A 110,392-nucleotide genomic window follows, 5' to 3' on the forward strand; every position below is an offset into this window, starting at 1 on the left:
CGGCCGCCAGGACGGCGATCGGCGTGTTGACCTTGACGCCCTCGGTGCCCGCCGCGATCAGGATCTTCGCCAGCGTGCCTTCATCGACGGCTTCGACTTCCATCGTCGCCTTGTCGGTCTCGATCTCGGCGATGACATCGCCGGCGACTACCTTGTCACCCTCGTTCTTCAGCCATTTCGAGACATTGCCCTCTTCCATCGTCGGCGAGAGCGCGGGCATGAGAATTTCGATCGGCATTTTCGCGCCCTCCCTCAGAGTACGATATCGGTCCAGAGCTCGGAAACGTCCGGCTCGGGATCGGTCTGCGCGAATTCGGCGGCGTCGGCGACGATGTCGCGAACCTCCTTGTCGATCGCCTTCAATTCGTCCTCGCTCGCCCACTTCTTGTCGATGAGCCGCGCCTTGACCTGCTCGATCGGGTCCTGCTCGGCGCGCATCTTCTGCACCTCCTCCTTGGACCGGTATTTGGCGGGATCGGACATTGAGTGGCCGCGATACCGGTAGGTCTGCATTTCCAGGATGATCGGCCCGTTGCCGGCGCGGCACCATTCGGTCGCCATGTCGCCGGCGGATTTGACCGCGCGCACATCCATGCCGTTCACCTGGATGCCGGGAATGCGGAACGACAGGCCGCGATGCGAAAAGTCGGTCTCGGCCGAAGAGCGCACGACCGACGTGCCCATCGCGTAGCGGTTGTTCTCGATGACATAGATCACCGGCAGCTTCCACAGCGAGGCCATGTTGAAGCTCTCATAGACCTGGCCTTGGTTGGCGGCGCCGTCGCCGAAATAGGTCACGGAGACGTTGTTGTTGTCACGATAGCGATTGGCGAAGGCCAGCCCGGTCCCGAGCGACACCTGCGCACCGACGATTCCGTGGCCGCCGTAAAAGTGCTTTTCCTTGGAAAACATGTGCATCGACCCGCCCTTGCCCTTGGACAGGCCGCCGCGGCGTCCGGTCAGCTCGGCCATGACGCCGCGCGGCGACAGGTCCATCGCCAGCATGTGGCCGTGGTCGCGATAGGCGGTGATCATCTGGTCGCCGTCGATCATCGCCATCTTCAGGCCGGTGACGACGGCTTCCTGACCGATATAGAGGTGACAGAAGCCGCCGATGAAGCCCATGCCGTAAAGCTGGCCCGCCTTCTCCTCGAAGCGCCTGATCAGGAGCATGCCGCGATAGGCGGAGAGTTCCTGTTCCTTGCTGAATTCGGCGGGTTTGGGCGCGACTGGCGCGGATGAGGATTTCGCGTCCGCTTTCGATTTAGCAGACGCTTTTCTGGCGGCTACGGCCATGCATCACTCCCTGTTTATGTCTCTTGGCGGACATCAAGGGAGACGCTCACCTCCCTGTGCAGGACAAAAAGCTAGCATGCGACAATCAATTCGGCCATGCGGAAAAATGCATGGCTGTCATGCGCCTAAGGGCTTCATTTTGTTGAAGATATCAGAGGTTAACCAGTGGCAAGTTAATTATACCGGCGCGATGGCCGCATGATTGTGATCTCGTCCTCATGCGACAGGTTGAGCGCCTTGCGGGCCTGTTCGTCCAGCATGTCCTTTTCCAAGGTGCCGTCATGTAGCAGCTGGACCCGCCTTTCCAGTTCGATGCGCCGCGCCCGGATTTCGCCGAGATTGCCCTCCAGCTCCGCCACACGGGCCTCGAGCTGGTATTTGGAATAGATGCCGTACTCGCCATGATAGGCGTGGAAGCCGAAATAGGACAGAAAAACCGCCGAAATCGCAGGCACGATGAGGCGGCCGGTGTTCCTCTGTCTGTGCTGGCGTGTCCACATGGCAAAATCCCTTCCGCTCCTTTCTGCCGCCATCATGCTTAATGCGTGGTTACAGGCGGACAGATTTTTGCGGCCGGAACGAAAACGGGCGCCCCCGCCCGCAGAACGCAGCTTGGGGAAAGCCTCACCCCTTCAAGATCGATCGTCCGGCATAGCGGGCCTGCTTGCCGAGTTCTTCCTCGATGCGCATCAGCTGGTTGTACTTCGCCGTGCGGTCGGAGCGGGCGAGCGAGCCGGTTTTGATCTGGCCGCAATTTGTCGCGACGGCGAGATCTGCGATGGTCGAATCCTCGGTCTCGCCCGAGCGGTGCGACATGACGGCGGTGTAGCTCGCCTTGTGAGCGGTTTCGACCGCGTCGAGCGTTTCGGTCAGTGAGCCGATCTGGTTGACCTTGACCAGGATCGAATTGGCGACACCCATGCGGATGCCGTCGCGCAGCCGCGCCGTGTTGGTGACGAAGAGATCGTCGCCGACCAGCTGCACCTTGTCGCCGCACAGATCGGTCAAATGCTTCCAGCCGTCCCAATCGTCCTCGGCCATGCCGTCCTCGATCGAGATGATGGGATAATCGGCGGCGAGCTTCGCCAGATATTTCGCCTGGGCCTTCGGGTCGCGCGTCTTGCGCTCGCCTTCATAGACGTAATTGCCGTCCTTGAAGAATTCGGTCGCGGCGCAATCGAGACCGATCGCCACCTCTTCGCCGGGCTTGTAGCCGGCCGCCTCGATCGATCCCATGACGAAGTCGAGCACAGCCTGGGCATTCTTGAGGTTGGGAGCAAAACCGCCTTCGTCGCCGACATTGGTGTTGTGGCCGGCGTCCTTCAGCCGCTTTTTGAGCGTGTGGAAGATTTCCGAGCCCCAGCGCACGGCGTCACGCAGGCTCGGAGCGCCGACCGGCAGGATCATGAATTCCTGGAAGTCAATCGGATTGTCGGCATGCGCGCCGCCATTGACGATGTTCATCATCGGAACCGGCAGCACGCGGGCGTTGGGGCCGCCGAGATAGCGGTAGAGCGGTAGGCCGGAGGCCTCGCTTGCCGCCTTGGCGACGGCCAGCGACACCCCGAGGATGGCATTGGCGCCGAGGCGGCTCTTGTTGGCGGTGCCGTCGAGATCGATCATGGTCTGGTCGATATGCGCCTGGCTCTCGGCCTCCATGCCGCCAATCGCCTCGAATATCTCGCCGTTGACCGCTTCGACGGCGCGCTCGACACCCTTGCCGAGATAGCGCGGGCCGCCGTCGCGAAGCTCGACCGCCTCATGCGCACCCGTCGACGCGCCTGAAGGGACCGCCGCGCGGCCCATGGAGCCGTCCTCCAGCACCACGTCGACCTCGACGGTCGGATTGCCGCGGCTGTCGAGAATTTCACGGCCGATAATGTCGACGATTGCGGTCATGCGAAAAGTCCCCTCGGTATCTGCAAAAAGGTCGCGCCCGTCTTAGCGAAAGACGCCGAAAAGGCAATGCGAATGAATTGCAGCCCGGCGGCAACGCACCGATAGATTGCGTTACGAATTTTCATCAACGAATGCGCGCAGCCACGCTGCAAATCGGTTAAGGCTGTCCTTGCGCGGGGCGAAACAGAGGAGGTTTCGCCATGTCGGAGTTCGGTGGACTGCTCAGTGTGCTCGTTGTTCTGGCGGCGTTGTTTGCGTCATGCCAGGAACAGGCGCCCCAGGAGAAAACCACATTGCCCATGCTACAGATCGCCGACTAGTGCGGCGATCAGCCTACCTTCAGATTAGGGTTTTGAGGTTCTGGTCCGTCGGAATCGGTATTGCGCCGCTCCGCCTTCCCTCTTGACTCATACATATCTCGGCGGTTATGGGTTGATCCATAGCCAGCGAGTTATCGATCCCAATGCCGAACGCTCACGATATGCTCTTCAGAACCCTCGCCGATCCGACTCGGCGGGCTATCTTCGAGGGATTGTGCCGCGAAGGAGAGCAGACCGTCAGGGCTCTGACGGCTCGGGCCGGGGTCTCGCAACCGGCCGTCTCGAAGCATCTCGGGATCCTGAAGCAGGCTGGGCTGGTTCGCGACCGCCACGAGGGTCGCCAAACGCACTACAGCGCGCAACTCCGGGCCCTGGCCCCGCTGATCGACTGGGCAAGTGAGATGGCCGGCTTTTGGGAAACCCGGTTCAACGACCTCGAAGACCTACTCAAAAGGATGGACCAATGACCAACACCGCGACCGAAACGCGCTCCGTCGTTGTCGAGCGGGAAATCCCTCATCCGCCGGAGAAGATCTGGCGCGCGCTTACCCAACCACACCTGATCGAGGAGTGGCTCATGAAGAACGATTTCAGGCCTGCCGTTGGCCACCGTTTCAATCTCCGCGGAGACTGGGGCGGCGTGCTGGACTGCGAGGTTCTCGCCGTCGAGCCGAACAGGACGCTGTCTTACACCTGGGATTTTGCGCACGAGGATGCGGCCTATAATCTGAAAAGTGTGGTGACCTTCACCCTCACCCCAACGAGCACGGGGACCCGTCTGCGCATGGAACAAGCGGGCTTCCGGCCGGATCAGAAGCAGGCCTATGGGGGCGCCAAGGTGGGATGGCAGCAGTTCTTCGCGAAGCTGGAGCAGGTTTTGGCGCGGACGGACTGAAGTCTGCCGCGTTGCGCTTCGGCTTTTCTGCAGAGGAGATCATAATGAACTGGAACATGTGGGTTCGGCAGATTCACCGCTGGCTGTCGATCATTTTCACGGCGGTCGTCGCCGCCATCTTCGGCGCCCTGGGACTGGGTGAGGAGCCCGCGGAGTGGGTGTACTTCCTGCCGCTGCTCCCTCTCGCCTTGCTCCTGCTCACTGGCCTGTACATGTTCGTGCTGCCGTATGCCGCCAGGTGGCGCAGCGAGCGACATATCGGCGAAGAGGCGTGAACACATGGCCAAGATGTCCGAGAAATCGGCGAAAGCGGCAAAGAACCCCGCAGCGAAGCCGGCCGGGACAAAGCCCGTTCTCCTCTCGGGCGGCAATCCTCAAATCGCGAAGGGTTACGGCGACGCCCCCGTGCAGGCCTATATCGCGGCCATGCCGGAATGGAAGAGCGACGTCGGCCGCCGTTTGGACGAGATCATCGTGCGCACCGTTCCCGGCGTGCGCAAGGCGGTCAAATGGAACTCGCCTTTTTATGGCATCGAGGACGATCTCTGGTTCCTCAGCTTCCATTGCTTCACGAACTACGTGAAGGTGACCTTCTTCCGCGGCGCGTCGCTCACTCCTGTCCCGCCCGGCACGTCCAAGTACGAGGAGGTGCGCTATCTCGACATCTACCAGGACCAACTCGACGAAGCGCAGTTCGCCGATTGGGTGAAGCAAGCCAGCCAACTGCCCGGCGAAAAGCTGTAAGCTCTCAGTCCGGAGCGTGCCCCTTGAGCGGAAAAATCTGCCGCCACGGCCTTGCCTCGTCGACAACGCGCGCGATTGACGGGCGAGCGAGCAAACGCGCCCGATAGTCCCGAAGCGCCTGGTGAGATTCGGGGATCGGGTACCCCAATGAGCGTAGAAGGGCGCCGCCGCCGCCGCGCAATCGGCGATGCTGAAGGCGTCATTCGCCGCCCATTCGCGCCCAGTCATCCAACGGTTCAGCCACGGCATAGCTCTTGTCCAGCGTCGCCTTCGCCTCGGCGTCCGCATACGGGTCCCGTTTGTCCTCGTCGCGTAAAGCGCTGAGGACCATCCTTGTCAGCGGCGCCTGGACATAATCGTCAAAAATTCCGTCCATCTGGCGCGCCTCGATGGCGGCTCGCCGATCGGCAGGAACGATCGGCGGCGCATCGCCGTGATGAAGGTCGAGATATTCGATGATCGCCGCCGATGCTTCAGGACAGTGAGGGATTGATCGTGGCCGAAGGTGGATCGGAATCAACTGGGCAGCAAAACCATTCGCGCATGCCGAAGGGAAATGCAGTCGACTGTTCGAAAATCCGGACCGACAACGGGAGGTCCATTCAGTTTCCTATCTCGCTCCTTAAGCTGTTCGGCAGCCCGGACAACGATTTCCTCGACGGCGGGGCGGGAAACGATCAGATGTACGGCGGCGCCGGCGACGACACCTATGTCGTAGGCGCGGCCGGCGACCAGACGATCGAGCTTGCCGGAGAAGGTACCGACACGGTTCGCTCCTTCATCAACTGGACGCTGGCGGCCAATGTCAAGCGGCTGGAACTTCAAGGTTCATCAAAGCTCAACGGCATCGGCAATGCGCTGAACAACACGCTGGTCGGCTATTCCGGCAACAACGAACTCAGCGGCGGCGACGGCAACGATCGCCTGATCGGCGGCGCCGGCAACCAAGCGTTCTCGTTCATCGGTACGGCGGGCTTTTCGGGGGTCGCTGGCCAACTCCGCTATTCGAATTTCAGCGGGAACGTGATCATCTACGCTGATGTGAACGGCGACTCCGCGGCCGACATGCAGATTCTGGTCGCCGGCACCACCTTCATGGCGGGAACCGACTTCATTGTCTGAGCCTGTGCCGGGAAGACCATTTGGACAGAGCTCATCCTCGCCAAAGGCATCGACTCGGAACTGCCCTCAGTCGCGTTCGTCATCGCCGCGCTCGCCCTGCATCAGCAGCCTGACGAGTTCAGCCTGACGGCGCACTCCGGTCTTTTGGAAGATGTGGCTGAGATGCGCCCTGACCGTTGTGGCCGCGATGCCGAGCCGGGCAGCGGAAGCGTCGCGCCCGTCGCCCTTGAGTATCTCCAGCGCGACTTCGGCCTCCGCCGAAGTGAGCCCGAACCGGCAGCGCAAGTTCTCCTTTCGTGCGCGCTTGCCTCGTTCAGGATCGGTGATCATGAGGATTGCCACCGGCCGCGCGGCGCCAAGCCAGGCCGTCCCGATCTGCGCAGCGTCCGCTCGAAACGGCGCGACGACAACGCGCACAGGTCTGCGCCCTTCCACACGCGGGATTTCCATACTTCCGCCGGGTTCGCCGTTGGCTGTCGTGATGTCCGCGCACCTCGCGATCAGCTGGCGCAGAACCTGGTTCGCGCGGTTACTGCAAGCGCCGATGCCTTCTCGATCGATGCCCACGCCGTCATTGCCGGCGAGGATCGCTTCTGCGGTCTGGTTGGCGAACAGAATTCTCGCCGCCGCATCGACCAGGATCACGCCGGCGTCCAACCGATCGAGAGCCGCGCTGGCGCCTGTCGTGCGTAAATCGGCAGCAGCCAACCGGCGGGCCACATGCAGTGCGGTCACGAGATGCGGGACCAGCACCTGCATCGCAGCGACATCCTGCGCCTCGAAGTTCTCGTGCCCCAGGCAACGGCCGGTGGTCAAATAGACGTTGCATGCATGTGAGCGAAGCGGTGCGACCGCCAGGCCGTAAAAGCTCCCGATCGGTCGAACAGCCTCATTGTAGAAAACCGAGCGTATAAACTCGCGGTCCGGGACCATCGCCGAAGTCGTGGTTACGATGCCCGCAGGGAGAGAAAATATCCAAGCCGGGCTGGCCGGTCGGCGATGGTCGAAGCAGATTGAAAAAGCCAAGGTCTGTAGAACAGACGCAGAGCAAATGGAGCTAGATGATGGTAACGCGAATTTCGACTACGGTCCGGGCATTCGCGCGGACCTGGTATCACGAAGACCTCTACGTCGGCAAAAACGTGACCGTCGGCTCGACCGATACCGTCGCGATCCTTGCGCCCGGTTCGTTTCACACCGCCATCGTCGATGGCGCAATCGTTGGTGATTTGAGCGGTCTTTTCCTCGGTAGTTCCGCAGAACGAGCAGTAATCAAAAGCTGTATGTGAGCGCCGGTGCATCCATTATCGGCTTCGTGTTTCAGGGGCTGTCGTGTTCGGCACAGCTCCATCGTCGAGAACGCGGGCAGGATATACGGCGCAGATTACGGTCTGGAGATGTTGGGGCGTAAACAGCGACACGCAGTCGACCGTCACCAATTCCGGCACAATCGAAGGCGGGATATATGGCTTAACCCGTTTCGCATCAGCCGCCACCGAGACTCTCGAGGTCGTCAACATCGGCGTGATCAAGCAGGCGCATTTCATCGTACATCATCGTCAGTTCGAGCCGCTCGTCCTCGCTGAGCCCGTCGTGATCGAGCGAGGCGACGAAGAGGTAGGGCCGTGTTTTTCGAGCGCCGCCGCGAGAGCCTCTGCTTCTTCCCGCGTCGTCTCAGGCGTCGGAGCCAGACCGAAGAGCTTGCCGAGCCGTCCGGAACATGCCGCCTTCGAAGCGAACGCGGAGCCAGCCGTCCGGAGCCAGCGGGCAATACGGCGAGCGCTGCGGGAACGAGTTTCATTGGACCGTCTCCTTGGCGAAACGCCGCTTCACGCGGCGACCTCGAACCATTAGATGGCGATTTCCAGAAAGGTTCCCGTAAATCGCTATCGGGAGCGGCCCGCGTCGCGCGAGCCGAATTGCCACGCAAAACCAAAAGTTGACATCGACGATTAAGAATATTATAGACCCTCAACCGATATTTGCTTGTCTGACTTTTGTTTATCTGCGCATCTGATGCGCCCTTGACGAACCTCTCCCTTCATCAAAAATCGAGACAAACATCTGTTGTGCATTCGCGCGGCGGTAAACTAATATTTCTATGGAAAGGGTTCATCATGAGCACCGGCACAGTTAAATGGTTCAACTCCACAAAAGCTTTCGGCTTTATTCAACCTGATGATGGCGGCCAGGATGTATTCGTCCACATCTCGGCTGTCGAGCGCGCTGGAATGCGCGATATCGCGGAAGGCCAGAAGCTCGGCTACGAGATGGTGCGCGACGCGAAGTCGGGCAAAATGTCGGCCGACCAGCTTACAACCGCATAAATCGGGCATTCGCCTCACCGATGACCACGGATGTACTGGCATTGTCGAGAGGTGCATGTCACAGGAAGGCCGGGCATTTGCCTGGCCTTCCTCTTTTTTACGGATTGTCATCAACGTGACCGCGAATTCGAAGAAATCCCGTGACCAGGCCGAAACGTCTTTCAGCAAGACACAGACGCAATCTATGGCGCTTAACCGGATCATTTCGGAACACGACGCCGTCAGCCAGGCTCGCGAAGAAAAAACCGCGCGCCTGAGAGAACTGCGCCTTGAGAAGGAAGCAGAGGCGCTTGCCAAAGAGCCTGCTCCAAAACGCAAGGCAAAACGCTGATAGCGAGGCGGGCGGTTTTGATGTCGATGGCCGCGGATTCCACCATCGCCGACGTCTTGCAGACGCTCGACAATCTGGTGGAATCGCATCCTCGAGAAACTGGAGCGCTGCCGGCGTGCCCATGGCGATGCCCAGGTGCGGATCGGCGTCCGCGGCCGGGTCGAATGCCCAAACTATCTGATCGAATATATAATTCACGATCCCAAGGCCGACCGGACGTCGGCCTATCCAGACGCCGCCTATAGCGGCAGCACGCATCGCGAACTCGCTCCCAGACACATCGAAGAGACCACAAACTGGTCGCCCGAGGAGATGAACATTACGGCCGTATCAGCGCTGATCGGCCGCCTCCGCAACCCGCGCGATTGATCGTTTGGACCAGATCATGGCCATAAAGTTTGCCACGGATGACACCAAGGGACTCCCGCCATATCCGTATCCCCGGCCAAGACCGCCGTGGCAGCCGGCGTGGAATTGTCAGGCAGGGAAGGCTCGGTGGGCGCAACAGACGAAACTCCCACTTCTTCGGGAATCGGTGCGGACCTGTTCAGCGCCGAACCCGCGCCGCCACGCAAACGGCGTAAGAAGTAGCGCCTTTCCCATGGCGGGATTTCTCCCGGGCCTGCTTTCTCGACGCCCTTCACCGAACCTCTCTCCAGCGAAAGCTTCGACTGCAATGCTTGCGGCGCGTGCTGCTCCCACTCGTCGGCATGGCCGCGGTTTTCCACCGAGGCCGATTCCCAACTTGACCGCATTCCCGCCGAGCAGGTTGCCCGCGACGAAAGCGGCATGCGCTGCGACGGCGCGCGCTGTTCGGCGCTTATCGGCAAGATCGGCAAATCGACGTCGTGTTCCATCTATGAGATCCGCCCAGACGTCTGCCGCGGCCTGCGTTCCCGGCGGCGGCGACTGCCTTATCGCGCGCCTAAACTTCTTGAAGGCAAGGTCCGCCGTTGCCACTTAAGGTTTAGCTACAAAACCCCTGCCTCTTCCGTCTGGACTGCGCGGTAAGCTCAGTCATCCCCGAAATCACAAAAAGAGCCCGCAAACCCTTTTGAACTAGCGGGCCAGTTAGGCAGCAGCGACCGGCGCCGCGTGCCGGTTTTGAGGCTGTCCACGTCGACGCCGCCGAAAATCTGAATGAGATCGTCGAGGTAGTAGTTATGTACCTTTTTGCAGCAGGTGCATGGCGCTTCGCGACTCCATCCTTGGCGGCTTCGCCCACGGCTCCGATCTCATCGATCTTGCGACCATCGACGCAAATACGCTTGTCGCCGGCAATCAGGCGTTTTCCTTCATCGGCAGCGCGGCGTTCTCCGGGGTGGCGGGCCAGCTTCGCTATACCAATTACAGCGGCAACGTGATCATCGACGCCGATGTGAACGGCGACTCCGTGGCCGATATGTAGATCCTGGTCGCCGGCACGAGCTTTATGGCGGGGACGGACTTCATTGTGTAATGGTGTCCAGCAACCTCAGGGCGGATATCGTGCGGCCCGAGCGGCGCATCGTCGTCGGCTTCCCCGACGACAGCCAGCGGAACGACGTACATGACAGGGACAGATTTCATCGTGTAGTCTCGCTCCGGGCGTGATCGAGACAGCGACTTCGGGAAGTTCGTCTGAAGCAAGCGATATTTCGGCTCATGCCCCTGCAAATGACGAAACGGGAGGACATCGTCATGGCTTCAGTCACACCGGCAATCTGGAGTCGCTCGGTCGCTTGAACACGAGCGACATCACCCTTGACGGCAATGGACAATACAGCGCCGAGGTGATCGCACTGGCGGGCGGCGGCTTCGTCGTCGCCTGGGAAGATCATACGAACACGCATTCGTTTGGCCTCGGGCCGAATGACATCGCTGGCCAGCGCTTCGACTCGATTGGAGATGCGGCCGGCACGGAGTTCCACGTTAGCGTGAACTACGCTGACCTGAACCAGCAATCGGTTGCACTTGCACGCCACGTCGGATGGAGGCTTCATCGCTGCGTATCAGAGCGAGGATGCGGCGGTTCTGAATGACGGCGAGAACATTGACGTATCGATCTTCGACCCTAGCGGCTCCTACACGCCGGCAAGGTTTCACGCCCGTCGCCACGGTGAACGATACCGCGCCTTCGATCGCCACCTTCGCCGGTGGCTACATTCTGGCCTACGAGACCGATGCGTCGGGAACCCGGGACATCGGCTATCACATCGTGACGTCGCCCTTTTCCTTTCCCGACCAGCCCCCTCCCATCATCAGCATTGGTGCAATCGAGGGCGACCAGATCGATCCGCAGATCGTGATCATTGCGGATCACGCGACCCATCCCGTCTTCGCGATCGTGTTCCAGGACGGGTCAAGCGGCGCGATCGCCGGCACCACCTTCATGTCGGGGACAGATTTCATTCTCTGAGCCTGTGCCGGCAGTTCGCCCGGAGGCGTGTTCGATCATGTTTCCAAAGATATCGGGCTGTCCGAAATTCTTGCCTGCGCTGGTGACCTGACGAGATAATCGGGTCATCGCGCCAGCGCCGGTAGCGCCAAAGAAGCGGTCAAAACGTCAGGCCAGTGCCGAAGACCTCGATTGCGTAGAAGTAAAGTTCGGCGTCGAGCGCTCTCTTGATATTGGCGGCTTGGCGAAATCCGTGTTGCTCGCCGGAAAACAGGAGGTAGCCGACCGGCGTGCCACGGCTACGCAGCGCATCAACCATTGCTTCAGTCTGGTTCGGCGGCACGACGGCGTCCTCGTCGCCCTGAAAGAAGATCACGGGTTTTGATAGCCGCTCGGCATGAAACAGCGGCGAGCGCTCGCGGTAGAGCTCCTCTTCCTCGGGATAGGTTCCGATCAGCCAGTCCATGTAGCGCGATTCGAACTTGTGCGTGTCGCGCGCCAGCGCCGCCGCGTCGCTGACGCCGTAATGGCTCGCTCCTCCCTGGAAGAAATCGCGAAACGCAAGAGCAGCGAGCGTGGTGTAGCCGCCGGCGCTGCCGCCTGTGATCACAATGCGCTTCGGATCGACGAGCCCCCGCTCGATCAGGAATTTTGCTCCGTTTATGCAATCGTCGACATCGACGACGCCCCAATTGCGGTGCAGGCGGTCGCGGTAGGCGCGGCCAAAACCGGTGCTCCCGCCATAGTTCACGTCCAGCACCGCGATGCCGCGGCTGGTCCAATAGTGGGTGCCGAGATTGAGCGTGCTCGACGCGGCTGACGTTGGGCCACCGTGAACTTTGACGAGAAGCGGCGGCTTTTCGCCTGCCGGACCTGCATGATCGGGATTGTGTGGGCCATAATAAAGGCCGAACGCGGTATTCCCGCCGGTAGTGGGAAATTCCACAGCCTCGACCGAAGCGAGATGGCCGGCGATGCCCAGATCCGGCTGGTCGAGAAGATCGGTCGCTTTCTTGAGAATCCGGGGCTGGCCAGTTCCCAGGTCGAACTCGACCACGCTCGCGGGAAGAGACGGGGCTCCGGCAATGGCCACGACCCGCTCGCGGTCGGCCCGAACGGAGGCGAATTGCGTGAAGGGCGTTTCGATCTTCAGCAATCTATCCGTCGCAAGATCGACCACCCCAAGCTTCCAGAGCCCCGCTTCCGAATAGGTGCAGACGATCCTGTCGGGGCCGGCAAACGCATAGGTGGACATGCCGAAAACCCATTGCGGCGCCCCGAACTCGGCCGCCATCGGCAGGATCGGCCGCGACGCGCGCGTCGCAAGCTCGAAGCGGTAGAGGTTCCACCAGTCGGAGCGGTCGGACACGAAGATGATGGCCTTGCCGTCGGGCGACCACTCGGGTTGAAAGATCGATTCGTCCGGACCGCCTGCGACGACCTCCGGCTCGCCGGCGATAGCGCCGGCATCGTCCAGTTCGGCGAGATAGAGAGTGGTGCCGTTCCACGGCATGTTGGGATGGTCCCAGGCCAGCCAGATGAGCCGGCGCCCATCCGGAGAAAGCCGTGGCGACGAAAAGAAGTCATGCCCGCCAACGAGAATGATTCCGGGCTCCGCGCCCCTGCCCGCGAGGTCCACGGCGACGATCGCATTGACCGGCTCGCCGCCGGCCGTGTGATCCTCGCGCACGCCGATCCAGCGGTTGCGGCCCCGGTCGATGACGCCGTCGGCAAACCGCCAGCCACCCAACTGTCTGGAGGGTTCGGGCGTCAGGGGCTGGGGTTCGAGACCTTCAAGTCGGTACAGCCGGCCATCGGCAAAGTTGGAGAAGTACAGAATTCCGTCATCCACTAGCCAGGCGCCGCCGCCATATTCGTGAACCCGCGTGCGGACGTTGAAAGGCGCGGGCGCAACGTCGACATCGTCTCCGCCCCCAACGCCGGCGCGCACCACGACGGAGCGGCCGCGCTCCTGCGGTCGTCCTTCCAGCCAATAGATCGTATCGTTGTCGAGACGAACTTCCGAGAGCCCTATAGCCTGCGCGACAATGAGATCGGAGGTGATCGGCGATTTCCAGGCGCCGTAAGACGCCGTCTTCGGTGCTGTGGTCGGCATGGCTGGTCATCCTTTGTCGATGCTGCCATGTTTTACGTCCGGACGCCGGGGCGATCCAGAGCGCGCATTACACAATCAGCTGCCGGACCAAATCGGGAAAAGGACCTCCCCCATTCCAAGGACGGCATTGTCGCCGCTATATTTGCGCGGCGCGTTGCCGAGCAGCGGCAGCCCCAAAATTCCTTCCGCGATGAGATAGCGGTCGAAAAGTGCGGCGAAGGCGCTTTCAGGCGCGCCGCATTCGACGAAGCTGGGAGACAGATTTTCAGGTGCGCGGTCGAGAAAGATCGAGCCGCGACGCATCAGATAGCCGGGCATCGCTCCGGTCCCGCCGGCAATCACCAGGCTGCCGGCGATCATGCGGCTGCCGGCGTGGTCGCCCGAACCTCCGAGGACGGCGATGAGGCCGCGCCGCATGCGGTCGCCGGCAAACGCGCCGGCCCTGCCCCGCACGATCAGCATGCCGCCATTCATGGCTGCGAGTTCGCCAGCCAACGGTCCGCCAAGGCGGTCGCCGGCGTCGCCCATGATCTCCAGCCTTCCGCCGCGCATTCCGGACCCGGCATGCGGACCCGCACTGCCTTCGACCAGCAGTCGCCCGCCGCGCATGCTGCGGCCTGCCTGGGAGCCTACATCGCCCGCTACGCGCACCGAGCCGTCGGTCAGTTCCGCCGCCACCCGGTCGAAACGGTTGGAGCCGCCGTCGAACACGATGTTCTGCACGTCGTCGCCCGAGACGCGGAATATGTCGCCGACCGTCGACGCGCTCTTCGACATGCCCAGCCGGATTTTTTCGACGTCTCGCCTGCCCATCCCGGCGAGCTTCTCCGGCGTCAGCGGCGACAGGTCTAACCGCTCGGGAGGATTGGCAATAAGAGTGAAGGTCATCGCCGTCACGGGATCATGTCCTTCAGCGAGTAGATGAACTTGCCGAGCTTGCCGCCGTAATTTCCCGCCCCGATGCGGACCGCGCCCTTTTCCGGCCCGAGATCCGTCACGGCCTTGATGCCAGCCTTCATGGCGGCAGCCACGGCCTCGTTGGTCTCGCCGTCGATGACGATTTCGAGAACGGCGTTGATATCCGGTCCGAGCGCGCTGGCGACGGCTCCGCGCAAGGTCGGGGCGTAGGCTTCGTTGGCCGACGCCACCATACCCTTGTACTTGCCGCCGATCTTGGAACCCGAGCGGGCGATGCCGCCCGGAAACGGCACGATGGCGCCGGGAACGCTATGAATAGCCTCCACCGCGGCCTCCGCGGCGGCAAGCGCATTTCCGCTGCTCTGCGCCATGACGAAGAAATTGCCACCGCCGACGGCCTCCTTGGTCAGTCCGGTGGTGGCCTCGCAGAGGAATTCGCCGTCCATGACCGGGATTCGCCAGAAATGCCGTCCGCCGACTTTCTTGGAGATCTGCCAGCCATCGCCGAAATAGCGCAAGGCCGAGCCGAGTTTTAGGTCGGCGCTGCCTTTCAACCCGGCGAAACAAGCGCTGCCGGGCGAGGTCAGCACGCATTGGCCGACGCGGTTCAGCAATTGCTTCTGCAACTCGTCTGTGCTCACGGCAAAAAGCATTACGCGGCAGCCGGGCCGCCCGTCCGGCGTTTCCGATTCCGGCAATTCGACATCGATCGCCGCCTCGCAGCCGCAGGCGATCACCGACGTGGCGAAGCCGGACATCGTGATAGCGGCCTGCCGCGCCCATTTCCGGTTCGGCCCGGTGATCACAATCGCAGTCGCGCGCATGCCGAAGGCTTCCGCGAAGGTGTCGTCGATTGCTATTCCGTTGACACTCAGCTCCGGCATGCGACCTCGCCGAATGGCTGTTCGCGGGCGATGGCGGAATCGGGGAATGTGAACCAGTCGAGCGAGAGGCCGTAACGCCGTTCGTGATATTCGCGCAGCCGGCGCACCATGGCCTTGTCCGACGGCGGGTTGAGCCTAAGCGCCCTGCCCCACCGGTAATGGGTAATCTCGCCGTCCTTGACGACGAGGTCGCCATTCTTGAAGACAAACGCCGCGGCGCCGAACATATTGGCGATATCCCTGCCTTTCCGGTAGATCGCGATATCGGCCAGCGCGCCCGGCCCGAGATGGCCGCGGTCGTCCAGCCCGAGCAGCTTTGCCGGAGCGGCGCGCGTCATGATGGCGATTTCCTCGAGCGTGTATTCGCGGGAGATGGAGGACAGGGTCGAGAGCGCCATCGCGCTCTTTGAGACGGTCGAAGCCTTCTCGTTGCGGGCATCGCGGCTCATCAGCAGCTCGAATAACTCGGGATAGGCGGTGAACGGCGCGCCATTGGGATGATCTGTCGTGAAGAATACCCGCCACGGGTCGTCGATCAGCAGGAAAAGCTCGAGCCCGATCGCCCATTGCATCGTGCCGTAGAAATCCTCGCGATAGCGGTACGGCACGATGCCGCCGCCATTGCCGTCGCCGTCGTGGATGACCGTCTTTTTCGGGCTGGCGCTGCCGCGCGCCGAAAACTGCCGCATGACATCGGAGGAAATGGTTACCGTCTGGCCGAACATGACCTGGCCGATGTCGATGGTGACCTCCGGCGTGCCGTTCACCAATTCCGCGAGGCGGGCCGCCGCGGACGAGAATTTGCGCTTTCCCTCCGTGCCATAGCCGTAGAACTGAAGATGGGCGAGATGCAGCGGCACGCCTTCCGAGGCCGCAATAGTGGCCGCCGCAGTATCGGCCGCGCCCGGCGCGCCGAGATTGTTGCAATGGACATGCAGCGGATGCGGAATGCCGAGTCGGTCCACCGCTGCCTGGAGCGTCTTCACGATCCTGCGCGAACTGACGCCGTATGAGGGCACAACATCGTCGAGCGAGAAGGTGCGGACATTCTCCTTGAAGGCCGCCACGGCGCCGGCATTGATGACCTTGACGCCCAGCGCCCGCGTCGAGCCGACCGTCCAGGCGACGTAGTCCTCGATCATCTGCTGGGAGGCGTCGTCGCGGATCATCGACAGGAGGAAGTCGTCATTGCCGAGAATGGCCAGCGTCGCCTTGTCGATGATCGGGATGTCGGCGAGTTCGAGATGCGTATGCAGCGCGGCTCCGGGCGACATGGCAGGCTCGACCACTGTGGTGAAGCCCATCTTGGCGTAGAGGCAGCCGGTCTCGAAGGTCGACCAGCCGGCATTGGAGAGCGGCGTCGCAGCCGGCCTAGCCATGTGGGCGGCGTGCTGCTCGGGCAGGAGCAGCCGCGCCGTGTTCACGTTGCCGCCGCCTATATGGGAATGGATGTCGATCGCGCCGGCCATGATAATGCAGCCTGAGGCGTCGATGGTCTGGTCGGCATTGCCGCCGGCCGGCGGTTCGACGATCTGCTCGTCCCTGATCCAGAGGTCGCCCTTGCCGAGACGGCCGTTGACCGGATCGATAATTTCGCCCCCGGCGATTTTCGTCAGCATGGCAATGCTGCCTCGGCCTGGAAATAGCCGGCGATCTGTCTGATCACCGCTGCTGCGGGCGGCAGGTCAGACCTCTCGCCCGCCTCGACCGCGGCCAAGGTTCCGGTGCGCCCGGAATAGACGACCGCCCCGTGGTCGACACCGGCTTCGCCAATCGCAATGGTGACTTCAGAGCCGGCGACCGGCTCCGCCGTTTTCGCCAATGCAATCAATTTGACGCCGTTGTTCCCGGACGGCTGCACGGAACCCGCCGAGATCCACAGATGCAGGTCGGCCTCGCCGGACGCGAGCGCCCGCGCCACGTCGAAACGCCAGGGGTCGAATTCGGGAAAACCACGCGCAAAGCCGGTTCGCGGCGGAAAGCCGGTCATCCATGTCGAGGCGAGGACGCTGCCCCAGCCGCTCTCGCTGGCCGGCAAATGCAAGGCCGACGCGCGCGACTTCCGATTGATATCAGCGATGAGGCCCTGCAGCATCTCCAGTGCAAGGCCGTCCGCATCATGGCCCGAAAACAGGAACACGGGAAATTTGGCGGCGCCGAGCGCCCTCGAGAAATCGTCGAAGTTCGAGACCGGTTTAGATACCCGCCGTCCCGCGCATTGCGCCCTGAGGGCGGCCAGCGTGCCGTTGAGCCCGGCGCCCTCGCAGGAAAGCGGCGTCGCCTTCCGGCTGCCCAGAAGCGATGAGACATTGGTCCCCTCATCGCCGATCAGAAAAATTTCGCGCGCGTTCGTTGCCGAAAGGTCGGGCACGGTATCGGCGAGTTCCGCCACGAAGCCATGATGGATCGCCGGCAGCTCTCCGACGATCGCCACGACATCGGCCCGCCGACGAACCTCGCCCGGCGCAACGGTCATCGCGCCCTTGTCGGAGAAGAGCGCAGCCTCGCGAGCTATCGCCGCGCTGTCCACATGGTCGTAGGCCGCGCCAACCCGCTCGGCGAGAGCTATCGCCGCTCGGGTCCCGTGTATATCCGTATCGAAGCTGATTACCGGGCACCGGCTCGATTGCAAAAGCATCGCGGCCTGTTCGCACGCGTGCTCCACCAGCGTTTCCCGGTTGCCGATCCACGCAACCGCCATTCACTACGCTACTTTCTGGTGCCGGCCTAATCCTAGACCAAAGCAAACTGGCCGTGAACCCCCCGCTCTCGGAACGGTAAACGTTTTCGGCCCGGCATCAGCAGATGCGACGTTCAGTCGTATTTGATGTAGGCGAAGCGCTGGTCGGTCTGCGGCGTGCCTTCCAGCGCGCCGCCTTCACTCGCCGGCTGCCACTGGACGACGTCCTCGATCTTCTTCGCCAGTTCGAAATCCTTGTCGGTGACGCCTTTTGCCGCATGGTTCATCAGGCGGACCTCGACCCAGGCATAAGACGCTGTGATGTCGGGATGGTGCCACGCCGCTTCCGCCAGATGGCCGACCGTGTTGATGACCATCAGCGTCGATTTCCAGCCATGGGTCTTGTATTTCCGGCGAATCCAGCCGTTTTCATAGCGCCATTTGGGCAGTTCCCTCTCAAGCCTTTCGGCGATCTCGGCTTCCGAATAGACTTTTTCCTTGGCTGTCTCGCTCATCTCGTATCTCCAATGTCTTCTCAATAAGGCGCGTGCGGCGGCGTCGAAGTAGATGCTCCGCGATACTTGCCCCCTCGCCGAAAACGGCTATCATGACCGTGGGCACCTAAACTCGCGATGCATGTATGATGCACCCATCCGGGGGTAGATGTCGAATTCCGTCACCATAAGAGTGCCCGCTCGCCTTCATCTCGGCTTTCTTGATCTCAACGGGGATGTCGGACGCCGCTTCGGCAGCGTTGGCCTGCCGCTGAGCGAACCCGAGACGGTCGTAACCTTGTCCCGGGCCGCCGAAACGTCAGTCGAGGGCAGCGAGGCCGCGCGCGCCGAACAGCATTTGTCGGCGCTCTGCCGGCATCTCGGCATAAAATCCAATCACCGCCTGGTGGTGGAGCAGGCGATCCCCTCCCATGCCGGCCTCGGATCGGGAACCCAGATCGCACTGGCGGTCGCGGCGGCGCTGCGCACGCTGCACGGACTGCCGCTCGATATCGCCGGCGACGCCATCCTGCTTGCGCGGGGCGCACGCTCTGGCATCGGCATCGCCAGCTTCGAGAGTGGCGGCGTCATCGTGGATGCGGGAAAGAACAGCACAGGAAGGCCTCCGCCGGTCGTTGCGAGGCTGCCCTTTCCGGACGAATGGCGCGTCCTTCTCATTCTCGACGAGGCCGTGGAAGGGCTCCACGGCCAGGACGAACTTCAGGCCTTTCGCGCGCTGCCGCAGTTTCCCGCCGCCGGCGCGGGAGAGATCTGCCGGCAGGTTCTGATGGGGCTGATGCCCGCTCTCGTTGAACACGACTTGCCCGTTTTCGGCGCCGCGGTCACGACGATCCAGACCCTCATCGGCACCCACTTCGCGCCGGCCCAGGGCGGCGTCTTCACCTCGAGGCGCGTCGAGGCCTTGGCCCGACGGTTGGTCGACGCCGGCGCGGTCGGCATCGGGCAGAGCTCGTGGGGGCCAACGGGTTTCGCCTTCGCGCCGTCGGAAGACGAAGCTCGCCGTCTGGTCGACTCGGTCCGGGATGAAACCGGTGCGGGAATAGAAATCAGGATCGTGCGGGGAAGGAATTCCGGCGCGAGGATCAGTCAAACCAAACTCGACCTCGTGGGCAGCTGAAAAGGCGGCAGACGCAGCGCGAGACCTAATGCAGAAAGGCGAATAATGGCCCGCAAACACATATTGCATATGCTGACTCCGCTGAAGCAGATGAGCCCCTTCGATGTGAACATGGCGCTCGATGCCGGCTTCGACGCGGTCGTCCCCTATGTCGGTGTAAGCCTCGATGAGGTCACCGGCCTTGTGCAGGACGCGATCTTTTCCCGGCCGCCGGATGCAGGCGTGGGTACGGGCATATTCATCGCCGGCAAGGACGTGTCGCTGGCGCTCGACATGTTCGACGCGGCGAAGAAGGCGATGGTGCCGCCCTTCCAGGTGTCGGTTTTCGCTGACCCGGCGGGGTCGTTCACCACTGCCGCCGCGATGGTGGCTAAGGTCGAGAAGGCGCTCGAAAGCAAGTTCCAGCGCGGCCTGAAGGGCGCTGCGGTCGCGATATTCGGCGCGACAGGCGTCGTAGGCTTCTGCACCGCCGTCATCGCGGCCAAAGAAGGCGCCGAAGTCACCGTCGTTGGCCACGACGGCCTCGAACGGGTGGAGAAGATCGCCGCCGAAATCAGCAGCCGCTTCGGGGTTGGCGTGAAGGCTGCGGACGGTTCGACGGAGGCCCGCAAGAGGGAGATCGTCCAGGCCAGTGATGTTGTGCTCAGTGCTGCGAAAGCCGGCGTCCAGGTGATCTCGAAAGCGCATCTGCAAGGCGCCGGCAGACTGCTCGTCGGCGCCGATGTGAATGCGGTTCCGCCGGCCGGCATAGAAGGCTTGGCGGTCCACGCTAATGGCGACCCGCTCGAAGCGACAAACGCCGTCGGCATTGGCCCGCTCGCCATCGGCAACGTCAAATACAAGGTCGAGTTTGGCCTCTTCAAGAAAATGATAGAGGCGGACAAGACAGTCACCTTCGATTTCCAGGATGCGTTTTCCCTTGCACGCGAGTTCGCCAAATAACCCCCGGTTTCTGCTGATCGCGGCGATTTCTGGCCGCGCGCTGGCAGCCGCGGCGCAGCGCGCCGGTTATCGGCCGCTGGTCGCCGACTTCTTTTGCGACCGGGATACCGTTGCGCTCGCCGAGCGCGCGGCGAAACTGCCGGGCGACCTCCAGAGCGGAATAGACGGCGCGGCCATCGTCGATGCGCTTCAGGCGCTGGCCGGAAGCGACCGGCCGGTTGCGGTCGTCCTGGGTTCGGGCTTCGAACGGCAAGCCGAAATCGTCGACGAGGTCGCCCGCCATTTTCCGCTCGCGGGCAACCGCGCGGTAGCGATACGCCGGGTCAAGGATCCGCACATCCTTGCGAAGGATTGCGCCGACCTCGGCATTCCGCATCCCGAGTTCCACTGGGAGTTGCCAGCTGATCCGGAAAACTGGATCGTCAAGACCGTCGGCGGGGCCGGCGGCTCCCACATAACGCGCGCCAACGGCGACTCCCCGGCGGTAGGCCGTTACTTCCAGCGCTTTGTCTCAGGCCGCAGCGTCTCGGCCCTTTTCGTCGGCGACGGCAGGTCGGCACGGGTCATTGGCTTCAGCCGGCAATGGCTATCTCCTGCTCCGAACGCACCCTATCGATACGGCGGCGCGGTGCGCTTGAGGCGCTTTGACCGGAGCCACGCGGCCAAGATAAGCAGCTGGCTTTCCGGCCTGACGTTCCGCGCTGGGCTTGTCGGGCTTTGCAGCGCCGATTTCATCGGCGACGCAAACGGCTACCAGCTTGTCGAAATCAACCCGCGGCCAGGCGCTACGCTGGACATCTTCGACAGCGACGAAGCTCCCTTGATCGAGGCGCATCTGCGCGCCGCCAGAGGAGAGCCCTACCGGCTGCCGCGCTTTGCCAACTCGATGGCATCGATGATCACCTATGCCACGATGCCCATGCCGCACTTCCCGGCAATCAAGTGGCCCGACTGGACAGCCGACCATCAATCGCCCGGCACTAAACTGGTTGCCGGCGATCCCGTCTGCACAGTCTTCGCCCGCGGCCACAGCGCAGACGCCACCGAGCGGGCGGTAAAGACATATGCAAGGCAATTGCAGCACCAATGGGAAGGAGACCGGACATGAAAGATGGTTCGGCATTCCTGAACGATAACGCCCAGCGTATCGCCGATGGCATGATCCGTGACGCCGAGCGCCTGCGCATCGCCGTCTCCAAGGGTCCGTTGGGAGAAACCCTGATCGACGCCGGCTCCAAGGCCCCCGGCGGCATCGAAGCCGGGCTGCGCATGGCCGAGGCAGCGATGGGCGGCCTCGGCAGCATTTCGGCGGTTATGGATCGCGCCTCGGACAAGTGGCCCTTTGCCCTTGAGGTGCGATCCTCGCAGCCGGTGCTTGCATGCCTCGGCTCGCAATATGCAGGCTGGAACCTGTCGAACGACAGTTATTTCGCCATGGGGTCGGGTCCCGCGCGGGCGCTTGCCCGCGTCGAGGCGCTGTTCACGACACTGACCTACCGCGACACCGCATCGTCCGCCGTGCTCATTCTGGAAACAGCCGAACCGCCGCCGGAACCGGTTGTCGAGAAAGTGGCCATCGCGACGGGGCTGACGGCCGACAAGCTCACTTTCCTATACGCGCCGACGCAGAGCCTTGCCGGCACCGTTCAAATCGTCTCCCGCGTACTCGAAGTCGCCCTGCACAAGGCCAACGATCTGAAATTTCCGCTTGAAAACATCGTCGACGGAATAGCCGCCTCGCCTATCCCTGCCCCCCACCCGGATTTCCTGACTGCCATGGGCCGGACAAACGACGCCATTATCTATGGAGGGGTCGTCCAGTTGTTCGTTAAGGGCCCGGTAGAAGCAGCCATGGAGTTGGCCGAGAAACTGCCGAGCCGGACATCGCGGGACTACGGTCAGCCCTTCGCCGATGTTTTCAAGCAGTTCAAAGGCGACTTCTACGCCATCGACCCGCTGCTTTTCAGCCCAGCCGAAGTCCTGGTTACAGCGATCGAAACAGGCGATACGTTTCGAAGAGGCGGACGGGATGCGGCAATGCTGGAACGGAGCTTGGGGTAAAGTGCATCCTTCGAGGCTCGCCCTGTTAATTCAGCGCACAGCAAACGGCCGGCGTGCGGGGCTCGCACCTCAGGATGAGGGAGGTTGGGAACAAATCTCTCAGGAAAGCGGTCTAGGCACAACAGTCCTCATCCTGAGGTGCGAGCCCTCGCCGATCGTCTACGCGTCGGCGCAAACGCGGGGCGGGCCAGCCTCGAAGGACGCACCAGAAAAGCAACTTTCGTGGCTGCCGGCATGATCCCACGCATCCTGATCGTCAGCGACAAGTCGGACGCGCGCTCCCAAGGCCTTGCGATCCGGCTGAGCCAGCGGGGAGCATTTGTCGCGACGGCACCACTGGCCTCGATCGCCTTCGACACCGGAAGCGCCTCCGGGCTCGCGATTCCGGGATTCGACGAAGGATTGCCGGATGCGGTCATCGTGCGGTCGATTGCGGCAGGCTCGTTCGAGGCGATCACGCGGCGTCTCGGCGTCCTCCACGCGTTGGGCAATCTTTCCGTTCCGGTCTGGAATTCGGCCCAGGCAATCGAACGCTGCGTCGACAAGTCGATGACCACCTTCCTGCTCAAGAGTGCCGGCTTGCCGACGCCAGCGACATTTTGCGTCGAAGGGTTTTCTGCAGCCGAGGAGATCGCCAGGCGCGAGCTTCCGCTGACGCCGCTGGTGCTGAAGCCGCTTTTCGGCGCGCAGGGCCGCGGCATAAGGCTGATCCGCGAACTGGCCGATCTGCCCCCGCCGGAAGAGGTGAACGACGTCTACTATCTTCAGCATTACGTCCCGCGCGCCGGTCCTCCCTTCCGCGATTTCCGCGTGTTCGTCTGCGCCGGAAAGGCGGTGGCGATGATGAGCCGCCGCGGTGAGGACTGGATAACCAATGTAAACCGGGGGGCGGCGCCGGAGCAGGTTTCCGGGACCGGAGAAGCCGAACTGGCGAGGCTGGCGGTCGCGGCGGCAGCGGCGGTCGGAGCCGACTTCGCCGGCGTCGACATCATTCCCGCGCCCGACGGCGCCCTGCTGGTATTGGAGGTGAACAGCATGCCGGCCTGGTCGGGACTGCAATCGGTCGTCGCGGTAAACATCGCCGATGCGATTGCAGACGCCATGCTGAAATTCCTGGCCGACAGGGTCAGTGCCGAGCCGCCCGCCCGCCCACATCGTCTCGTTGCACCGGCAAACTCCTGAGATGGGGCTTTCGCGCGAACGCATCAGCGCCGCCTATGAGGATGCCTGCCGGCTGGAAATCGAGGCGCTAAAGCCTGGGAACGTCCATCTCTTTGCTGACGGCCACGGCATGACCGCCGGGCAGTTCTTAGTCAGTGCCAGCGTATCGGCCGGGCCGTTAACGGATCCGGACCTGTCTGTCGGGCGGCGCATTCTCGAGGCCGTCCGCGCCACGCGCCAGGCAGTCGGCACCAACACCAATCTCGGCATCGTGTTACTCGCGGCGCCGCTGGCCCGCGCCGCCGAAACGGCGGGCGACCTGCGCGAAAACCTTTCCTTAGTCCTAGACGAGTTGGACGTGGATGACGCAGGTGCTGTGTTCGAGGCCATCGTCACAGCTTCGCCAGGCGGCCTTGGCTCGGCGGAGGAGCACGACGTTCGCGAGCCGCCCAAGGTGGATTTGCTCGAAGCAATGCGGGCCGCGGCCGGGCGAGACAGGATCGCCCGCCAATACGTCACCCGTTTCGACGACATTTTCGAAACGGGACTGGCGACACTCGACGACTCGTTCGCCCGCGGCGAAAGCGGCATCTGGCCGACCGTCTTTGCTTACATGGCGTTTCTCGCAAGCTTTCCGGACAGCCATGTGGCCCGCAAGCATGGCGACGAAACAGCGTACCGGATCCGGGAGGAAGCGGCCGATGTGAAGACCGCAGTCGACGCTGCCGACGACGATCAGGCGCGCCTGCGCCTGCTTTTGGAGTTCGACAGCCGGCTGAAGGCGCGAAACGTCAATCCCGGCACGTCGGCCGATCTGACGGTAGCCAGTCTTTTCGTCCATATCCTCCTACAGCGCCTTGCATAATCGGGTTGTTGATGATTGAATTTCCGCAGTGGGGGTCAGTGCCTCCGCGGCTATCTAGCCAACCGGTCCGGGCAATCCGGACGCTGCCAACAAGGATAGTCGTCCATCGAGCGTCCGCTCGTTGCGGCGTCTTTGGACTTCATTATTTTGTGGAGGAAAATTGGCATGGCTAAAATCTCGAAAGTAATGGTTGGTGAATCCCTGGTCGGCGACGGCAATGAAGTCGCGCATGTCGACCTGTTGATCGGGCCGCGGGGAAGCCCGGTCGAAGCGGCATTCTGCAACGCGCTCACCAACAACAAGGACGGATTTACTTCCCTCCTGGCGGTGATTTCACCCAATCTGCAGTGCAAACCCAACACGCTGTTGTTCAACAAGGTGACGATCAAGGGCGCCAAGCAGGCGGTCCAGATGTTCGGCCCGGCGCAGTTTGCGGTGGCGAAGGCGGTGCAGGACAGCGTCGCGGAAGGGATCATTCCGGCAGAAGAGGCCGACGACCTGTTCATCTGCGTCGGCGTGTTCATCCATTGGGAGGCCGAGGACGACGCAAAGATCCAGCAGTATAATTACGAGGCGACCAAGGAAGCCATCCAGCGCGCCATCTCGGGCACGCCGACTGCTGCCGAGGCTACCGCCAAGCGGGACCAGGTGAAGCATCCGTTCGCGGCCTAGACAAGAGACAGCCCCGCACAGGTAGCACCCTCTGCTGATACGGATGGTCTGTTGCGCCGGCTGAAAAAGCTTCTCGGCTTTTGAACCTCCGTTCCGGAGCGCGGCATTCGTCGCGCCCCGGAACGGGTCAATCCGTCAGCAGGCGCCGAGCGACGCAAGTTGCCCGGGCGTGAGCGTGCCGTCGTGAAGCGACGTCGCCACCAGCGCGGCGTCGACGCCGAGCGCCGAAAGCGCACGGATATCGGCTTCGTTGCGTACGCCGCCGGCGGCGATCACCGAGCGGTTTCCGGCCCTCGCCTTGATCTGCGAAAGCCGCTCGAAATCCGGACCCGCGGCGGAACCGACCTTGGTCAGCGTCATGACGATCACGCTTTGCGGCCAGAGCGCTGGCTCTTGGAGAATGGAAGCCGGGCCGCGAAAGCCTTCTGCGAAGAAATCGAGCGACAGGATGAGGCCGGGATGATCGCGGAAGCGCCGAAGCAGCGCATCGTCTCGCTGCGATTCGGCGCCCAGAACAGGGCGCAGCGATGGTCTAGCCAGCGCTGCAGCAAGGGTTTCGCCGTCGGATATTCCGCCATCCACCCAGAGTTCGGGCGGGTCGGTCATTTCCCGCAAGCTGGCAAGGGCCCCGGCGTTGGGTGCGCGGCCTTCTATGGCGTCGAGATCGGCAATGTAGAAGGTCGAGAAGGGATACAGCGTGCGCAGTCCCGTCGCGACCGATACGGGACCGGGGCTGGCGCTTAGCGGTGTGGCGATCGGCCGGTAGCGGTCGCGCTTGCCCATTTCGGCGCGCACGACCTGGCCGCCTTTCAAGTCGAGGACTGGAATGATACGCAACGCTTTTCCCCTCAATAGCTTAGCCGTTTTCATGAAAGCTTGAAGTTTGGAAAAAGGAAAGAGCATCATCGCCGGCTTCGATGTCGGCGGCGCGCATCTGAAGGTCACCCGGGCTGAACGCGGCCGCATCGTCCAGGCCGCGACCGTCGCAATGCCGCTCTGGCTCGGCCTCGACAGGCTGGCATCGGCGCTTCGCGAGGCGTCTGCGGTCTATACCGGCGCCGATCTCAACGCCTTCACCATGACCGGCGAACTGGCGGATGTTTTTCCCTCGCGAGACGCCGGCATTGCAACGCTGCTGCAGCTCATCTCGCAACACTTTCCCTCAGGCGACAATCTGATTTATTCGGGACGGTCCGGCTTTGTCGGGGTCGGACAGGCCGCTCGGCTCGGCGGCGATATCGCTTCGGCCAACTGGCATGCCACCGCCTCGCTGGTAGCCAGGCTCGTCGGCGACGCGCTGTTCGTCGACATGGGATCGACCACCACCGACATCATTCCGATCCAGGACGGCGCGGTCGCCGGCGAAGGCTATACTGACGCCGAGCGGCTGATGACCGGCGAACTCGTCTACACCGGCTTCACGCGCACTTTCCTGTTCGGCGTGGCGTCTTCCGCCCCGGTGTGCGGGCGAATGACGCCGCTTATGAACGAATACTTCGCCTCGATCGCCGACGCGCACCGCATCATGGGCGTGCTCGACGAGAAGGACGACAAGCACGCGTCGGCCGACGGTAAGGAAAAGACCGCGGAGGCCTCGATCGCGCGGCTGGCCCGTATGGTTGGCCGTGACGCAGCAGATCTGTCACCCGCCGAATGGCTGGATGTGGCGCGCTGGTTCAGCGAACAGCAGCTCCGTACGGTCCACGACGCTGCCTTCCGGGTGGCGGGCAGGCTCGCCGACGATGCGCCAATAGTGGCCGCCGGAACCGGCCGATGGCAGATCAGGCGGCTCGCGACAAGAATGGAGCGCCGCTTCATCGACTTCGCCGACATCATTCCGGCGGAGGAAGCGGCGCGCAATGAGGCAAGCAGCGCCGCTCCGGCGGCCGCCGTCGCGCTTTTGGCGCAAATGCAGGGTTGAGCGGCGGCTGAACGCACCGGAACGGCTTCGACTGCGACGCGTTCTTCTTCGAACCCACGTTCTCGGAGACCGAGATGAACCGTCGGATGCTGGCCTTCACGCTCCTAGGATCCATCGCCGCCTTGCCAGCTGCCGCGCAAGGAGACGGGCAGACCGCCTTCAACAGCAGTTGCCGCACCTGCCACACGATGAAGGAAGGCGACCACCGCCAGGGCCCGAGCCTCGCCGGCGTGATCGGCAGCAAGGCCGGGACGGCGCCGGGTTACAATTTTTCGGATTCGATGAAGCAGTCCGGCATCGTCTGGGATGAGGCCAACCTCGACAAGTTCATCGCCAATCCCGATCAGGTGGTGAGAGGCAACACCATGAAGCCCTATGGCGGCATCACCGACGCCGCGCAGCGCAAGACGATCATCGAGTTCCTGAAGACCGGCGGCTAAATCCTTGTGATTACCGTGTAATCCTAACCAAAAGTCTGCAACTTTTAGGAATCATGCCGCGCCGGTGCGGCCGGCGTCTGTTCCCGCGAAATGATTGTCGACGCGCTGCATCAGCCAGCCCCAGGCTTCCCTCTCGTCAGGGCCTGCGGTCTTGTCGATGGCGATTGTGAGATAGGCGATCTCCGCCTCGATTTTTTCGCGGGGCAGCATACCCAGCCGGCTGACCAGAATGGCGAGCTCCAGCACCGCCGCCCTGGCGCGATTGAGGCCGGTGAAGGGCGCGTGGGTTTGCTCCGCTACGACGCGGCAGAAATGCCGCGGGCGTAAGTCGTCGTCATGAACGGTTACGACTTGGAGCACCGAATGCGCAAGCGCCGCCTCGATCCGCGGCACTGGGCAGCCGTCCACCGCAACGGTCGGCCAATCCTTGCGGCCAGTCAGGCAGCCGGCGAAGATGCGGACGTCGTCGGTGTAACTGGCGACCGCGAATGGCACCGCCGCCAGATTGTCGAGCGTGACAGATGGCCGGAACGGCGCGATCACCCAGCCGTCCTTCTCCGCGATGATTCCGAGCGGCGCAATGTGAACCTTGCCGGTCTGGTCGGCGGTGGTGACGATGCATTCGCGGATGTAAGGCATCGTTATTCCTTGCTTTTCTTAGCCTTAAGCGTGTGGCCGGCCTCGGCAAGGCGCAAGCGGTCGGTTTCCGGAGCCGGAGCCGCCACGCCCCAGGCCAGCGGCTCGTCCTGCGAATAGCGCTTGCTGAGACGCCAAGCGATCTCGGCCTTCATGAGTTCCGCGCCGAGATAGAAGGCATGCGCACCGTCCGTCTCGACCCCCAGCCCGGGAAAGAGTTCGAATGCGTCCCTGGCGACCGCATGGCCCTTGCCGTTGAATATATGGATTCCGTCCTCGGCGGTCACGATGCGAAAATTGGCGTCGCGCACTTCGGCCGCCAGCGCGTTTATATCTTCTACCGTGGCTACATAGGGCTTGCGGTCGTGGATCTGCAGAAGGCCCGGATCGTAGCTTTTCGGCAGCGCGCCGTCGCTGCGGGCAGCAAACATGATGCGGCGGGCGAGATCATGCTCCTCCACCGTTCGGGCCGTGTGGGGACTAACATTGACGGTCAGAACGTTTCTTATCTGCAACTCTGAGCAGAGCCCGGTTAGGATCGCGGTGACGCCGGAACTGTCGGCATCGGTAAGCTCGGTCAAATTGCCGGTACCCATCATCAGTTCGACCTGTGGCCAACGCCGGCGCGCCTCGATGAAGCGCCCGAGCGACTGGGCGAAGCCGAAATGGATCGGGTCGAGCACCGGATCTGCGATGAAGGAAATGCCGGCCCGGTCGGCGGCCTCGATGGCGCGCCCGAGAGAATCCAGGTCGCCGGGAACCGACGGGATCAGGACCGGCGTCACCCCATGATCGAAGGCCAGCGGCAGTGTGTTTTCGTCGAGGCTAAGCAGAAAATCCGCGCCTGCCCGCGCGCCGATCATCAGTTCATCGGTGCTGGCGGAATCGACGCTGACTGAAAAACCCTGCGCCTTCAGTTCCCGCACTGCCTCGGCAAGCGTCGGAAAAGGCGTTTCCGGCAGGCAGCCGAGGTCGATGACGTCGGCCCCGGCAGAGGCAAGCGCCCTCGCCCGCGTCGCGAGCCCATCGATCGAGAGCATCGGCGCGTCGACGATCTCTGCGAAAATACGAATATCGTAGCGGGAGAGGTCCGGAGGGCCGCCGGGGCGGCCGAGATATGCCGGCAGGTCCGCGATTTCGTCGGGGCCGCGCACGAAAGGCACGCCGAAATGTTCGAAGAGCCGTTCAAGATCGCCGCGATAGCGGCCGGGGAGTATGATGCGGTCCGCGCCTTGAGTAGGCTTCAGCCGGCGCTTGATGATGTCTTCGGTCATCAGCGCGGCGACCTTGACGCCGATGTCCACGATTTCCCATGCGAACTCGGTCTCGCCGAGCCCGGCCAGCAGCCTTTCCAGCCGCGCTTTGGCCAGATGGCCGGTCAGGAAGATCAGCCGCTCAGCCATGGCTACGCCGGGAAGAGCGCTGGGGACAGTTTACTTTCTTTCCGCGGAAAGGAGGTGGCGTCGGCAGGCTCGCGCGAGCGGAAAAAAGTAAACTGTCCCCCAGCACTGAGCACCGCCTAGCCATCAGCTTGCAGTTCCGTAATGCGGCGGCGTATCGCGACCTTCAGGTCAGCGAGCGATTCCACGACTTCGGTTCGCTCAAAACTTTTCAGCCGCTCGGTATGCTCCAGGTCGATCTGGCGCGGATAGACCTTGACCAGACCGTGCGGCGCCATGGTTTCGAGCTCGGGGGCGGTGTCGCAGGCAAAGACGATGGCCGGAACCCGGCATTTGCCCGCCTGCGCAAAGACGTTGGTGGCCAACGTGTCGGAAATGCCGAGCACGCATTTGGCCACCGTATTGGAACTCGCCGGTGCCACCACCACCGTGTGATAGACGCCGTGATAAAAAGCGCCGACCGGCACGGAACTCGCCGTCTTGTCGTGCAGGACGCGCATTGTGTCGGGAAAATCCAGCTTCAGCTTGTACATGCGCAGCACTTCGTTGGCGGCTTTCGAGACGAAGATATCGCAATGTTCGAGTTCGTGGATAAGCGCGAAGCTTTCCGTGAAGAAGTGGCCGGACCCGGTGAGAACCCATGCCCAGCGCGGGGTATGCAGATTTTCCAGCACTATCCTGTTTTCCTCGCCGGCGTTCCGGATCGGTAGATGGCCGTCCCCGGGAATTTTCCGGATGCGAGCTGCGCATGCGCCTTGGCGGCGCCTCCCGGGCCGGCAAGGCGAAAATCGATGTCGGCCGGCAGCATCTCCGCAAAGCCGGCGTCGACGATTCCCCGCGCCGCCAGGCTGGCGACATCGTCGGCTGACGAGAAGGCTTGGGTCTGCTTGACGAGCAGCAGTGCGTCCGCTCCGAGCTTTCCTGCAAGCCAGGCCGCGAGTGCATCCGACGTTATATCCCACGAGGCGCGAACATCCGGCGCCGGGATAGCCAGGGCCGACGGCAGCCAGACCGGAATTTTCCCGCCCCGCAACGCGAGTTCCATCTCCTGCAGCGATTGCGCCCGAACGAACCTGTCGTGCCGGTCGAGAATGACATGGCCGAACTGGTCCATGGCAAGGATCGCCATGGCGTGGGCGGCCTTGTCGGAGAAGCCCATGCTTTCCTGCGCATCGCGGACCTGATTGGCGAAGCGGCCGCCTCCGGGCACGATGACCAGCGGCAGGGCCGAGCCCGCCAGCGCGGCGATCCACTCGCCCAGCACGGCCTCGCTGGCGGTGCTGCCGCCGAGCTTTACGACGGCTCGCCTCACGAAATGAGGCCCTTCTTGCCGAGACCGGGCAAGGCATTGGCTTCGGCGGACAAGCGCGCCGTCGACGCCTGCTGCTTTGCCTTCCTGCGCTCGATCTCGACGCCGACGCCGCCCGGCCCGAGTTCGAGCTTCTCCACCCTCACGGCGACGCGCGTGACGCGCGGATGCTCCAGCACGAGCGCTGCCACGTCTTCGGCAAGCGTCTCGCTCAATTGGACGTGTCCCTTGGCGACGATGGTGCGGATGCCGTCCATGATGATGTCGTAAGAGAAAACGTGGCGCATGTCCTCAGGATGGTCGGTGACCCTCAGCACGTCGGCGGTCACGTCGAAGCGCACCTTTTGGGTATGGCCATGCTCGAAGCTGTAGGCGCCGATCTCTACCGGCAGGACGAAATCCCGCACGAAGATCTTGTCCGTGCCCAGTGCCGGATCGACGGCGCCTGGTGAATATCCCCTCGCCGCCAGCAGCCGGTAGTCGACCGTTGACGGCGCGCCTGGCTGCAACTCCTCGGGGATCAGGTCGCGGATTTGCGAAACCGCTTCGGCGCTGATTAGTGCCGTGCGATCCGAGTGATCGCAAAGCGCCCCGCGAAAGCCCAGGAAATCAGGCGCGAACGGCAGCAGCCGGGGAATGTCGGGCGCTTCGAGCGAGCCGCTCAGCCCCACCGCCAGTCCGTGCGACCGGGCGCGGTCGACGAAGACCGGAATGCGCTCGGGCGGCAAATGGTCGAGCAACCGCCCTTTCGCCTTATGCGCGGTGTCGACCATCGCTCCATGGAATCCGTCCTTGGCGAAGACGGGCAGGAATTCGAAATCCGGCGCCAGGTCGGCGAACATGACGGCGATCAGTTTCGTTCGCGCGGCAAGCGGCGCCAGCGCTGCCGAACACGCCGCAATGTTTCCGGACGGGAAGAAGCCGACTTTCACGAAGTCGACGCCGGTGGCTGCGATCTCCTCGGCCTTGGCGCGGATGATCTCGGGCTCCATCGGCAGGTCGCCGCAAACCGCGCTGGCGGCCCGGCGACCGGCGACCGACGATACGGTCTGGCGAATCGTATCGGTGGCGACAGCGCCCAACGCGCCGGCCTTCGGATCCTTCAGGTCGATTATGTCGGCGCCGCCGGAAATGGCGATCTCCGCTTCGGCGAGGCCTGTGACGCTGGCCAGCATCTTGGTCATTTCTTCGGGGTCTCCAGCCTGGAGGACAATATAGCTGCAACGGGAATAGCGGACGCCACGACACCTGATCGCATGCGGCCAAAGCTAGCTGAAAAACCTGCCGCGAAAAGTCCACTCACGGGGTTTGATAAATTATTTCCGTCCGTTATGGTCATGCTGGGCACCTTGACTTCGCTAGACCGACGCAATCGGACTTAGCGCAAGTAGAGGATAATTCTATCGATGACGAGCGCGGTGCCAGGCACTCTCGCGGCCTTTCTGTGCTTTTTTCCCTTGGCCGTCAACGCTTCCGCCGTCATGGCGCAGGAATCGGCGCCGCAGGCTCGGCAGCAGCCGGCCAAGCCCGAAAAGCAGATCACCGAGATCAAGATCGGCTATCTGCGCGCCTATGCGCCGCAGCTTGCGCTGTCGGTCCTCGACGTCCCGCCGCGCGACGAAGGCGTCGCAGGGGCCGAAACGGCGATCGGCGACAACAACACGACCGGCAGCTTTCTGGGCCAGAAATTCATCCTCGACGTCACGGAGGTGAAGCCGGACGCCGATGTCGTTCCCGTTTTCAAGGAGATGGTCGAAAGGGGCGACCGTTACGTGCTCGCCGACATCTCCGCCCGGCAGCTGCTGTCGATCGCCGACATTGCCCGCGACAATGGCGTGCTGATCTTCAATGTCGGGGCGACCGACGATGTGCTGCGCGAGGAGGAATGCCGCGTAAATGTCCTGCACACGGCGCCGACACGCACCATGCTGGCCGACGGACTAGCGCAATATCTGGTCTGGAAGCAGTGGCGGAACTGGGTGCTGATCTACGGCTCGCATGAGCGCGACCAGCTATTCGCCGAGGCGTTGCGGCGGGCGGCGACGCGGTTCGGCGGCGAAATCGTCGCCGAAAAGGAGTTCAAGGACACGGGCACGGCGCGGCGGACCGATTCCGGCGTCGTCCAGATCCAGCGGCAGATGCCGGTCTTCACTCAGGACCTGCCCGACCATGATGTGGTGCTCGTCGCTGACGAAAGCGAAGTCTTCGGCACCTACGTGCCGTTCCGGACCTGGATTCCGCGGCCCGTCGCTGGCACGGCGGGGCTGTCGCCCTCGGCCTGGCACCCGGCCAGCGAGCAGTGGGGCGGCACCCAGATCCAGAACCGTTTCGCCAAGGCCAACGGCCGGCGCATGCTTTCGAAGGACATGTCGGCCTGGACGGCAGTGCGCATAGTCGGCGAGGCCGCGACGCGCACGCCGGGCGCCGATCCGGCAAAGATCGACGCGTTCATCCGCGCAGACGACTTCTCGATCGCCGCCTTCAAGGGCCAGAAGCTGACCTTCCGCAAATGGAACTGGCAGCTGCGCCAGCCGATCTTCCTCGGCGACGGACGCTCGGTGGTCTCGACCTCGCCGCAGGAGGGTTTTCTGCACCAGGTTTCCGAACTCGACACGCTCGGGATCGACGAACCGGAGACCAAATGCGCATTTGAGTAGGTAAGACAGAAATTTGGGAGGAGTTCTTGATGCGACGACTGACGTTTTTGGCTGCCGCAATGGCTGTTGGTTTCACCGCCAGCCCGGCTTCGGCCTACATGGTTTACGTCTCCAACGAGAAGGACAACACGGTCAGCGTCGTCGATTCCAACACGATGGAAGTCGTCAAGACGATCAATGTCGGGCAGCGGCCGCGCGGCATCACCATCTCGCATGACGGCAAGCTGATCTATCTCTGCGCCAGCGACGACGATACGATCGAGATCATCGACACCGCGACGCATGAAATCATCGGATCGCTTCCATCGGGGCCAGATCCCGAGCTGTTCGTGCTCTCGCCCGATGGCAAGACACTCTATGTCGCCAACGAGGACGACAATCTCGTCACTGTGATCGACCTCGAAAGCAAGAGGGTGGTTGCCGAGATCCCGGTCGGCGTGGAACCGGAAGGCATGGGCGTCAGCCCGGACGGCAAGACCATGGTCAATACGTCGGAAACGACGAACATGGCGCATTTCATCGACACCGACACCAACGAGATCACCCATAACGTGCTGGTGGACGCCCGCCCGCGCTTCGTCGAGTTCACGCCGGACGGCTCGGAAGCCTGGGTGAGCTCGGAGATTGGCGGGACGGTTTCGGTGATCGACAATGCGACGCGCGAGATCAAGCACAAGATCACCTTCGAGATCCCAGGGCTGCGCGCCGAATCGATCCAGCCGGTTGGCGTGCGCATCACCGCCGACGGCAAGAAAGCCTATGTCGCGCTCGGGCCCGCCAACCGCGTGGCGGTCATCAATACCGAAACCTACGAGGTGGAGAAATACGTGCTGGTCGGCCAGCGCGTCTGGCAACTGGCCTTCACGCCAGACCAGAAGACGATCATTTCGACCAATGGCGTTTCGAACGACATTACTTTCATCGACGTGGAGACCGACGAGCCGGTGCAGTCCGTTACCGTCGGCGCGCTCCCCTGGGGCGTCGTCGTATCGCCCAATTGAATCATCAGATTTGCAGCAGAAGGGTAGGAAAACATGAGGAATTTTCGGGCAATCGCTTTCGCCACGCTGGTCGGGCTGGCCGCGGCGCACGGCCAGGTCTGGGCGCAAGCCGATGACGACGACGATGATGACGCGGCCCCGGCGGTCGCCGCCACCGAACAGGTGACGCGGGCCAGCAAAGATGTTCCCGAACTCATCCTCGGCACGAAGGACGACCAGTTCACGGCCAATCAGAAGGATTTCGAGCTGATCGCCGGACAAGGCTATCGCTGGAAAATCTCGGCGGCGGGCGGCCTGGAGTACAAGTTCCATACCGATCTTTTCCGCAATGTCTGGATGAACCAGATCGTCATCAACGATCTTGAGGTGCATATGAACGGCGCGCCTGCATGGCTCGAATACGACGCCGACGGAACCATCCAGGTGCAGTTCACCACCATCCGGCCCGGCATTTACACATGGTCCGTACCCGACCTCGCCGAAAGGGGTATGAAGGGCACGATCACCATCAAGTAACGCCACAATCGGCGGCCGGGTGGCCGGCCCGCTCAAGCGACAAAGGAAGTGAACCGGATGCAGCATGTGAGGACAGGCGGGGGAGCGGATGGCGTGGCGGCGCTCGATGTCGCCGCGGTCAGCCATTCCTACGGTCCGAAGCGGGCGCTCAACGACGTTTCCTTCTCGATTGCGCCGGCCACCTTCACCGTCCTGCTCGGTCTCAACGGAGCCGGCAAGACGACTCTGTTTTCGCTGATCACCCATCTTTACGACACGCGCCACGGCTCGATCCGCATCTTCGGTCATGATGTCGGCCGCGCTCCCGGCGAAGCGCTCAGGCGGCTGGGCATCGTATTTCAGGCGCGCACGCTCGACCTCGATCTCACGGTCTATCAAAACCTTTCCTACCATGCCTCCCTGCACGGCTTGGGTTCGGCGGAAGCGAAACGGCGCATCGACGCGCTGCTGACACAGGTCGAGATGGGCGACCGCCTGCGCGACAAAGCGCGCAGCCTGTCGGGCGGACAGATGCGGCGCATCGAGATCGCCCGCGCGCTGCTGCACCGTCCGCCGCTGCTGCTGCTCGACGAAGCGACGGTCGGACTGGATGTCCAGTCGCGGGCGGGCATCCTGGCCAGCATCCGAAGGCTGGTCGAGACGGAAGGCATCAGCGTCTTCTGGGCGACGCATCTGATCGACGAGGTCGACGATGGCGACCACGTTGTGGTCCTGTCGCAAGGCGATCTGGTCGCCAAGGGCGCCGTTGCCGAGGTTGTGCGGACGACCGGCGCGAAGAACATCGGCGAGGCCTTTTCGAAGCTCAGCCGCAAGGCTCCGACCGCAGGCGCGGAGGAATCGTCATGAGTCCCCTGCCCGGAAAAGCCGTCGAGACAGGCGTTGCGCCGCTGCCGGCGCCGGGGTTCGGGCTCGCCGCCTATCTCATCTGCCTGAAAGGCATCCTTGTTCGCGAAGGGCTGCGCTTCCTCAACCAGCGCGAACGCTTCGTCTCCTCGCTGGTGCGGCCGCTGCTGTGGCTTTTCATCTTCGCCGCGGGTTTTCGGCAGGTGCTCGGCGTCTCGATCATTCCGCCGTACAAGACCTACGTGCTGTACGAAGTCTACATCACGCCCGGCCTCTGCGGCATGATCCTCCTGTTTTCCGGCATGCAGTCATCGCTGTCGATGGTCTACGACCGCGAGATGGGAAACATGCGAACGCTCTTAGTCAGCCCCTTCCCACGCTGGTTTCTGCTGGTCTCGAAACTGCTCGCCGGCGTCACCGTGTCGATCGCGCAGGTCTATGTGTTCCTGGGCATTGCCTGGTTCTGGGGGATCAAGGCGCCGCCGATCGGCTATTTGCTCGTGCTCCCGGCGCTGTTCCTGACCGGTGTGATGCTCGGTGCGCTGGGACTGCTGCTTTCCTCGATGATCAAGCAGCTCGAGAATTTCGCCGGCGTCATGAACTTCGTGATCTTCCCGATGTATTTCGCCTCGCCCGCGCTCTACCCGCTGTGGCGAATCCAGGAATCGAGCCCACTGCTCTACAAGATCTGCCTGGCCAACCCCTTCACCTATGTCGTCGAACTGATCCGCTTCGCCTTCTACGGCCAGGTAGAGTGGTTTTCGCTTGCCGTCGTCGCCGGTTGCACGGTGCTGTTCCTCGGCGGAGCGATCATAGCCTACGATCCTTCGAGAGGCCTGATGAACCGCAAGCAGGATACTGGAGGAAACGCCTGATGCGCAAAACGAGCCTTGTCCGCAGCCTGGTCTTGGCCGCCCTGCTCTTGCCGGCGAGCGCGGCGCTGGCAGCAATGAACACCGATCCCGACTGGCCCTGCATCCAGCGCAAGGTGCCGGAACTCTCGCTCGGGCAGATATGGAATGGGCCGGAACTGCCGCAGTCGGCGAAGAACTGGGCGCAGGACCCGGAAATTCCCGCGCTCGTCAAGGAACTGGCTGCGCGGCGGGTACCGATCGGCGAGGCGCAAAGCCAGATCCGCGACTTTGCGACCGGATTGCCGGGGGACCAGAAGAACGCCCGCATGGCCATGCTGTTCCAGGGCCTGTTCGACTATATGAACGCCGAGCGCTTGCAGGTAATTTCCGGCATCGCGCGCTATGCTCGCAACCAACTCGAACTGGCCGCGCGGCTGCGCAAGGAAGCTTCCGAAGTGGACGCCCTGCGCCGCAAGCCTGACGCGGATATCAACGAGATCGCGGTGCGCACCGACCGGCTGACCTGGGAAACGCGCGTCTTTGAGGAACGCGTGCAGTCGCTGACCTATGTCTGCGAAGTGCCGACGCTCATCGAACAGCGGCTCTACGCGCTGGCGAAGACGGTGGCGGAAATTATGGCAGTAGGCAGTGGGCAGTAGGCAGTGGGCAGGGGGCAGTCAGACTGTTTTGCCTGTTGCCTACTGCCTACTCCCTCGCTCTTCCGGATACAGCTTGCCGAACAGCGGCAGGTACATGGCGCCCTTGCGCATCAGGAATTCATGAAAGGCGGCCATGGCCGGTGAGATCGCACGGTCCGTGCGCATGACGGCGAACCATTGCCGGCGGATCGGCATGCCGACCACGTCGAGGATCACGAGGCGGCCGGTTTCCACTTCGGAAGCTACGGTATGGGCCGAGATGAAGGCGATGCCGAGCCCCGCCATCACCGCCTGCTTGATGGTCTCGTTCGAACCCATCTCCACGCCAAGGTCGTCTATGCGGCCGGGCACTTCGCTCAGGAATATCTCCAGCGAGATGCGCGTGCCTGAGCCCGCCTCTCGGATCATGAAATGCTCCTCGGCAATGCGCTCCTTGGAAATGTCCCGCTCCTTGGCCAGCGGGTGCTCGGGCGGGGCGATGATCACCAGCGGGTGGTCGCCGAAGGCCGATGCGCGGACGGGCACGTCCTTGGCCGGACGCCCCATCAGCGCGATATCGACGTCGTGGTTCCTCAGACTGGCGATCGTCTCGGCGCGATTGCCTATGGCGAGCCGCATGTCGATGTCGGGAAATTCCTTCATGAACGCGGCCATCATGCGCGGCGCGAAATATTTCGCTGTGGAGACTACACCGAGCTTCAGGCTGCCGGTGCGCACGCCCTTGATCGCGTCCATCTGGTCTTCGAGTACACGCAGTCGCTCCTCGATCACCTGCGCCGCATCGATAAAAGCCAAGCCTGCGGCAGTGGGACGCATACCGCTCGCCGTCCGGTCGAACAGCGACAGTCCGATCTCTTCCTCAAGCTGCCGCAGCTGGATCGTCACTGCCGGGGCGGAAAGCGCCAAAGCCTTGGCGGCGTTGACAATTTTACCCTGGCTGGCGATCGCCTGAACCGCCTTGAGCTGCTTGAGGGAAAGGTTGCGCATAGCCAATACTAAATTTCTTTTATCACCATCGTAAAGCTATTAAATTTTACTTATCCGCCGATTGTGCGACCTTTGTCATGAGCCGTCACCTGCGAGGAGACGCGGCCGGCTCGGGAGGTCACGATGACAACGGCTACGCTCGGTGCATTTCTGAATTCCTATGTCGGCCAGGGCGACGGCCTTCGCCCCGCCGTAGCGGCGACGATCCATCAACTCGCCGAGGCCGCCATCAAGATCCGCCACGTCATCAATCAGGGCGTCCTCGGCACGGCGTTTGCCGACACGCGCGGCGCGAACGCCGACGGCGACATCCAGAAGGATCTGGACGTCTTCGCCGACGACATCTTTCTCGACGCCATGCGCCACGCGCCTGTCGCGCTCTATGCGTCCGAGGAACTCGAGCAGCCGGTGCTGCTCGACGGGGATGCGCCGCTGGCCGTCGCCATCGACCCGCTCGACGGCTCCTCGAACATCGACACCAACGTGTCGATCGGAACGATTTTTTCGCTCCTCCCTGCAACTGGCGCGCCGGGCGCAAATCCGGCCGCCGTTTTTTTGCAGGCTGGAACGAACCAGCTCGGCGCCGGCTTCTTCATTTACGGGCCGCAGCTTGCTCTGGTTCTGTCGCTCGGCAGCGGCACCCATATTTTCGTGCTCTCGTCCAGGCTCGGCTCCTTTGTCCAGGCCTATGAAAGCCGCATCATCCCGGAGCGCACCCAGGAATTCGCCATCAATGCCGCCAATTACCGGCACTGGGACGAGGCCGTCCGGCTTTATGTCGATGACTGCATGAAAGGCAACGAAGGCCCACGAGAGCGCGATTTCAACATGCGCTGGATCGCGTCGCTGGTCGCCGATTGCTACCGCATCCTGATCCGCGGCGGCGTCTTCCTCTACCCCGGCGACAAGCGCAAGGGATACCATCAGGGCCGGCTGCGGCTGGTCTACGAGGCAAACCCGATCGCCTATCTGGTCGAGCAGGCCGGGGGTGCGGCAACAGACACCGTCACCCGCATCCTCGACCTGGAACCGGGGAGCCTGCACCAGCGCATTCCCGTGGTGTTCGGCTCGTCGCGGGAAGTCCACCGCATCGCCCGCTACCACACCGAACCGTCGAGCATCGGCGAACGCGCGCCGCTATTCGGCAATCGCGGCCTGTTCCGCGCCTGAGGTAAATCCCGATGTCAGCCAAGCACCCCATCATTTCGATCACGGGCTCTTCCGGGGCGGGAACCACCTCGGTGAAGCGCATCTTCGAACTGATCTTCCGCCGCGAGAAAATCGAGGCTGCCTTCATCGAGGGCGACGCATTTCACCGCTACGACCGCGCCGGGATGAAGGAAAAGGTCGCTGAGGAAGAAGCAAGGGGTAATCCTAACTTCACCCATTTCCACGTGGCCGCCAACGAGCTCGAGACGCTGCAGGAGGTTTTCGAGGAATATGGCCGCAGGGGAACCGGCAGGACCCGCACCTATGTCCACGACGAGGAGGAAGAGAAGCTCTACGGCACGCCGCCCGGAGCTTTCACCGAATGGCGCGATTTCGGCCCGAGCGACCTGCTCTTCTACGAAGGCTTGCATGGCTGCGCAGTAACCGAAGCCGTCGACCTGGCGAAGCACGCCGATCTGAAGATAGGCGTCGTGCCTGTCATCAATCTCGAATGGATCCAGAAGATCCATCGCGACCGAGCGACGCGCGGATATTCCACGGAAGCCGTCATGGACGTGATCTTGCGGCGGATGCCGGACTATGTCCGCTACATCGTTCCGCAATTTGCGCTCACCAACATTAATTTCCAGCGGGTGCCGATCGTCGATACGTCCAACCCCTTCATCGCCCGCTGGATTCCGACGCCGGACGAATCAATGCTGGTCATCCGCTTCGCCAACCCGCGCGGCATCGATTTTCCCTACCTGCTGTCGATGATCCACGACAGCTTCATGTCGCGCCCGAATTCCATCGTCGTGCCGGGAAACAAGCTGGATCTCGCCATGCAGCTGATCCTGACCCCGCTCATCCTGCAACTGATCGAACGCAAACGCCGCGTGTCTTGAAGGAGATGATCATGGTCAAGCATCAAACATCCCGCCGCCCGGCCTCGGTTACGCCAGGCCACCTTCTTCTTGCTGAGGTCAGGAGACCTTCGGCGGTCTCGCAGCGCCTCCGACATTCCCTTGATGTGTTGGCGGAGAGATTGGCCGAACTGTTCTCCTTGCCGACAAGCGGATGGTCTGGAGGGTCGGCCGAGGAGGCGCCGATAAGAATCCGGGATGCGTCCGGTCACGGGGCGCCGAAGTGGAGGAATTTCTCATGAGCCAAGCCACCGCAATCAAGGTCGCTCCCGAAACGGCTGTCTCCGAGCGCGACATGGCGAACGCCATCCGCGCGCTGGCGATGGACGGCGTGCAGAAGGCGAATTCCGGTCATCCGGGAATGCCGATGGGCATGGCGGACGTGGCGACAGTGCTGTTCAACCGCTTCATCACGATCGATCCGTCTATGCCCAATTGGCCCGACCGCGACCGGTTCGTGCTTTCGGCCGGTCACGGCTCGATGCTGCAATACGCACTGCACTATCTTCTTGGCTATCCCGACATGCCGATCACCGAGTTGCAGCGCTTCCGCCAGCTCGGCAGCCGCACCGCCGGCCATCCCGAATACGGCCACGCGCTGGGCATCGAGACGACGACCGGCCCGCTCGGCCAGGGTATTTCGACCGCCGTGGGCATGGCGCTGGCAGAGCGCATGCTCGCTGCCCGCCATGGCGCGGAACTCGTCGACCACTACACCTATGTGATCGCAGGAGACGGTTGCCTGCAGGAAGGCATCAGCCACGAGGCGATCGACCTCGCCGGGCATCTGAAGCTCAATCGACTGATCGTCTTCTGGGACGACAATTCCATTTCCATCGACGGCCCCACTCCCCTCTCCACGTCGATGGACCAGCCGGCGCGCTTCGCAGCCGCCGGCTGGCATGTCCAAGCAGTCGACGGCCACGATATGGAAGCCGTCGCTGAGGCGATCGAAGCCGCGCGCCGCTCGGACCGGCCGTCGCTGATCGCCTGCAAGACGCTGATCGGCAAGGGCGCGCCGAATCTCGAAGGTTCGGAAAAGACCCATGGGGCGCCTTTGGGCGAGGCCGAGATCGCGGCGGCGCGGGAAAACATCGGCTGGCCGCATGCACCCTTCGAGGTGCCGAACGAGATACTCTGGTCCTGGCGCGAGATCGCCGAGCGTGGACAGATCGCCCGGATCGAGTGGGAACAGAGGCTGGCCGCGTCGCCGCGGCGCACCGCCTTCGAAAGCGCCATCTCCGGCGCCCTGCCGGACGCTGTCTTCGAGGCGCTCGCGGCCTTGCGCAAGGAACATGTCGAGAAGGCGACCAAGGTGGCGACCCGCAAGGCGTCGGAAATCGCGCTCGGTGCGATCAACGAGGCGACCGACATGACCGTCGGCGGCTCGGCCGACCTCACGCACTCGAACCTCACCATCACCAGGGGCATGAACCGCATCGCGCCGGGCGATTATGCCGGCCGCTACATCCATTACGGCATCCGCGAGCACGGTATGGCTGCGGCCATGAACGGCATCGCGCTGCATGGCGGCTTCGTGCCTTATGGCGGGACATTCCTCTGCTTCGCCGACTATGCGCGTGGCGCGATGCGTCTGTCGGCGCTGATGGGCCAGCGCGTCGTCTATGTGATGACGCATGATTCCATCGGCCTTGGCGAAGACGGCCCGACGCACCAGCCGATCGAGCATCTGGCGATGCTGCGCGCAACGCCCAACCTCAACGTCTTCCGCCCGGCCGACATCGTCGAGACCGCGGAATGCTGGGAACTGGCGCTGAAAAGCGAAGGCCGGCCGAGCGTGCTGGTGCTTTCGCGCCAGAACCTGCCGATGCTCCGATATGCACACACGGTGGAGAATCGGTCGAGCCGCGGCGCATACCTCCTGCGCGGGCCGGCTGGACGCCGCGTCGTGACGCTGATCGCCACCGGCTCGGAGGTCGAAATCGCGGTTTCGGCTGCGGAGAGGCTTTATGACCAGCACGGCATCGCCGCAGCGGTCGTCTCGATGCCTTCCTGGGAACTATTCGAGCAGCAGGACCTGGAATACCGCCGCGCAGTGCTCGGCTCGGCCCCGCGCGTGGCGATCGAGGCCGCCGCCCGGCTCGGATGGGACCGCTGGATCGGCGAGGACGGCGTGTTCATCGGCATGACCGGTTTCGGCGCCAGCGCACCCGCCGCCGATCTCTACAGGCATTTCGCAATCACGCCCGAAGCAGTCGCCGAAGCGGCTCGCAAGCTTGTCATCTGAGGAGACCCGCCAATGGCCCGTATCACCCTTCGCCAGCTTCTCGACCACGCCGCCGAACATGGCTACGGCGTGCCGGCGTTCAACATCAACAATATGGAACAGGGTCTCGCCATCATGGAAGCGGCCAAGGCCTGCGACGCGCCGGTGATCATTCAGGCGTCGCGCGGCGCGCGCAGCTACGCCAACGACATCATGCTGGCCAAGATGATCGACGCGCTGGCCGAAATCCATCCGCAGATCCCGGTCTGCATGCATCAGGACCACGGCAACGACGAAGCGACCTGTTTGACGGCCATCCGCCACGGCTTCACGTCGGTGATGATGGACGGCTCGCTCGAGGCCGACGCCAAGACTCCGGCGAGCTACGAATACAATGTCGCCATCACCGAGCGCGTGGCGCGCATGGCGCATTGGGTCGGCGCTTCAGTCGAAGGCGAGCTCGGCGTGCTCGGCTCGCTGGAGAGCGGCCAGGGCGAGGCAGAGGACGGTCATGGGGCGGAAGGCGCGCTGTCGCACGACCAACTGCTGACCGATCCCGACCAGGCTGTGGATTTCGTCATGCGCACCAAGGTCGATGCGCTGGCGATCGCCTGCGGGACGTCACATGGCGCATACAAGTTTACCAGGCAGCCGGATGGCGACATTCTGGCGATGCACGTCATCGAGGAAATTCATAACAAGCTGCCGAACACGCACCTCGTCATGCACGGTTCCTCTTCAGTGCCGCAGGAACTGCAGGACGTGATCAACAAATTCGGCGGCCGCATGCCGCAGACCTATGGCGTGCCCGTGGAAGAAATCGAGCGCGGCATCCGCCACGGCGTGCGCAAGGTCAATATCGATACCGACTGCCGCATGGCGATGGCCGGCCAGTTCCGCCGCATCGCGATGGAAAACCCGGGCGAGTTCGACCCGCGCAAATTCCTGAAACCGGCGATGGACGCCATGCGCGACCTCTGCCGCGACCGGCTCGAACGTTTCGGCGCGGCCGGCAACGCCTCCAAGATCAAGGTCATCGCGATGGACGAGATGGCCAAACGCTACACCGCGGGAAAGCTCGACCCGCAGATCGCAACCGCCAAGGCCGCCTGAGCGGTCCAAAACCAGAAGAAAGGACCAGAGCCATGGACAGCAAGTCCCAGACCGTCACCGGCGCCGAGCGCTACAGATCAGGCGTCATGGAATACAAGAAGATGGGCTATTGGGAGCCCGACTACGAGCCGAAGGATACCGATATTATCTCGGTGTTCCGGATCACGCCGCAGGACGGTGTCGATCCGATCGAGGCCGCGGCGGCGGTCGCCGGCGAATCCTCCACCGCGACCTGGACGGTGGTCTGGACCGACCGCCTGACCGCGACGGAAAAGTACCGCGCCAAGGCATACCGGGTTGACCCGGTGCCGAATGCGCCTGGCCAGTACTTCGCCTACATCGCCTATGACCTCGATTTGTTCGAGCCGGGCTCGATCGCCAACCTGACGGCCTCGATCATCGGCAACGTGTTCGGCTTCAAGCCGCTGAAGGCGCTGAGGCTCGAGGACATGAGGCTCCCCGTCGCTTATGTGAAGACGTTCCAGGGACCGGCGACCGGTATCGTGGTCGAACGCGAGCGGCTCGACAAGTTCGGCCGGCCGCTGCTCGGCGCGACCGTCAAGCCGAAGCTCGGCCTGTCGGGCCGCAATTACGGCCGCGTCGTCTATGAGGCGCTGAAGGGCGGGCTCGACTTCACCAAGGACGACGAGAACATCAACTCGCAGCCCTTCATGCATTGGCGCGAGCGCTTCCTCTACTGCATGGAGGCGGTCAACAAGGCGCAGGCCGAGACGGGCGAGATCAAGGGGACCTACCTCAACGTCACGGCCGCGACGATGGAGGACATGTACGAGCGAGCCGAATTCGCCAAGGAACTCGGCTCCAACATCGTCATGATCGACCTGGTCATCGGCTACACGGCGATCCAGTCGATGGCGAAGTGGGCGCGCCGGAACGACATGATCCTGCATCTCCACCGCGCCGGACATTCGACCTATACGCGCCAGAAGAGCCACGGCGTCTCGTTCCGGGTTATCGCCAAGTGGATGCGGCTCGCGGGCGTCGACCACATCCATGCCGGCACCGTGGTCGGCAAACTGGAGGGCGACCCAGCGACGACGAAGGGCTACTACGACATCTGCCGCGAGGATTTTAATCCGATGCGGCTGGAAAACGGCGTGTTCTTCGATCAGCACTGGGCCTCGCTCAACAAGCTGATGCCGGTCGCTTCCGGCGGCATCCATGCCGGGCAGATGCACCAGCTTCTCGACCTGCTCGGCGAGGATGTCGTGCTGCAGTTCGGCGGCGGCACCATCGGCCATCCGATGGGGATCGCGGCGGGCGCCACTGCCAATCGCGTCGCGCTCGAATGCATGATCCTTGCCCGCAACGAGGGCCGTGACATCGTCCGAGACGGACCCGAAATCCTGCAGAACGCGGCGAAGTCCTGCCTGCCGCTAAAGCAGGCGCTCGAAATCTGGAAGGACGTGACCTTCAACTACGCTTCGACCGATTCGCCGGATTTCGTGCCGGTAGCGACCGCTGCGGAGTAGCCATGACAATCGTCTTGCTGGCCCTCGCGACTACCCTCTCCGTTACCGTGTTTCTGCTGGTGTCGGAGGGAAACGCGACCAATCGGCCTCTCACTCTTGGCCGGCGTCGCGGCAGGTCTCCTTCTCCCCGTCTTTACGGGAAGAAGGGACCGGCAGGCCGATGAGGGCGGCACTAAACCTGGAAAGACAATGGAGAACCGACATGCGTATCACCCAGGGGACCTTTTCCTTCCTCCCCGACCTCACCGACGACCAGATCAGAGCGCAGGTGCAGTACTGCATCGACAACAAATGGGCGGTCAGCCTGGAATTCACTGACGACCCGCATCCGCGCAACACTTACTGGGACATGTGGGGCCACCCGATGTTCGACAATCCGGATGCCGCGGCGCTGATGATGGAGCTGAAGGAGTGCCGCAAGGTCTATAGCGACCGCTACATCCGTGTCGTCGCCTTCGATTCCACCCATGGCTGGGAATCGGTGAAGCTCTCCTTCATCGTCAACCGCCCGGCCGAGGAACCCGGCTACCGGCTGGAGCGGCAGGAGGGCGCGGGCCGCATGGTTCGCTATACCACCAAGCCTTATGCGGCCGACAAGCCGGCAGGAAGCAGGTACGCTTGAACCGGCAAATAGAAACCCCTCTCCGCCTCGGCGGAGAGGGACCCCGCACGAAGCAATGAGAACATGAAGATGCCCGCGACTGCCGAAGCCACACCGGAAACTCCGCCGCCGGAAATTCCCACCGCCATCGATCTGCGCGAGGAGTTCGAATCCTCAGGCGTCAAAGATGTGCTGGAAGAGCTCGACCGCGACCTGATCGGGCTCGCGCCGGTCAAGAAGCGCATCCGCGAGACGGCGGCTCTCCTGCTGGTCGAGCGCGCCCGCCGGCGGATGGGCCTCGCCCACGAGACCCCTACCCTGCACATGAGTTTCACGGGCAATCCCGGCACAGGCAAGACCACGGTCGCCCTTCGGATGGCCGACTTGCTGCACCGGCTGGGCTATATCCGCAAGGGCCACTTGGTTTCGGTCACCCGCGATGATCTGGTCGGCCAGTATATCGGCCACACCGCGCCGAAGACCAAGGAGATACTGAAGAAGGCGATGGGCGGCGTGCTGTTCATCGATGAAGCCTACTATCTCTACCGGCCCGAAAACGAGCGCGACTACGGCCAGGAGGCGATCGAGATCCTGCTGCAGGTGATGGAAAACCAGCGCGACGACCTGGTAGTCATCCTGGCGGGTTATGCGCAGCGCATGGACCGGTTCTTCGAGAGCAATCCGGGCTTCCGTTCGCGCATTGCGCATCACATCGACTTCCCGGATTATACCGACGAGGAGTTGTTCAGGATCGCGGAGACTATGCTCGGCACCCAGAACTACCACCTGGATAGGCCGGCGGGCGAGGCCCTGACCGCCTATATAGCGAAGCGCCGCGCCCAGCCGCATTTCGCCAATGCCCGCTCGATCCGTAATGCACTCGACCGGGCCCGGCTCAGGCAAGCGAACCGCCTATTCGAGAGCGCCAGCGGGCCGCTGGACGCCGCGGCATTGTCGACGATCTCGGCAGAGGATATTACCGCGAGCCGGGTGTTCTCGATGAAGCCGCGCGACAAGGATGGAGACTGAAAAATGACGAAGAAGACCATTATCGCCCCCTCTATCCTGTCCTCGGATTTTTCCCGGCTCGGAGACGAGGTCGAGGCAGTCGCGGCGGCAGGAGCCGATTGGATCCATCTCGATGTGATGGACGGGCATTTCGTGCCGAACATCACCTTCGGTCCGCCGGTCATCAAGGCAATCCGCAACCGCACCAATAAGGTATTCGACTGCCATCTGATGATCGCGCCGGCAGATCCTTATCTGGCCGCCTTCGCCGAGGCCGGCTGCGACATCATCACCGTGCATGCCGAGGCCGGGCCGCATCTCGACCGCTCGCTGCAGACGATCAAGAATCTGGGCAAGAAGGCCGGCGTCTCTCTCAACCCGTCGACGCCGGAAAGCGTCATCGAATATGTGCTCGATAGGCTCGACCTCGTGCTCCTGATGACTGTCAATCCGGGTTTCGGCGGCCAGGCCTTCATCCCGGCGGTCGTGGAGAAGGTGAAGCGCGTAAAGGCGATGATCGGGCAGCGTCCGATCGACATCGAAATCGACGGCGGCGTTACCCCGGAGACCGCGCCGCTGGTTACTGCGGCGGGCGCGAACGTCCTTGTTGCAGGCTCCGCGGTGTTCAAGGGCGGAACCGAAGCTTCCTATCGCGCCAACATCGAATCGATCAGAGACGCCGCCGACGGCGCGACCAGGAAGGCGGCGTAAAAACGTTTCGTCAGGAGGCGACAATGGCGGCAATCCCACCGGTCTGCGATTTCGGCTGGCCCGCAGTCGATGCCACGCTCCCCGGCGTCGACGGAAAAATGCACTCGATCTTCGATCAGGCCGGTCCCAACGGGCTGGTCGTGGCGTTCATCTGCAATCACTGCCCCTATGTGAAAGCGGTCATCGGGCGCATCGTCAGGGACGCCGAGGACCTTAAGGCCGAGGGGATCGGATACGTCGCAATCAGTTCCAACGATTCGGAAGCCTACCCGGACGATTCCTTTGGCAATATGAAGCTGTTCGCCGCCGCACACGGCTTCAGCTTTCCTTATCTCCACGACGAGGATCAGGCAGTAGCGCGCGCCTATGGCGCCGCATGCACGCCGGATTTCTTTGGCTTCAACAGCGAATTCACGCTGCAATATCGCGGCCGCCTCGACGCCTCGCGCAAGGAGACCGGCGCACCCGATCTCCGCCGCGATCTTTTCGAAGGGATGAAACAGGTCGCCCGGACCGGCAACGGACCAAAGGACCAGATCGCCTCCGTCGGGTGCTCGATCAAATGGAAGGAATCCGCATGAGCGGCAGCGGTGATGCGTCGTTTCGATTGCCCAAGGCTATCCTGTTCGATCTCGACGGAACGCTGATCGACTCCGCGCCGGACATAACCTGCGCCGTCAACGAATTGCTGGAGGGCAGAGATCTTCCGCCGCTGACGCTTCCGCAGGTCCAGTCGATGATCGGAAACGGCGTGGAAAAGCTGGTGGAGCGGGCCTTTGCCGCCTCAGGCCGGCCGCTGTCGAAAGCCGGGCTTGAGGAAGCCAATCGCGATATGACGCCGATCTATCGCCGCCATATCACCCGCTGGACGCGCCCGATGCCCGGCGCGGTCGAAACGCTGGCGCAATTGCACGTAGCAGGCATCCGGCTCGGCGTCGCAACCAACAAGCCGCAAGCCGCCACGCGAGAAATCCTGCTGCATTTCGGGATGCTCGAACGTCTTGGAGCGATTGTCGGCGGAGACGCAGTCACGCGCAAGAAGCCGGCCCCAGAAGCCCTACTGCTGGCCTTGGAGCGCCTGGAGACCGTGCCGCAGGACGCCTTGATGGTAGGCGACAGCATTACCGACGTAGAGGCAGCACGGGCAGCGGGCGTGCCCGTCATCCTTATCCGCGGCGGCTATTCGCAAGTTCCGGTCGACGAACTCGGAGCGGATCTGGTCTGCGCCAGCCTGCTCGACCTGCCGGCAGCGCTGAACGGATTGCGCAGCGCCGCCTGAGGTCCAATCCTGACCAACGCCCGGCTGGGCACCGTAATCGGCGCCTGGCCCGGCGCTGCGGTTCGCGTCAGGGGAATTGCTTGAGATAGGCGATGACGTCGGCGAGATCCTCGTCCTTCTTGAGGCCGGCGAACGCCATCTTCGTGCCCTTGACCATTGTCTTCGGGGCCTTGAGGTATTCGGTCAATGTCGCGTCGTCCCAGACAAGACCGCCCTTGCCGGCCTCGACCATGGCCGGAGAAAATTTGTAGCCTTCAAGTGTGCCGGCGGTCCGGCCGATCACGCCCTTCAGCGTTGGCCCGATCTTGTTTTGATCGGTGTCGGCGACATGGCAGGCCTTGCATTTGGCGAACACTTTTTCGCCGGCGGCGGCATCCTGAGCCAGCGATTGGCCCGTGGACAGGGTCGCGATCGAGATAGCGGTTAAAAACGCGGCAACGCGCATTGGCATTTCCTCATTGCTCGTCAAGGTGCCCTGGACGATGGCATGCCGGAAACCTCACGGCGGCGGCACGCGCGCCGACGAAGCTAGACGGAGGGTTGAGGAAATCAACCCGATATATTGCCACAGCCGATCTAAGGGGCTGTCCATTCGCATTTGTTGACGGCTCCGGGGCGAGCGCGTAGCCTCCCGCAATTCCGGCTTCCCATCGGGCACCTTGAGGAAATCCGGCTTAACGGGGGTTTGTCCAGAACGATGTCCGGCCGAAACGGCCGAGGCGGGCAAACCCAGGACGGCAAAGGTGCTGAAATGGAAATGGTCGACCTCATATTGACGGTTTGCCTGACCGCCAATCCAACCGAATGCCGGGAGGAACATCTCTATTTCGAGAGCCGCGGCTCTCTCCTCCAGTGCATGCTCCTCGCGCCTGCCGAGATCGCGAAATGGTCGTCGGAGCACCCGACCCTGAAGGTGGTGCGCTGGCGATGCGCTTTTCCCGACAAGGAGCGGTCAATCTGATGGCACCTGCGTTTGTCGGCCTGGTCCCGTTCGAGTGCGATCGTTGGGAGGAGACGCCATGGTGATTTCGAGACGCGGCGCCCTCCGCCTTGCGGCGCTCGGAATGGCCGCGATGCTTAGCGCGACCGGCGCGGCTCGCGCCGAGGCCAAGGTCCGCGTAGGCGTGTTGAAATTCGGCACCGTAAGCTGGGAACTCGACACGCTGAAGCATCACAAATTCGACGCAGCCAACGGGATCGATCTCGAAATCTTGTATTTCGCCGGCGAGGACGCCACCAATGTCGCCATGCTGGCCGGCGAGATCGATATCATCGTCTCCGACTGGCTTTGGGTGTCGCGGCAGCGCTCCGAAGGCGTGGACCTGACGCTGGCCCCCTACTCCACCGCGGTCGGCGCGATCATGGTCAGGCAGGAATCGCCGGTTCGGACGATCGTCGACCTGAAGCAGAAGAAGATCGGCGTTGCTGGAGGTCCGCTCGACAAGAGCTGGCTGCTCATCCAGGCGCTCGCCAGCCGCGATTATGGCCTGGACCTGGCTGACAACAACAACATCGTCTTCGGCGCGCCGCCGCTCCTTTCAGAAAAGGCAATGCAGGGCGAACTCGATGCGGTGCTGAATTTCTGGCATTTTTGCGCCCGGCTCGAAGCCAACGGCTTTCGCCGTCTGGTTGGGGCCGACGATGCTGCCAAGGCGCTCGGAGCTTCAGGTGCGGTGTCGGCGCTTGGTTACGTCTTCCACGAGAAATGGGCGGATGAAAACCCGGACGCCGCCCGAGGCTTCATCAAGGCTTCGGCGGAGGCCAAGGACTTGCTGGCCAGATCGGACGCCGAATGGCTGCGCCTTGCTCCGCTCGTGCGCGCCGAGGGGGCGGAACTGGAAAAGCTGCGTGACCGCTACCGCGAGGGCATTCCCACACGCCCGGTGGCCGAGGAAGAGGCCGACGCCGCCAGGCTCTACCAGGTGCTCGCCGAGATCGGCGGCGAGAAACTGGTCGGCCCCTCACCGGAAATGGCGCCCGGCACATTCTGGCGGGGGCTGTCGAGATGACGGCGCCGGGCAACGACGACGGCGGAATTACCACGGCGGGCGCATCGCTGCCCGCCCGTTCAGGCCGGCGCGCAATCGCCGTGCCGGCATTCACCGTGGCTGCGTCGCTGCTCGGTCTGCTTCTCCTGTGGAGCTTTGCGGCGGAGGCTTGGCCGAGTCGCGCTTTTCCGCCCCCGGACCAGGTCTGGCGCGTGCTTTTAAACGACACTGCGACCGGCGAACTGCCTTACCACCTCGGTGTAACGCTCGGCCGGGTCGCGGCAGCGTTCGTCGTTGCGATGGTGGTCGGCTCGGTCATCGGCGTCCTGCTGGGCATCCATCGCCGAGCGGACCAGTTCTTCAATCCCTGGGTCGTCCTGTTCCTCAACATTCCCGCCTTGGTCATCATCGTGCTCGCCTATATCTGGTTCGGCCTCAACGAGGCGGCGGCGATCGGCGCGGTGGCGGTGAACAAGATCCCGAACGTCGTCGTGACCGTGCGCGAAGGCGCAAGGGCGCTCGACCCGCGCTACGCAGAGATGGCCGCGGTCTATCGTTTCGGCCCATTGGAGCGGCTGCGCCACATCCTGCTGCCGCAGCTTCAGCCTTATCTCGCTGCGGCTTCGCGCTCCGGCATCGCCCTGATCTGGAAAATCGTGCTGGTGGTCGAACTGCTCGGCCGCTCGAACGGCGTGGGCTTCCAGATCTATCTCCACTTCCAGCTCTTCGATGTCGCCACCATCCTCGCCTATACGCTGGCGTTCGTGGCCGTCATGCTCATCATCGAACTCCTACTGGTGCAGCCCGTTGAACGACATGCAACCCGTTGGCGTCGCCGCCCCGCTTAGGGTCGACATCGCCGAAAAGACCTTCAGGTCCGCGGAGGGCGTCCCGGTGACGGCGCTGCAAGACCTTTCCTTCGAGGTCAGGCAAGGCGAATTCGCCTGCCTGCTCGGGCCGTCAGGCTGCGGAAAGACCACTACGCTGCGCATCCTGCTCGGCCTTGACCGGGATTTTTCCGGCTCCCTCCAGTTGCCGCAGGGCGGCTCGAATCGCATCGCCGCCGTTTTCCAGGAGCCTACCCTGCTGCCGTGGCGGACGGTCGAGCAGAACGTCCGCCTTGCCCTTCCTAAAAACTTGAGAACCGCCGATCTCGACCGGCTGTTCGACAGTCTCGGCCTCAAGGGCATGCGCTCGCTGTTCCCGTCGGAACTGTCGCTCGGCCTGGCGCGCAGGGCGGCGCTCGCCAGGGCGTTCGCAACCGAGCCGGCCGTTCTGTTCCTGGACGAGCCATTCGTTTCGCTCGACGAGCCAACCGCGGAGCGTCTCCGGCATCTGCTGCTGAGCGTCTGGTCGGCGCGGCCGACGACCGCACTGATGGTGACGCATAATTTGCGCGAGGCGCTCATGCTGTCGGACCGAATCATAGTCCTGTCGCCGCGGCCGGCGCATGCGATCGGCTATTTCGATGTCCGGCTGCCGCGGCACAATCGCAGTCCGCAGGTGATGAGCGATCTGCTGCGCTCATTCCATCAGAAATTCCCCGGCGCGGTGTGAGGCGAGCGAATCATGCGGACTGATCTCTTCCGTCGGAGGCTTGTCACCGGGTTCGCCTGTATCGGCGCCGGCGCCGCGATGCCGTGTTGCTTTCCGCATCGAGCTCTGGCCGCTACCCGGCAGGACTTCGTGTTGAGCGAGATCGCCGACGGCGTTTTCGCCTTCCGGGGCAAGAACGAGTTGATGACCCCGAGCAATGAAGGCGCGGTCTGCAATCTCGGGCTGGTGGTCGGCGACGAGGCGGCGGCGGTGGTCGACAGCGGCGGCAGTCTCGTCGAGGCACGGGCTTTCATCGCCGCGATCAGGCAGGTGACCCCAAAACCGGTCCGCTTCCTGATCAACACCCACATGCATCCCGACCACATTTTCGGTAATGCGGCGTTCCGCGACATCGGGGCGACGGTGGTCGGCCACAAGAATCTGCCTCGCGCGCTCGAAGCGCGCGGCGTATTCTATCTGCGGAACTACCGCAACCAGCTCGGCGATGCGCTGATGGAGGGCATCGAGATCGTGCCGCCGGCGCAACTGGTCGCCGATCGCTCCGAACTCGACCTCGGCAACCGCGTACTTGACGTTCGGGCGTGGAAAGCAGCCCACACCGACAACGATGTCACCGTCTTCGACGCCCGCACGCGCACGCTGTTTGCCGGCGACCTCGTCTTCATGGAGCATCTGCCAACGCTGGATGGCTCGCTGCTTGGCTGGATGCGCCAGATGGATGCCATCGCTGCGATCGACGCCCGGCGCGTCGTGCCGGGTCACGGCCCCGCAGCGGCCGACTGGCCGGAGGCGCTGGAGGCGCAGCGCCGCTATTTCGAGGTTCTTGCCGGCGATATCCGCCAGGCCATCGCCGAAGGCCGGCCACTCGCCGAGACGGTCAAGACCGCCGGCCGAAGCGAAGCGTCCAACTGGACGCTGTTCGACGAATACAACGAGCGCAACGCGACCGCCGCCTACGCCGAACTCGAATGGGAATAGCTGTCGGGTCGGGGCAGTTTGCCAAGGCTTCGGCGAAGGATTATCATGCCGGCCTGCCTGGGCACCACCTTTCGAACCGGTGGAGGCACCGAATGCAAGTCAGCGCGTCCTGGAACCGGCTGCTCGCAATAGCGGCCGCAGCCTGCTTCATCGTGGCGGGTTCGCTTATAGGCGTCACCGGAGCTGCGGTGGCGCAGCAATCCCCCAAATCGTCGGAACGGATCTGGTCGAGCCTGAAGGGCGACGTATTCGGCGACCGGCCGATCCTCGCCGATACCGGCCTCGTTCGTATCGAGGCGCCCAAGCGCGCGCAGGATGCGGCGCTGGTGCCGGTCGACATCTATATCGATCCCGCCAAGGCGCCCGAAGGCATCAAATCAGTGACCATGATCATAGACGTGAACCCCGCCCCGGTGGCGGCGACGTTCCAGATCGGCAAGGATTCCGGCGTTACGCATCTGTCGACCCGCGTACGCGTCGACGACTACTCCTATCTGCGTGCGATTGCCGAGACCCAAGGCGGCGAGCTCCACATGTCGCAGACCTTCGTCAAGGCATCGGGCGGGTGCTCAGCGCCGGCGGTCAAGAACACGGACGAAGCGCTGGCCTCAATGGGACAGATGAAGCTGCGCCAGTTTTCGCCAGCGGCGGGCGAGACGGCGAGTAATGCGCCGGAACTGCAGCTGATGATCCGGCATCCCAACAATTCGGGCCTGCAGCGCGATCCGCTGACCCAATATTTCATTCCGGCGCATTTCGTTCAGAATTTCTCGGTCTCGCAAGGCGACCGGCTGATCCTCGCAATGGAAGGCGGAATATCGATTTCGGAAGATCCCAATTTCCGATTCGATTTCGCGCCGGGCGCGAGCGGCGAAATCACGGTCGAAGCGACAGACACCGAGGGCAAGGTCTTCAAGGACCAGTGGCCACTGGAGGCAGCCGGGCTCTGATTGTGGGTCTTTCGAGGCTCGCCACACAGCCTCGCGCTAGTATTTCGACCTTTGAAGGGCTCGCACCTCAGGATGAGGGACGCAGGGCGCCGACATCCCTCATCCTGAGGTGCGAGCGAAAGCGAGCCTCGAAGGACGCACGACGCTTCAGAAGCAGCGGATATCCGCCTCCGCCTGGGCGCGTTTCAGCTCTGAGCCGGCGGTCTTTGCCGGCGGGCTTTCGCGAAACAGTCCGCTCGCCTCGCCGGTTGTCTGCGCCATCTGCTTGAACGTCTCTGCCGCCTCGTAGCGCTCGTAGGGGATGATCGACGCGATGACATCGATCGAGCACGAGCAGCGCTCCAGCGCCTGACGCGTCTGGCCGTTCGATTTCATGCAGCCCAACACATAGTCGGCAAGAGCGATCGTCGGGTAATCCCCCGCCGCTATCGCCGGATTGGCGCAGCTCAATATTGAAGCCAGACAGAGCGGCAAGGTGAAAAATTGGGGCCGCTTTTTCATGCAGCGAATCCTCCGTAGTGGGCGCCCGCACTCAAGCGGGTTCAAGGTCGCCCCAGTTGGCGACGTTTGGCAAAGTCAGTCAAGCAGTTAGTAGGACTAAAGGCGGATCACGGATGGAGCGAAAACGCCATCCCGAGGCGGCCTTGCAATGAGCGCGACGGTCACGATTGACCCCAACGGCCCTGCCCAGTTGAAGTGAGGTCCATGTTGCGTTTACAGGCTATGCGAAAAACTCCGGTCGCGCTTCAAAAAAGCAAAGTATCCGACGAGCCCAATTCGGGAGTCTTGCGACAATTTTTCCTTTTGCTTTACATAAAAGAATTTATTCGGTAGCGCGCACAGCAGAATTGTTAGTTGTCATGACAGTATATCTATGGACCTTCCCCGTATTGTGCATTGCAATATTATTTATATTGCGCTGCAAAACATATTACGCAGGTTTTTCGCTTGCCTGCCGCTTTGTTATGACATAGCCTTTCCCTGTTTCCGGCTTCAAGGGCGTCACCGTCATAGGGAGCGGCGACAGTCTTTCGTAGGCCAAGTGAGGTGGGCAGTAAAGGTGCCCTCTGCTCATCTGGCTTAGGTCGTGACACGCTGCCGGAAATACTTCCCCCCACACGAATCGCTTGGGCAAGCCCTTGTGGGCTCAACGGTCGATTCCTGATTGTGACCCTCGGGAGGATATCAAATGCGTGTATTCAGGAAAGCAATCTGTATACCATTTGCAGCGGCGTTACTAACGTGCGCCTCGGCAATTGGAGTTTCGGCCAATGAAGAGCTGATGAATCTATCGGCGGATGCCAAGAATTGGGCGATGCCAACGGGTGACTATGCCAACACCCGGTATTCGAAACTGAACCAGATCAACAAGGACAATGTGAAGGACCTGCAGGTCAAGTGGACATTCTCCACGGGCGTGCTGCGCGGCCATGAAGGTGGCCCCCTGGTGATCGGCGACGTGATGTACGTCCACACGCCGTTCCCGAATATCGTTTACGCCCTCGACCTCAAGAATGACGGCAAGATCCTCTGGAAATATGAGCCCAAGCAGGATCCGAACGTCATTCCGATCATGTGCTGCGATACTGTCAATCGCGGTGTTGCCTATGGCGACGGCAAGATCATTCTGAACCAGGCCGACACGACTGTCGTGGCGCTCGACGCCAAGACCGGCGAAGTTGTCTGGTCGGTGAAGAATGCCGAAACCGACGGCAGCAAAGGCGAGTCCGGCACCGCCGCACCGATGGTCTTCAAGGACAAGGTGCTCATTGGCGTATCCGGCGCGGAATTCGGCGTCCGCGGCTGGATAGCGGCCTACAATCTCAAGGACGGTTCGCTCGCATGGAAGGGTTATTCCACCGGACCGGACTCTGAGACGCTGATGGATCCCGAGAAGACTACCCATCTCGGCAAGCCTGTCGGACCCGATTCCGGCATCAGCACCTGGGAAGGCGAGCAGTGGAAGACCGGCGGCGGAACGACCTGGGGCTGGTTTGCCTTCGATCCGGAGCTAAATCTGGTCTACTACGGAACGGGTAATCCCTCGACTTGGAACCCCGTGCAGCGTCCGGGCGACAATCGCTGGTCGATGACCATATTCGCACGCGATGCGGATACGGGTATGGCCAAATGGGTTTACCAGATGACCCCGCACGACGAGTGGGACTATGACGGCGTCAACGAGATGATCCTTGTCGACGACATGGACATCGACGGCCAGCAGCGCGACGTGCTTGTTCACTTCGACCGCAACGGCTTTGCCTACACCCTGGACCGTGCGAACGGCGAGCTTCTCGTCGCCAAGAAGTATGATCCAACGGTGAACTGGGCGACGGAAGTCGTTATGGATCCGGCGAGCGAGCAGTATGGCCGTCCGCAGGTTGTTGCCGAGTACTCGACTCAGCAGAACGGCGAGGACGTCAACACGACGGGCATCTGCCCGGCCGCTCTTGGAACGAAAGACCAGCAGCCGGCGACCTATTCGCCGAAGACTGGTCTTTTCTACGTGCCGACAAACCATGTCTGCATGGACTATGAGCCTTACAAGGTCAGCTACACCGCCGGTCAGCCCTATGTAGGCGCGACAGTGGCGATGTACCCGACTCCGAACAGCCATGGCGGCATGGGCAATTTCATTGCCTGGGACGCAGCCAAGGGTGAGATCGTCTGGTCCAAGCCCGAGCAGTTCTCGGTCTGGTCCGGCGCGCTTGCCACCGAAGGCGACGTCATCTTCTACGGCACGCTGGAAGGCTACATCAAGGCGGTGGATAACGAAGGCAACGAACTCTACAAGTTCAAGACGCCTTCCGGCATCATCGGCAACATCAACGCGTTCGAACATGAGGGCAAGCAGTACATTGCCGTCCTTTCGGGTGTGGGTGGTTGGGCCGGCATCGGCCTCGCCGGTGGCCTTCTGGGAGCCGAAGGCGCCGCAGCCTGGCAGACGGCAGTGGCGGGCGAGAGAGCTCCGACCGAGGAAGAAAAGTCGATCTCCACGGCCGGCCTCGGCGCGGTGGGTGGCTATGCCGCTCTTGCCGACTACACGACGCTGGGCGGTCAGCTCACCGTCTTTGGCCTCCCGGATTGATATTCGGGAACATGGCACGGCCAAGGCCATGACGAGGCCTGCGGCCTGAGAAACGAGAGCCCGGATCCCCGGCGATGCCGCCGGGCTCTCGATTTCGCCACGCAACCACAACACACCTGTCAACGCCGCATAGCGACAGCAAAGCTGTGTCCGTGGCGAATTATGGAAGAGGTCTGAATGTCCGTTCGCAAAGTAGTTTCGGTTCTTGCTCTGCTTCTGCCGCTGGCCGGTTTTGCACAGGCGGCCGACGACAGGGAGAAGGCCGCGGCAGTCACAGATGAAAACGGTAAATATTACGATGCCGATGGAAATCCGACTTTCAAGATCGAAGAAGACGGCACCGTCGACTGGTACACGTTCAGCGGCTATCGGCGCTATCATTCCGATTGCCATGTCTGCCACGGGCCCGACGGTGTCGGCTCCAGCTACGCCCCCGCTCTGGCCGAGACGATGAAGAACATCGACTACGGAACCTTCCTGTCGATCGTAGCCGAGGGACGCAAGAATCTCGGCGCCGGCAAGGAAAGCGTCATGCCGGCATTCGGCGACAACAAGAATGTCTATTGTTACATGGACGACCTCTACGTCTATCTGCGCGCGCGCGCTGTCGGGGCAGCACCCCGAGGCCGCCCGCCCAAGAAGGCGGAGAAGCCCCAGCAAGCGAAGGACGACGAAGCGTCCTGCATGGGAGGGTGAGATGAGCCGCTTCCGCCATAAGCTGCGCTTGTTCCTGTTCGCTGCCGCAGCGGCCGCTCTTGTCCCCGGGACGGCGCTGGCCCAGGGCGCCGGTCTCGGCGCCGCCGGCGAACTGGTCGATCCCGAGGTGCTGCGCGTCTGCGCCGATCCCTCGAACATGCCCTTCACCGACGAAAGCGGCGAGGGATTCGAGAACAAGCTCGCCGAATTGATCGCCGAAAAGACCGGCCGGAAATCCGTTGCCTACACTTGGTTTCCCATGGTCACCGGCTTCGTGCGCAATACGCTGAGGGCTAACCGCTGCGACGTCATCATGGGATACGCTCAGGGCGACGAGTTGGTTCAAAACACCAACGCCTACTACCGGTCGGCCTATGTGCTGGTTTTCAAGAAGGGCAGCGGCCTCGATGGCGTCGAGACCATTGAGGATCCCAAGCTCTCGGACAAGAAGATCGGCGTGGTCGGCGGAACGCCTCCCACTGCGAACATGGCGGTGACCAAGCTCATGCGCGGCGCCAAGGTTTATCCGCTGATGGTCGACACGCGAGTGATGCCGTCGATGGCCGAGGTCATGATCAAGGATCTTATGGCAGGCTCGATCGACGCCGCGATCGTGTGGGGTCCGATGGCAGGCTACTACGCCAAGAAATCCGGGGCCGATCTCGAGATCGTCCCACTGATCAAGGAAAAGACCGGGTCCCGCATGATCTACCGGATCACCATGGGCGTGCGGCCTTCGGACCAGGAATGGAAGCGGACGCTGAACCGCGTCATTAAGGACAGCCAGTCTGAGATCAACAAGATCCTGCTCGACTTCAGCGTGCCGCTGATCGACGAGCAGGACAAGCCGATCACGCAGTAGAATTAGTGAACAGGCCCGTTCGGACCGGAAGTTGCGGCGGGTGATGAAGAGAAGGAGATGAAGTCACAATCGTTGCTTTTGCTGCTCGCAGCGGGCTTTCTGGGCTTGGCCGGACCGGTTTGCGCCGGCGGCGTCGAAGAGCCCGCCGGCTACCGGATGGACGAATATCGGGCGCCGGTGCCGGATACGCTGCAAGGAGCGAAGGTGGTGACGACGAGCGAAGCCGAGGCGCTGTGGCGGGAGAAGAAGGCGGTTTTCTTCGATGTGATGCCGCAGGCTCCGAAGCCGGCCAACCTGCCGGCGGGAACGATATGGAAGGAGAAGATCAGGAAGGACATTCCAGGCAGCGTGTGGCTGGCCAATGTGGGCTACGGTGCGATTTCGGCGGAAACCGCAGAATATTTTCGCCAGGGGCTCGAGGCCAACACCGGCTCGGACAAGTCGCGCACGATCCTGTTTTACTGCATGACCGACTGCTGGATGTCCTGGAATGCCGCCAAACGGGCGCTCGAATGGGGATACGGTTCGGTGGTCTGGTACCCGCTCGGATCGGATGGCTGGGAGAGCGCCAATCTTCCTCTGGAGGACAATACGCCCTACGTGGTGAACGATTGAAGCATGACCGCATTAAACGAGACAGAGTTGCAATTTCTGCGTTGTTTTTGAATTTTCAGGACCAATCTTTTCATTAGTCCATTTTGAGACGTAATGGACGAGCCGCTGCATAACGGTGCCCTAGCAGCGGTTGGATATCGACAGGATCGGTCCATTCGGGCCGGTGGAAAAGGAGAAACGGAATGAAGAAGATCTGGACAAAGCCGACCATGTGCCAGGTTGCTGCTGGCTTTGAAATCTCGCGGTACCTGCCTGCTGAAATTACTCCCAAGAAGTAGGCCGCGTCGGTGCGCGCCGCTGGCGACAGCGGCGCGCGCTGCCGACTTTGAATTAAGCGTGACGTATCCGGCCGCGGCAGTACCATACCTGTCGTGTCAAGGAAGTATGGAGTTCGAAACCGGACTGTGGCGATGCGTCTGAAAATCGTCGGATCGGCGGCCGGCGGCGGTTTTCCCCAATGGAACTGCAATTACCGGCTGAGCCGCGCCGCCCGCGCAGGCTCTTCCGGGATACGCCAGCGCACGCAGTCGAGCCTCGCCGCCTCTGCCGATGGCGTCGGCTGGGTTCTCTTCAATGCCTCCCCCGACATCCGCCAGCAGATCGCGCAAACGCCCGAACTGCAGCCCGCGCCTGACGCGCCGTTGCGCTCGACGCCGATACGCGCCGTCGCGCTCACCAATGCCGATGTCGACCACGTCGCCGGCCTGCTCAGCCTTCGCGAGCGCCAGCCCTTCGCCATCTATGCCTCGGAACGGGTTCTCGCCGCGCTCGCGGCCAATCCCATCTTCAACGTGCTCGATCCGGCAGTTGTGCCGCGACGCACCTTGCCTGCGCTGGGTGAATTGGAACTCTGCGACGCCACCGGCCAGGGAACCGGCGTGACGATCGAAAGCTTTGCCGTGCCTGGAAAGGTCGCGCTTTATCTGGAGGATTCAGGCCGGCCGGAGGCCGATTACGGTTCCGAAGAGGGCGACACGATCGCGGTGCGCATTGCAGCCGGCAACAGCCGCTCGGCCTTCTACATTCCCGGCTGCGCCCGGATCGACGCGGCACTGCGGGAGCGGCTTGCCGGCGCGGCCTGCCTGCTGTTCGACGGCACTGTCTATACCGATGACGAAATGATCGCGGCCGGCGTCGGGCAGAAGACCGGCGCACGCATGGGTCACCTGGCGATGTCAGGGCGGGCGGGCTCCATCGCCGGCCTCGCCGACGTCAGGATCGGCCGCCGCATCTTCGTCCACATCAACAACACCAACCCCGTTCTGGACGAAAGCTCGCCTGAACACGCGGCGGTCACAGAGGCCGGCTGGGAAGTCGCCTATGACGGTATGGAGATAGAATTGTGAGCGATTTCCACGACGCCGCCAGGAACGGCCTGTCCACGGTTGAGCTTGAAGCCGTTCTGCGGCGGGTCGGCGCGGAGCGCTACCACAATCGCCATCCCCTCCATCACCGAATGACCAGCGGCGGCATGTCCAAGGGCGAGTTGCAGGCATGGGCGCTGAACCGCTACTGCTACCAGGCGGTCATCCCGCGCAAGGACGCAATTATCCTCGCCCGCGCAACCGATCCCGCCTTTCGCGCCGCCTGGCGCAAGCGCATCGAGGATCATGACGGCGAGGACGGCTGGAGCGGCGGCATCGCCCGCTGGCTGCATCTCGCCACTTCGCTCGGCCTCGATGCCGAGGCAGTGAAAAGCGAAAGGCTCGCCCTGCCCGCCACGCGCTTCGCCGTCGGCGCCTATTTCTCCTTCTGCGCCAATGCGACGTTGCTCGAAGCGATCGCCTCGTCGCTCACCGAACTGTTCTCGCCGGTCATCATCGGCGAGCGCGTACCGGCGATGCTGGCCAAATACGACTACATCACAGAGGATACGCTCGCCTATTTCAGCCGCCGGCCGGAGCAGGCTTCGCGCGATTCCGATTTCGCCCTCGACTATGTGCTCCGCCACGCCGATACGCCGGAGCGCCAGCAGGCGGCGATCGATGCGCTCGTGCTGAAATGCGATATTCTGTGGGCGATGCTCGACGCGCTCCAGCATGCCTATCAGGCAGGAAACATTCCACCCGGCGCTTTCAGGCCCGAGCAGCAGCCATGATCGAGGCGCGGCAAAGGGCAATAGTTTCAAGGCAATCGACGCCGTCGCTGCCAAAACACGTGCGCATCCAGTTCGATCCGGTGCGGCAGGCCTATGCGGTTCTGTCGCCGGAAAAAGTGTTCTGGCCGAACGAGATCAGCCTGGACATTCTGCGCCGCTGCGACGGACAGTCCGATGTCGGCCACATCATCGCCGACCTTGCGGCGGAATATGGCGCCGAGGAGGACGAAATTGCCTCCGATGTAACCGCCTTCCTGCAGGAATGGGCGGATAAACTGCTGGTGAAGCTATGAGCGAACCGCTTCTCCCTCCGATCGGAATGCTAGCGGAACTGACGCATCGTTGTCCGCTGCAATGCCCCTATTGCTCCAATCCGACCGAGCTTTTGAAGGCCAACCGCGAAATGGACACGCAAGCCTGGCTCGACCTGTTCGAGCAGGCGGCCGATCTCGGCGTTCTGCAGGTTCACCTCTCGGGCGGCGAGCCCACTCTGCGCCGGGACCTGGAGCAGTTGATAGCTGGCCTTTCGGCGCGCGGCGTCTACACCAATTTGATCACCGCCGGCGTCGGCATCGCCGAAGGCCGCGTCGAGGCGTTCGCCGAAGCCGGGCTCGACCATCTGCAACTGAGCTTCCAGGGCGCACGGTCGGCGACGACTGAGATGATCGGCAATCATCGCGGCAGCCACGAGAAGAAGCTGGAGACGGCGCGGCGCGCACGGGCCGCCGGCCTGCCACTCACCATCAACGCCCCGATCCACCGCCACAACATCGAGGAAGTGCCGGAGTTCATCGAACTCGCTCTATCCCTCGGCGCAGAGCGCCTCGAGATCGCCAATGTGCAGTATTCCGGCTGGGCGCTGACCAACCGCGACGCGCTGATGCCCGACCGCGCGGCGGTAGACCGCCAGGCCGAGATCGTCGAGGCCGCGCGCGAGCGGCTCGCCGGGATCATGAATATCGACTTCGTTACGCCGGACTATTTCGCCATCTATCCGAAACCCTGCATGGGCGGCTGGGCGCGAGACGCCTTCATGGTGGCGCCGGACGGCATGGTCCTGCCCTGCCACGCCGCGCAGACAATCCCGTCCCTCACCTTCGACCGCTTCGGGGAGCGCACGCTCGCCGAAATCTGGGTGGACTCGCCCGCATTCAACGCCTTCCGCGGAACCGACTGGATGCAGGAGCCGTGCCGCGGTTGCGAGCGGCGCGAGATCGACTGGGGCGGCTGCCGCTGCCAGGCGATGGCGATCGCCGGCGATCCGGCCGCGACCGATCCCGCCTGCGTGAAATCGCCGATCCACGCCCGCATGGCAAATTTCATCGCCGCGGCCAACTCGACCGGAAACGAACGGACAGCGGAAAGCTTCGTCTACCGCCGCATAGGCGTAGTGACCGAACCGGCCTGACGCCGGGACCTATCCGGCTCTCTCGCGCTCCAGAATAGCGTCGGCAAAGGCCAGCGCATCCCGGTTCATCGCCACGTTGTGCACGCGAAAAATGCTCGCGCCCTTCATCCTGAGAATGACGCTCGTGGCAGCTGTGCCGAGATCGCGGGCCTCCCTGTCGCCGCCCGCCACATGGGCAATCAGGCGCTTGCGCGAGGTACCGACGAGCAGCGGAAAGCCGAGCGCGCGCAACTCGCCGAAGCGGGCCATGAGCTGAAGGTTTTCTTCTCCATCCTTGGCGAAGCCGAACCCGGGGTCGAGCACGATCCGTTCATCCGGTATCCCCGCAGCGCGCGCGATCTCCAGCGACCGTTCGAGGAAGAAAAACTGGTCGGCGATCACGTCGGAGAGCTTTTCGCGATCGCGGCCGGTATGCATGATAGCCAAGCCGGCGCCGTTCTCCGCCGCCACGCGGGCAATACCGGGCTCGCGCTGCAGGCCGTGCACGTCGTTGACGATATGCGCACCCGCCCGCACCGCGAGGCGCGCGGTTTCTTCCCGGTAGGTGTCGACCGAGATGATGCAGCCCTCGGCCGCCAGCGCTTCGATTACCGGAAGGATGCGCACCTGTTCCTCGCGCGCCGAAACCGGCTCGGCGCCGGGCCGGGTCGATTCGCCGCCGACATCGATGATTGCCGCACCCTCGGCGATCATCTGGCGTGCATGGGCGAGCGCCGCGTCCGACCTGTCGAACTCTCCCCCATCAGAAAAACTGTCCGGCGTGACATTCAGAATCCCCATCAGCAGCGCCTTCGCGCCGAGCTGGAGCTGCCTGCCCTGGGCGAGATGCCAAAGAGACGTGTCGAAGGGTTTTGAAGACATGGCAGATGGCTCTCAATATTTCGGCGAAATTCCGCCGGTATACGCTACAGCGAAGTTTCAGAGATCACTACCGCATCCGTGGCGTCGCATGCGCGGATCTCCGGCAGGCCTGACTCTCTACCGGCCTGTGCCAATTGCCCTCCCACCCGCTGGCGGCTAAGCAAGGACCGCGGGTACAAAGCCCGCTGCCACCCGGCCAAAAAGCCGCAAACGCAAGCAGGCGGCGTCAACCAGCGTCGCACCGCGCCCAACGAGTTGCTCCCATGAAAATAACAGCCGTAGAACCGTTCATCGTGCACTTGCCCGTAACGGGCAGTTCCATTTCGGACTCGACTCACAACATCACTCATTGGGGCGTGGTCGGCACTCGAATCGTCACCGACAGCGGCCTGATCGGCTACGGTTTTACGGGCACGCATGCGCACCTCGCTTCCGACCGCCTCATCACCTCCTGCATCAGCGGCAGCTACGCGCCGCTTCTGCTCGGCGAGGACGCCAATGATCTAACGAGGCTGTGGACCAAGCTGGCGCGCAGCCCTGCCCTGCAATGGGTGGGACGATCTGGCATCACGCAACTGGCGCTCGCAGCCGTGGATGTCGCGCTCTGGGACCTGGCGGCCAAGCAAGCGCAGGCGCCGCTGTGGAAATATCTGGGAGGCGCGAGAACCGCGCGGCTTGAAGCGTACAACACCGATATCGGATGGCTATCCTACGATCTGCCGACGATGCTCGACCTCGCCAGAAAAGCGGTCGAGGAGGACGGCTTCACGCGCATCAAGATCAAGGTCGGCCATGCCGATCCTACCGCCGACATTGCGCGTCTCGAAGCAGTCCGCCGCCAGGTTGGACCGGACGTCCGCATCGCGGTGGACGGCAACGGCAAATGGGATCTTCCGACATGTAAGCGATTTTGCGCCCGGGCCAGCGAACTCGATCTCTTCTGGTTCGAGGAGCCGACGTGGTACGACGATGTCGGCAGTCATGCGCAGCTTGCTCGATCGACCAACATACCCGTCGCCCTTGGCGAGCAGCTTTACACAATCGATGCGTTCCGCAGCTTCATCGAGGCCGGGGCGGTGCATTACGTTCAGCCGGATGTCACCCGGCTCGGTGGGATAACCGAGTACATACAGGTCGCCGACCTCGCGCATGCCCACAGACTGCCCGTGGCGCCGCATGCCGGCGAGATGAGCCAGGTGCATGTGCATCTGAGCTATTGGCATCCTGCCTCAACGATCCTCGAATATATTCCGTGGATCAAGGACCACTTCGAAGAGCCGATCGACGTCAGGGACGGCAGCTACGCCCTGCCGCAGCAGCCGGGCGCGAGCACTACGCTGCTGGCCGACAGCATGGCGCGTTTTGGCAAAAGCCTTGCCTGATCCCAGAGAATAAACGGAGTCTCCATCAGACGGCAGCTCTCAACCAACTGCACTTACGGCTGCGTCCTCAGGCTCGGCCGTGCTTCCGTTGATCAGCGGATTGGCAGCACATGGCGAGGCCATGCAGGAGCAAATTACTCGTCGTCCTTGTCGTCCGATCCGTGGAAGAAGGATTCTATCTCCTCCATCTCCACATTGCCGTCGCCGTTCTCATCGACCGCATTGAAAATACGGCCGTGGAAATCCTGAACCTCCGCGAGCGACAGGGCACCGTCGCCGTCAGCGTCCACGATAGCAAACATCATTCGCATTCCTGCGCCATGCATCATCCCGGATCTCATGCCGCGTGGACCTCTATCCATCCGATATTCGCTGCCGTGGCGGTCTCGCCAGGCGCCGTGGCGCCAACGGTCCCCACCACGTCGTTCTGCTCGATCTCCGCGTCTGCCGTATGCGCGCGGCTCTTCCTGCATCATTTCGCGCATCATATCGCGCATCATTTCTCGCATGGAATCGGAACTCTGCCCGCTCATGCCGGGTTGGGCGCCCGGGCTTTGTGGCGGCATGGTGGGCGCCGGCGTCGTCTCGGTCTGGGCAAGCGCCGGGGCAATCAAGAACGTCATGGCCGCAGCAGCGGCAGTAAACCTGCTCAGCAATGTCATTATCTCCTCCTGTGTTGGGTCAGTCTGTCCAACCCACTGCGTTGCTCTTAGTTCCTGTCGACCTAGATCTCCTCCGCGGAACGCAAGGGTTTTCGATTCCCCTTTCCGTCCAAGGCAGCATCTGGGACAAGAGAGCTTTTCAGGCTGGGAAAACCGAAATGAGAAGAATTCTTTGGACAGTCGCGGCATCCGTCATCCTGGTTTCTGGTTGCCAAAGCGCAATGCAGCCAGCGACGACAGTCGATTTCGGCCCACAGGCCCTGACGCTGATCAATTCCTACAGGACAAGCCGCGGCCTTTCCCCTCTGGCCTCCAATGCCACGCTGACTGCCCTGGCGAGGCAGCACAGCCAGTACCAGGCAGCCCGGAACGCCATCAGCCATGATGGCTACCGGCAGAGATCGGCTCAGGCCAAGGCTGCCGGGCTGAGCGGAATATGCGCGGAAAATGTCGGCGTTAAATACAGAAGCGCGCAGCAGCTTTTCTCGGGATGGCGGAGTTCCGGAGCCCACAACACGAACATGCTGAGGCCCAACCTGCGCCACGCCGGAATTTCCGTAGTCGGGCGTTACGCGACTTTCTTTGCCTGCTGATTGGACGAGTGGCCGCTGTGCGATGGTGGAGCAGGTCGGCACTTCAGCATCCGCCCAAATCCATCAGGTCATGGAACGCTTTTCAAGGCGGCGGGTTGAAGTCGTCGAAGGGCCGATGAACGGAGAAAAGCCGTGTACAACGGGCATTTCGACGAGGCCGATCTGATATCGGTCGTGAAGGGCTGCACTCATAGCAGATCAGCGGGCTCGCTACTGTCGACTTCAAAAGCCATCGAGGAACTGAGGGTCATCTCGGGCGATTTCGTCACATCGGACGAAGAAATGGTGGACGCAATAAGCAGGGTTGCGATCGCGTTGGGATGCACCGTCGTGTTTGACGAGCAGCCGGGCGCCGATACGCTCAGCATGCCCTCGCTGCGGGCCGATGTGGCGGCTTAGGAGCTAAGACACCGTCTCCGCCCTGCCGCTCTCGGCCGAGCGCAGCAGTGCCTCGATAAGCCGGTGGACCTTCAGCGCTTCGCGGCCGCTGACCTTAGGCTCGCGTCCGCTTTCAGCGGCATCGAGGAAATCCGTCAGCACCGCGCGGTGATCCTCGTGCGAAAACGCCATCGGATCGGCGCCCGCGCCGCCCGGACCCGCTTCCACGCCGACAGCCAAAGCAGTGCCGTCGTGGAACGCCGCCTTCAACGCCGCTCCCTCGATCACCGCCATGCCCTTCGTGCCGATAATGTCGATCTGGTCCGGAAAACCCGGATACGCGCAGGTAGTGGCGCTGACCGTGCCGATCGCGCCGTTGGCGTAGCGCAGGCCGCCGGCGACGATGTCCTCCGTCTCCATGCGATGAACCGCGCTGGTCGTTGCGTAAGCGCAGACCTCTTCCGGCAGGCCGGCAAGCGAGATCAGAAGGTCGAGCGTGTGAATTGCCTGCGTAAGCAGCACGCCGCCGCCGTCGCGCGCCCTGGTGCCGCGGCCGGGCTGATCGTAATAGCTCTGCGGCCGCCAATTATAGGTCCGCGCCGATGCGCCGACGATGTCGCCGAGACGGCCTTCGGCGAGGAGCTTTGCCAGTGCGGTGCTCGCCGACTTGAAGCGGTGCTGCAGGACGACCCCTAGCACAACCCCTGCCCCTTCGGCGGCGGCGACCAGTTCCTCGGCTCGGTCGATGCCGATCTCGAGCGGCTTTTCGAGCAGTATGTGCTTGCCGGCATCGGCCGCGCGCCGCACCAGGTCGAGATGCGTGTTGGGGGGCGTGAGCAGCATCACCGCGCCGACGGACTGGTCGCCAAGGATAGCGTCGAGATCGCCGGAAACCGGAAAGCCGAACTGTTCGGCAAAGGCGGCGCGGCGCGCTTCGGTCGGGCTGTGGGCATGGACGACCTCTACCCGTCCGGCGAGATCGGCCAGGCTCTTGGCATGCGGCGCGGAGGCCATGCCGAGCCCGATGACGGCTATACGCATTTTCGCCATCCGCTATTCCTTCTGCTAGACCCCGAGCGCCTCGATGGTACGCATAACGCCGCGCAGTTCGGCAAGCCCCTTCAGCCGGCCGATGCAGGAATAGCCGGGGTTCACCGTCTTGCCGATGTCGTCGACGATCAGATGGCCATGGTCGGGGCGCATCGGCATCTGCCAGTCGGGGCGGCCTTCGGCCTTGCGGCGGCGTTCCTCCGCCATCAGCGCCTGGACCACTGCGATCATGTCGGTGTCGCCGTCGAGATGTTCGGCCTCATGGAAGGAGCCGCCGAGCTCGTGCTTGACGTTGCGCAGATGGGCAAAATGGATGTTCGGCGCGAACTCCTTGGCCATGGCGACCAGGTCGTTGTGCCGCCCCGCGCCGTAGGAACCGGTGCAGAGCGTCAGCCCGTTCGAGGGCGACGGGCAGCCGGCAAGGATCGCCCGAGCATCCTCGGCGCTCGACACAACCCGCGGCAGGCCGAAGATCGGGAACGGCGGATCGTCGGGATGAATCGCCATCCTGACGCCGGCTTCCTCAGCGACCGGCACGATCTCACGCAGGAATGAGATGAGATTGTCGCGAAAGTTTTCGCGCGAAAGCTCGCCGTAAACGGCAAGCGCGCGGCGGAAGGAGTCGCGATCGTAGATGAATTCGCGCGCCGGCACCCATCCGATCAGGTTCTTTTCCAGCCGCGCGAGATCGCTTTCGCTCATCTTTGCCAGTCGCGCACGGGCAGCCTCGATGCGCTCGGCCGGATGCTCGGCCTCCGCTCCGGGGCGCTTGAGAACAAGCACGTCGTAGGCGCAGAATTCAACCATGTCGAAGCGCAGCGCCGTGCCGCCATGCAGCATCGGATAATCGAGATCCGTGCGCGTCCAGTCGGTGATCGCCATGAAATTGTAGCAGACTGTCTGGATGCCGGCGGCGGCGACGGCACGGATCGAGGCCTTGTAGTTGTCGATCAGTTCGCGATAGCGGCCGGTACGGGTCTTGATGTCCTCGTGGACGACGATGCTTTCAACCACGTCGAAGGTCAGTCCGCCGGCCTCGATCTCAGCCTTGCGCTTGAACACCTCGTCCTGCGGCCATGCGCGGCCGTCGTTCAGATGATGCAGCGCGCTGACCACGCCGACCGCGCCGGCCTGGCGGATATGGGAGAGCTTTACGGGATCGTCGGGGCCGAACCAGCGCCAGGTCTGTCTCAAGATCGAACTCCATCGAGTGAGGCCATCGCGGCCGCGGGTCCCTTGCTGCGCAAGGTTTCGAGATGCGCCGCCGTGATTTCCGCCAGTTGTCCGCGATGGGTCAAACCCTTGGCGAAGCCTACGAGATCGAACACGGCGTCCACGGACTCGCGCGCCGACAGCTTGCGCGAAAAGATGGCGCTCAGACCATTGTCCAGCGGGTCGGTGAAGTGGCCGGCGGGCAGCGCATCTCCCCTTGCCTCGGCGGCCGCGATCCAAGCCGCGACTGCGAGCATCAAATGATCGGCAGGAGCGCCGGCCGCGGCGCGTTCCAGGGCAGAGGCTACGATGCGTTGCGGCAGCTTCTGGCTGCCGTCATTGGCGATCTGGGCGGTGCGGTGGGCGAGCGCGGTGTTGGCGAAGCGGACCGAAAGCTCCCCGGTGTACGCCTGCGGGTCGAGCCCGCCACCTTCGGGCAGCGTCGGTATCGCCTCCGCCCACAACCCGTCGACAAATTTCCGAATGGCCGGATCGGCAAAAGCAGCGGCTACCGTCTCGTGGCCGCTCAGGAGGCCGAGATAGGCGATAGCCGAATGCGAGCCGTTGAGAAGCCTGAGCTTCATATCCTCGAACGGCGTCACGTCGCACACCATGGTGACGCCGAACTTTTCCCAGGCCGGACGGCCGGCTGGGAAATCGTCCTCGACCACCCATTGGCAGAACGGCTCGGTCATCACCGGCCACGCATCCGCCGCACCGAGTTCCACCGCCACGCGGTCGCGGTCGGCGTCGGTGGTCGCCGGCACGATGCGGTCGACCATGCTCGACGGAAACGCGACCTCGTCCCGAACGAAGCGTGCCAGCCCGGCGCCGCGCAGTTCTGCAAACTGAATGAGAAGCCGGCGCAGCGTCGCGCCGTTGGCGGGAAGATTGTCGCAGCAGAGCACGGTGAAAGGCGCGGCTCCCGCTGCGCGGCGGCGGACCAGCGCCTCGAGCAGGAAGCCGTGGACCGTTCTGGGCGCGCCGGGATTGGCGAGATCGGCGACAACATCAGGATGGGCGGCGTCGAGGTCGCCCGCGGCGTTGCGCAGATAGGCCTTTTCGGTGACCGTCAGTGTGATGATGCGGGTTCGCGGATCGGCCATGACGTCGAGCAGAGCAGCCGGATTTTCCGGCGCGACGAGCAGCGACAGGATCGAGCCGACGACGCGCAGGCTTTCCGCCTCGCCGCTGCGTACTGCAAGCGTGTAGAGCTCATCCTGCGGCTCGAGCGCGTCACGCGTATCGGCGCTGCGCAATGAGGCGCCGATAATACCCCAGCCGGTTTCACCGGAGCCGAGACAGTCATCGACATATACGGCCTGATGAGCTCGATGAAAGGCGCCGACGCCCAGATGCACGATTCCGGGCGCTACTGCGGCCCGGTCGTAGGCGGGCTTCTGGACGGTCGCGGGCAGGCCCTTCAGCGTCGCGTTCGAAAGGCGCTCACCCATGCGGCCTCACCTCCACAAACGGCCGATACGCTGCCATGATCTGCCCCTCCCTAGTTTAGAAAATCGGCTCCGGGATTACACAAGCGCGCCGGCAAAGTCATCATACAACAAAACATTTTTTGTATGTTGACATGACGCCGCTTCGTCCATACCAGAACTCGGATAGCCAGGGAGGGCTCCCCGAAAATATGAGCGTTTTGATCGATCAGGACCTGCTGTTTCCGGCCGAAGAGCGTTCTCGCGCCATTGCCCGGCAACTCTATTCCGGCGTGAAAAACCTGCCGATCATCAGCCCGCACGGTCATACCGATCCGCGCTGGTATGCGCTGAACGAGAATTTCCCCGACCCGGCGCAACTGCTGATCATTCCCGATCACTATGTCTTCCGCATGTTGTTCAGCCAAGGCGTTAGGCTGGAAGATCTCGGCGTACCGATTTCGGACGGCAGCCTGGTCGAAACCGACGGCCGAAAGATCTGGCGGCGTTTCGCCGAAAATTTCTTCCTCTTCCGCGGCACTCCTACCAGGCTCTGGTTCGACTACGTGCTTTCGGATGTGTTCGGCATCGCCGAGCCGCTGAGCGCCAGGACCGCCGACGCTCATTACGACCGCATCGCCGAACTGCTGGCCCGCGACGAGTTTCGCCCGCGCGCGCTGTTCGAGCGTTTCAACATAGAGGCAATCGCCACCACCGAAGGCGCGCTGGACGATCTGCGCTGGCACCGGATGATCCGCGAAAGCGGCTGGGCCGGCCGCGTAGTCACTGCCTACCGGCCGGACTCGGTCGTCGATCCCGATTTCGAAGGCTTTGCCGCCAATCTCGACCAGTTCGGCGAGATCACCGGCTGCGAGACGGGCAATTGGCGCGGCTATCTCGACGCCCATCGCGCGCGACGCGCCTATTTCAAGAGTTTCGGCGCGACCTCGTCCGACCATGGCCATCCCACCGCCGAGACCGCCAACCTGTCGGACGCCGCGGCCGAGGAGCTCTTCAACCGCATCCGCCGAGGCTCTTCCGACGAGCGCGAGCACCGGCTCTTCCGTGCGCAGATGCTGACTGAAATGGCCAAGATGAGCCTGGATGATGGCCTGGTGCTGCAAATTCATCCCGGTTCCTGGCGCAACCACTCGCCGTCCATCTACGAAAAATTCGGGCGCGACAAGGGTTTCGACATACCAACCCGGACCGACTATGTCGGCGCGCTGAAGCCGCTGCTCGACTGCGTCGGAACGGAGTTCGGCCTCACCGTCATCGTCTTCACGCTTGACGAGACGAGTTATGCGCGCGAATTGGCGCCGCTGGCCGGCGTCTATCCGGCACTGAAGCTCGGACCCGCCTGGTGGTTCCACGACAGCCCCGAGGGCATGCGCCGCTTCCGCGAGATGACCACCGAGACCGCGGGCTTCTACAACACCGTCGGTTTCAACGACGACACCAGGGCATTCCCATCCATACCGGCGCGCCATGACATTGCGCGCCGGGTCGATTGCGCATTTCTCGCGCGTCTCGTGGCCGAGCACCGCATGGCCGAAAGCGAGGCGCACGAGCTTGCGCAGGAACTGGCCTACGGGCTCGCGAAGCGCGCCTACAGGCTCTAGCCGAAGCAGCATCCAACGGGAGGAAAGAACCATGTTGCATTTTACGAAATTCGCGGCCGCGTCGGTCGCAGCCGCAGCACTGATGATCGGGGCGGCAAACGCCCAGACGGTGCTGAAATCGTCCGATACCCACCCGGACGGTTACCCGACTGTCGAAGGCGTTCAATATTTCGGCGAACTGGTGAAGGAACGCACCAACGGCCGCTACGAGGTCGAGGTGTACCACTCGGCCCAGCTCGGCGAGGAGAAGGACACGATCGAGCAGGTGCGCTCCGGCGTTATCGAGCTCAACCGCATCTCCATGGCTCCGTTCAACGGGACGGTCAAGGAAACCATCGTGCCGGCGTTGCCCTACATCTTCCGCTCGGAAGATCACATGCACAAGGTGATGGATGGCGCCATCGGCGACCAGATCAAGGCGGCGTTCGAGCCCGCCGGCCTGGTGGTTCTGGCTTATTATGATGCGGGCGCACGGTCCTTCTACAACAGGACGAAGCCAATCAATTCGGTCGAGGACATGAAGGGCCTGAAGTTCCGCGTCATCCAGTCCGACATCTTCGTCGACATGGTCGCAGCGCTCGGCGCCAATGCTACGCCGATGCCCTATGGCGAAGTCTATTCGGCGATCGAGACAGGCGTCATCGACGGCGCCGAGAACAATTTTCCGAGCTACGATACCGCCAAGCATTTCGAGGTGGCCAAGCACTACTCGCTCGATGAACACACCATCCTGCCGGAGGTGTTCGTGATGAACAAGGCTGCCTTCGACAAGCTGACGCCCGAGGACCAGGAGATTTTCAGGCAGGCGGCCAAGGACAGCGTCGGCAGACAGCGTGAACTGTGGGCGGCAAAGGTGGCCGAGTCGCGCAAGGTCGTCGAAGCCGCCGGCGCGCAGATCACCACGCCGGAGAAGCAGGGCTTCATCGACGCTATGGCGCCGGTCTACGAGAAGCACGTCACCGATGACGTCTTGAAGAAGATGGTCGAGGACGTGAAGGCGGTTCAGTAGCACAACGGACGCCAGCTCTCCCGTCCGGCAGCACCTGCAGCCGGGCGGGAGACTGGTCCACGACGAGAGACGACGCATGTCATCCGAAGCACGGGCTCATCCCTCACCCATTGTCAGGGCTTTCTCCAAGCTCAACACCGCGGCGCTCCTACTGGCCGGGGCAGGCTTGGTCGCGATGACGGCTTTCGTCGCCTGGCAGGTGTTCTGCCGTTACGTGCTCAATAATTCTCCTAGCTGGACCGAGCCCGGTTCGGTGATGCTGATGAGCTGGTTCATCTTTCTCGGCGCGGCCGTTGGCGTGCGCGAGAACAACCACCTCGGCTTCGACGTGCTGCTCTATGTGCTGCCCAAAGCCGGCAAGCGCGTGCTGCGCATGATTTCAGACGTGGTGATCCTGGCGTTCGGAGCCGGCATGGTCTGGTACGGTGGCCAGCTGGCCGCTCTGACCTGGAACACCACGCTTCCCTCGCTCGGTGTCTCGGGCGCTTTCGATTACCTTCCAGTCGTGGCGGGCGGCGTTCTCGTGGTGCTGTTCGCCCTGGAGCGGATCGTACGGCGCATCGCTGGCGAACCGGTCGACGATACGCTCGACGAAGCGGTTTCGGCCGAAGTCGCAGTCGAAATCGACAATGCCGCCGCCCACGCCGACCCCAATTTGAAAGCCTGACGACATGGAACTCTGGATCCTTTTCGGGAGCTTCGCGCTGCTGATGCTGATCGGCACGCCGATCGCCTTCTGTCTCGGCGTCGCCAGCTTCGCGACGGTCCTTTACATGGGATTGCCGCCGCTGGTGGTCTTTCAACGGCTGAACTCGGGCATGAGCGTGTTCTCGCTGCTTGCCATTCCCTTCTTCATCTATGCCGGCGACCTGATGGTGCGCGGCGGCATAGCCAGCCGCATCGTCGCCTTCGCGGCGTCGCTGGTCGGCCATATCCGCGGCGGACTGGGCCAGGTCAATATCGTCACGGCGACGCTGTTCGGCGGCATTTCGGGCTCCGCGGTTGCAGAAGCGGCGGCTGTCGGGGGGCTGATGATCCCGCAGATGAAGCAACGCGGCTACGGCGTCGATTACGCCGTCAACGTGACTTCGATGGCGGCGCTGATCGCGCTGCTTTTGCCGCCCTCGCACAACATGATCATCTATTCCATCTCGGCGGGCGGCAAGATCTCAATCGCCGACCTGTTCACGGCGGGGATCATTCCCGGTCTCTTGCTGGCAGGTGCGCTGATGGCCACCGCCTATATCGTCGCCCGAAAGCGCGGTTATCCGACCGAGCCCTTCCCCGGCTTCTCCGCAGTGGTGCATCTCGCCGCCATCGCCGTTCCTGGCCTGCTCCTGATCGGCATTATTTTCGGCGGCGTGCGATCCGGCATTTTCACGGCGACTGAGAGTTCCTGCGTCGCCGTCTTGTATGCACTGCTGATAACGGTGTTCGTCTACCGGCAGATGAGCTGGGCCGACTTCGTCCACGCCACCATGGGAGCCGTGCGCACCACGGCGATGGTTCTTTTGATCATCGGCACCGCCGCCGCCTTCTCATGGTTGATGGCGTTCCTGCGCGTGCCGGCGGCGCTGGTCGCATCGATGAACGCGGTCTCGGAAAACCCGCTGGTCATCCTGCTCCTGCTCAATCTGCTCATGCTGCTGCTCGGTTCCTTCATGGATATGGGGCCTACCATCATCATCGTTACGCCGATCTTCCTGCCGGTTGCTCAGGCCTACGGCATCGATCCCGTGCATTTCGGCGTCATCATGGTCCTGAATCTCGGCATCGGGCTGAACACGCCGCCGGTCGGCGCGGTGCAGTTCGTGGCCTGTGCCGTCGGCAAGATAAGCGTCTGGCAGGCCATGCGCTCGATCTGGCCGTTCTATGGCGCCGGCCTCGTTGTGCTCGGGCTCGTCACGTACATCCCGGCGATTTCGCTGTGGCTGCCGAGCGTGTTCAAATAGGAGGGCAAGATGCCGTCTGACGCAGTCGTCGATTTGCGGATAGAGCGCAGGCCAAAGCTTTCCGAAAGCGTGGTTTCGGCGATCCGCGCAAAAATCCTGTCCGGGGAATTCGCGCCCGGGCAGAAGCTGCCGACTGAAAGCCAACTGACCGAAACCTTCGGCGTCAGCCGCACTGTGATCCGCGAGGCGATCGCGACACTCGCCGCCGACGGTCTGGTCGAGGCCCGGCAGGGCGCCGGCGTGTTCGTCATGGATCATCCCGCGCAGGCCTTCGCCTCGATGAGCCAGGAACTGGGCAACAAGATCTCGCATGCGCTGAACGTTCTAGAAGTGCGCATGGGCATTGAAATCGAAAGCGCCGGCCTCGCGGCGCTGCGCCGCAACAGCGCGCAAGAGGCGCGCATCCAGGAAGCGTTTTTCGAGTTCGAGCGGCTGCTGGAGGCGCGGCAGGCTACCGGCAAGATCGATTTCGCCTTCCACCGCGCCATCGCGGCGGCCACCAACAATCCGTTCTACGTCGAGGTGCTCGATGCGCTCGGCAGCCGCACTATACCGTGCGACGTCGCCTCGCCCTGGGGTACCGAAAGTGTGCTCACCCATGATTACCAGGTTGGTCTGCAGCGCGAGCATCTGGTGATTCTCAACGCAATTTCGGCCGGCGACCCGCAGGCCGCCCGCGACGGAATGCGCGCGCATCTGTCTGCCAGCCAGCAGCGCTACCGCTCGCGCCTCATCGGCCAACAGGCCGAATACATGCAGGGCATCGGCAAGTCCCGATCCTCCTGAGCATCTTCCTCCCAGAAAGCAGTTTCATGACCCAAAACAATATCGACTATGCCTCCCGCTTCCCCATCGATCCTGCCGCTGCCGCGGCCATGGGAACGGACGAGCTCAGGCACAATTTCCATATCGAAGGCCTGTTCCAGGGAGGTCGTATCAACCTCACCTACACGCATTACGACCGGATGATCGTGGGCGGCGCGATGCCTGTGGATCAGCCGCTGGCGCTTGAGGCGATCAAGCCGACCGGCACGAAGAACTTTCTCGACCGGCGCGAACTCATCGCCGTCAATGTCGGCGGCGCAGGCACAGTCGAAGCCGACGGGCAATCCTACGCCGTCGGACCGCGCGACATGATCTATGTCGGCATGGGCGTGGAAATCGTATCGTTTGCCTCCGCCGACGCTTCGGTTCCTGCAAAATTCTATCTACTCAGCGCGCCAGCCCATCAGTCTCATCCGACGACGCACATAAAGATCGGCGACGCCAAGCGGCTCGACCTCGGCAGCCAAGCGACCTCGAATGAGCGCTCGATCTTCCAGTTCATCCATCCCGAAGGCGCAAAGACCTGCCAGCTCGTCGTTGGCATGACGCAGCTTGCGCCCGGCTCGGTGTGGAACACCATGCCGTGCCACGTTCATGACCGGCGCTCCGAAGCCTATCTCTATTTCGATCTGCCGGAAGCGGCGCGGGTCTTCCATTTCATGGGCGAGCCGGACGAGACGCGCCACCTCGTCATCAAGAACGAGGAGGCGATCCTGTCGCCGGGCTGGTCGATCCATTCCGGTGCCGGCACTTCCAACTATGCCTTCATCTGGGCGATGGCCGGCGACAATGTCGACTATACCGATGTCGACCCCGTCGCGATCGGAGATCTGCGGTGAGCGACCTGTCGGCATTCAGCCTCGCCGGCAAGCGCATCATCGTCACCGGCGCGAATACCGGCATCGGCCAGGGCATAGCCGTGTCGATCGCCAAGGCCGGCGGTGAAGTGATCGGCATCGGCCGCTCGTCGATGGAGGAGACCGCACGGCTGGTCTCCGCGGCCGGCGCGAAGTTCGTGGAGATCGGCTGCGACCTCGGCGACCATGCCGCTGCGCAGGCGATGCTCGACACGGCATGGGAGACGCATGGCCCCATCGATGGCCTGGTCAACAATGCCGGCATCATCCGGCGAAACGACGCGGTCGACTTTACCGAAGCCGACTGGGACGACGTAATGGACGTCAATCTGAAGTCGCTGTTCTTCCTCTGCCAGGCGTTCGGTCGCCGCGTGATGGCCGCGCAGCGCCGGGGCCGCATCGTCAACGTCGCCTCGGTGCTGTCCTTCCAGGGCGGTATCCGGGTCGCGTCCTACACCGCCTCGAAGCACGGCGCGCTCGGCATCACGCGGCTGCTTGCCTGCGAGTGGGCGCAAAAGGGCGTCAACGTCAACGCCATCGCGCCGGGATATATCGAGACCAACAATACCGCCGCCCTGCGCGCCGATCCGGACCGCAGCACAGCGATCCTGGGGCGGATTCCGGCCGGCCGCTGGGGCATACCGGCAGATATCGGCGACGCCGCTGTGTTCCTGCTAGCGCCGGCGTCCAATTACATGCACGGCGCCGTCGTCCCGGTGGATGGCGGCTGGCTGGCGCGATAGAGAAGCCCGGGGACAGTTTACGTTTTCCGCTCTCGCGAGATTTCAACCGCTCCTGCGTTTCTGCGGAAAGAAAGTAAACTGTCCCCCCGCACCCGGCCGATCGACGTAGGAGCAGATTGATGGACACAAAAATTTTTTCGCATCCCGGCGAGGGAAACTGGACACCGACGCCCGACGGCAACCGCCGCCGCGTCGTGCTCTACACCGACGAGTTGATGGTCGTGGAATTCGCCTTCGAGAAAGGCGGCGTCGGCGCATTGCATTCCCACCCACATGTGCAGTCGAGCTACATCGCCGAAGGCCGCTTCGAGGTCACCATAGACGGGCGGACGGAGACGCTGGAAGCAGGAAGCAGCTTCATCGTTCCGTCAAATCTCGTCCACGGCGTCAAGGCGCTCGAAGCCGGCCGGCTGGTCGACACGTTCACGCCGCACAGGGCCGACTTCCTCTAGTTCTGACTATACCGGTCAGTTACCCCGGTCCGGAAATAGCGCCTTCAGCCCCTCGCGCGAAGCCTTGGCCACGCCGCGCTCGGTGATCAGCCCGGTCACCAGCCGTGCCGGGGTCACATCAAAGGCCGGGTTCGCAGCGCCCGTGGCTTCCGGCGAGACACGTACCTGCGCGATTTCCCCTGCCGCCGTCTTGCCCCAGACGAAGGACACCTCGTCGCCCGAGCGTTGCTCGATCGGAATTTCCTTAAGCCCGTCACCGACGGTCCAGTCGATGGTCGGCGACGGCAGCCCGACATAGAACGGCACGCCATTGTCGTGCGCCGCGAGCGCTTTGAGATAAGTGCCGATCTTGTTGCAGACATCGCCATTGGCGGTGGTGCGGTCGGTGCCGACGATCACCATGTCGATCTCGCCGCGCTGCATCAGGTGCCCGCCGGCATTGTCGACGATCAGCGTGTGCGGCACGCCGTGGCCGGCCATTTCCCAGGCGGTCAACTGGGCGCCCTGATTGCGCGGGCGCGTCTCGTCGACATAGACGTGAACGGGAATCCCCTCCTCTGCCGCCAGATAGATCGGCGCAGTGGCAGTGCCGTAGTCGACGGTGGCCAGCCAGCCGGCATTGCAGTGCGTCAGTATGTTGACCGGCTCGCCCGGCTTCTTTCCGGCCGCAATCTCCTTGATGATCGCCAGCCCGTTGACGCCGATATTGCGGTTCAGCCCGACATCCTCATCGGCGATCTCACCGGCGCGGCGAAAGGCTGCCTCGGCGCGTTCGCCGAGCGGCAGCGGCCGCAGAACCCGGCGCATCTCGTCCAGCGCCCAGCGAAGGTTGATGGCCGTCGGCCGCGTCTCGTGCAGCGTTTCCCAGACGGCGTCGAGCGCCTCGTCGGACGGATCGTCGGCCATCTGGATTGCCACGCCGTAGGCCGCCGTCACCCCGATCAGCGGCGCGCCGCGCACCCACATGTCGCGGATCGCGGTGGCGATGCCGGCCACGCTATCAATCCTCTCGATGCGAAAATCATGCGGCAGCCAGCGCTGGTCGATGATCTCGACAGCTCGGCCGTCCTCGGCCGGCCAGATGGTGCGGTAATGGCGATCCGCGACTTTCACGAGGCAGTTCCTTTCTCGATCAGCACGGCAAGCGCATTGACCTCGTCGATGCTGTGGATCTGCCGCCGGTTGACCACAAGCTGGCGACCGAACTTCAGCGCCTTGGCTTCGCAGGTAGCGCGCAGATCCTGATCAGCAATGGTCTCGAAATCGGCATTGTGCGCCAGGCCCAGAATCCGCCGGTGGATTTCGATGCCGGCGAAGCCCAGCATGTCCGTCCAGATGGAATGAAGCATCTGGTCGAGCGCCTGTTCGGCCGCGAGCGTATCGCCCTGATCCTCGAACAGGCTTTTCTGATACAGAATGCCGGTCCGCTCGGTGCGCCAGAGATGCGAGAACTCCTTGCGGAACACAGACCACGTCTCGACGATCACATCGATGAGATAGACGCGGGTGGTAGCGCGGTCGCCCTCGTGCTCATGGCCGCGCTGGGAGAAGAAGGCCATCCAGAAATTGGCGAGCAGCATTCCGACATCGAAGGCCATCGGCCCGTAGAAGGCGAATTCCGGGTCGATCATCCGTGTCTCGGCCTCGGTCACCATGATCGAGCCGGAATGCAAATCGCCATGAAGCAACGTCTCGGCACTGGCCGCGAACAGATGCTTCATCCGCTGCGCCTCGACCTTCAAATCGCGGTCCGCGCGCAATTCGGCCACCAGCGCGTCGAGCTGCGGCGAGGTGTGGCGGTTCATCTTCGCGTCGAAATACGGATCCGAGAACACGAGGTTTTCGGTGATGTCGCAGAGCTCGACATTGTCGGCGAAGAGCGCCAGGTCGGCCTTGCGCTCCTTTGTCGGCATGGAGAGGTCGGAGCCGCGAAACAGCGTGCGCGCCATGAACAGGCCGATGTCGGTGGCGATGTTGGGCAATTGCCGGCCTTCGATCAGCGCCTTGCGCAAGATGATGTGCGGCGACAGATATTCCATGACGATGAGCGCCTGGCTCTCGTCGAAATAATAGATCTCCGGGACCGATCCGGGCGCCCTCGCCTGCTGGCGCGTCAGGGCGTGATATTCGAAGAAGGAGCGCTTCAAGGGCAGCGGCCAGCTGTCGCCCACCAGCCGCACATAAGGCAGCGCCTGCTTCACGACAGCCGCACCCTTCTCTCCCTCGACGATGAAGACCAGGTTCAGATTGCCGTCGCCGACCTCACGCACCTTCCAGGCCGAAATGTTGTTGCCGATCCGCGACGTGAGTGCCTCAGTGTCGCCCAGCCTGGCGGCCAGCGTTTCAACCGACAATGCTTCAAAGGGTCCGCTCATCGTCACTCCCGGCCTCCCAACCCGCGTTTTCCATCATAATGGAGCAATGGCGACTGGTCCAAACTAGGAACCGCTCTGGCAATTGTCAATCGTGTTGACAATTGCCGACATTGTTCATAGCGTTACCTTCAGGGAGGAAGGCATGGTCGAAAATGCCGTGTTCCGCGTGGAGGGGCTGAGAAAATCCTTTGGCCGGATTGAGGTGCTTGGCGGCGTCTCTCTCGACCTGCACGCGGGCGAAGTGACGGTGCTGATGGGCGCCAACGGCGCCGGCAAGTCCACCCTCGTCAAGATCATCAGCGGCGTCTATGCCCGCGACGGCGGCGCAATGAAGCTGGGCGGCAAGCATTTCGCCCCCGCCACACCCGCCGAGGCGATGCGCGCCGGCGTGGTGACCGTGCACCAGAACATCAATGACGGCGTCGTCGCCGACCTGGATGTCGCTACCAATCTCACGCTCGACCGGCTGAGCGGAACCGGCGCGCCGACCTTCTTCAATCCGCGCCGCGTCCGCCGCGAGGCGAAGATCGTGGCGGACCGGCTGGGGCTTGCCGTCGACCTGAAGGCTCGCATCAACGACCTCTCGCTCGCTGATCGCCAGATGGTGGCGATAGCGCGCGCCATGGCGCACGAGCCTAAAGTGCTGATCCTCGACGAGCCGACCTCCTCGCTATCGAGCGCCGAAGCGACACGGCTCTTCGCCGTCATCGACCGGCTGCGAGCGCATGGCGTCGCGATCCTCTATATCTCGCATCGCATGTCCGACATCCGCAGGCTTGCCGATCGGATCGTCTCGATGCGCGACGGACGGATCAGCGGCGTCTTCGAGGACAAGCCGCTCGACTATGAAGGCGCGGTCAACGCCATGCTCGGCCGCAGGATCCATCTCGATCGGATCGTGGTCAACGAAGCCGCAAAGACGATTCTCGCAGTCGACAGCCTGCGCATTGCCGAGGGCGCGCGGCCGATCTCGCTGACGCTCGGCGCCGGCGAAGTCGTGGCCGTCACCGGTCTTGTCGGCGTCGGCAAGACGGCCTTGGCCGAGACGCTGTTTGGCGCGCGCACACCGCTCTCTGGTACGATGGTGCTGAACGGCAGGCCCTATGCGCCGGCTACGCCGGGCGAAGCGATCTCCGCCGGCGTCTTTCTGGTCGCCAAGGACCGCAGCGACAACGGTATCGTCCAGGATTTCAACATCTACGAGAACATCAGCCTGCCGTTCCTGAAGCGGCTTTCAGGTTTCGGCGTGCTCAAGCGCAACGTCGAGCGCGCCACGGCGCGGCGACAGATCGGCGAACTCGGCATCGTCTGCCGGACAGAACGGGACGAGATGGGCACGCTTTCGGGCGGCAACCAGCAGAAGGTAATGGTGGCGCGCTGGATGTCGCAGCCGGCCAGCCTCTTCATCCTCGACGAGCCCTTCCAGGGCGTCGATATTTCGGCCAGGCGCGACATCGCGGCGAAGCTCCGGACAAGCTCGGATGGACGAGCGACGCTTATCTTCGTGACCGAACTCGACGAGGCGCTGGAGACGGCGGACCGCATATTGGTGATGTCGGAGCACACCATCGTCGGCGAGCATCGCAATGCCGATATCGACATGGATCGGCTGCTCGCCGAGGTGGCGGGCCAGCCGCTCCGCGGCGGCGGCATGATGTTGATGAGGTGGAATCGAATTGAGCGATAAAGGGCATGAAATTGCATTGCATGACGGCGGACGGGCAGCTCCGAGAGACCGAATGACCCTGCGCGACCTCGCCATACGCTATGGTTTTCTGGTCCTGCTTTTCGGGCTGGTCATCTTCTTCTCCCTGGCGACCGACGGCTTCGCATCTCCGCAGGCTGCCGTGTTCATTTTCCAGTCCGTGGCGATCACCGGCATATTGGCGCTCGGCGTCACCGCCACCCTCGTCGTCGGCGGCTTCGACCTGTCGATTGGCTCGGTGGCGACCAGCGCCATGATGGCTGCCGCCTATGTGATGGTGGTGCTGGAACAGAACGCGGTCGTAGCGGTCGCCGCCTGCCTGCTGATCGGCGTCGCGGTCGGCCTGATCAACGGCTTCCTGATCGTCTATATGCGCGTGCCCGATCTCCTGGCCACGCTCGGCATGATGTTCCTGCTGGTCGGCTTGCAGCGCATTCCGACCGAAGGCCGCTCCATCGCCACCGGCATGACCATGCCGGACGGCTCTACAGCGACCGGCAAGTTCAGCGCCAATTTCCTGGCGCTCGGCCGCCACCGCTTCGATTTCTTCATCGACAATCTGCTGCCGGCGTCGGTCGTGGTCCTTCTGGTGCTGGCCCTGCTGATCTGGTTCTTCCTCGAATACACGCGCTTCGGCCGCATGATGTATGCGGTCGGCAGCAACCCGCGGGCGGCGGAATTGGCCGGTGCGCCTGTCAAGGCATACAAGATCTGGGCCTATGTCATTTCGGGCGTTTTCGCCTCTATCGGCGGCATTCTCCTTGCTGCCAGGCTTGGACGTGGCGACATCGCCTCGGGTAACAATCTGCTTCTGGATTCCGTCGCTGCGGCGCTCATCGGCTTCGCAGTGCTCGGCGCGGCCAAGCCGAATGCCTTCGGCACCGCGATCGGCGCGCTCTTCGTCGGCGTTCTCTTGCAGGGGCTGACCATGATGAACGCGCCCTATTACACGCAGGACTTCGTCAAGGGCGCCGTCCTTGTCGTCGCCCTCGTCTTCACCTTCGCTTTATCCCACAGGGGCAAGGCCTAAAAGACGTCATTCAATCAGTGGAGGAAACGGGAATGAACATTACACGCAGAATTCTGGGCAAGATGGCGCTGGGCCTGGCCGGCGCGACCATGCTGATGCAGGCGCCGGCGCTTGCGCAGGACAAGCCGGCGCCGTTTGACAATCCCGGGGAGGTCAAGATCGCGCTGGTGCGCTATCTCTCGACCGGCGACTTTTTCCAGGCCTATCTGTCCGGCGTCGAGGCACAGGCAAAGGCGCTCGGCGTCGACCTGCGCGTGCTCGATAGCCGGCAGGACGCCGCCCTCCAGGCCGACATGGTCGACCAGGCGATCGCGCTTGGCGTCGACGGCATCATCATCCAGCACGGCTTGACCGAATCCATGAAGGAAGCCGCGCAACGTGCTGTCGACGCGGGCATCAAGGTCGTCGCCTTCGACGTCAATGTCGAGAACGACAAGATCCCTCAGATCGAGCAGTCCGACCGGGATCTCGCCCGTCTCGCGCTCGAGCAGGCGATCAAGGACAATGGCGAAAGCTGGAAAGCCGGTTATGTCTATGTTGCGGGCATTGCGCCGCTCGACCGCCGCGACGAGACCTGGAAAGAGTTCAAGGCGAAATACCCCGGCATCAACGAAGCAGCGATGTTCGGCACGCTGGATAATCCGATCGCCAATTCGGTCGCCAATCAGGCACGCTCGGTGCTGTCGGCGAATCCCGACATCAAGGTGATGTTCGCGCCCTATGACGAGTTCGCCAAGGGCGTGAAAATCGCGGTCGACGAGGCCGGCCTCTCCTCCGACATCAAGATCTACTCGGCTGACATCTCGACCTCGGACATCGCCGCTATGCGCGAGCCGGGCAGCGCCTGGGCCGCCACCGCCGCCACCAATCCGGCCGTCGTCGGCCAGGTCTCGGTGCGCGCGCTCGCCATGATGCTGGCCGGAGAAGACCCAGGCAGACAGGTCATCGTGCCGCCGACGCTGATCACGCAGGCGCAGCTGAACGAGAACGATATCAAGAACATGGAAGAGCTTTCGGCCAAACTGCCGCAATTCGCGCATGCCGATGTCGCGGTGCCTGCCTGGATGCCACTGCCGGCGAAGTAAGTCTCTCGGCCACAAGAAATGCGGAAGGGCAGCCCCTGAGAGCCGCCCTTTTTGTTCCGAGATACCGTCGCCCTAGAACTCGATGCCCTGCTGCGCCTTCACACCGGCCGAAAAATGATGCTTCACCGCGCCCATCTCCGTGACGAGATCGGCGGCTTCGACCAGCGCCGGCTTGGCGTTGCGGCCGGTGACGACGACATGCAGCCCCTCGCGGCGGTTTTTCAGCGCTGAGACCACCAAGTCGACGTCGAGATAGTCGTAGCGCAGCGCGATGTTCAGTTCGTCGAGAATGACCAGGCTGATTGACGGATCGGCCAAAAGCTCGGCGGCCTTTGCCCATGCAGCTTCGGCAGCCGCGACATCGCGCTTGATGTCCTGGGTCTCCCAGGTGAACCCCTCGCCCATCGTGTGCCAGACGACACGGTCGCCGAAGGCCGCAAACGCGTCCTTCTCGCCGGTATGCCACGCGCCCTTTACGAACTGCACGACGCCTATCCGGCGGCCGTAGCCAATCATGCGCAGCGCCAGCCCGAAAGCCGCCGTGGTCTTGCCCTTGCCGGGACCGGTGTTGACGATCAGCAGGCCCTTTTCGACAGTTTTGCCGGCAACCTCGGCATCCTGCACGGCCTTACGTTTGGCCATTTTGGCCTTGTGCTTCTCGGCGGTTTGTTCGTCGATCGTCTTCATCATTTCACCTGCAGCGGCAGCCCCGCGACCATGAACAGCACGCGATCGGCTTTCGCTGCGATCTTCTGGTTGAGCCGCCCGGCGGCATCGCGGAATTTTCGCGCCAAGGCGTTGTCGGGCACGATGCCTAGGCCAACTTCGTTGGCGACGACGACCCAGTTTCCGCGCGGTTTCGCGAGGATTTGTGCCAGTTTCTCGGACTCCGCCTCGACGTCATGGTCGGCAAGCAGATGGTTCGACAGCCAGAGCGTCAGGCAATCGATCAGCAGCGGGCGGGTGTCCGGCACGCCGGTAATTGCTCCACAAAGATCGAGCGGCGCATCGATCGTCTGCCAGCCATCTTCACGCCGCCCTCGATGGAGTGCGATGCGCTCGGCCATTTCGTCGTCGAATGCCTGCGCGGTTGCGATGTAGGTCCACGGCGCGGGCGCGGCCGTGACCAGCCTCTCGGCATGCGCGCTCTTGCCGGAGCGCGCACCGCCGAGAAGAAAGGTCAGTGATTTGCCGTCACGCAAAACTGTCGCGCAGGCCGTCAGCCGGCCGTGCGACCCTGGAGCGGACCGCTCCGGAGACCCCGCCAAGCACCACCCAGAAAATCAGGCTGGTCACCGTGGCGGCGACCACGAACTGATGGTGGAGATCGGCAGGGATCGGTGAATCATGGCTCACCGGCTGCGGCGCGCCAACGATGTGCGGCGCGACGATCAGCGCGACGCCGACAAGCGACCAGACCATCCCGCTGCGAAACGCGATCAGGCCGAGGCCAACGGCCGTCGCAATCACGGTCGCAGTCCACCAGATCTGGCGGTCGCCGAGATCGGCGGCGGGCATGGCAGGCAATTCCGGTGGTAGGCCAAGGCCCGGCGCCAGCGTGAACACAGCAAAGCCCGCGAAACCCCAGAAGATGCCCTGGCGCCAATTGGCAATGCCGCCGAAGATTTCCGAAACCGCGACCAGGACCAGCGCAAAACCGATGGCAGTGACGATGTTGGCGAGAGCCGTATAGGCGAGCCGCTCGAAACCGTCGGCCGGTCCCCACGCGTCTTCGTCATGGTGGTGGGCGGGCGTGGCTGCGTCATGCGAATGAGGCGTTGCAGCAGCCGCGTCGGCAGGTGCGGCGTGGTCGTGACCGCCGCCGGCGTTTTCGAAGGTCTCTGCCTTCAGGATCAACGGAACGGTGGCATAGGTTTGCATCGCGGTCATCACGATACCCGCCAATAACCCGGCGAGCGCCGCGACGAACACGACGTTGCGAAAAACGTTCATGTCAGCAGCCTCTCAGTGGCAGGGAAACGCCATCGAATGGCGATAGTCGTGGGCGGCGTTGTGGACCGCGTCCATCTGCGAAAAGCCCGCGAAACCGACGATGAAAACACCGAGCAAGGCGGCAAAGCCGAGTTGGACGGCGCGCGACGCAGCGGAAGTCGAAACACCGAGAGAGGAAGCTGCAGTATTCATCTTAATGTCCTTTTCGCCCTCCACCCGAGGGCCTTTAGAGTGTCTGTGTCGCCGGCAGGTCTCCTGGCTTGCGGATCACCGCCCTTCCCCGCCTTCCCGAAGAAAATTCTTCAGTGGCCTCTGGGGAGAGCTAGCCGCTTACAGTTGCGGGGGCAGCCGCGGCTTTGGGCAAATCGATCGCCCGTACCGCATTCCCTATTGATTCCTCGCAGAACCGTCGACACGGCGGATGATAAGCACAATCGGAAAATGCCGCAAACCATATTCCCGGCGCTTCGAGGCGAATTACGTCGCAATCGCGCTAGCGACCCTCTTCAATCAGTTCGGCGACCAATTGCTGCAGCCGCCACAAATGGCGGTCGTGGATGCCGCGTTCCTCGAGATGGCTGACGGTGTTGTAGAGATAGTCCGGCCCTGAGCCGAGATGGCCGCAGGCGCCGGCCAGCGCCATCGCCACAGCCTCCTCGTCGAGCTTGCCGGCATAGGTGCGGCCGCCGCGGTTGACGACGAAGCCGAGCGCCGTGATCGGCCCTTCGGCCGTCTCCAGCTTCATCCAGCGTGGCGTGTAGGTCGAGGGCTTGGCGGTCATTTCGCGCCGGAACAGTTTTGCGAAGCATTCGCGTAAATTTCCGCCAGGCAGCCTGTAGGCGACGCCGCGGCATTGGCCGCCGCGGTCTAGGCCCATCATCAGCCCCGGCCGCTCGAGCGTGCCGCGCCAGCGCGTCATCTTTATGCAGAAAGCGCGGTGCCAGCCGCGTGCAAGCGCCAGCCGCTCCTCGACATGCTCCAGTTCGGGCCTCCAGATCAGCGAGCCGTAAGCAAACAGCCAGGCCGGTGCGCCCTCGGGAAGTTCGGCAAGCGTTGCATCCAGCATCGCTTCGTAGTCCTCGTCGTCGAGATAGGCCAGGCCCGGTTCGGGTCCGGAATCCTCGACCGTCCGGTGGCAGCGCGCCACCAGCTCGGGCGTCAGCGACATTCTTCTCGGCGGCATATTACGCAGCGTCCCATTGCGGCGAGAAATCGTAGTCGCAGATCCGGATGTTGGCCTTTGACAGCGTCGAGATTGCCGCCATTTCGGCATCCGACAGCACGAAATTGAAGATCGCGAAGTTTTCCGCCAGGCGCGCCAACCTGTTGGTGCGCGGGATGGCGACAACGCTTTCCTGCTGAACATGCCAGCGCAGGACAACCTGGCCTGGAGTTTTGGAATGCCACGCCGCCGCGTCGGTCACGGCCCTTTCCGTAAACAGCGAGCCGCCCCGGGATAGCGGGCAATAGGACACCATCGCCATCCCGGCCTCGCGGCAGGCGCGCAGCACCTTCGTCTGGTCGAGATAGGGATGATATTCGACCTGGTTGGCGACGAGCGGCGCATCCGACAGCGCGATCGCTTGAGACAGCAGCTTGGTAGTGAAATTGGAGACGCCGATATGCTTGGTAAGCCCGGAGCGTTTCGCGTCGTTCAGCGCCTTGATCGAACCTTCGAGCGGGATTTTCGGGTTCGGCCAGTGGATCAGGAGTAAGTCCACCTGGTTCAAACCAAGCCGTTTCAAGCTCGCTTCAGCCGAGCGCATGAGATCTGTCGGCGCGAGATCGGTCCACCAGATCTTGGTGGTGACGAAGATATCGTCCCGGTCAATGCCGGACGCCCGCAACCCCGATCCGACGGCGGCTTCATTGTCGTAAGCGGCTGCGGTGTCGATATGGCGGTAGCCGATGGACAACGCCTCCGCCACCATCTCTGCGCAGTGGTCGCCTTTCAGGGTCCAGGTGCCGAGGCCGAGAGCAGGAATTGCCGCTCCATTGGCGTACACATTGTGCATGGGGAATTCTCCGGTTCTTGCCGATCGCACATCCGTGATAACGGTTGCGCGACTCCGCTCCAATAACACGCGCCGCATGTATCCTGAACAATCCAGACTCGATGAGAAGCCGGTCGGGCGCATAGAAGCCCTCGACGTCGCGCGTGGCACTGCACTCGCCGCCATGGCGATCTACCATTTCGCCTGGGATCTGGAGTTCTTCGGCTATGCCCAGACCGGCATAACGGCTGCGGGCGGCTGGAAGCTGTTTGCGCGCTGCATCGCGTCGAGCTTCCTGTTCCTGGTCGGGGTCAGCCTGTTCCTCGCCCATGGTCGCGGCATGCGCTGGCCTGGCTTCTGGCGGCGGCTCGCCATGGTAGCGGGCGCCGCGGCTGCCATCTCGCTGGTCACCTGGCTGGCTGTGCCCGGCGGCTTCATTTTTTTTGGCATATTGCACCAGATCGCGCTGGCGAGCCTGCTCGGCCTCGCCTTCCTGCGCCTGCCCTGGTGGCTGACGCTTATCGCCGCCGCAGCGATAATCGCCGCGCCAAACTTTCTGCGCTCGGAATTCTTCGCCCACCCGGCGTGGTGGTGGACCGGCCTGTCGCCGGCGAACCCGCGCTCCAACGACTATGTGCCGATATTTCCATGGTTCGGGGCGGTGTTGATCGGGCTGGCTTCGGCAAAACTGGCCGCGTCGCATGGCTTTTTCGCTTGGTTGGCCGGCATCGATACGGGGCGGTGGTCGCGGCCGCTCGCCTTTGCCGGCCGGCACAGCCTCGCCGTCTATCTGATCCACCAGCCGGTGCTGATCGCCGGCCTTTGGCTGTTTGCGCTAGGCTTTCCGGCGCCGATCGAAACGCCGGAGGTGCAGTTCCGCGCTTCCTGCGAGGCGACATGCGAGGAGAGCCGCGACGCGGAGTTCTGCACGCGCTATTGTGTGTGCATGTTGGACGCACTCGAACCGGACGGTTTGCTGAAGAGGCTCTTTGCGGGCGACCAGAGCGCCGAATTGCGCTCGCAAATCGAAACGTTCGCCGGCCAGTGCACCATTGAGACCGACAATTCCATTCTCGAGGGAGGCGCGCCATGACCGATATCCAGAACAGCCCGAACCGGCTGCCGTGGCCGCCGATCATCTATCTCGCGGCCATTGCGATCAGCATAGCGCTCGGCCTGCTCTTTCCGCTGCCGTGGATTTCGGCGCCCCTCTCCGACATACTGTTCGCCGCCGGCTGGCTCCTCGTCGCGGCGATGGTCGCCCTCGACTTTTCGGCGATGCGCACCATGGCCCGCGCCAAGACAACCATCATGCCGAACAAGGCTTCCGAGCATCTGGTGACGACCGGCGCGTTTTCCTTCACCCGCAATCCGATCTATCTCGGCAACACGCTCTTGATGATCGGCGTCGGGCTGATAACCGGCATCGCCTGGTTCCTGCCGCTTGCCGTCGCCGCCGCCTTCCTGACCCAGAAACTCGCCATCGAGCGCGAGGAGAAGCATCTGGAAGCGCGGTTCGGCAAGAAATACCGAGATTACGCCAAGCGGGTCAGGCGCTGGATCTGAGGGCAGTCCGTCTGGAGCTACGGGATCGCATAGACCATCACCTCGCGCTCGATACCGCGCAGCGACGTGCCCTGCGAAACAGGCGTGAGATCCTTCATGTGCAGGAGATCCGCAGCTTTGGTGTCGTTCACGACTGACCCTGTAGCGAAGATCGACTGCGAGTTGGCGAGGCCCTGGACACGCGACGCGATGTTGACCGTCTGGCCGAAATAGTCCTGGCGCTCGTTCATCGTCACCGCAATGCAGGGACCTTCATGGACGCCGATCTTCAGGAGGAGATCCTCGCGGCCGCTGTTCGCGTTCAGTTCGCGCATGGCTTCGCGCATCCTGAGCGCTGCCGCGACCGCGCGATCGGGCGTCGGGAACGTCGCCATGACCGCATCGCCGATCGTCTTGACGACGGCGCCGGCCTCTCCCGCCACGATCTCGTTCAGGACGCGGAAGTGCGCGTTGACGAGGTCGAAAGCCACAAGGTCGCCGACCCTTTCGTAAAGCTCCGTCGAGCCGCGTAAATCGGTGAAAAGGAAGGTCAGGCTGGTGATCTTCAGCCGCTGGTCCACCGTCAGCGTGTCGGTCCGATAAAGGTCGCGAAAGGTCTGGTTGGTCAACAGCCGCTTGGCCGTGACGAACGGCCGGCGCCTGCCGAGCAGACCGTGAAGCACGTCGCCTGCGATACAGACGGATGGCAAAGCCCGCCTGTCTGTCCGGTTGTCGAATGCGATCCGCAGCGGCCCGGGGTGCATCTCCAGCGTCTGGCTGTGGACGTGATCCTTGTCGAAGACCAGCGAAAGGTTCTGGCGTTCGCGGGTAGGCTCGCCCTTCACGTCGATGAACTGCGCCGAATGCGTCACCGGTTCGAAGACGATGATGAATTCCGGGGGAAGCTGGATCGACAGGATCGCCTTCTCGCCGGGCGGAAGTTCGAGGCTCTCGAGCACAAAGCCTTCAACTGCCTCTTCATAGCCTTCTTCAGGCAGTTCGACGCCCGAGCCCCAGTAAACCTGGCGAAGGTATTCGACGACCGGAAGCTCGTCGGGATTGTGCGCCGCGATCTTGCGGACCCGTGGACTGACGGTGAAGGTCACCTCCACCATTTCATCGAGCGTCGGCGAATATCCGTCCGCGCAGAGCGCGCAGACATATTCGTCCTTGAGCACCGTCTTCAACGAAGCGTTGGCGTCGAGAACGCCGCCGCAACCGGGACAGAGCACGTTCCAGGACATGTCGAAAAGGCCGATCCTGGAAGCGTGAAGAAAAGCAGAAACCGTCTTCTCTTCATCCAGACCGTGTCTGGCTGCAAAGGCCAGCGCATTGATCCGGCACAGATTGCGATCGAGGCCGTGCTCTAGCTCGGCCCCGACCGCGTCGACGACCCGGGCATCGGCTGCCTCGCGCAGGATCGACAGAAGGTTCCCGGCTTCGCTCATCTCACCCTCTCAGGGCTGGAGCACTTCTAGAATTGCCTTTTGACCGCCGACGCATCACGGCGAGGCATTCAATGCTGCACCGTAATCACACCGGCTAAGCGGTTCTTATCCTACACCGCCCCTGCCCGGCCTGTCACGTTTCTCAGGTGTTGACGCCGAGTTCAGCCAAGCGCTCGACGCAGGATTCCTCGGCCTGGTCGAGTTCGGCCAGCGTTTCCTCGAGATCGCGCCGCTTCTGGCGCAGATCGTCGCGCTTTTCCTCGATGCGCTTGATCATCAGCTTGAGCTGGCCGACTTCACCGGGCGGCTCCTTGTAGATCTGGATGATCTCTCGGATTTCGCTGATCGAGAAGCCGAGGCGCTTGCCGCGCATGATCTGCCTGATCAAATGCCGGTCTGTGGGGCGGAACAGGCGGGTGCGGCCGCGCCGCACCGGCTGGATCAGCCCCTCATCTTCGTAGAAGCGGAGTGTGCGTGTCGAAATGTCGAACTCGCGGGTCAGTTCGGTGATCGAATAATATTCCCGCATTGTCGCTCCCAAGGGCAGACTGCCCGATTCCCCAGCTAAACCCTCGCATGGCGTTTACGTAAAAGTCAATTGAGCTCACCTCGAGGAATTCCGCAATGGGTGGAAATGCGACGTTTAGCTATGCTTGGTTCCGCAGGAAAAGCGGCAGGCAACAACCCCTACGGCAACGGCTTTCGCTCACCTCGGTGGCTATCTCGCGATAAGACCAGGGATCCTTAGGCCGGTTGCTCCATACATAGTATCAAGGCGGTCGCAGACTACCTGATTGCCAGATGCTTCGAGACTAACCTGCGCTTCCAGTGCTGCTTCGGTGTACGCGGATTTGTATGGCTCAACCTCCAAATCCTTCAGGTTCAAGCCTACATGCACGATAGCTATATTGAGAACTTCTTGGTTCACTCGCATGTCGCACTGTTCATCTGCAATGGCCGCATTGGCCATGTGCGCGATGGCATCTCGCTGGTCGGACAGCAGGGCCTGTGACAGGGCGGTGGTCGGGCACGCGATGAAGATTGAAATGGTGGCACCTGCAAGAAACTCGCGAAACATTCTGTCCTCCATGAGTTAGAGGGAAGGCGCGATCATCTTTTAATTTCAATCGCTTTGTATCGGAATTCTACCGCTTGGCATTTGTTCCGATAGTTCTCACTGCACCCAGACTGAATGGCGCCGAAACGTCCGGATTCGGAGTTGAGACTTCAGATACCAGTTCTCAGGAGGAACGGCAGAGAAGGGTCGCAAGGACGAATTCAACCGGGACGCCATCCACTTCGGAAGCATTGCGCGGCAGGATCAGCCGAGATTCAGCCACCAGGCGGCGAGCCCGAGAAAGGCGAAAAAGCCGATCACGTCGGTGATCATGGTGGTGAAGATCGATGAGGAGATTGCCGGGTCTGCCCCCAGCCTGTCGAGGAACAGCGGTATCAGAATTCCGCCTAAAGCCGCGGCCAGCATATTGATGATCATTGCGGCCGCGATGACGAGGCCGAGATCGGCGTTCTGGAACCAGAAGCCGGCGACCAGGCCGATGATTACGGCTATGACCACACCGTTCAGAAGTCCCACCATCACCTCGCGTCGGATGACGCGCCCGGCATTGTAGATGTCGAGGTCGCGCGTCGCCAGGGCCCGCACCGTGACGGTCATGGTCTGCGTGCCCGCATTGCCTCCGAGCGAAGCGACGATCGGCATCAGCGCGGCCAGCGCCACCATCTCTTCGATGGTCGCGCCAAACATGCTGATGACTGAGACGGAGAGAAAGGCGGTGGCCAGATTGACCAGCAGCCAGGGCACACGCGAGCGCGAAGTGTCGATGACCGTGTCGGAAAGCTCTTCGTCGCCGACGCCGCCCATGCGCAGGAGATCCTCCTCCGCCTCCTGCTGGATCACGTCGACGACATCGTCGATGGTTAGCACGCCGACCAGCCGCTCGTTCTCGTCGACGACGGCGGCCGACAGGAGGTCGTATTGCTCGAATTCGCGCGCAGCCTCTTCCTGGTCCATGCTGGCCGGGATGGCGTGACGCGTCTCGTGCATCACCTCCTCAATTTTCACCGAGCGCTTGGAGCGCAGGATCTTGTCGAGGTCGACCGCTCCGAGAAGCGTGAAGGTCGGGTCGATGACGAAGACCTGGCTGAAATGATCAGGCAGGTTCTGATCGTCGCGCATGTAGTCGATGGTCTGGCCGACGGTCCAGAACGGCGGCACGGCGACGAATTCCGTCTGCATGCGCCGGCCAGCCGATTCTTCCGGATAGTCCAGCGAGCGCCTGAGCCTGATCCGCTCGGTGAACGGCAGTTGCGCTAGGATCTCGTTCTGGTCCTCTTCGTCTAGATCCTCCAGGATGTAGACGGCGTCGTCGGAATCGAGCTCCTGGACCGCTTGGGCGATCTGCGCGTTGGGCAGCGCATCGACGATCTCGAGGCGTATAGCCTCGTCGACCTCGGTCAGCGCCGAAAAATCGAAATCTGCGCCGAGGAGCTCGACCAGCGCACGGCGCTGCTCGGGCAGCAACGCTTCGAGCAGGTCGCCGAGTTCGGACTGGTGAAGGCGGGCGACATCCTGCTTGAGCGTCAGCGTGTCGCGGTCGGCGATGGCCGCGCCGATATGGGCGAGGAACGACGCATGGATGACGCCGTCCTCGCCGTAAATGTCGGCGTGGACCGGCTCATGGGCATCGGCGCCCGGCTTCGGATCGTCCTGGCCTTCCAAATGTGCCTCTCGTTCCAAGATTCCGGGAAAGCGTTGCGGGAGAGCTTTAGCGCGCAAGGCGACGGAATATCAAACGAAATACGGCCGCGTGGATTGGAAGGGCGCACTCGGGCCTCAAGGTGGGCTCGGAGCTTCCGCCCAGTGGCGAAAAGGATTAGAATGGCAACCAACAAGCTGCTGACGCGTTGAAATCGGCCAGCCTGAAAGGGTTGGAAACACGCGGGGACCAGACCCATGGACAAGCTGCAGTTCATCATGCCGGTACGGATCGTGACAGAGCCTGGCCGGCCAGTGACCGAAATCTATGATGTCGAGGAAGCGCTTACGTTTCTCCAGAATTGGTCGGGCGCATCGGAAAGTCCGATCTATCAACGCGCCTTGAACTCCTGTTTCGCGGCCACCGTCGACCAGGAATCGGCCGAAGACGCTCGCAGAGCGTTTATGGCGTTGGCCCGGGTCTCCGGCATCCTGGCCAGAGACATGTCCGTCCCCGCCGGGATTCTGGAATCTGAGATACGGCCTCGTCCACGTGCGACGTAACGGCAGACTGTGACCCGGGAGATCAATTTGATTTGGAGGTCGGCCGTTGCCGCCGCTTCTTTGCCGGCCGATCAAGCTTCATCGGAAGATGCCGCGTCGAAACCATCTCCACGGCAAGCAGTTCCAACGCGTCGTCGGACAGAGCGGTTTCGAAGTTTTGCCGAATTTCGTCGATCAGCCACATGATCGATACTGGCGAAACCTTGGAATGGCCGTCCAGCAAACGGCTGATCTCGAGTATCACGTCAGCGTCTATATCGCGCGGCAGTTCCCGCATGCATTGCCTCACAAAATGATCCAAGCATTGGTCGGAACACCTCTCCAGGCCATGTAAATGGAAGATATTTTCGCCAGGACAAGCAGAACCGCTTCATCGAACTTCAGGCGCAGCGTGGCAACGAAAATGTTGAACAACAGTGGGTTGCTTGCGTGGCGCAGGACTGCAGCGCGGTCAATGGATGAACTGGGATGCGCCGCACAGCCATAAGCCTCAAGCCGGCCTGGGCGCCATGTTGTCGATCAACTTCAACGGCTTGTGCTGATTTGGAAAACCATGGTGCGGTAGAGATGCACTAAAGCCATCAAGAACGACATGAAATCAATAGATTGCGTTAATTAGATCACCTTGCTTGTAGTGCATCCAGCGCTCGCAGTCGCTGCCCTCGGTGTGCTGGAAGGCCGGCGAGCTTGACTTGCAACGTCATGATGGTGCTCCCTGAGCTTGCGGGTTCGATCGAGGGCCGCGGTGATCGCCAGGCCTTTTACGCCAGCGGGCGTTAAGCGGAAGGCGTTTCAGGTCGGCGTTTCCTCCCGCGCGACCTGAAAGCTTGAAAGGGAGGTCCCACCACCATGAAGCTTCGTCACGCACTTCTTGCCATTGCCGCAGGCGCCATACTGGCGACCGGCCCGGCGCAGGCTGTCGACATGGCGATCGTGTCGGGCGATACCGGCAATGGCCTGCAGGTTCTTCGCGAGATACTCGATCAATTCGAGAAGAACACCGACCATAAGGTCACCATCGTGCCGATGCCGACCTCGACGACGGATCAGTTCGGCCAATATAGGCTCTGGCTCGCCGCCCAGAACACCGACATAGACGTCTACCAGACGGACGTCATCTGGGCTCCGCAGCTCGCCAATCAGCTCGTCGACCTGGCCGAGGCGACCAAGGACGTGGTAGGCGCCCATTTCCCGTCGATCATCGAGTCGCAAACAGTCGATGGCAGATTGGTCGCCCTGCCGGTGTTCACCGATGCGCCGGCGCTCTATTACCGCAAGGACCTCCTCGACAAATACGGCGCCAAGGTCCCGACCACCTGGGCGGAACTGACCGAGACCGCAAAGCTCGTCATGGACAAGGAGCGCGAGGCCGGTAACGCGGACATGTGGGGCTTCGTCTTCCAGGGCAACGCCTATGAGGGATTGACCTGCAACGCGCTCGAATGGGTGAAGTCGAACGGCGGCGGCCAGATCATCGAGCCGGACGGCACTATCTCCATCAACAATCCGCAAGCAGCCGCGGCCCTGGAAATGGCTAAGGGTTGGGTGGGATCCATCTCGCCTCCCGGCGTTCTGGCTTACCAGGAAGAAGAGACGCGCGGCGTCTGGCAGACCGGCAACTCGGTCTTCATGCGTAACTGGCCTTACGCCTATTCCCTCGGCAACGGCGAAGACTCCGCCGTCAAAGGCAAGTTCGACGTGACCACGCTGCCGGCGGGGTCCGGTGAAGGCGCCCGATCGGCCGCAACACTCGGCGGCTGGAATCTCGCGGTCTCCAAATACTCGAAGAATCCGGACGCGGCGATCGAGTTGGTCAAGTGGATCGCCTCTCCCGAGATGCAGAAATACCGCACCCTGAGGACTTCAAATCTGCCGACCATTCAGGCGCTCTACCAGGACTCCGATATCGCCAGGGAGCAGCCGATCATTCCGCGCTGGAAGGAAGTTTTCCTCAACGCCGTGCCGCGCCCCTCGGCCCCGGTCAAGACCAAGTACAACGAGGTATCGAGTCAGTTCTGGACCGCCGTTCACAAGACTTTGTCCGGCGAGGGTACCGCCGCCGACAACCTTGCCGAACTCGAAGTCTCCTTGACCAAACTCAAGGGCGCCGCCTGGTAAGTCACGAACTACGCCGGCGGGCTATCCCGCCTGCGCTTTTCATGTTGCTCTGGCAGAGCGGAACACGGGATGCCCGCCGCTCCGTTTGCCATAGCCGTCCGGGTTATGAGGTAACGGGGTTAGCCAGCAGGTGCGCCATGGCACAAGCCCAACCGACGACTGAAACCGCCGTACCGGTTGCCCGCCGTTCGCAGCTGATGCGCCAGCGGGTACGCTCGGCGTGGCTGTTCCTCATCCCGATGCTGGTCGTACTTGCCGCCGTCGCCGGCTGGCCGCTCATCCGAACCATCTATTTCGGCTTCACCAATGCCTCGCTCGCCGACCTCGAAGCCGGTCAGTGGGTAGGTTTCGCCAACTACTTCTCTGTCCTGCAAATGCCGAGCGGCCGTGTCATCTATGACGGCCTGCTCGTCGATCCAGTCTGGTGGCGCGCGGTCTGGAACACGGTACGCTTCGCCGTGATCTCGGTCACCTGCGAGACAATTCTCGGCATGATAGTCGCGCTGGTGCTCAATGCCGAGTTCCGCGGCCGCGGCATCGTTCGCGCTGCGATCCTCATCCCCTGGGCGATCCCGACGATCGTCTCGGCAAAAATGTGGCAATGGATGCTCAACGACCAGTTCGGCATCATCAACGACATCCTTCTCAAGCTCGGTCTGATCAGCACGAAGATCGCCTGGACTGCCAGCGCCGACACCGCGATGATCGCCGTTCTCATCGTGGATATATGGAAGACGACGCCTTTCATGGCGCTCCTCATTCTTGCCGGTCTCCAGATGGTTCCGAACGACATCTACGAGGCCGCCAAACTTGACGGCGTGAGCCCGCTGAAGGTTTTCTGGAAGGTGACGCTGCCGCTCATTCGGCCGGTGCTTATGGTGGCGGTGATCTTCCGCGGGCTCGACGCTCTCCGCGTCTTCGACCTGATCTACGTCCTTACGCCGAACAATGTGCAGACCAAGTCGATGTCGGTTTTCGCCCGCGAGAACCTGTTCGAGTTCGACAAGTTCGCCTACGGCTCCGCCGCGTCGACCTTGCTCTTCGTCATTCTCGTCCTGCTGACCGTCCTCTATCTGTGGCTCGGCCGGGTAAATCTGGGCGGAGGCCGCTGATCATGTGGCTTGTAAAGCGGACGGCGTTTTATCTCCTCGTCGTCGTCATTGTTGTCATCGCCATCTTCCCCTTCTACTACGCCATCATCACCAGCTTGAAATCGGGAACGGCGCTCTTCCAGATCGACTACTGGCCAACGACTTTTACGATCAGCAATTATGCGACCGTCTTCACCAGGGGAACTTTCCCGCGCAATCTCGCTAACTCGCTCTTCATCTCGACCGTCGTCGTCGTCATATCGCTGTTCCTCGGCGTCACCGCCGCATACGCTCTTGCGCGTGTCGATTTCCGCGGCCGCGCGCTTCTGCTCCTCACCATTCTGTCCGTTTCGATGTTCCCGCAAGTAGCGGTGCTTGCCGGTCTGTTCGAACTTATCCGGATCTTCGGCCTCTACAATTCGCCCTTTGCGCTGATTTTCTCATACATGATCTTCACGTTGCCATTCACCGTCTGGGTGCTCACCGCCTTCGTTCGCGACCTGCCGGTCGAGATCGAAGAAGCGGCGATCGTCGACGGCGCGACGCCTTGGGTCATCGTCACACGCATTTTCCTGCCGCTCATGTGGCCGGCATTGGTGACCACCGGGCTGCTCGCCTTCATCGGTGCGTGGAACGAGTTCCTCTTCGCCCTTACCTTCACCTCCACCAACGAGCAGCGCACCGTACCGGTCGCAATAGCGCTCCTCTCCGGCAACTCCCAGTTCGAAATCCCCTGGGGCAACATCATGGCCGCCTCGGTGATCGTCACGGTGCCGCTTGTCATCCTCGTCCTGATCTTCCAGCGGAAGATCATCTCCGGCCTCACCGCGGGCGGGGTCAAGGGATAAGCGATGGAAGCGGAGGCTGCTCCGTCCAGCTTCCGAAGGTGACGCATTCTTCGGCTCGGTTGCATAAGGGAGAAGAGAAATGGCCGGTCTTCAATTGACGGGGATAAAGAAGTCCTTCGGCGCGGTCGAAGTCATCAAGGGCGTCGACCTCGGCATTAAGTCGGGCGAATTCATCGTCTTCGTCGGCCCCTCGGGATGCGGCAAGTCGACCCTTCTCCGTTTGATCGCAGGACTGGAAGACATCACCGCCGGCACGCTCAGGATCGAGGGCGAGGTAGTCAATGACTTGCCGCCGGCAAAGCGCGGCATCGCCATGGTCTTCCAGTCCTACGCGCTTTACCCGCACATGACGGTCTACGACAACATGGCCTTCGGCATGAAACTCCAGGGCGGCGGCAAGACCGAGGTCGACAAGCGCGTGCGAGAAGCCGCTGAGATGCTGCAGATCACGCCATTCCTCGATCGCTTGCCGAAACAGCTCTCCGGCGGCCAGCGCCAACGTGTCGCCATCGGCCGCGCCATTGTTCGCGACCCGCGTGTCTTCCTCTTCGACGAGCCGCTGTCGAACCTTGATGCCGCGCTCCGCGTCGCCACCCGCATCGAGATCACCAAGCTCCACGAGCGCATGTCAAACACGACCATGATCTACGTCACCCACGATCAGGTCGAGGCCATGACGCTCGCCGACCGCATCGTCGTCCTCAATCTCGGCCGGGTCGAGCAGGTCGGCGCGCCGATGGATCTCTACCTCAACCCGGCAAACCTCTTTGTCGCAAAGTTCATCGGTTCGCCGGCGATGAACACCGTCCCCTGCGTCATCGAAGCCGGCGGAGGCGTGGCTATGGTCAAGCCGGAGCATGGCCGGTCGGTGAAGCTCAATGCGAAAATCCCTGAAAGCGCCAGCGGCCAGAAGGGCATCTTCGGCATCCGGCCCGAAGACCTCGCGGTGACGCAAGGCGCAGATGCGATCTTCACAGGCACGGTCGACATCGTCGAGCGGCTCGGCGAGGTCACGCTCCTCTATGTAGACTGCGGCGCCCCGGAAGAGCCGATCGTCGCCAAGCTCGACGGCATCGTCAACATCCACAGGGGCGAAAAACTCGGCCTCACCGCCCCGACCGAGTTCCTCCACGTGTTCGACGAAGCCGGCAACGCATTCCCGCGCTAGCTCAGGACGGCGGAATTGCTGACCGAGATAGGAATGCCCGTCCATGCGGCGAGGACAGCGAACCGGCTGTGAGGCGTCGAGAGATGTGTTGGTCCTTCTCCCGGCGGCACAAGTTTTCGGGCGGCGAAAGTGCAGCTAGTTGACTGAGCTCACCAGAACGTCCCGGTTGTCCAGGATCGAAACCCAGCGCCCTGTGTATCGGACTGACTGGCGTTTCATGAAACGATATCCCGTCTGCGTCCACGGCTTCACGTCGTCGTTCAGATTGTCGAGAATCAGGTCGCCATCCCCCGTCCTGACGGTCAGCACGGCATGTCCCTCGCCGTCTTGAAGTCTGACAACGGTAATCAGCAGGTCCGAAAGCGGAATGCCGTGCGCGTGGAGCATTTTCCTTTTGAGCAACACGTAGTCCTCGCAGTCGCCTGTGCCGTCGTCAGGAAAGGTCCAGAATTCCTTTTTGCTGTAGGCTTGGTCGTCGCTCGTCGCCTTAACAGATCTGTTGACGGCCGTGTTGACGCTGCCGAGCAGTACCCGCATCGCGTCAGACATCTGCACCGGATCGCGCCGACCGGACCAGATCCTGCATTCCGAACTCATCCTTTGGCAGAATTCGTAGTGGCCGATTGGCTGCGACGTTCTCGTACCAATCAGCATCGTTCCCGGCACATCATTGTCGGCCGTTGCCTGCCCTGCAGACATTCCAGCCACTGCAAAAGCCGCAAGAATCCCAACAAGGATCCATCGTCCCGTCGCAAAGAAGCCCATTACCCGCCCAAGTCACGTGTTTTTTCGCCCGTTTACCATCCGTTAGGGACCATTGGGAAGCCCGCAAGAATAACGGATTCGTGAGGTTGGACGATCACGCGAACTTGCGTTGAAGGCTGAGCGGAACGATCGGCAGCTTGGAACGTTCGCCTTCGAGGCGGAATTGCGCGGTCGGAGGCATGGTCTTCCCACTCTTCTCCAGGAGGCAATTCAGCTCGACATCCCGCCGATGAATACGGGGAGCAACGTGATGGCCCAGGCGCAGAAGTCCGCTGCGAAGGCGAAGAGTCCGGCTCGTGCGGTGAAAGCGACTGCGGCCAGGAAACCAACCGCCGGCGGATCGAGAAACGCCAGCCGGACCGAGGCAAATTCCGGCCGTCCCGTCTATCTGGTCGACGGCGCGCGGACGCCTTTCCTCCGCGCTCGCAACAAGCCGGGACCGTTCACGCCGGTGGATCTGGCGGTCCAGTGCGGACGGCCGCTTCTCGCACGCCAGCCATTCTCTCCGGACGAATTCGACACCGTAATCCTCGGCTGCGTCAACGTGATCGCCGACGAGATGAACCCGGCGCGCGTGGCGGCGCTCAGGCTCGGCATGGGCGCGGCGATGACGGCCTTCACCGTCCAGATCAACTGCGGCTCCGGCATGCAGTCGATCGATACCGCTTTCCGAATGATCGAAGCCGGCAAGGCCGATCTTATCCTGGCCGGCGGAGCCGAAGCGCTGTCCCACGCTCCCCTGGTGCTTCGCCACCAAGCGGTCGAGTGGTTCGGCGGCTTTGCATCGGCGAAGACGCCTTGGGAAAAAACCGCTGCGCTGGCGGGCTTGCGGCCGGAGATGGCAAAACCTGTGGTCGGGCTCCAACGCGGCCTCACCGATCCGATTACCGAACTCAATATGGGCCAGACGGCGGAGGTAATCGGCCACCTCTTCTGCATCACGCGCGAAGCCGCCGATGGCTACGCCCTGCAAAGCCATCAACGCCTGGCGCGCGCGCAAAATAACGGCCTTCTCGAAGGCGAGGTCATCCCGGCTGTCACCCGCGACGGCAAGCTCTACGACCATGATGACGGGGTGCGACCGGACACGTCGATGGAAAAGCTTGCGAAGTTGGACCCGGTTTTCGAAAAGCCATACGGCAATGTCACCGCCGGCAATTCCTCCCAGATCACCGATGGGGCATGCTGGGTCGTCCTCGCCTCTGAAGAGGCGATGAAAAGGCGCAAGCTCACGCCGCTCGCCCGCATCGTCGACAGCGAATGGTCGGCGCTCGACCCGTCGATCATGGGGCTTGCCCCGACATTGTGTTCGACTGAAATCCTGAAACGCCGGGAACTCTTGCGCGAGGACATCGACCTCTGGGAACTCAACGAAGCCTTCGCCGCGCAGGTCCTCGCCTGTCTCGCCGCATGGGAGGATGAGCAATATTGCCGCGACGTGCTCGGCCTCGACGGCGTCTTCGGGCGCATCGACCGCGACCGGCTCAATGTCGACGGAGGGGCGATCAGCCTCGGCCATCCCGTCGGCACGAGCGGAAACCGCCTCGTGCTTCACCTCGTCAACGCCATGCGCCGGCTCGGGCTCAAGCGCGGCATAGCCACCGAGTGCATCGGCGGCGGACAAGGCGGCGCAATGCTGCTGGAGGTCGCATGATGCCGGTCACGAAGGCCTCCGTATGGAACACGCTCGCTCCCCGCAACATGGAACTGGGACCGCAGGACGCTCCGAAGGTTTTCACGCACTGGCGGCTGAGCAAGGGATCGGACGATATTGCCTGGCTTGTGCTCGACAGAGCCAACGAAAGTATGAACACGCTGTCGGAAGCCGTGCTCGCCGAACTCGACACCGCACTTGGCGATGTCGAGAGCATTGGCGCCAAGGGCCTCGTCATCCGCTCGGCCAAGAAGGGCGGCTTTATCGCCGGCGCGGACATCCGCGACTTCAAAGGCGTGACCGAGGCGGGCGAGGTCGAAAAGCGCATGAGGCGGGCACATGAGATCGTCGACCGATTGGCAGCGCTCAAAATCCCGACAATAGCGGTCATCCATGGGCATTGCCTCGGCGGTGGGCTCGAAATCGCGCTCGCCTGTAAACACCGCTCGCCCTCGGCGATGCGATGCTGGGTTTCCCCGAGATCAGGCTTGGCCTGCACCCGGGGCTCGGCGGGACATTCCGGCTGACGGCGCTGATCGATCCCATCGAGGCGATGACGATGATGCTTACGGGAAAGACCGTGCACGCGAAGAAGGCCAAGGTGCTCGGGCTCGTCGACGCGGTTGTCGAGGAGCGCCATGTCGAAAACGCCGTGCGAGCGGCTGTTTCGGGCAAGATGAAGACGGAACGCGGCAACTGGAAATCGGGTGTGCTCGGCCTGTCGCCGGCGCGCCAACTCGCTGCCCGTCAGATGCGGACGGAGGCGGAAAAACACGCCCCGAAGGAGCATTATCCGGCGCCCTACCGCCTCATCGATCTCTGGGAGGAGCACGGCAGCGACGCCAAGGCAATGCAAAGAGCCGAAATCACGTCATTCTCGGAACTGCTCGCCAGCGGGACCGCGCAGAACCTCATCCGTGTCTTCTTCCTGCGCGAGAAGCTGAAGGGCTCTGCCAAGGGAGAAAGCGGCATCGAGCACGTCCACGTCATCGGGGCGGGCACGATGGGCGGCGATATCGCGGCCTGGTGCGCGTCGCGGGGACTGCGTGTCACGCTTGCCGACCTCGACCGCAACGCCATCGCCAAGGCGATTGGCCGCGCCGCGGAATTCTACGACAAAAAGCTTCATTCGAGCACCGAGCGGCGCGACGCGCTCGACCGCCTGATGCCCGATTTCGATGGCTCCGCCGTCGCCAAGGCGGATCTCGTCATCGAGGCGGTCGTGGAGAAGGCGGACGTAAAGCGCAAGGTGTTCGACGCAATCGCGCCGAAAATGAGGAAGGATGCGATCCTCGCCACCAACACGTCGAGCATTCCGCTTGAAGTGCTGCGCGAGGGCCTCGCCTTTCCGGATCGGCTGGTCGGCCTGCATTTCTTCAACCCGGTCGCCAGGATGGAGCTTGTCGAGGTCGTCGCCCATGACCAGGCGAGTAAGAAGACGCTCGACAGGGCGCACGCCTTCTGCGGCGCAATCGACCGGCTGCCCGCCGCCGTGAAGAGCGCGCCCGGCTTTCTCGTCAACCGGGCGCTGACGCCGTATCTAGCGGAGGCTTTCGCCATGCTCGACGAGGGAATGTCCAACGAGACGATCGACCGCGCGGCGGAGGAGTTCGGCATGCCGATGGGGCCGATCGAACTCGCCGATCGCGTCGGGCTCGACATCGGCCTTGAGGTCGTCCGGATGCTCAAGGACAAGCTCGACGATCCCATTCTCGAGATTCCGGCTTGGCTGGAGAAGAAGGTCGAAAGCGGCGAGACCGGCCGGAAGTCGGGCAAGGGACTTTACGCCTATGACAGCAAGGGCAAGCCGAAAAAGGCCTCCGACGCGCCGGCGCCTGGCCCGGACATGTCGGATCGCCTCGTTCTGCCCATGCTCAACACCTGCGTGCGCTGCCTGCGCGAGGGCATCGTCGAGGACGAAGACACGCTCGACGGCGCGATGATCTTTGCGACCGGTTTCGCGCCGTTTCGTGGCGGGCCAATGCATTATGCGCGCAGCCGCGGCGTGGCGGATATAGTTGCGACGCTGAAGCGGCTCGAACAGCAGCACGGGCCCCGGTTTGCCCCCGATAAGGGCTGGGACGCAATAAGCGGAGAAACGTGACGGGCAAGCCGGAGCAGCACCAACAAGCCGAAAGCATCGCCGATCGCATCATCGAGCGCCTTGGCGGACGCATCGTGCTTGCGCTTCCGCTCGGGCTTGGCAAGGCCAATCTCGTCGCCAATGCGCTGTTCGAGCGGGCGGTCCGGGACAAGGCAATTGAACTGGAGATTTTCACGGCGCTGACGCTGGAAAAGCCATCCTGGTCAAGCGACATGGAACGCCGCTTCATCGAGCTGCTGAACGAGCGGCTTTATTCGGACTATCGGGGTCTTGCCTACGCCAAGGCGCTGCGCGACGGCTCACTGCCGGAAAATGTCCGCGTCAGCGAGTTCATCTTCGTCGCAGGGCGCTGGCTCTCGATCGATATCGCCCAGCAGAACTATGTCTCGGCCAATTACACCCATGCCGGCCGCTACGTGCTCGACCGCGGCATCAACGTGGTCGCGCAACTTGTGGCAAAGCGGGGCGACGGTGCCGACGCCGAGTACAGCCTGTCCTGCAATTCCGACATCACGCTCGATATTCTGCCGCTACTGAAAGCCCGGCACGAGCCGGTCCTGCTGGTGGGGGAAGTGAGCTCGCAATTGCCCTTCATGCCCGGCGAGGCGGTGCTGCCGGCCGGCGAATTCGATTTCATCCTCGACGGACCTGACCGCGACCGGCCGCTCTTCGTCGTACCGAGGGAGCCGGTATCGGCGGCAGACCACGCCATCGGAATCCATGCGGCAAGCCTGGTGAAGGACGGCGGAACGCTGCAGATCGGCATCGGCTCGCTGGGCGACGCGCTGACGGCCGGCCTGATCTTGCGGCAGCGGCAGCCCGAGCTCTTCGCCGGCGCGCTGCATCGCCTCTCGCCACACGATCAGGCCGCAAGGCCGGAGACGGAAAGCTTCGAAACCGGCCTCTACGCCGCCAGCGAGATGTTCGTCGACGGTTTCATGGATCTTTACCGGGAAGGCATTCTAAAGCGCCGCGCCTCCGATGGAGCCGTCCTCCATTCCGGCTTCTTTGTCGGCAGCAACGCGTTCTACGCGTTTCTCCGCGACCTGCCTGAGGAGGAGCGCGCGCTTTTCCAGATGCGCGGCATTTCCTTCGTCAACGAGCTTTACGGCGAGGAGGAAAGAAAGCGCGCCGATCGGGTGCATGCGCGTTTCGTCAACAATGCGATGATGGTCACGCTCCTCGGAGCAATCGTCTCCGACGCGCTCGCTGACGGCCGCGTCGTCTCCGGCGTCGGCGGGCAGTACAATTTCGTCGCCCAGGCATTCGCGCTCGAAGACGCGCGATCCATCATCACGCTCAATGCGGCGCGCCGGGTGCGCGGGCACCGTGAATCGCGCCTCATCTGGTCCTACGGCCATACAACGCTGCCGCGGCACCTGCGCGACATCGTCGTGACCGAATACGGCGTTGCCGATCTGCACGGCAAATCCGATCGCGACTGTGTTGCCGCCATGCTGGCAATCTCAGATTCGGCCTTCCAGGACGAACTGCTCGACGCGGCAAAATCCGCCGGCAAGATCGAGAAGGATTTTACCATTCCGCCCGCCTTTCGCCGCAATACGCCGGAGCGCATAGCGGAAGCGCTTCTCCCGCTGCGCAAGCAGGGCTGGTGCGCCGTTTTTCCATTCGGCACGGAATTCACCGAAGAGGAACAGCGCTTGATCCCGGCGCTGCGGCATCTGAAGCACACAAGCGCATCCAGGCGATCGCTTGCGCGTGCGGTCCTTGCGTCTTTGACCGAAGGTCGGCCAAACCAAAAGGAATGCGCGGCCCTCGAGAGAATGCAACTGGTAGCCCCCACAAGCCTGCGCGAACGGCTCTATGCAAAACTGCTTCTCTGGGCGCTCAGGCACGCCGAATAATTCGTCCAGCCTCGGGCAATCCAGCACATTGCGCTCCGAACTGCGTCGATGATGATTGAGGTGGTCTCGATACCGCACGCCTCTATTCGGCGGCCTCCGAGCGCTTGCCGCGCGCCGCCTTGTTCCGTCGGTGCTGCGCCGCGATCGGCGATATCTCTTCCATGGGGAAAGCGTCGACGGCCACCACGCGATCCGCCGCCGCCTTGGCTTCGGCAAGCTGCTCGAACTCCGCCGCGCTGATGACGCCCTTGTCGCGGGCGTCTTTCGGGTCGCGAGTATGCGCATCTCGCATCTTCTTTTCGATGTGCGCGGCGGCAGCGACAAGCCTGAACGCCCGCTCAAGATCCTTCAGCGGGTGCTCCTTGTGCCCTTCGCCCAGATAGATGTCCGGCGTCAGCCGGTCGCGCTGGGGCGAATCCTTCATCAGCGTTTCGGCCACCGCGATCGTCAGTTCGTCGGACGGCATCGGAGCGGGTACGCCCGCGGGAAACGCGAGCAGCCTGACGAGGAACGCCGCCCAGCGCGCCGGCAAATTGTCGAGCACGCCGGCAAAAGCGACCGTCATGCGGCCCTGGCTCTGGCGCATCACATAGTCGACGATCGGCCGGTCTTCCTCATGCCGCCCCTCGGTCTCGAAGCGCTTCAGAACCGCGCCAAGCAGGTAGAGTTCCGACAGGATGTCGCCCAGCCTGGCCGAGATCATCTCCTTGCGCTTGAGCGCGCCGCCCAGCGTCAGCAGCGCGAAATCGGAGAGTAGCGCAAAGGCCGCGGCATGCCGCGAGAGCTGTTTCCAGTAGCCGGGCATCGCTGCATCTTCCGGGGCCGGCCCGATGCGCCCGCCCGACCAGCCGCGCACGAAGGCGCGTCCGGCGGTGGCAAACGCATGGCCGACATGGCGCCAGATTGCCTTGTCAAAGGTATCCGGGCCCTTCTTCTCGTCCTTGTCGGCCAGCGCCAGCATCTCCTTCAGCATGTAGGGATGCGAGCGGACCGCGCCCTGCCCGAAGATCATCAGGTTGCGCGTGAGGATATTGGCGCCCTCGACCGTGATGCCGATCGGGGCCGATCTGTATTGGCTGCCGAGATAATTCATCGGGCCGTCGATGATCGACTTGCCGCCATGAATGTCCATCGCCTTCTCGACGGACTCGCGCATGCGTTCAGTGGCGTGGAACTTCATGATGGCCGAGATCACCGAGGGCCTGTGTCCCTCGTCGAGGGCGGCGATGGTGAGCCGCCGCGCTGCGTCGATCAGATAGATATTGGCGGCAAGATCGGCGAGCGGCTTCCGGATACCCTCGAACATGCCGATCGGCACGTCGAACTGAGTCCTGACCCGCGCATAGGCGCCGGTGGCGCGCGCGCATATAGCCGCCGCCGCCGCCGACTGGGAGGGCAGCGAAATGCCGCGGCCGGCGGCAAGTGCGGTCATCAGCATCTTCCAGCCTTCGCCGATCTGCTTCTCGCCCCCCAGGATCAGGTCGAGCGGCAAGAACACGTCCTTCCCGTAAAGCGGGCCGTTCTGGAAATGGGTGAATTGGGGAATGTGCCGCTCGCCATGGGTCACGCCAGGCGTCGAAGTCGGCAGGAGCGCAACGGTGATGCCGAGTTCCTTTCCGCGGCCCAGATGATTGTTCGGGTCGTACATTTTGAAGGCGAGGCCGGTCACGGTGGCGATCGGGCCGAGCGTGATGTAGCGCTTGTGGAAGTTGAGCCTGACGCCCAGAACCTTCTCGCCCTCCCACTCGCCCTGTTCGACGATGCCGGTGTCGGTCATCGCCGCCGCATCCGAGCCGGCATCCGGCGAAGTCAGGGCGAAACAGGGGATCTCGCGCCCGTCGGCGAGCCTGGGCAGCCAGTAATCCCGTTGCTCGTCGGTGCCGAAATGCATCAGCAATTCGCCGGGGCCGAGCGAGTTCGGCACCATCACCGTCACGCCCGCCACCACGCTGCAGGAGGAGACGGTGCGCACGACTTCCGAGTGCGCGGTATTGGAAAAGCCGATGCCGCCATATTTCTTCGGAATGATCATCCCGAAGAATTTCTTCTCGCGCAGGAAGTCCCAGACCTCGCGCGGCAGGTCGCGGTCCTCCCAGTTGATCTTCCAGTCGTCGACCATGGCGCAGAGTTCGCGCACAGGCCCATCCATGAAGGCTTGCTCCTCCGCAGACAGCCTGGCAGGCGGCATGGCGAGAAGCTTGTTCCAGTCGGGATTGCCGGTGAAAAGTTCGCCGTCCCACCACACCGTGCCCGCATCGATCGCGTCCCGCTCGGTCTCGGAAATGGGCGGGGTGACGCGCGAGGCCCATTTGAATATGGGCCTGGTGATGGTGTCGCGGCGGAAAGTACGCAGGCTCATGGGGAAACGCCTCCCTTTCCTCCATCATAGACGGAATGCCGCGCATCGCGATCAGTTCCGGCCCGCGGCTTCCCATTTCGGGCCGCATTGCTTGTTGTGGCGCAAATGGCCCGATTGTGGCCAGCACGGCTCTATCGTTCGGTCTCTCCCGATGCGATTTTCCCGCCGACCTCGATTTCGGAAGTTTGAAGACAAAGGAGATGCGCACTTGGGAATCATCCAGAACGGTCGATCCCGCCAAGCTCGATGCGATGGCGGGCGCGTGGCGAGCGATCTATCCGCCGGCTACGGCGGTCGGATGGTTCTCGGCGCGGAGGCCGGCGAAGCTCAGCTTGCGGGTGTATTCCGCAAGGCGGCTTCACCCGTTTCCGTCGAGCTTTACGACTCCGTTCAATCCGATCTTCGAAGCACGGCCCTGATCCGACGCTGAGCGGCATCATGAAAACATTGCTGTACCGGCGATACTATTTTCGCTTGGAAAACGCCCGGCGCCGGTAGTGGTGGGCCCACATACCCGGGAATCCATTTGTAATTTCAGCGGTTCCCGCTTCGGCAGAGCTACCGGACCATAAGCTTTCTAATGCACCGGCGGCCCGTACGGATAAAACACGGCCATTCCGACCCCGCCGCAACCCGGCGGCGCATACCACTCAACCATAGCCAGCAAACAAGAATCATTGTCACGGCGCCGGCCGCAGATAGCCGCGATTAAGCGCCGCGAGGCCCGGCAGGCTCCCGACCAATTCAGTCATCCAACACAACGCCGCGCCCGGCTGTCAGCCGCCGCAGCCTTCCATACGCATATTTGAAAACTTGCCAGCGTGTTTCAGCAGGCACAACCAAAGAGAGATCACCATGCCCATCGGACGCAACGGACAAGACTTCATCGTCAATTCGACGACAGATAATAATCAAGGTTCTCCATCGATCGCGGCGCTGGCTGATGGCCGCTTCGTGGCGACGTGGACCTCCAGCGACTCCGGCGACGGCTCGGGGAGCTGCATTCGCGCCCGTGTCTACAACGCCGACGGCTCTGCTGCAGGCAACGACTTCATCGTCAATTCGACGACGGAGAGTGCTCAGGTCAATCCGTCGATCACGGCGCTGGCCGGCGGCCGCTTCGTGGTGACCTGGGAGTCCGGAGACGCCGGCGACGGCTCCGGGAGTTGCATCCGCGCGCGCCTCCACAACGCCGACGGCAGCGCTGCCGGCAACGACTTCATCGTCAATCCAACGACAGCGGACGGTCAATTCAACCCCTCGGTCACGGCACTGGCCGATGGCCGCTTCGTCGTGACCTGGGAGTCCGACGACACCGGCGACGGCTCCGGGGCCTGCGTCCGGGGCCGCGTCTACAACGCCAATGGAACCGCCGCCGGCAACGACTTCATCGTCAATTCGACGACAGATAACGGTCAATTCAGCCCCTCGATCACGACGCTGGCCGACGGCCGCTTCGTAGTGACGTGGGTTTCAGAAGACGCCGGCGACGGCTCGGGGCTCTGCATCCGGGGCCGCGTCTACAACGCCAATGGAACCGCCGCCGGCAACGATTTCATCGTCAATTCGACCACAGAGAGCATTCCTCTCCATCGGTCACGGCGCTGGCCGACGGCCGCTTCGTGGTGACGTGGACCTCCGCCGACCCTGGCGACGGCTCAGGGACCTGCATCCGGGGCCGCGTCTACAACGCCAATGGAACCGCCGCCCGCAACGACTTCGTCGTTAATTCGACGACAGATAATAATCAAGATTCTCCATCGGTCAC

The 110,392-nt window shown here is 62.7% G+C and carries 119 protein-coding genes, 3 pseudogenes and 1 riboswitch (2 of these 123 only partly in view); of the genes and pseudogenes, 81 read left to right on the forward strand and 41 right to left on the reverse strand.

Annotated features, from left to right (window positions below; genetic code table 11):
• From ABVK50_RS12710 to eno, 4 genes are all read right to left on the reverse strand, one after another.
• A protein-coding gene (locus tag ABVK50_RS12710) for a pyruvate dehydrogenase complex E1 component subunit beta (RefSeq protein ID WP_353641218.1) crosses the window boundary here: on the reverse strand, positions 1-238 show its beginning. 1,196 nt of this gene lie to the left of the window's left edge; only the first 238 of its 1,434 coding nucleotides appear in the window; its start codon is at positions 236-238; its stop codon lies beyond the left edge, outside the window.
• Positions 239-252: 14 nt separating this feature from the next.
• Positions 253-1,296 (reverse strand): pyruvate dehydrogenase (acetyl-transferring) E1 component subunit alpha, encoded by a 1,044-nt coding sequence (pdhA, locus tag ABVK50_RS12715; RefSeq protein WP_353641217.1) that lies wholly within the window; start codon positions 1,294-1,296, stop codon positions 253-255.
• Between the two features lie 173 nt (positions 1,297-1,469).
• Complete coding sequence (locus ABVK50_RS12720) at positions 1,470-1,796, reverse strand: septum formation initiator family protein (RefSeq protein WP_353641216.1); 327 nt, start codon at positions 1,794-1,796, stop codon at positions 1,470-1,472.
• Positions 1,797-1,920: 124 nt separating this feature from the next.
• Entirely contained in the window at positions 1,921-3,195 is a 1,275-nt protein-coding gene (gene eno / locus ABVK50_RS12725) for a phosphopyruvate hydratase (RefSeq protein ID WP_353641215.1), read from the reverse strand.
• 463 nt (positions 3,196-3,658) lie between these two features.
• On the opposite strand from eno, the gene ABVK50_RS12730 reads away from it, so the two are divergent.
• Genes ABVK50_RS12730 through ABVK50_RS12745 form a run of 4 tightly spaced genes read left to right on the forward strand, consistent with a single transcriptional unit; the run spans position 3,659 to position 5,154 of the window.
• On the forward strand, positions 3,659-3,982 hold the full coding sequence (locus tag ABVK50_RS12730) for a metalloregulator ArsR/SmtB family transcription factor (protein WP_353641214.1): 324 nt from the start codon (positions 3,659-3,661) through the stop codon (positions 3,980-3,982).
• Positions 3,979-4,410 (forward strand): SRPBCC domain-containing protein, encoded by a 432-nt coding sequence (locus tag ABVK50_RS12735; protein WP_353641213.1) that lies wholly within the window; start codon positions 3,979-3,981, stop codon positions 4,408-4,410. The genes ABVK50_RS12730 and ABVK50_RS12735 overlap by 4 nt, the downstream gene beginning before the upstream one ends.
• A gap of 44 nt (positions 4,411-4,454) precedes the next feature.
• Positions 4,455-4,685, forward strand: a complete 231-nt coding sequence (locus tag ABVK50_RS12740; RefSeq protein ID WP_353641212.1) for a hypothetical protein — start codon at positions 4,455-4,457, stop codon at positions 4,683-4,685.
• Positions 4,686-4,698: 13 nt separating this feature from the next.
• The gene (locus ABVK50_RS12745; RefSeq protein ID WP_353645949.1) at positions 4,699-5,154 is read left to right on the forward strand and encodes a DUF1801 domain-containing protein; all 456 of its coding nucleotides are present in this window, start codon (positions 4,699-4,701) and stop codon (positions 5,152-5,154) included.
• Between the two features lie 199 nt (positions 5,155-5,353).
• On the opposite strand, the gene ABVK50_RS12750 is transcribed toward ABVK50_RS12745, so the two are convergent.
• Complete coding sequence (locus ABVK50_RS12750; RefSeq protein WP_353641211.1) at positions 5,354-5,530, reverse strand: hypothetical protein; 177 nt, start codon at positions 5,528-5,530, stop codon at positions 5,354-5,356.
• Positions 5,531-5,697: 167 nt separating this feature from the next.
• On the opposite strand from ABVK50_RS12750, the gene ABVK50_RS12755 reads away from it, so the two are divergent.
• Entirely contained in the window at positions 5,698-6,276 is a 579-nt protein-coding gene (locus tag ABVK50_RS12755) for a calcium-binding protein (RefSeq protein ID WP_353641210.1), read from the forward strand.
• A gap of 66 nt (positions 6,277-6,342) precedes the next feature.
• Here the strand turns inward: ABVK50_RS12755 and ABVK50_RS12760 are convergent, their stop codons facing one another.
• Positions 6,343-7,092, reverse strand: coding sequence for a helix-turn-helix transcriptional regulator (locus ABVK50_RS12760; RefSeq protein ID WP_353641209.1), 750 nt, complete (start codon positions 7,090-7,092; stop codon positions 6,343-6,345).
• Positions 7,093-7,340: 248 nt separating this feature from the next.
• Here ABVK50_RS12760 and ABVK50_RS12765 point away from each other — a divergent pair, with 248 nt between their 5' ends.
• The 8 genes and pseudogenes from ABVK50_RS12765 (at position 7,341) to ABVK50_RS12800 (ending at position 11,332) form a co-directional block, all read left to right on the forward strand.
• On the forward strand, positions 7,341-7,565 hold the full coding sequence (locus ABVK50_RS12765) for a hypothetical protein (RefSeq protein ID WP_353641208.1): 225 nt from the start codon (positions 7,341-7,343) through the stop codon (positions 7,563-7,565).
• Between the two features lie 828 nt (positions 7,566-8,393).
• Positions 8,394-8,603, forward strand: coding sequence for a cold-shock protein (locus ABVK50_RS12770; protein WP_353641207.1), 210 nt, complete (start codon positions 8,394-8,396; stop codon positions 8,601-8,603).
• A gap of 115 nt (positions 8,604-8,718) precedes the next feature.
• Entirely contained in the window at positions 8,719-8,934 is a 216-nt protein-coding gene (locus ABVK50_RS12775; protein ID WP_353645948.1) for a hypothetical protein, read from the forward strand.
• Between the two features lie 135 nt (positions 8,935-9,069).
• Positions 9,070-9,303 (forward strand): hypothetical protein, encoded by a 234-nt coding sequence (locus ABVK50_RS12780; RefSeq protein ID WP_353641206.1) that lies wholly within the window; start codon positions 9,070-9,072, stop codon positions 9,301-9,303.
• Between the two features lie 240 nt (positions 9,304-9,543).
• Positions 9,544-9,898, forward strand: a pseudogene (locus ABVK50_RS12785) (YkgJ family cysteine cluster protein).
• Between the two features lie 222 nt (positions 9,899-10,120).
• Positions 10,121-10,342: a hypothetical protein gene (locus ABVK50_RS12790; protein ID WP_353641205.1), complete on the forward strand. Its 222-nt coding sequence runs from the start codon at positions 10,121-10,123 to the stop codon at positions 10,340-10,342.
• A 313-nt stretch (positions 10,343-10,655) separates the two neighbouring features.
• On the forward strand, positions 10,656-10,955 hold the full coding sequence (locus ABVK50_RS12795; RefSeq protein WP_353647035.1) for a hypothetical protein: 300 nt from the start codon (positions 10,656-10,658) through the stop codon (positions 10,953-10,955).
• An 11-nt stretch (positions 10,956-10,966) separates the two neighbouring features.
• The gene (locus ABVK50_RS12800; RefSeq protein WP_353641203.1) at positions 10,967-11,332 is read left to right on the forward strand and encodes a hypothetical protein; all 366 of its coding nucleotides are present in this window, start codon (positions 10,967-10,969) and stop codon (positions 11,330-11,332) included.
• Positions 11,333-11,471: 139 nt separating this feature from the next.
• Here ABVK50_RS12800 and ABVK50_RS12805 read toward each other — a convergent pair whose 3' ends face one another.
• The 6 genes from ABVK50_RS12805 to ABVK50_RS12830 all read right to left on the reverse strand — a co-directional run bounded on the left by ABVK50_RS12805 (position 11,472) and on the right by ABVK50_RS12830 (position 18,424).
• Entirely contained in the window at positions 11,472-13,427 is a 1,956-nt protein-coding gene (locus ABVK50_RS12805; RefSeq protein WP_353641202.1) for a S9 family peptidase, read from the reverse strand.
• A 75-nt stretch (positions 13,428-13,502) separates the two neighbouring features.
• The gene (locus ABVK50_RS12810; RefSeq protein WP_353645947.1) at positions 13,503-14,315 is read right to left on the reverse strand and encodes a formylmethanofuran dehydrogenase subunit C; all 813 of its coding nucleotides are present in this window, start codon (positions 14,313-14,315) and stop codon (positions 13,503-13,505) included.
• 5 nt (positions 14,316-14,320) lie between these two features.
• A complete protein-coding gene (gene fhcD, locus ABVK50_RS12815) occupies positions 14,321-15,229 on the reverse strand; it encodes a formylmethanofuran--tetrahydromethanopterin N-formyltransferase (RefSeq protein WP_353641201.1) in 909 nt (302 codons plus the stop codon).
• Entirely contained in the window at positions 15,217-16,848 is a 1,632-nt protein-coding gene (locus ABVK50_RS12820) for a formylmethanofuran dehydrogenase subunit A (protein WP_353641200.1), read from the reverse strand. The genes fhcD and ABVK50_RS12820 overlap by 13 nt, the downstream gene beginning before the upstream one ends.
• Positions 16,842-17,930, reverse strand: a complete 1,089-nt coding sequence (locus ABVK50_RS12825) for a tungsten formylmethanofuran dehydrogenase (protein WP_353641199.1) — start codon at positions 17,928-17,930, stop codon at positions 16,842-16,844. Before ABVK50_RS12825 ends, ABVK50_RS12820 begins: the two co-directional genes overlap by 7 nt.
• Positions 17,931-18,043: 113 nt before the next feature.
• Positions 18,044-18,424 carry a 4a-hydroxytetrahydrobiopterin dehydratase gene (locus ABVK50_RS12830; protein WP_008836312.1) on the reverse strand — a complete coding sequence of 127 codons (381 nt, stop codon included), beginning with the start codon at positions 18,422-18,424 and terminating at the stop codon, positions 18,044-18,046.
• 148 nt (positions 18,425-18,572) lie between these two features.
• Between ABVK50_RS12830 and ABVK50_RS12835 the strand changes: the two genes are divergently transcribed.
• From ABVK50_RS12835 to fae, 8 genes and pseudogenes are all read left to right on the forward strand, one after another.
• The gene (locus tag ABVK50_RS12835; RefSeq protein ID WP_353641198.1) at positions 18,573-19,541 is read left to right on the forward strand and encodes a beta-ribofuranosylaminobenzene 5'-phosphate synthase family protein; all 969 of its coding nucleotides are present in this window, start codon (positions 18,573-18,575) and stop codon (positions 19,539-19,541) included.
• Positions 19,542-19,603: 62 nt separating this feature from the next.
• Positions 19,604-19,675: pseudogene (locus tag ABVK50_RS12840) on the forward strand (hypothetical protein); the annotation flags it as partial.
• Positions 19,653-20,483, forward strand: a complete 831-nt coding sequence (locus ABVK50_RS12845) for an NAD(P)-dependent methylenetetrahydromethanopterin dehydrogenase (protein WP_353645946.1) — start codon at positions 19,653-19,655, stop codon at positions 20,481-20,483. The pseudogene ABVK50_RS12840 and the gene ABVK50_RS12845, both read left to right, overlap by 23 nt.
• Positions 20,461-21,591 (forward strand): ATP-grasp domain-containing protein, encoded by a 1,131-nt coding sequence (locus ABVK50_RS12850; protein WP_353641197.1) that lies wholly within the window; start codon positions 20,461-20,463, stop codon positions 21,589-21,591. The genes ABVK50_RS12845 and ABVK50_RS12850 overlap by 23 nt, the downstream gene beginning before the upstream one ends.
• Complete coding sequence (gene mch, locus ABVK50_RS12855) at positions 21,588-22,544, forward strand: methenyltetrahydromethanopterin cyclohydrolase (RefSeq protein WP_353641196.1); 957 nt, start codon at positions 21,588-21,590, stop codon at positions 22,542-22,544. The genes ABVK50_RS12850 and mch overlap by 4 nt, the downstream gene beginning before the upstream one ends.
• A 234-nt stretch (positions 22,545-22,778) precedes the next feature.
• Positions 22,779-23,726 carry a RimK family alpha-L-glutamate ligase gene (locus ABVK50_RS12860; protein WP_353641195.1) on the forward strand — a complete coding sequence of 316 codons (948 nt, stop codon included), beginning with the start codon at positions 22,779-22,781 and terminating at the stop codon, positions 23,724-23,726.
• A gap of 1 nt (position 23,727) precedes the next feature.
• Positions 23,728-24,570, forward strand: a complete 843-nt coding sequence (locus ABVK50_RS12865) for a triphosphoribosyl-dephospho-CoA synthase (protein WP_353641194.1) — start codon at positions 23,728-23,730, stop codon at positions 24,568-24,570.
• 165 nt (positions 24,571-24,735) lie between these two features.
• Positions 24,736-25,242: a formaldehyde-activating enzyme gene (gene fae, locus ABVK50_RS12870; protein WP_353641193.1), complete on the forward strand. Its 507-nt coding sequence runs from the start codon at positions 24,736-24,738 to the stop codon at positions 25,240-25,242.
• Between the two features lie 135 nt (positions 25,243-25,377).
• On the opposite strand, the gene ABVK50_RS12875 is transcribed toward fae, so the two are convergent.
• Positions 25,378-26,079 carry a HisA/HisF-related TIM barrel protein gene (locus ABVK50_RS12875; protein WP_353641192.1) on the reverse strand — a complete coding sequence of 234 codons (702 nt, stop codon included), beginning with the start codon at positions 26,077-26,079 and terminating at the stop codon, positions 25,378-25,380.
• A gap of 46 nt (positions 26,080-26,125) precedes the next feature.
• Between ABVK50_RS12875 and ABVK50_RS12880 the strand changes: the two genes are divergently transcribed.
• Positions 26,126-27,163 carry a hydantoinase/oxoprolinase family protein gene (locus ABVK50_RS12880; RefSeq protein WP_353641191.1) on the forward strand — a complete coding sequence of 346 codons (1,038 nt, stop codon included), beginning with the start codon at positions 26,126-26,128 and terminating at the stop codon, positions 27,161-27,163.
• A gap of 74 nt (positions 27,164-27,237) precedes the next feature.
• The gene (locus ABVK50_RS12885) at positions 27,238-27,603 is read left to right on the forward strand and encodes a c-type cytochrome (RefSeq protein ID WP_353641190.1); all 366 of its coding nucleotides are present in this window, start codon (positions 27,238-27,240) and stop codon (positions 27,601-27,603) included.
• Between the two features lie 51 nt (positions 27,604-27,654).
• Here the strand turns inward: ABVK50_RS12885 and ABVK50_RS12890 are convergent, their stop codons facing one another.
• The 5 genes from ABVK50_RS12890 to ABVK50_RS12910 form a co-directional block, all read right to left on the reverse strand.
• Positions 27,655-28,242, reverse strand: a complete 588-nt coding sequence (locus ABVK50_RS12890; protein ID WP_353641189.1) for a DUF447 domain-containing protein — start codon at positions 28,240-28,242, stop codon at positions 27,655-27,657.
• A gap of 2 nt (positions 28,243-28,244) precedes the next feature.
• On the reverse strand, positions 28,245-29,642 hold the full coding sequence (locus ABVK50_RS12895; RefSeq protein ID WP_353641188.1) for a DUF6513 domain-containing protein: 1,398 nt from the start codon (positions 29,640-29,642) through the stop codon (positions 28,245-28,247).
• Between the two features lie 116 nt (positions 29,643-29,758).
• Positions 29,759-30,310, reverse strand: a complete 552-nt coding sequence (locus ABVK50_RS12900; protein ID WP_353645945.1) for a flavoprotein — start codon at positions 30,308-30,310, stop codon at positions 29,759-29,761.
• A 2-nt stretch (positions 30,311-30,312) separates the two neighbouring features.
• Entirely contained in the window at positions 30,313-30,951 is a 639-nt protein-coding gene (locus tag ABVK50_RS12905) for a dihydroneopterin aldolase (RefSeq protein ID WP_353641187.1), read from the reverse strand.
• On the reverse strand, positions 30,948-32,132 hold the full coding sequence (locus tag ABVK50_RS12910; protein WP_353641186.1) for a (5-formylfuran-3-yl)methyl phosphate synthase: 1,185 nt from the start codon (positions 32,130-32,132) through the stop codon (positions 30,948-30,950). The genes ABVK50_RS12905 and ABVK50_RS12910 overlap by 4 nt, the downstream gene beginning before the upstream one ends.
• Before the next feature lie 222 nt (positions 32,133-32,354).
• Between ABVK50_RS12910 and ABVK50_RS12915 the strand changes: the two genes are divergently transcribed.
• From ABVK50_RS12915 to ABVK50_RS12940, 6 genes are read left to right on the forward strand one after another with little or no spacing between them, the layout of a single operon-like run.
• Entirely contained in the window at positions 32,355-33,605 is a 1,251-nt protein-coding gene (locus tag ABVK50_RS12915; RefSeq protein ID WP_353641185.1) for an ABC transporter substrate-binding protein, read from the forward strand.
• A 29-nt stretch (positions 33,606-33,634) separates the two neighbouring features.
• Positions 33,635-34,606 (forward strand): YVTN family beta-propeller repeat protein, encoded by a 972-nt coding sequence (locus ABVK50_RS12920; protein WP_353641184.1) that lies wholly within the window; start codon positions 33,635-33,637, stop codon positions 34,604-34,606.
• Between the two features lie 33 nt (positions 34,607-34,639).
• Positions 34,640-35,122: a hypothetical protein gene (locus ABVK50_RS12925; protein WP_353641183.1), complete on the forward strand. Its 483-nt coding sequence runs from the start codon at positions 34,640-34,642 to the stop codon at positions 35,120-35,122.
• Between the two features lie 57 nt (positions 35,123-35,179).
• Complete coding sequence (locus ABVK50_RS12930; RefSeq protein ID WP_353641182.1) at positions 35,180-35,968, forward strand: ATP-binding cassette domain-containing protein; 789 nt, start codon at positions 35,180-35,182, stop codon at positions 35,966-35,968.
• Positions 35,965-36,840 (forward strand): ABC transporter permease, encoded by an 876-nt coding sequence (locus ABVK50_RS12935; protein WP_353641181.1) that lies wholly within the window; start codon positions 35,965-35,967, stop codon positions 36,838-36,840. Before ABVK50_RS12930 ends, ABVK50_RS12935 begins: the two co-directional genes overlap by 4 nt.
• Positions 36,840-37,478 carry a hypothetical protein gene (locus tag ABVK50_RS12940; RefSeq protein ID WP_353641180.1) on the forward strand — a complete coding sequence of 213 codons (639 nt, stop codon included), beginning with the start codon at positions 36,840-36,842 and terminating at the stop codon, positions 37,476-37,478. The genes ABVK50_RS12935 and ABVK50_RS12940 overlap by 1 nt, the downstream gene beginning before the upstream one ends.
• Positions 37,479-37,517: 39 nt before the next feature.
• Here the strand turns inward: ABVK50_RS12940 and ABVK50_RS12945 are convergent, their stop codons facing one another.
• Positions 37,518-38,465: a LysR substrate-binding domain-containing protein gene (locus tag ABVK50_RS12945; RefSeq protein ID WP_353645944.1), complete on the reverse strand. Its 948-nt coding sequence runs from the start codon at positions 38,463-38,465 to the stop codon at positions 37,518-37,520.
• Between the two features lie 123 nt (positions 38,466-38,588).
• On the opposite strand from ABVK50_RS12945, the gene ABVK50_RS12950 reads away from it, so the two are divergent.
• From ABVK50_RS12950 to gph, 10 genes are all read left to right on the forward strand, one after another.
• Positions 38,589-39,635, forward strand: coding sequence for a class 1 fructose-bisphosphatase (locus ABVK50_RS12950; RefSeq protein WP_353641179.1), 1,047 nt, complete (start codon positions 38,589-38,591; stop codon positions 39,633-39,635).
• A gap of 11 nt (positions 39,636-39,646) precedes the next feature.
• Positions 39,647-40,519, forward strand: a complete 873-nt coding sequence (locus ABVK50_RS12955) for a phosphoribulokinase (protein WP_353641178.1) — start codon at positions 39,647-39,649, stop codon at positions 40,517-40,519.
• 256 nt (positions 40,520-40,775) lie between these two features.
• A complete protein-coding gene (gene tkt, locus ABVK50_RS12960) occupies positions 40,776-42,785 on the forward strand; it encodes a transketolase (RefSeq protein WP_353641177.1) in 2,010 nt (669 codons plus the stop codon).
• A 12-nt stretch (positions 42,786-42,797) separates the two neighbouring features.
• The gene (gene fba / locus ABVK50_RS12965; RefSeq protein ID WP_353641176.1) at positions 42,798-43,877 is read left to right on the forward strand and encodes a class II fructose-bisphosphate aldolase; all 1,080 of its coding nucleotides are present in this window, start codon (positions 42,798-42,800) and stop codon (positions 43,875-43,877) included.
• 32 nt (positions 43,878-43,909) lie between these two features.
• Positions 43,910-45,370, forward strand: coding sequence for a form I ribulose bisphosphate carboxylase large subunit (locus ABVK50_RS12970; RefSeq protein WP_353641175.1), 1,461 nt, complete (start codon positions 43,910-43,912; stop codon positions 45,368-45,370).
• Positions 45,371-45,572: 202 nt separating this feature from the next.
• Positions 45,573-45,992: a ribulose bisphosphate carboxylase small subunit gene (locus ABVK50_RS12975; protein WP_353641174.1), complete on the forward strand. Its 420-nt coding sequence runs from the start codon at positions 45,573-45,575 to the stop codon at positions 45,990-45,992.
• 69 nt (positions 45,993-46,061) lie between these two features.
• The gene (gene cbbX, locus ABVK50_RS12980; protein ID WP_353641173.1) at positions 46,062-47,000 is read left to right on the forward strand and encodes a CbbX protein; all 939 of its coding nucleotides are present in this window, start codon (positions 46,062-46,064) and stop codon (positions 46,998-47,000) included.
• A 3-nt stretch (positions 47,001-47,003) separates the two neighbouring features.
• On the forward strand, positions 47,004-47,690 hold the full coding sequence (gene rpe / locus ABVK50_RS12985) for a ribulose-phosphate 3-epimerase (RefSeq protein WP_353641172.1): 687 nt from the start codon (positions 47,004-47,006) through the stop codon (positions 47,688-47,690).
• A gap of 23 nt (positions 47,691-47,713) precedes the next feature.
• Positions 47,714-48,271, forward strand: coding sequence for a thioredoxin family protein (locus tag ABVK50_RS12990; protein ID WP_353641171.1), 558 nt, complete (start codon positions 47,714-47,716; stop codon positions 48,269-48,271).
• On the forward strand, positions 48,268-48,969 hold the full coding sequence (gene gph, locus ABVK50_RS12995; protein ID WP_353641170.1) for a phosphoglycolate phosphatase: 702 nt from the start codon (positions 48,268-48,270) through the stop codon (positions 48,967-48,969). Before ABVK50_RS12990 ends, gph begins: the two co-directional genes overlap by 4 nt.
• Before the next feature lie 67 nt (positions 48,970-49,036).
• Here gph and ABVK50_RS13000 read toward each other — a convergent pair whose 3' ends face one another.
• Positions 49,037-49,414: a cytochrome c family protein gene (locus ABVK50_RS13000; protein WP_353641169.1), complete on the reverse strand. Its 378-nt coding sequence runs from the start codon at positions 49,412-49,414 to the stop codon at positions 49,037-49,039.
• 306 nt (positions 49,415-49,720) lie between these two features.
• Here ABVK50_RS13000 and ABVK50_RS13005 point away from each other — a divergent pair, with 306 nt between their 5' ends.
• The 6 genes from ABVK50_RS13005 to ABVK50_RS13030 all read left to right on the forward strand — a co-directional run bounded on the left by ABVK50_RS13005 (position 49,721) and on the right by ABVK50_RS13030 (position 54,442).
• The gene (locus ABVK50_RS13005) at positions 49,721-49,930 is read left to right on the forward strand and encodes a hypothetical protein (protein WP_353641168.1); all 210 of its coding nucleotides are present in this window, start codon (positions 49,721-49,723) and stop codon (positions 49,928-49,930) included.
• Positions 49,931-49,988: 58 nt separating this feature from the next.
• Entirely contained in the window at positions 49,989-50,978 is a 990-nt protein-coding gene (locus ABVK50_RS13010) for an ABC transporter substrate-binding protein (RefSeq protein WP_353641167.1), read from the forward strand.
• The gene (locus ABVK50_RS13015) at positions 50,975-51,805 is read left to right on the forward strand and encodes an ABC transporter permease (RefSeq protein ID WP_353641166.1); all 831 of its coding nucleotides are present in this window, start codon (positions 50,975-50,977) and stop codon (positions 51,803-51,805) included. The genes ABVK50_RS13010 and ABVK50_RS13015 overlap by 4 nt, the downstream gene beginning before the upstream one ends.
• Complete coding sequence (locus ABVK50_RS13020; protein ID WP_353645943.1) at positions 51,774-52,514, forward strand: ATP-binding cassette domain-containing protein; 741 nt, start codon at positions 51,774-51,776, stop codon at positions 52,512-52,514. The genes ABVK50_RS13015 and ABVK50_RS13020 overlap by 32 nt, the downstream gene beginning before the upstream one ends.
• A gap of 129 nt (positions 52,515-52,643) precedes the next feature.
• On the forward strand, positions 52,644-53,492 hold the full coding sequence (locus ABVK50_RS13025) for a quinoprotein relay system zinc metallohydrolase 2 (RefSeq protein WP_353645942.1): 849 nt from the start codon (positions 52,644-52,646) through the stop codon (positions 53,490-53,492).
• A gap of 92 nt (positions 53,493-53,584) precedes the next feature.
• Positions 53,585-54,442, forward strand: coding sequence for a quinoprotein dehydrogenase-associated SoxYZ-like carrier (locus tag ABVK50_RS13030; RefSeq protein WP_353641165.1), 858 nt, complete (start codon positions 53,585-53,587; stop codon positions 54,440-54,442).
• A gap of 147 nt (positions 54,443-54,589) precedes the next feature.
• Here the strand turns inward: ABVK50_RS13030 and ABVK50_RS13035 are convergent, their stop codons facing one another.
• A complete protein-coding gene (locus ABVK50_RS13035) occupies positions 54,590-54,943 on the reverse strand; it encodes a hypothetical protein (protein WP_353641164.1) in 354 nt (117 codons plus the stop codon).
• Positions 54,944-55,631: 688 nt separating this feature from the next.
• Here ABVK50_RS13035 and ABVK50_RS13040 point away from each other — a divergent pair.
• The 9 genes from ABVK50_RS13040 (at position 55,632) to pqqE (ending at position 63,209) form a co-directional block, all read left to right on the forward strand.
• Positions 55,632-57,530: a methanol/ethanol family PQQ-dependent dehydrogenase gene (locus ABVK50_RS13040; RefSeq protein WP_353641163.1), complete on the forward strand. Its 1,899-nt coding sequence runs from the start codon at positions 55,632-55,634 to the stop codon at positions 57,528-57,530.
• Between the two features lie 177 nt (positions 57,531-57,707).
• Complete coding sequence (locus ABVK50_RS13045; RefSeq protein WP_353641162.1) at positions 57,708-58,226, forward strand: c-type cytochrome, methanol metabolism-related; 519 nt, start codon at positions 57,708-57,710, stop codon at positions 58,224-58,226.
• A gap of 1 nt (position 58,227) precedes the next feature.
• Positions 58,228-59,088, forward strand: a complete 861-nt coding sequence (locus tag ABVK50_RS13050; protein ID WP_353641161.1) for a substrate-binding domain-containing protein — start codon at positions 58,228-58,230, stop codon at positions 59,086-59,088.
• A gap of 57 nt (positions 59,089-59,145) precedes the next feature.
• The gene (locus tag ABVK50_RS13055) at positions 59,146-59,703 is read left to right on the forward strand and encodes a PQQ-dependent catabolism-associated CXXCW motif protein (RefSeq protein WP_353641160.1); all 558 of its coding nucleotides are present in this window, start codon (positions 59,146-59,148) and stop codon (positions 59,701-59,703) included.
• Between the two features lie 182 nt (positions 59,704-59,885).
• Positions 59,886-59,981: a pyrroloquinoline quinone precursor peptide PqqA gene (locus ABVK50_RS13060; protein WP_139043887.1), complete on the forward strand. Its 96-nt coding sequence runs from the start codon at positions 59,886-59,888 to the stop codon at positions 59,979-59,981.
• Positions 59,982-60,113: 132 nt separating this feature from the next.
• A complete protein-coding gene (gene pqqB / locus ABVK50_RS13065; protein WP_353641159.1) occupies positions 60,114-61,049 on the forward strand; it encodes a pyrroloquinoline quinone biosynthesis protein PqqB in 936 nt (311 codons plus the stop codon).
• Entirely contained in the window at positions 61,046-61,801 is a 756-nt protein-coding gene (pqqC, locus tag ABVK50_RS13070) for a pyrroloquinoline-quinone synthase PqqC (RefSeq protein ID WP_353641158.1), read from the forward strand. The genes pqqB and pqqC overlap by 4 nt, the downstream gene beginning before the upstream one ends.
• Positions 61,798-62,094: a pyrroloquinoline quinone biosynthesis peptide chaperone PqqD gene (pqqD, locus tag ABVK50_RS13075; RefSeq protein WP_353641157.1), complete on the forward strand. Its 297-nt coding sequence runs from the start codon at positions 61,798-61,800 to the stop codon at positions 62,092-62,094. Before pqqC ends, pqqD begins: the two co-directional genes overlap by 4 nt.
• On the forward strand, positions 62,091-63,209 hold the full coding sequence (gene pqqE, locus ABVK50_RS13080; RefSeq protein WP_353641156.1) for a pyrroloquinoline quinone biosynthesis protein PqqE: 1,119 nt from the start codon (positions 62,091-62,093) through the stop codon (positions 63,207-63,209). Before pqqD ends, pqqE begins: the two co-directional genes overlap by 4 nt.
• A 9-nt stretch (positions 63,210-63,218) precedes the next feature.
• Here pqqE and folP read toward each other — a convergent pair whose 3' ends face one another.
• Positions 63,219-64,070: a dihydropteroate synthase gene (gene folP, locus ABVK50_RS13085; protein WP_353641155.1), complete on the reverse strand. Its 852-nt coding sequence runs from the start codon at positions 64,068-64,070 to the stop codon at positions 63,219-63,221.
• Positions 64,071-64,333: 263 nt separating this feature from the next.
• On the opposite strand from folP, the gene ABVK50_RS13090 reads away from it, so the two are divergent.
• A complete protein-coding gene (locus ABVK50_RS13090; RefSeq protein ID WP_353641154.1) occupies positions 64,334-65,452 on the forward strand; it encodes a mandelate racemase/muconate lactonizing enzyme family protein in 1,119 nt (372 codons plus the stop codon).
• 134 nt (positions 65,453-65,586) lie between these two features.
• On the opposite strand, the gene ABVK50_RS13095 is transcribed toward ABVK50_RS13090, so the two are convergent.
• Positions 65,587-66,114, reverse strand: a complete 528-nt coding sequence (locus ABVK50_RS13095; RefSeq protein WP_353641153.1) for an EF-hand domain-containing protein — start codon at positions 66,112-66,114, stop codon at positions 65,587-65,589.
• Between the two features lie 158 nt (positions 66,115-66,272).
• Here ABVK50_RS13095 and ABVK50_RS13100 point away from each other — a divergent pair, with 158 nt between their 5' ends.
• Complete coding sequence (locus ABVK50_RS13100) at positions 66,273-66,707, forward strand: CAP domain-containing protein (protein WP_353641152.1); 435 nt, start codon at positions 66,273-66,275, stop codon at positions 66,705-66,707.
• 132 nt (positions 66,708-66,839) lie between these two features.
• Positions 66,840-67,106, forward strand: coding sequence for a hypothetical protein (locus ABVK50_RS13105; RefSeq protein ID WP_353641151.1), 267 nt, complete (start codon positions 66,840-66,842; stop codon positions 67,104-67,106).
• Positions 67,107-67,109: 3 nt separating this feature from the next.
• Here ABVK50_RS13105 and ABVK50_RS13110 read toward each other — a convergent pair whose 3' ends face one another.
• The 3 genes from ABVK50_RS13110 to ABVK50_RS13120 are packed head-to-tail and all read right to left on the reverse strand — an operon-like array spanning position 67,110 to position 70,801.
• Positions 67,110-68,135, reverse strand: a complete 1,026-nt coding sequence (locus ABVK50_RS13110; protein ID WP_353641150.1) for a Gfo/Idh/MocA family oxidoreductase — start codon at positions 68,133-68,135, stop codon at positions 67,110-67,112.
• A 15-nt stretch (positions 68,136-68,150) separates the two neighbouring features.
• Entirely contained in the window at positions 68,151-69,329 is a 1,179-nt protein-coding gene (uxuA, locus tag ABVK50_RS13115) for a mannonate dehydratase (RefSeq protein WP_353641149.1), read from the reverse strand.
• On the reverse strand, positions 69,326-70,801 hold the full coding sequence (locus ABVK50_RS13120) for a mannitol dehydrogenase family protein (protein ID WP_353641148.1): 1,476 nt from the start codon (positions 70,799-70,801) through the stop codon (positions 69,326-69,328). Before ABVK50_RS13120 ends, uxuA begins: the two co-directional genes overlap by 4 nt.
• Before the next feature lie 188 nt (positions 70,802-70,989).
• Between ABVK50_RS13120 and uxaC the strand changes: the two genes are divergently transcribed.
• From uxaC to ABVK50_RS13160, 8 genes are all read left to right on the forward strand, one after another.
• Positions 70,990-72,399 (forward strand): glucuronate isomerase, encoded by a 1,410-nt coding sequence (gene uxaC / locus ABVK50_RS13125; RefSeq protein WP_353641147.1) that lies wholly within the window; start codon positions 70,990-70,992, stop codon positions 72,397-72,399.
• 31 nt (positions 72,400-72,430) lie between these two features.
• On the forward strand, positions 72,431-73,408 hold the full coding sequence (locus tag ABVK50_RS13130) for a TRAP transporter substrate-binding protein (protein ID WP_353641146.1): 978 nt from the start codon (positions 72,431-72,433) through the stop codon (positions 73,406-73,408).
• Between the two features lie 76 nt (positions 73,409-73,484).
• Positions 73,485-74,075: a TRAP transporter small permease gene (locus tag ABVK50_RS13135; protein WP_353641145.1), complete on the forward strand. Its 591-nt coding sequence runs from the start codon at positions 73,485-73,487 to the stop codon at positions 74,073-74,075.
• A 4-nt stretch (positions 74,076-74,079) separates the two neighbouring features.
• A complete protein-coding gene (locus ABVK50_RS13140) occupies positions 74,080-75,360 on the forward strand; it encodes a TRAP transporter large permease (protein WP_353641144.1) in 1,281 nt (426 codons plus the stop codon).
• A gap of 9 nt (positions 75,361-75,369) precedes the next feature.
• A complete protein-coding gene (locus ABVK50_RS13145) occupies positions 75,370-76,146 on the forward strand; it encodes a FadR/GntR family transcriptional regulator (RefSeq protein ID WP_353641143.1) in 777 nt (258 codons plus the stop codon).
• Positions 76,147-76,172: 26 nt separating this feature from the next.
• Positions 76,173-77,024, forward strand: coding sequence for a 5-dehydro-4-deoxy-D-glucuronate isomerase (kduI, locus tag ABVK50_RS13150; RefSeq protein WP_353641142.1), 852 nt, complete (start codon positions 76,173-76,175; stop codon positions 77,022-77,024).
• Complete coding sequence (gene kduD / locus ABVK50_RS13155; RefSeq protein ID WP_353641141.1) at positions 77,021-77,785, forward strand: 2-dehydro-3-deoxy-D-gluconate 5-dehydrogenase KduD; 765 nt, start codon at positions 77,021-77,023, stop codon at positions 77,783-77,785. Before kduI ends, kduD begins: the two co-directional genes overlap by 4 nt.
• A gap of 119 nt (positions 77,786-77,904) precedes the next feature.
• On the forward strand, positions 77,905-78,237 hold the full coding sequence (locus ABVK50_RS13160; RefSeq protein ID WP_353641140.1) for a cupin domain-containing protein: 333 nt from the start codon (positions 77,905-77,907) through the stop codon (positions 78,235-78,237).
• A gap of 15 nt (positions 78,238-78,252) precedes the next feature.
• Here ABVK50_RS13160 and mtnA read toward each other — a convergent pair whose 3' ends face one another.
• Complete coding sequence (gene mtnA / locus ABVK50_RS13165; protein ID WP_353641139.1) at positions 78,253-79,350, reverse strand: S-methyl-5-thioribose-1-phosphate isomerase; 1,098 nt, start codon at positions 79,348-79,350, stop codon at positions 78,253-78,255.
• The gene (gene mtnK / locus ABVK50_RS13170; protein WP_353641138.1) at positions 79,347-80,612 is read right to left on the reverse strand and encodes an S-methyl-5-thioribose kinase; all 1,266 of its coding nucleotides are present in this window, start codon (positions 80,610-80,612) and stop codon (positions 79,347-79,349) included. Before mtnK ends, mtnA begins: the two co-directional genes overlap by 4 nt.
• A gap of 142 nt (positions 80,613-80,754) precedes the next feature.
• Here mtnK and ABVK50_RS13175 point away from each other — a divergent pair, with 142 nt between their 5' ends.
• From ABVK50_RS13175 to ABVK50_RS13185, 3 genes are read left to right on the forward strand one after another with little or no spacing between them, the layout of a single operon-like run.
• Positions 80,755-82,299, forward strand: a complete 1,545-nt coding sequence (locus ABVK50_RS13175; RefSeq protein ID WP_353641137.1) for a sugar ABC transporter ATP-binding protein — start codon at positions 80,755-80,757, stop codon at positions 82,297-82,299.
• Between the two features lie 52 nt (positions 82,300-82,351).
• Positions 82,352-83,347 carry an ABC transporter permease gene (locus ABVK50_RS13180; RefSeq protein ID WP_353641136.1) on the forward strand — a complete coding sequence of 332 codons (996 nt, stop codon included), beginning with the start codon at positions 82,352-82,354 and terminating at the stop codon, positions 83,345-83,347.
• A 32-nt stretch (positions 83,348-83,379) separates the two neighbouring features.
• A complete protein-coding gene (locus ABVK50_RS13185; protein ID WP_353641135.1) occupies positions 83,380-84,432 on the forward strand; it encodes a substrate-binding domain-containing protein in 1,053 nt (350 codons plus the stop codon).
• A 72-nt stretch (positions 84,433-84,504) separates the two neighbouring features.
• On the opposite strand, the gene cobO is transcribed toward ABVK50_RS13185, so the two are convergent.
• The 6 genes from cobO to ABVK50_RS13215 all read right to left on the reverse strand — a co-directional run bounded on the left by cobO (position 84,505) and on the right by ABVK50_RS13215 (position 88,400).
• Positions 84,505-85,119 carry a cob(I)yrinic acid a,c-diamide adenosyltransferase gene (cobO, locus tag ABVK50_RS13190; protein WP_353641134.1) on the reverse strand — a complete coding sequence of 205 codons (615 nt, stop codon included), beginning with the start codon at positions 85,117-85,119 and terminating at the stop codon, positions 84,505-84,507.
• The gene (cobU, locus tag ABVK50_RS13195; RefSeq protein WP_353641133.1) at positions 85,119-85,634 is read right to left on the reverse strand and encodes a bifunctional adenosylcobinamide kinase/adenosylcobinamide-phosphate guanylyltransferase; all 516 of its coding nucleotides are present in this window, start codon (positions 85,632-85,634) and stop codon (positions 85,119-85,121) included. The genes cobO and cobU overlap by 1 nt, the downstream gene beginning before the upstream one ends.
• On the reverse strand, positions 85,627-86,385 hold the full coding sequence (locus ABVK50_RS13200) for a CbtA family protein (protein WP_353641132.1): 759 nt from the start codon (positions 86,383-86,385) through the stop codon (positions 85,627-85,629). The genes cobU and ABVK50_RS13200 overlap by 8 nt, the downstream gene beginning before the upstream one ends.
• Positions 86,386-86,397: 12 nt before the next feature.
• On the reverse strand, positions 86,398-86,577 hold the full coding sequence (locus tag ABVK50_RS13205; RefSeq protein WP_353641131.1) for a CbtB domain-containing protein: 180 nt from the start codon (positions 86,575-86,577) through the stop codon (positions 86,398-86,400).
• 35 nt (positions 86,578-86,612) lie between these two features.
• Positions 86,613-86,811, reverse strand: a riboswitch (cobalamin riboswitch).
• Positions 86,812-86,878: 67 nt separating this feature from the next.
• On the reverse strand, positions 86,879-87,568 hold the full coding sequence (locus ABVK50_RS13210; protein WP_353641130.1) for a gamma-glutamylcyclotransferase: 690 nt from the start codon (positions 87,566-87,568) through the stop codon (positions 86,879-86,881).
• Position 87,569: 1 nt separating this feature from the next.
• On the reverse strand, positions 87,570-88,400 hold the full coding sequence (locus ABVK50_RS13215; RefSeq protein ID WP_353641129.1) for an aldo/keto reductase: 831 nt from the start codon (positions 88,398-88,400) through the stop codon (positions 87,570-87,572).
• Between the two features lie 76 nt (positions 88,401-88,476).
• Here ABVK50_RS13215 and ABVK50_RS13220 point away from each other — a divergent pair, with 76 nt between their 5' ends.
• Together ABVK50_RS13220 and ABVK50_RS13225 are read left to right on the forward strand one after the other, a co-directional pair.
• The gene (locus ABVK50_RS13220) at positions 88,477-89,472 is read left to right on the forward strand and encodes a DUF1624 domain-containing protein (RefSeq protein WP_353641128.1); all 996 of its coding nucleotides are present in this window, start codon (positions 88,477-88,479) and stop codon (positions 89,470-89,472) included.
• Positions 89,469-89,945, forward strand: a complete 477-nt coding sequence (locus tag ABVK50_RS13225; protein WP_353641127.1) for an isoprenylcysteine carboxylmethyltransferase family protein — start codon at positions 89,469-89,471, stop codon at positions 89,943-89,945. The genes ABVK50_RS13220 and ABVK50_RS13225 overlap by 4 nt, the downstream gene beginning before the upstream one ends.
• A gap of 17 nt (positions 89,946-89,962) precedes the next feature.
• Here ABVK50_RS13225 and ABVK50_RS13230 read toward each other — a convergent pair whose 3' ends face one another.
• The 4 genes from ABVK50_RS13230 to mgtE form a co-directional block, all read right to left on the reverse strand.
• Positions 89,963-91,372 carry an adenylate/guanylate cyclase domain-containing protein gene (locus ABVK50_RS13230; RefSeq protein WP_353641126.1) on the reverse strand — a complete coding sequence of 470 codons (1,410 nt, stop codon included), beginning with the start codon at positions 91,370-91,372 and terminating at the stop codon, positions 89,963-89,965.
• A 142-nt stretch (positions 91,373-91,514) separates the two neighbouring features.
• Complete coding sequence (locus tag ABVK50_RS13235) at positions 91,515-91,901, reverse strand: MerR family DNA-binding transcriptional regulator (protein ID WP_353641125.1); 387 nt, start codon at positions 91,899-91,901, stop codon at positions 91,515-91,517.
• 189 nt (positions 91,902-92,090) lie between these two features.
• The gene (locus ABVK50_RS13240) at positions 92,091-92,450 is read right to left on the reverse strand and encodes a hypothetical protein (protein WP_353641124.1); all 360 of its coding nucleotides are present in this window, start codon (positions 92,448-92,450) and stop codon (positions 92,091-92,093) included.
• 243 nt (positions 92,451-92,693) lie between these two features.
• Positions 92,694-94,112 carry a magnesium transporter gene (mgtE, locus tag ABVK50_RS13245; RefSeq protein WP_353641123.1) on the reverse strand — a complete coding sequence of 473 codons (1,419 nt, stop codon included), beginning with the start codon at positions 94,110-94,112 and terminating at the stop codon, positions 92,694-92,696.
• A 234-nt stretch (positions 94,113-94,346) separates the two neighbouring features.
• Here mgtE and ABVK50_RS13250 point away from each other — a divergent pair, with 234 nt between their 5' ends.
• Complete coding sequence (locus ABVK50_RS13250; protein ID WP_353641122.1) at positions 94,347-94,652, forward strand: DUF982 domain-containing protein; 306 nt, start codon at positions 94,347-94,349, stop codon at positions 94,650-94,652.
• A 22-nt stretch (positions 94,653-94,674) separates the two neighbouring features.
• On the opposite strand, the gene ABVK50_RS13255 is transcribed toward ABVK50_RS13250, so the two are convergent.
• Positions 94,675-94,929: a hypothetical protein gene (locus ABVK50_RS13255; RefSeq protein WP_353641121.1), complete on the reverse strand. Its 255-nt coding sequence runs from the start codon at positions 94,927-94,929 to the stop codon at positions 94,675-94,677.
• 572 nt (positions 94,930-95,501) lie between these two features.
• On the opposite strand from ABVK50_RS13255, the gene ABVK50_RS13260 reads away from it, so the two are divergent.
• The 4 genes from ABVK50_RS13260 (at position 95,502) to ABVK50_RS13275 (ending at position 99,877) form a co-directional block, all read left to right on the forward strand.
• The gene (locus ABVK50_RS13260; RefSeq protein WP_353641120.1) at positions 95,502-96,770 is read left to right on the forward strand and encodes an ABC transporter substrate-binding protein; all 1,269 of its coding nucleotides are present in this window, start codon (positions 95,502-95,504) and stop codon (positions 96,768-96,770) included.
• Positions 96,771-96,967: 197 nt separating this feature from the next.
• Complete coding sequence (locus ABVK50_RS13265) at positions 96,968-97,882, forward strand: sugar ABC transporter permease (protein ID WP_353645941.1); 915 nt, start codon at positions 96,968-96,970, stop codon at positions 97,880-97,882.
• A 2-nt stretch (positions 97,883-97,884) separates the two neighbouring features.
• On the forward strand, positions 97,885-98,709 hold the full coding sequence (locus ABVK50_RS13270) for a carbohydrate ABC transporter permease (protein WP_353641119.1): 825 nt from the start codon (positions 97,885-97,887) through the stop codon (positions 98,707-98,709).
• Between the two features lie 79 nt (positions 98,710-98,788).
• On the forward strand, positions 98,789-99,877 hold the full coding sequence (locus tag ABVK50_RS13275) for an ABC transporter ATP-binding protein (protein WP_353641118.1): 1,089 nt from the start codon (positions 98,789-98,791) through the stop codon (positions 99,875-99,877).
• A 135-nt stretch (positions 99,878-100,012) separates the two neighbouring features.
• Here ABVK50_RS13275 and ABVK50_RS13280 read toward each other — a convergent pair whose 3' ends face one another.
• The gene (locus ABVK50_RS13280; RefSeq protein WP_353641117.1) at positions 100,013-100,642 is read right to left on the reverse strand and encodes a transglutaminase-like cysteine peptidase; all 630 of its coding nucleotides are present in this window, start codon (positions 100,640-100,642) and stop codon (positions 100,013-100,015) included.
• Positions 100,643-100,892: 250 nt separating this feature from the next.
• Between ABVK50_RS13280 and ABVK50_RS13285 the strand changes: the two genes are divergently transcribed.
• The 3 genes and pseudogenes from ABVK50_RS13285 to ABVK50_RS13295 all read left to right on the forward strand — a co-directional run bounded on the left by ABVK50_RS13285 (position 100,893) and on the right by ABVK50_RS13295 (position 106,265).
• Positions 100,893-102,296, forward strand: a complete 1,404-nt coding sequence (locus tag ABVK50_RS13285) for an acetyl-CoA C-acetyltransferase (protein WP_353641116.1) — start codon at positions 100,893-100,895, stop codon at positions 102,294-102,296.
• Positions 102,296-104,400 (forward strand): annotated as a pseudogene (locus ABVK50_RS13290) (3-hydroxyacyl-CoA dehydrogenase NAD-binding domain-containing protein). The gene ABVK50_RS13285 and the pseudogene ABVK50_RS13290 overlap by 1 nt, the downstream one beginning before the upstream one ends.
• A complete protein-coding gene (locus ABVK50_RS13295) occupies positions 104,397-106,265 on the forward strand; it encodes an acetyl-CoA hydrolase/transferase C-terminal domain-containing protein (protein WP_353641115.1) in 1,869 nt (622 codons plus the stop codon). Before ABVK50_RS13290 ends, ABVK50_RS13295 begins: the two are co-directional and overlap by 4 nt.
• Before the next feature lie 82 nt (positions 106,266-106,347).
• On the opposite strand, the gene ABVK50_RS13300 is transcribed toward ABVK50_RS13295, so the two are convergent.
• Positions 106,348-108,624, reverse strand: coding sequence for an acyl-CoA dehydrogenase (locus ABVK50_RS13300; protein ID WP_353641114.1), 2,277 nt, complete (start codon positions 108,622-108,624; stop codon positions 106,348-106,350).
• A gap of 35 nt (positions 108,625-108,659) precedes the next feature.
• On the opposite strand from ABVK50_RS13300, the gene ABVK50_RS13305 reads away from it, so the two are divergent.
• The 3 genes from ABVK50_RS13305 to ABVK50_RS13315 form a co-directional block, all read left to right on the forward strand.
• Positions 108,660-109,043 (forward strand): hypothetical protein, encoded by a 384-nt coding sequence (locus ABVK50_RS13305; protein WP_353641113.1) that lies wholly within the window; start codon positions 108,660-108,662, stop codon positions 109,041-109,043.
• 436 nt (positions 109,044-109,479) lie between these two features.
• The gene (locus ABVK50_RS13310; protein WP_353641112.1) at positions 109,480-110,253 is read left to right on the forward strand and encodes a hypothetical protein; all 774 of its coding nucleotides are present in this window, start codon (positions 109,480-109,482) and stop codon (positions 110,251-110,253) included.
• Positions 110,250-110,392, forward strand: partial view of a calcium-binding protein gene (locus ABVK50_RS13315; protein WP_353641111.1) — the 5' portion only. Its footprint extends 1,354 nt past the window's final position; 143 of the gene's 1,497 nt are visible here — the first part of the coding sequence; its start codon is at positions 110,250-110,252; its stop codon lies off the right edge, out of view. Before ABVK50_RS13310 ends, ABVK50_RS13315 begins: the two co-directional genes overlap by 4 nt.

This window comes from Mesorhizobium sp. WSM2240 (genome assembly GCF_040438645.1).
Lineage (GTDB): Bacteria > Pseudomonadota > Alphaproteobacteria > Rhizobiales > Rhizobiaceae > Allomesorhizobium.

Excerpts from the sequence above, each read along its gene's own strand:
- pdhA (WP_353641217.1), bottom strand. The coding sequence starts at position 1,296 with ATGGCCGTAGCCGCCAGAAAAGCGTCTGCTAAATCGAAAGCGGACGCG.
- ABVK50_RS12720 (WP_353641216.1), bottom strand. The coding sequence starts at position 1,796 with ATGTGGACACGCCAGCACAGACAGAGGAACACCGGCCGCCTCATCGTG.
- eno (WP_353641215.1), bottom strand. The coding sequence starts at position 3,195 with ATGACCGCAATCGTCGACATTATCGGCCGTGAAATTCTCGACAGCCGC.
- ABVK50_RS12730 (WP_353641214.1), top strand. The coding sequence starts at position 3,659 with ATGCCGAACGCTCACGATATGCTCTTCAGAACCCTCGCCGATCCGACT.
- ABVK50_RS12735 (WP_353641213.1), top strand. The coding sequence starts at position 3,979 with ATGACCAACACCGCGACCGAAACGCGCTCCGTCGTTGTCGAGCGGGAA.
- ABVK50_RS12740 (WP_353641212.1), top strand. The coding sequence starts at position 4,455 with ATGAACTGGAACATGTGGGTTCGGCAGATTCACCGCTGGCTGTCGATC.
- ABVK50_RS12745 (WP_353645949.1), top strand. The coding sequence starts at position 4,699 with ATGTCCGAGAAATCGGCGAAAGCGGCAAAGAACCCCGCAGCGAAGCCG.
- ABVK50_RS12750 (WP_353641211.1), bottom strand. The coding sequence starts at position 5,530 with ATGGACGGAATTTTTGACGATTATGTCCAGGCGCCGCTGACAAGGATG.
- ABVK50_RS12755 (WP_353641210.1), top strand. The coding sequence starts at position 5,698 with ATGCCGAAGGGAAATGCAGTCGACTGTTCGAAAATCCGGACCGACAAC.
- ABVK50_RS12765 (WP_353641208.1), top strand. The coding sequence starts at position 7,341 with ATGGTAACGCGAATTTCGACTACGGTCCGGGCATTCGCGCGGACCTGG.
- ABVK50_RS12770 (WP_353641207.1), top strand. The coding sequence starts at position 8,394 with ATGAGCACCGGCACAGTTAAATGGTTCAACTCCACAAAAGCTTTCGGC.
- ABVK50_RS12790 (WP_353641205.1), top strand. The coding sequence starts at position 10,121 with ATGGCGCTTCGCGACTCCATCCTTGGCGGCTTCGCCCACGGCTCCGAT.
- ABVK50_RS12805 (WP_353641202.1), bottom strand. The coding sequence starts at position 13,427 with ATGCCGACCACAGCACCGAAGACGGCGTCTTACGGCGCCTGGAAATCG.
- ABVK50_RS12810 (WP_353645947.1), bottom strand. The coding sequence starts at position 14,315 with ATGACCTTCACTCTTATTGCCAATCCTCCCGAGCGGTTAGACCTGTCG.
- fhcD (WP_353641201.1), bottom strand. The coding sequence starts at position 15,229 with ATGCCGGAGCTGAGTGTCAACGGAATAGCAATCGACGACACCTTCGCG.
- ABVK50_RS12820 (WP_353641200.1), bottom strand. The coding sequence starts at position 16,848 with ATGCTGACGAAAATCGCCGGGGGCGAAATTATCGATCCGGTCAACGGC.
- ABVK50_RS12825 (WP_353641199.1), bottom strand. The coding sequence starts at position 17,930 with ATGGCGGTTGCGTGGATCGGCAACCGGGAAACGCTGGTGGAGCACGCG.
- ABVK50_RS12830 (WP_008836312.1), bottom strand. The coding sequence starts at position 18,424 with ATGAGCGAGACAGCCAAGGAAAAAGTCTATTCGGAAGCCGAGATCGCC.
- ABVK50_RS12835 (WP_353641198.1), top strand. The coding sequence starts at position 18,573 with ATGTCGAATTCCGTCACCATAAGAGTGCCCGCTCGCCTTCATCTCGGC.
- ABVK50_RS12845 (WP_353645946.1), top strand. The coding sequence starts at position 19,653 with ATGGCGCTCGATGCCGGCTTCGACGCGGTCGTCCCCTATGTCGGTGTA.
- mch (WP_353641196.1), top strand. The coding sequence starts at position 21,588 with ATGAAAGATGGTTCGGCATTCCTGAACGATAACGCCCAGCGTATCGCC.
- ABVK50_RS12860 (WP_353641195.1), top strand. The coding sequence starts at position 22,779 with ATGATCCCACGCATCCTGATCGTCAGCGACAAGTCGGACGCGCGCTCC.
- ABVK50_RS12865 (WP_353641194.1), top strand. The coding sequence starts at position 23,728 with ATGGGGCTTTCGCGCGAACGCATCAGCGCCGCCTATGAGGATGCCTGC.
- fae (WP_353641193.1), top strand. The coding sequence starts at position 24,736 with ATGGCTAAAATCTCGAAAGTAATGGTTGGTGAATCCCTGGTCGGCGAC.
- ABVK50_RS12885 (WP_353641190.1), top strand. The coding sequence starts at position 27,238 with ATGAACCGTCGGATGCTGGCCTTCACGCTCCTAGGATCCATCGCCGCC.
- ABVK50_RS12890 (WP_353641189.1), bottom strand. The coding sequence starts at position 28,242 with ATGCCTTACATCCGCGAATGCATCGTCACCACCGCCGACCAGACCGGC.
- ABVK50_RS12895 (WP_353641188.1), bottom strand. The coding sequence starts at position 29,642 with ATGGCTGAGCGGCTGATCTTCCTGACCGGCCATCTGGCCAAAGCGCGG.
- ABVK50_RS12910 (WP_353641186.1), bottom strand. The coding sequence starts at position 32,132 with ATGACCAAGATGCTGGCCAGCGTCACAGGCCTCGCCGAAGCGGAGATC.
- ABVK50_RS12915 (WP_353641185.1), top strand. The coding sequence starts at position 32,355 with ATGACGAGCGCGGTGCCAGGCACTCTCGCGGCCTTTCTGTGCTTTTTT.
- ABVK50_RS12920 (WP_353641184.1), top strand. The coding sequence starts at position 33,635 with ATGCGACGACTGACGTTTTTGGCTGCCGCAATGGCTGTTGGTTTCACC.
- ABVK50_RS12925 (WP_353641183.1), top strand. The coding sequence starts at position 34,640 with ATGAGGAATTTTCGGGCAATCGCTTTCGCCACGCTGGTCGGGCTGGCC.
- ABVK50_RS12930 (WP_353641182.1), top strand. The coding sequence starts at position 35,180 with ATGCAGCATGTGAGGACAGGCGGGGGAGCGGATGGCGTGGCGGCGCTC.
- ABVK50_RS12935 (WP_353641181.1), top strand. The coding sequence starts at position 35,965 with ATGAGTCCCCTGCCCGGAAAAGCCGTCGAGACAGGCGTTGCGCCGCTG.
- ABVK50_RS12940 (WP_353641180.1), top strand. The coding sequence starts at position 36,840 with ATGCGCAAAACGAGCCTTGTCCGCAGCCTGGTCTTGGCCGCCCTGCTC.
- ABVK50_RS12945 (WP_353645944.1), bottom strand. The coding sequence starts at position 38,465 with ATGCGCAACCTTTCCCTCAAGCAGCTCAAGGCGGTTCAGGCGATCGCC.
- ABVK50_RS12950 (WP_353641179.1), top strand. The coding sequence starts at position 38,589 with ATGACAACGGCTACGCTCGGTGCATTTCTGAATTCCTATGTCGGCCAG.
- ABVK50_RS12955 (WP_353641178.1), top strand. The coding sequence starts at position 39,647 with ATGTCAGCCAAGCACCCCATCATTTCGATCACGGGCTCTTCCGGGGCG.
- tkt (WP_353641177.1), top strand. The coding sequence starts at position 40,776 with ATGAGCCAAGCCACCGCAATCAAGGTCGCTCCCGAAACGGCTGTCTCC.
- fba (WP_353641176.1), top strand. The coding sequence starts at position 42,798 with ATGGCCCGTATCACCCTTCGCCAGCTTCTCGACCACGCCGCCGAACAT.
- ABVK50_RS12970 (WP_353641175.1), top strand. The coding sequence starts at position 43,910 with ATGGACAGCAAGTCCCAGACCGTCACCGGCGCCGAGCGCTACAGATCA.
- ABVK50_RS12975 (WP_353641174.1), top strand. The coding sequence starts at position 45,573 with ATGCGTATCACCCAGGGGACCTTTTCCTTCCTCCCCGACCTCACCGAC.
- cbbX (WP_353641173.1), top strand. The coding sequence starts at position 46,062 with ATGCCCGCGACTGCCGAAGCCACACCGGAAACTCCGCCGCCGGAAATT.
- rpe (WP_353641172.1), top strand. The coding sequence starts at position 47,004 with ATGACGAAGAAGACCATTATCGCCCCCTCTATCCTGTCCTCGGATTTT.
- ABVK50_RS12990 (WP_353641171.1), top strand. The coding sequence starts at position 47,714 with ATGGCGGCAATCCCACCGGTCTGCGATTTCGGCTGGCCCGCAGTCGAT.
- gph (WP_353641170.1), top strand. The coding sequence starts at position 48,268 with ATGAGCGGCAGCGGTGATGCGTCGTTTCGATTGCCCAAGGCTATCCTG.
- ABVK50_RS13000 (WP_353641169.1), bottom strand. The coding sequence starts at position 49,414 with ATGCGCGTTGCCGCGTTTTTAACCGCTATCTCGATCGCGACCCTGTCC.
- ABVK50_RS13005 (WP_353641168.1), top strand. The coding sequence starts at position 49,721 with ATGGAAATGGTCGACCTCATATTGACGGTTTGCCTGACCGCCAATCCA.
- ABVK50_RS13010 (WP_353641167.1), top strand. The coding sequence starts at position 49,989 with ATGGTGATTTCGAGACGCGGCGCCCTCCGCCTTGCGGCGCTCGGAATG.
- ABVK50_RS13015 (WP_353641166.1), top strand. The coding sequence starts at position 50,975 with ATGACGGCGCCGGGCAACGACGACGGCGGAATTACCACGGCGGGCGCA.
- ABVK50_RS13020 (WP_353645943.1), top strand. The coding sequence starts at position 51,774 with ATGCAACCCGTTGGCGTCGCCGCCCCGCTTAGGGTCGACATCGCCGAA.
- ABVK50_RS13030 (WP_353641165.1), top strand. The coding sequence starts at position 53,585 with ATGCAAGTCAGCGCGTCCTGGAACCGGCTGCTCGCAATAGCGGCCGCA.
- ABVK50_RS13035 (WP_353641164.1), bottom strand. The coding sequence starts at position 54,943 with ATGAAAAAGCGGCCCCAATTTTTCACCTTGCCGCTCTGTCTGGCTTCA.
- ABVK50_RS13040 (WP_353641163.1), top strand. The coding sequence starts at position 55,632 with ATGCGTGTATTCAGGAAAGCAATCTGTATACCATTTGCAGCGGCGTTA.
- ABVK50_RS13045 (WP_353641162.1), top strand. The coding sequence starts at position 57,708 with ATGTCCGTTCGCAAAGTAGTTTCGGTTCTTGCTCTGCTTCTGCCGCTG.
- ABVK50_RS13050 (WP_353641161.1), top strand. The coding sequence starts at position 58,228 with ATGAGCCGCTTCCGCCATAAGCTGCGCTTGTTCCTGTTCGCTGCCGCA.
- ABVK50_RS13055 (WP_353641160.1), top strand. The coding sequence starts at position 59,146 with ATGAAGTCACAATCGTTGCTTTTGCTGCTCGCAGCGGGCTTTCTGGGC.
- ABVK50_RS13060 (WP_139043887.1), top strand. The coding sequence starts at position 59,886 with ATGAAGAAGATCTGGACAAAGCCGACCATGTGCCAGGTTGCTGCTGGC.
- pqqB (WP_353641159.1), top strand. The coding sequence starts at position 60,114 with ATGCGTCTGAAAATCGTCGGATCGGCGGCCGGCGGCGGTTTTCCCCAA.
- pqqD (WP_353641157.1), top strand. The coding sequence starts at position 61,798 with ATGATCGAGGCGCGGCAAAGGGCAATAGTTTCAAGGCAATCGACGCCG.
- pqqE (WP_353641156.1), top strand. The coding sequence starts at position 62,091 with ATGAGCGAACCGCTTCTCCCTCCGATCGGAATGCTAGCGGAACTGACG.
- folP (WP_353641155.1), bottom strand. The coding sequence starts at position 64,070 with ATGTCTTCAAAACCCTTCGACACGTCTCTTTGGCATCTCGCCCAGGGC.
- ABVK50_RS13090 (WP_353641154.1), top strand. The coding sequence starts at position 64,334 with ATGAAAATAACAGCCGTAGAACCGTTCATCGTGCACTTGCCCGTAACG.
- ABVK50_RS13095 (WP_353641153.1), bottom strand. The coding sequence starts at position 66,114 with ATGACATTGCTGAGCAGGTTTACTGCCGCTGCTGCGGCCATGACGTTC.
- ABVK50_RS13100 (WP_353641152.1), top strand. The coding sequence starts at position 66,273 with ATGAGAAGAATTCTTTGGACAGTCGCGGCATCCGTCATCCTGGTTTCT.
- ABVK50_RS13110 (WP_353641150.1), bottom strand. The coding sequence starts at position 68,135 with ATGGCGAAAATGCGTATAGCCGTCATCGGGCTCGGCATGGCCTCCGCG.
- ABVK50_RS13120 (WP_353641148.1), bottom strand. The coding sequence starts at position 70,801 with ATGGGTGAGCGCCTTTCGAACGCGACGCTGAAGGGCCTGCCCGCGACC.
- uxaC (WP_353641147.1), top strand. The coding sequence starts at position 70,990 with ATGAGCGTTTTGATCGATCAGGACCTGCTGTTTCCGGCCGAAGAGCGT.
- ABVK50_RS13130 (WP_353641146.1), top strand. The coding sequence starts at position 72,431 with ATGTTGCATTTTACGAAATTCGCGGCCGCGTCGGTCGCAGCCGCAGCA.
- ABVK50_RS13135 (WP_353641145.1), top strand. The coding sequence starts at position 73,485 with ATGTCATCCGAAGCACGGGCTCATCCCTCACCCATTGTCAGGGCTTTC.
- ABVK50_RS13140 (WP_353641144.1), top strand. The coding sequence starts at position 74,080 with ATGGAACTCTGGATCCTTTTCGGGAGCTTCGCGCTGCTGATGCTGATC.
- ABVK50_RS13145 (WP_353641143.1), top strand. The coding sequence starts at position 75,370 with ATGCCGTCTGACGCAGTCGTCGATTTGCGGATAGAGCGCAGGCCAAAG.
- kduI (WP_353641142.1), top strand. The coding sequence starts at position 76,173 with ATGACCCAAAACAATATCGACTATGCCTCCCGCTTCCCCATCGATCCT.
- ABVK50_RS13160 (WP_353641140.1), top strand. The coding sequence starts at position 77,905 with ATGGACACAAAAATTTTTTCGCATCCCGGCGAGGGAAACTGGACACCG.
- mtnK (WP_353641138.1), bottom strand. The coding sequence starts at position 80,612 with ATGAGCGGACCCTTTGAAGCATTGTCGGTTGAAACGCTGGCCGCCAGG.
- ABVK50_RS13175 (WP_353641137.1), top strand. The coding sequence starts at position 80,755 with ATGGTCGAAAATGCCGTGTTCCGCGTGGAGGGGCTGAGAAAATCCTTT.
- ABVK50_RS13180 (WP_353641136.1), top strand. The coding sequence starts at position 82,352 with ATGACCCTGCGCGACCTCGCCATACGCTATGGTTTTCTGGTCCTGCTT.
- ABVK50_RS13185 (WP_353641135.1), top strand. The coding sequence starts at position 83,380 with ATGAACATTACACGCAGAATTCTGGGCAAGATGGCGCTGGGCCTGGCC.
- cobO (WP_353641134.1), bottom strand. The coding sequence starts at position 85,119 with ATGAAGACGATCGACGAACAAACCGCCGAGAAGCACAAGGCCAAAATG.
- ABVK50_RS13200 (WP_353641132.1), bottom strand. The coding sequence starts at position 86,385 with ATGAACGTTTTTCGCAACGTCGTGTTCGTCGCGGCGCTCGCCGGGTTA.
- ABVK50_RS13205 (WP_353641131.1), bottom strand. The coding sequence starts at position 86,577 with ATGAATACTGCAGCTTCCTCTCTCGGTGTTTCGACTTCCGCTGCGTCG.
- ABVK50_RS13210 (WP_353641130.1), bottom strand. The coding sequence starts at position 87,568 with ATGCCGCCGAGAAGAATGTCGCTGACGCCCGAGCTGGTGGCGCGCTGC.
- ABVK50_RS13215 (WP_353641129.1), bottom strand. The coding sequence starts at position 88,400 with ATGCACAATGTGTACGCCAATGGAGCGGCAATTCCTGCTCTCGGCCTC.
- ABVK50_RS13220 (WP_353641128.1), top strand. The coding sequence starts at position 88,477 with ATGTATCCTGAACAATCCAGACTCGATGAGAAGCCGGTCGGGCGCATA.
- ABVK50_RS13225 (WP_353641127.1), top strand. The coding sequence starts at position 89,469 with ATGACCGATATCCAGAACAGCCCGAACCGGCTGCCGTGGCCGCCGATC.
- ABVK50_RS13230 (WP_353641126.1), bottom strand. The coding sequence starts at position 91,372 with ATGAGCGAAGCCGGGAACCTTCTGTCGATCCTGCGCGAGGCAGCCGAT.
- ABVK50_RS13235 (WP_353641125.1), bottom strand. The coding sequence starts at position 91,901 with ATGCGGGAATATTATTCGATCACCGAACTGACCCGCGAGTTCGACATT.
- ABVK50_RS13240 (WP_353641124.1), bottom strand. The coding sequence starts at position 92,450 with ATGTTTCGCGAGTTTCTTGCAGGTGCCACCATTTCAATCTTCATCGCG.
- ABVK50_RS13250 (WP_353641122.1), top strand. The coding sequence starts at position 94,347 with ATGGACAAGCTGCAGTTCATCATGCCGGTACGGATCGTGACAGAGCCT.
- ABVK50_RS13255 (WP_353641121.1), bottom strand. The coding sequence starts at position 94,929 with ATGCGGGAACTGCCGCGCGATATAGACGCTGACGTGATACTCGAGATC.
- ABVK50_RS13260 (WP_353641120.1), top strand. The coding sequence starts at position 95,502 with ATGAAGCTTCGTCACGCACTTCTTGCCATTGCCGCAGGCGCCATACTG.
- ABVK50_RS13265 (WP_353645941.1), top strand. The coding sequence starts at position 96,968 with ATGCGCCAGCGGGTACGCTCGGCGTGGCTGTTCCTCATCCCGATGCTG.
- ABVK50_RS13270 (WP_353641119.1), top strand. The coding sequence starts at position 97,885 with ATGTGGCTTGTAAAGCGGACGGCGTTTTATCTCCTCGTCGTCGTCATT.
- ABVK50_RS13275 (WP_353641118.1), top strand. The coding sequence starts at position 98,789 with ATGGCCGGTCTTCAATTGACGGGGATAAAGAAGTCCTTCGGCGCGGTC.
- ABVK50_RS13280 (WP_353641117.1), bottom strand. The coding sequence starts at position 100,642 with ATGGGCTTCTTTGCGACGGGACGATGGATCCTTGTTGGGATTCTTGCG.
- ABVK50_RS13285 (WP_353641116.1), top strand. The coding sequence starts at position 100,893 with ATGGCCCAGGCGCAGAAGTCCGCTGCGAAGGCGAAGAGTCCGGCTCGT.
- ABVK50_RS13300 (WP_353641114.1), bottom strand. The coding sequence starts at position 108,624 with ATGAGCCTGCGTACTTTCCGCCGCGACACCATCACCAGGCCCATATTC.
- ABVK50_RS13305 (WP_353641113.1), top strand. The coding sequence starts at position 108,660 with ATGCCGCGCATCGCGATCAGTTCCGGCCCGCGGCTTCCCATTTCGGGC.
- ABVK50_RS13310 (WP_353641112.1), top strand. The coding sequence starts at position 109,480 with ATGCCCATCGGACGCAACGGACAAGACTTCATCGTCAATTCGACGACA.